At 70.9% G+C, this 114,204-nt stretch carries 103 protein-coding genes, 1 tRNA gene and 3 pseudogenes (2 of these 107 only partly in view); 41 read left to right on the top strand and 66 right to left on the bottom strand.

Annotated elements, in window-relative coordinates; all coding sequences use genetic code 11:
- Together dop and arc are read right to left on the bottom strand one after the other, a co-directional pair.
- A protein-coding gene (dop, locus tag OG413_RS24215) for a depupylase/deamidase Dop (protein ID WP_266808719.1) crosses the window boundary here: on the bottom strand, positions 1–741 show its beginning. Its footprint begins 771 nt before the window's first position; 741 of the gene's 1,512 nt are visible here — the first part of the coding sequence; the start codon lies at positions 739–741; the stop codon falls past the left edge of the window.
- A 236-nt stretch (positions 742–977) separates the two neighbouring features.
- A complete protein-coding gene (gene arc, locus OG413_RS24210) occupies positions 978–2,744 on the bottom strand; it encodes a proteasome ATPase (RefSeq protein ID WP_266808718.1) in 1,767 nt (588 codons plus the stop codon).
- Between the two features lie 241 nt (positions 2,745–2,985).
- On the opposite strand from arc, the gene OG413_RS24205 reads away from it, so the two are divergent.
- A complete protein-coding gene (locus OG413_RS24205; RefSeq protein ID WP_073729197.1) occupies positions 2,986–3,297 on the top strand; it encodes a ferredoxin in 312 nt (103 codons plus the stop codon).
- 4 nt (positions 3,298–3,301) lie between these two features.
- Here OG413_RS24205 and OG413_RS24200 read toward each other — a convergent pair whose 3' ends face one another.
- The 3 genes from OG413_RS24200 to OG413_RS24190 all read right to left on the bottom strand — a co-directional run bounded on the left by OG413_RS24200 (position 3,302) and on the right by OG413_RS24190 (position 6,355).
- Positions 3,302–3,886 carry a hypothetical protein gene (locus OG413_RS24200; RefSeq protein WP_266808716.1) on the bottom strand — a complete coding sequence of 195 codons (585 nt, stop codon included), beginning with the start codon at positions 3,884–3,886 and terminating at the stop codon, positions 3,302–3,304.
- A 236-nt stretch (positions 3,887–4,122) separates the two neighbouring features.
- Entirely contained in the window at positions 4,123–5,031 is a 909-nt protein-coding gene (locus tag OG413_RS24195; RefSeq protein ID WP_266808714.1) for a tRNA (adenine-N1)-methyltransferase, read from the bottom strand.
- A gap of 73 nt (positions 5,032–5,104) precedes the next feature.
- A complete protein-coding gene (locus tag OG413_RS24190; RefSeq protein ID WP_266810336.1) occupies positions 5,105–6,355 on the bottom strand; it encodes a site-2 protease family protein in 1,251 nt (416 codons plus the stop codon).
- A 171-nt stretch (positions 6,356–6,526) separates the two neighbouring features.
- On the opposite strand from OG413_RS24190, the gene OG413_RS24185 reads away from it, so the two are divergent.
- Both OG413_RS24185 and OG413_RS24180 read left to right on the top strand, forming a co-directional pair.
- Positions 6,527–7,372, top strand: a complete 846-nt coding sequence (locus OG413_RS24185) for a PD-(D/E)XK nuclease family protein (RefSeq protein ID WP_266810334.1) — start codon at positions 6,527–6,529, stop codon at positions 7,370–7,372.
- A gap of 9 nt (positions 7,373–7,381) precedes the next feature.
- Positions 7,382–8,053, top strand: coding sequence for a response regulator transcription factor (locus OG413_RS24180; RefSeq protein ID WP_073729189.1), 672 nt, complete (start codon positions 7,382–7,384; stop codon positions 8,051–8,053).
- A gap of 268 nt (positions 8,054–8,321) precedes the next feature.
- Here the strand turns inward: OG413_RS24180 and OG413_RS24175 are convergent, their stop codons facing one another.
- Both OG413_RS24175 and metH read right to left on the bottom strand, forming a co-directional pair.
- The gene (locus OG413_RS24175) at positions 8,322–9,023 is read right to left on the bottom strand and encodes an HAD family phosphatase (RefSeq protein ID WP_266808712.1); all 702 of its coding nucleotides are present in this window, start codon (positions 9,021–9,023) and stop codon (positions 8,322–8,324) included.
- A 140-nt stretch (positions 9,024–9,163) separates the two neighbouring features.
- Positions 9,164–12,676 carry a methionine synthase gene (gene metH, locus OG413_RS24170; RefSeq protein WP_266808710.1) on the bottom strand — a complete coding sequence of 1,171 codons (3,513 nt, stop codon included), beginning with the start codon at positions 12,674–12,676 and terminating at the stop codon, positions 9,164–9,166.
- A gap of 241 nt (positions 12,677–12,917) precedes the next feature.
- Here metH and OG413_RS24165 point away from each other — a divergent pair, with 241 nt between their 5' ends.
- From OG413_RS24165 to OG413_RS24140, 6 genes are all read left to right on the top strand, one after another.
- Positions 12,918–13,682, top strand: coding sequence for an IclR family transcriptional regulator (locus tag OG413_RS24165; RefSeq protein WP_266808708.1), 765 nt, complete (start codon positions 12,918–12,920; stop codon positions 13,680–13,682).
- A 297-nt stretch (positions 13,683–13,979) separates the two neighbouring features.
- Positions 13,980–14,753, top strand: coding sequence for an MIP/aquaporin family protein (locus OG413_RS24160; RefSeq protein ID WP_266808706.1), 774 nt, complete (start codon positions 13,980–13,982; stop codon positions 14,751–14,753).
- Positions 14,754–14,794: 41 nt separating this feature from the next.
- Positions 14,795–16,345 (top strand): glycerol kinase GlpK, encoded by a 1,551-nt coding sequence (glpK, locus tag OG413_RS24155; RefSeq protein ID WP_266808704.1) that lies wholly within the window; start codon positions 14,795–14,797, stop codon positions 16,343–16,345.
- Between the two features lie 5 nt (positions 16,346–16,350).
- Positions 16,351–17,961 (top strand): glycerol-3-phosphate dehydrogenase/oxidase, encoded by a 1,611-nt coding sequence (locus OG413_RS24150; protein ID WP_266808702.1) that lies wholly within the window; start codon positions 16,351–16,353, stop codon positions 17,959–17,961.
- Positions 17,962–18,143: 182 nt separating this feature from the next.
- Entirely contained in the window at positions 18,144–19,202 is a 1,059-nt protein-coding gene (locus OG413_RS24145; protein WP_266808700.1) for an LLM class flavin-dependent oxidoreductase, read from the top strand.
- A 104-nt stretch (positions 19,203–19,306) separates the two neighbouring features.
- Positions 19,307–19,978, top strand: coding sequence for a FadR/GntR family transcriptional regulator (locus OG413_RS24140; RefSeq protein WP_266808698.1), 672 nt, complete (start codon positions 19,307–19,309; stop codon positions 19,976–19,978).
- Between the two features lie 147 nt (positions 19,979–20,125).
- On the opposite strand, the gene OG413_RS24135 is transcribed toward OG413_RS24140, so the two are convergent.
- From OG413_RS24135 to OG413_RS24115, 5 genes are all read right to left on the bottom strand, one after another.
- Positions 20,126–21,169, bottom strand: coding sequence for an ABC transporter permease (locus tag OG413_RS24135; RefSeq protein WP_266808696.1), 1,044 nt, complete (start codon positions 21,167–21,169; stop codon positions 20,126–20,128).
- Entirely contained in the window at positions 21,166–22,683 is a 1,518-nt protein-coding gene (locus tag OG413_RS24130) for a sugar ABC transporter ATP-binding protein (RefSeq protein ID WP_266808694.1), read from the bottom strand. Before OG413_RS24130 ends, OG413_RS24135 begins: the two co-directional genes overlap by 4 nt.
- A gap of 2 nt (positions 22,684–22,685) precedes the next feature.
- Positions 22,686–23,726, bottom strand: a complete 1,041-nt coding sequence (locus OG413_RS24125; RefSeq protein WP_266808692.1) for a sugar ABC transporter substrate-binding protein — start codon at positions 23,724–23,726, stop codon at positions 22,686–22,688.
- A gap of 165 nt (positions 23,727–23,891) precedes the next feature.
- On the bottom strand, positions 23,892–24,671 hold the full coding sequence (locus OG413_RS24120) for an SDR family NAD(P)-dependent oxidoreductase (RefSeq protein ID WP_266808690.1): 780 nt from the start codon (positions 24,669–24,671) through the stop codon (positions 23,892–23,894).
- Entirely contained in the window at positions 24,668–26,041 is a 1,374-nt protein-coding gene (locus OG413_RS24115) for an enolase C-terminal domain-like protein (RefSeq protein WP_266808688.1), read from the bottom strand. The genes OG413_RS24120 and OG413_RS24115 overlap by 4 nt, the downstream gene beginning before the upstream one ends.
- Before the next feature lie 256 nt (positions 26,042–26,297).
- Here OG413_RS24115 and OG413_RS24110 point away from each other — a divergent pair, with 256 nt between their 5' ends.
- Positions 26,298–27,368 carry a PAC2 family protein gene (locus OG413_RS24110; RefSeq protein ID WP_266808686.1) on the top strand — a complete coding sequence of 357 codons (1,071 nt, stop codon included), beginning with the start codon at positions 26,298–26,300 and terminating at the stop codon, positions 27,366–27,368.
- A gap of 248 nt (positions 27,369–27,616) precedes the next feature.
- Here OG413_RS24110 and mshC read toward each other — a convergent pair whose 3' ends face one another.
- The 4 genes from mshC to OG413_RS24090 form a co-directional block, all read right to left on the bottom strand.
- Positions 27,617–28,846 carry a cysteine--1-D-myo-inosityl 2-amino-2-deoxy-alpha-D-glucopyranoside ligase gene (mshC, locus tag OG413_RS24105; RefSeq protein WP_266808684.1) on the bottom strand — a complete coding sequence of 410 codons (1,230 nt, stop codon included), beginning with the start codon at positions 28,844–28,846 and terminating at the stop codon, positions 27,617–27,619.
- 263 nt (positions 28,847–29,109) lie between these two features.
- Positions 29,110–29,946 (bottom strand): SCO1664 family protein, encoded by an 837-nt coding sequence (locus OG413_RS24100; protein WP_266808682.1) that lies wholly within the window; start codon positions 29,944–29,946, stop codon positions 29,110–29,112.
- A complete protein-coding gene (locus OG413_RS24095; RefSeq protein ID WP_266808681.1) occupies positions 29,910–30,500 on the bottom strand; it encodes a DUF3090 domain-containing protein in 591 nt (196 codons plus the stop codon). The genes OG413_RS24100 and OG413_RS24095 overlap by 37 nt, the downstream gene beginning before the upstream one ends.
- Before the next feature lie 73 nt (positions 30,501–30,573).
- The gene (locus OG413_RS24090) at positions 30,574–31,296 is read right to left on the bottom strand and encodes a histidine phosphatase family protein (protein WP_266808679.1); all 723 of its coding nucleotides are present in this window, start codon (positions 31,294–31,296) and stop codon (positions 30,574–30,576) included.
- A gap of 55 nt (positions 31,297–31,351) precedes the next feature.
- On the opposite strand from OG413_RS24090, the gene corA reads away from it, so the two are divergent.
- Positions 31,352–32,347: a magnesium/cobalt transporter CorA gene (gene corA, locus OG413_RS24085; protein ID WP_266808677.1), complete on the top strand. Its 996-nt coding sequence runs from the start codon at positions 31,352–31,354 to the stop codon at positions 32,345–32,347.
- Positions 32,348–32,401: 54 nt separating this feature from the next.
- Here corA and OG413_RS24080 read toward each other — a convergent pair whose 3' ends face one another.
- Complete coding sequence (locus tag OG413_RS24080; protein ID WP_266808675.1) at positions 32,402–33,190, bottom strand: ferritin-like domain-containing protein; 789 nt, start codon at positions 33,188–33,190, stop codon at positions 32,402–32,404.
- A gap of 209 nt (positions 33,191–33,399) precedes the next feature.
- Entirely contained in the window at positions 33,400–34,449 is a 1,050-nt protein-coding gene (locus OG413_RS24075; RefSeq protein ID WP_266808673.1) for an LLM class F420-dependent oxidoreductase, read from the bottom strand.
- 139 nt (positions 34,450–34,588) lie between these two features.
- On the opposite strand from OG413_RS24075, the gene OG413_RS24070 reads away from it, so the two are divergent.
- Both OG413_RS24070 and OG413_RS24065 read left to right on the top strand, forming a co-directional pair.
- Positions 34,589–35,572 (top strand): aldo/keto reductase, encoded by a 984-nt coding sequence (locus OG413_RS24070; RefSeq protein ID WP_266808671.1) that lies wholly within the window; start codon positions 34,589–34,591, stop codon positions 35,570–35,572.
- Positions 35,569–38,016 (top strand): helix-hairpin-helix domain-containing protein, encoded by a 2,448-nt coding sequence (locus OG413_RS24065; protein WP_266808669.1) that lies wholly within the window; start codon positions 35,569–35,571, stop codon positions 38,014–38,016. Before OG413_RS24070 ends, OG413_RS24065 begins: the two co-directional genes overlap by 4 nt.
- Positions 38,017–38,083: 67 nt before the next feature.
- Here OG413_RS24065 and OG413_RS24060 read toward each other — a convergent pair whose 3' ends face one another.
- Complete coding sequence (locus tag OG413_RS24060; protein WP_266808667.1) at positions 38,084–38,743, bottom strand: hypothetical protein; 660 nt, start codon at positions 38,741–38,743, stop codon at positions 38,084–38,086.
- 47 nt (positions 38,744–38,790) lie between these two features.
- Here OG413_RS24060 and OG413_RS24055 point away from each other — a divergent pair, with 47 nt between their 5' ends.
- Positions 38,791–38,979 carry a DUF5703 family protein gene (locus OG413_RS24055; protein WP_266808665.1) on the top strand — a complete coding sequence of 63 codons (189 nt, stop codon included), beginning with the start codon at positions 38,791–38,793 and terminating at the stop codon, positions 38,977–38,979.
- Between the two features lie 93 nt (positions 38,980–39,072).
- Here the strand turns inward: OG413_RS24055 and OG413_RS46940 are convergent, their stop codons facing one another.
- The 3 genes from OG413_RS46940 to OG413_RS24035 form a co-directional block, all read right to left on the bottom strand.
- Complete coding sequence (locus OG413_RS46940; protein WP_323137890.1) at positions 39,073–39,861, bottom strand: chaplin; 789 nt, start codon at positions 39,859–39,861, stop codon at positions 39,073–39,075.
- 139 nt (positions 39,862–40,000) lie between these two features.
- Entirely contained in the window at positions 40,001–40,234 is a 234-nt protein-coding gene (locus tag OG413_RS24040; RefSeq protein ID WP_073729137.1) for a chaplin, read from the bottom strand.
- 141 nt (positions 40,235–40,375) lie between these two features.
- On the bottom strand, positions 40,376–41,701 hold the full coding sequence (locus tag OG413_RS24035; protein ID WP_266808662.1) for a M20/M25/M40 family metallo-hydrolase: 1,326 nt from the start codon (positions 41,699–41,701) through the stop codon (positions 40,376–40,378).
- A gap of 183 nt (positions 41,702–41,884) precedes the next feature.
- Between OG413_RS24035 and OG413_RS24030 the strand changes: the two genes are divergently transcribed.
- Positions 41,885–41,972: transfer RNA gene (locus OG413_RS24030), tRNA-Leu, on the top strand.
- Between the two features lie 88 nt (positions 41,973–42,060).
- Here the strand turns inward: OG413_RS24030 and OG413_RS24025 are convergent.
- Positions 42,061–43,332 carry a tyrosine-type recombinase/integrase gene (locus OG413_RS24025; protein ID WP_266808660.1) on the bottom strand — a complete coding sequence of 424 codons (1,272 nt, stop codon included), beginning with the start codon at positions 43,330–43,332 and terminating at the stop codon, positions 42,061–42,063.
- A 38-nt stretch (positions 43,333–43,370) separates the two neighbouring features.
- Between OG413_RS24025 and OG413_RS24020 the strand changes: the two genes are divergently transcribed.
- The gene (locus OG413_RS24020; protein WP_266808658.1) at positions 43,371–44,207 is read left to right on the top strand and encodes a recombinase family protein; all 837 of its coding nucleotides are present in this window, start codon (positions 43,371–43,373) and stop codon (positions 44,205–44,207) included.
- Between the two features lie 21 nt (positions 44,208–44,228).
- On the opposite strand, the gene OG413_RS24015 is transcribed toward OG413_RS24020, so the two are convergent.
- From OG413_RS24015 to OG413_RS23980, 8 genes are all read right to left on the bottom strand, one after another.
- Positions 44,229–45,083, bottom strand: coding sequence for a hypothetical protein (locus tag OG413_RS24015; RefSeq protein WP_266808656.1), 855 nt, complete (start codon positions 45,081–45,083; stop codon positions 44,229–44,231).
- Positions 45,064–45,936 (bottom strand): aldo/keto reductase, encoded by an 873-nt coding sequence (locus OG413_RS24010; protein ID WP_266808654.1) that lies wholly within the window; start codon positions 45,934–45,936, stop codon positions 45,064–45,066. Before OG413_RS24010 ends, OG413_RS24015 begins: the two co-directional genes overlap by 20 nt.
- A 29-nt stretch (positions 45,937–45,965) precedes the next feature.
- Entirely contained in the window at positions 45,966–47,153 is a 1,188-nt protein-coding gene (locus OG413_RS24005) for a cupin domain-containing protein (RefSeq protein WP_266808652.1), read from the bottom strand.
- Positions 47,154–47,167: 14 nt separating this feature from the next.
- On the bottom strand, positions 47,168–47,305 hold the full coding sequence (locus tag OG413_RS24000; RefSeq protein ID WP_169435287.1) for a hypothetical protein: 138 nt from the start codon (positions 47,303–47,305) through the stop codon (positions 47,168–47,170).
- 492 nt (positions 47,306–47,797) lie between these two features.
- Positions 47,798–48,631, bottom strand: coding sequence for a helix-turn-helix transcriptional regulator (locus OG413_RS23995; protein ID WP_266808650.1), 834 nt, complete (start codon positions 48,629–48,631; stop codon positions 47,798–47,800).
- Complete coding sequence (locus tag OG413_RS23990; RefSeq protein ID WP_266808648.1) at positions 48,628–49,140, bottom strand: DUF6879 family protein; 513 nt, start codon at positions 49,138–49,140, stop codon at positions 48,628–48,630. Before OG413_RS23990 ends, OG413_RS23995 begins: the two co-directional genes overlap by 4 nt.
- Complete coding sequence (locus OG413_RS23985; protein WP_266808646.1) at positions 49,124–49,333, bottom strand: hypothetical protein; 210 nt, start codon at positions 49,331–49,333, stop codon at positions 49,124–49,126. The genes OG413_RS23990 and OG413_RS23985 overlap by 17 nt, the downstream gene beginning before the upstream one ends.
- A gap of 492 nt (positions 49,334–49,825) precedes the next feature.
- Positions 49,826–50,872 (bottom strand): rhamnogalacturonan acetylesterase, encoded by a 1,047-nt coding sequence (locus OG413_RS23980; protein WP_266810332.1) that lies wholly within the window; start codon positions 50,870–50,872, stop codon positions 49,826–49,828.
- Positions 50,873–51,101: 229 nt separating this feature from the next.
- Between OG413_RS23980 and OG413_RS23975 the strand changes: the two genes are divergently transcribed.
- A complete protein-coding gene (locus OG413_RS23975; RefSeq protein ID WP_266808644.1) occupies positions 51,102–52,052 on the top strand; it encodes an RluA family pseudouridine synthase in 951 nt (316 codons plus the stop codon).
- Between the two features lie 9 nt (positions 52,053–52,061).
- On the opposite strand, the gene OG413_RS23970 is transcribed toward OG413_RS23975, so the two are convergent.
- From OG413_RS23970 to OG413_RS23960, 3 genes are all read right to left on the bottom strand, one after another.
- Positions 52,062–52,691, bottom strand: a complete 630-nt coding sequence (locus OG413_RS23970; RefSeq protein WP_266808642.1) for an MBL fold metallo-hydrolase — start codon at positions 52,689–52,691, stop codon at positions 52,062–52,064.
- The gene (locus tag OG413_RS23965) at positions 52,691–53,776 is read right to left on the bottom strand and encodes an S-(hydroxymethyl)mycothiol dehydrogenase (protein ID WP_266808640.1); all 1,086 of its coding nucleotides are present in this window, start codon (positions 53,774–53,776) and stop codon (positions 52,691–52,693) included. The genes OG413_RS23970 and OG413_RS23965 overlap by 1 nt, the downstream gene beginning before the upstream one ends.
- 145 nt (positions 53,777–53,921) lie before the next feature.
- Positions 53,922–54,623, bottom strand: a complete 702-nt coding sequence (locus OG413_RS23960; protein WP_266808638.1) for a FadR/GntR family transcriptional regulator — start codon at positions 54,621–54,623, stop codon at positions 53,922–53,924.
- Positions 54,624–54,753: 130 nt separating this feature from the next.
- Here OG413_RS23960 and OG413_RS23955 point away from each other — a divergent pair, with 130 nt between their 5' ends.
- Positions 54,754–55,263 carry a gluconokinase gene (locus OG413_RS23955; RefSeq protein WP_266808636.1) on the top strand — a complete coding sequence of 170 codons (510 nt, stop codon included), beginning with the start codon at positions 54,754–54,756 and terminating at the stop codon, positions 55,261–55,263.
- Positions 55,264–55,274: 11 nt separating this feature from the next.
- Positions 55,275–56,672, top strand: a complete 1,398-nt coding sequence (locus OG413_RS23950) for a GntP family permease (RefSeq protein ID WP_266808634.1) — start codon at positions 55,275–55,277, stop codon at positions 56,670–56,672.
- A 171-nt stretch (positions 56,673–56,843) separates the two neighbouring features.
- On the opposite strand, the gene OG413_RS23945 is transcribed toward OG413_RS23950, so the two are convergent.
- Both OG413_RS23945 and OG413_RS23940 read right to left on the bottom strand, forming a co-directional pair.
- Positions 56,844–58,415 (bottom strand): APC family permease, encoded by a 1,572-nt coding sequence (locus OG413_RS23945; protein WP_266808632.1) that lies wholly within the window; start codon positions 58,413–58,415, stop codon positions 56,844–56,846.
- A 125-nt stretch (positions 58,416–58,540) separates the two neighbouring features.
- Positions 58,541–59,512 (bottom strand): hypothetical protein, encoded by a 972-nt coding sequence (locus tag OG413_RS23940; protein WP_266808630.1) that lies wholly within the window; start codon positions 59,510–59,512, stop codon positions 58,541–58,543.
- A gap of 224 nt (positions 59,513–59,736) precedes the next feature.
- On the opposite strand from OG413_RS23940, the gene OG413_RS23935 reads away from it, so the two are divergent.
- Entirely contained in the window at positions 59,737–60,165 is a 429-nt protein-coding gene (locus tag OG413_RS23935) for an ASCH domain-containing protein (protein ID WP_266808628.1), read from the top strand.
- Positions 60,166–60,305: 140 nt separating this feature from the next.
- On the opposite strand, the gene OG413_RS23930 is transcribed toward OG413_RS23935, so the two are convergent.
- Positions 60,306–61,961 carry an FAD-binding dehydrogenase gene (locus OG413_RS23930; protein ID WP_266808626.1) on the bottom strand — a complete coding sequence of 552 codons (1,656 nt, stop codon included), beginning with the start codon at positions 61,959–61,961 and terminating at the stop codon, positions 60,306–60,308.
- Positions 61,962–62,186: 225 nt separating this feature from the next.
- On the opposite strand from OG413_RS23930, the gene OG413_RS23925 reads away from it, so the two are divergent.
- The 6 genes from OG413_RS23925 to OG413_RS23900 all read left to right on the top strand — a co-directional run bounded on the left by OG413_RS23925 (position 62,187) and on the right by OG413_RS23900 (position 65,971).
- The gene (locus tag OG413_RS23925) at positions 62,187–63,080 is read left to right on the top strand and encodes a DMT family transporter (RefSeq protein WP_266808624.1); all 894 of its coding nucleotides are present in this window, start codon (positions 62,187–62,189) and stop codon (positions 63,078–63,080) included.
- Between the two features lie 90 nt (positions 63,081–63,170).
- Positions 63,171–63,818: a TetR/AcrR family transcriptional regulator gene (locus tag OG413_RS23920; RefSeq protein ID WP_266808623.1), complete on the top strand. Its 648-nt coding sequence runs from the start codon at positions 63,171–63,173 to the stop codon at positions 63,816–63,818.
- 11 nt (positions 63,819–63,829) lie between these two features.
- Positions 63,830–64,603, top strand: coding sequence for a glucose 1-dehydrogenase (locus OG413_RS23915; protein ID WP_266808621.1), 774 nt, complete (start codon positions 63,830–63,832; stop codon positions 64,601–64,603).
- 77 nt (positions 64,604–64,680) lie between these two features.
- A complete protein-coding gene (locus OG413_RS23910; RefSeq protein ID WP_266808620.1) occupies positions 64,681–65,199 on the top strand; it encodes an NUDIX hydrolase in 519 nt (172 codons plus the stop codon).
- 68 nt (positions 65,200–65,267) lie between these two features.
- Positions 65,268–65,663, top strand: coding sequence for a YidH family protein (locus tag OG413_RS23905; RefSeq protein WP_266808618.1), 396 nt, complete (start codon positions 65,268–65,270; stop codon positions 65,661–65,663).
- Positions 65,660–65,971, top strand: coding sequence for a DUF202 domain-containing protein (locus tag OG413_RS23900; protein ID WP_266808616.1), 312 nt, complete (start codon positions 65,660–65,662; stop codon positions 65,969–65,971). Before OG413_RS23905 ends, OG413_RS23900 begins: the two co-directional genes overlap by 4 nt.
- 59 nt (positions 65,972–66,030) lie before the next feature.
- Here the strand turns inward: OG413_RS23900 and OG413_RS23895 are convergent, their stop codons facing one another.
- Both OG413_RS23895 and OG413_RS23890 read right to left on the bottom strand, forming a co-directional pair.
- Positions 66,031–66,966 (bottom strand): NADP-dependent oxidoreductase, encoded by a 936-nt coding sequence (locus OG413_RS23895; protein ID WP_266808614.1) that lies wholly within the window; start codon positions 66,964–66,966, stop codon positions 66,031–66,033.
- A gap of 104 nt (positions 66,967–67,070) precedes the next feature.
- Complete coding sequence (locus OG413_RS23890; protein WP_266808612.1) at positions 67,071–68,360, bottom strand: enolase C-terminal domain-like protein; 1,290 nt, start codon at positions 68,358–68,360, stop codon at positions 67,071–67,073.
- 142 nt (positions 68,361–68,502) lie between these two features.
- Between OG413_RS23890 and OG413_RS23885 the strand changes: the two genes are divergently transcribed.
- On the top strand, positions 68,503–69,525 hold the full coding sequence (locus OG413_RS23885) for a phosphotransferase family protein (protein WP_266808610.1): 1,023 nt from the start codon (positions 68,503–68,505) through the stop codon (positions 69,523–69,525).
- 8 nt (positions 69,526–69,533) lie between these two features.
- The gene (locus OG413_RS23880; protein WP_266808609.1) at positions 69,534–70,748 is read left to right on the top strand and encodes an acyl-CoA dehydrogenase family protein; all 1,215 of its coding nucleotides are present in this window, start codon (positions 69,534–69,536) and stop codon (positions 70,746–70,748) included.
- A gap of 171 nt (positions 70,749–70,919) precedes the next feature.
- Here the strand turns inward: OG413_RS23880 and OG413_RS23875 are convergent, their stop codons facing one another.
- From OG413_RS23875 to OG413_RS23860, 4 genes are all read right to left on the bottom strand, one after another.
- Positions 70,920–72,260, bottom strand: a complete 1,341-nt coding sequence (locus OG413_RS23875; RefSeq protein WP_266808607.1) for a M28 family metallopeptidase — start codon at positions 72,258–72,260, stop codon at positions 70,920–70,922.
- 308 nt (positions 72,261–72,568) lie between these two features.
- Positions 72,569–73,162: a TetR/AcrR family transcriptional regulator gene (locus OG413_RS23870; protein ID WP_266808606.1), complete on the bottom strand. Its 594-nt coding sequence runs from the start codon at positions 73,160–73,162 to the stop codon at positions 72,569–72,571.
- Positions 73,163–73,201: 39 nt separating this feature from the next.
- Positions 73,202–74,869 (bottom strand): class I adenylate-forming enzyme family protein, encoded by a 1,668-nt coding sequence (locus OG413_RS23865; protein ID WP_266808605.1) that lies wholly within the window; start codon positions 74,867–74,869, stop codon positions 73,202–73,204.
- Positions 74,866–75,630 (bottom strand): SDR family oxidoreductase, encoded by a 765-nt coding sequence (locus OG413_RS23860; RefSeq protein WP_266808604.1) that lies wholly within the window; start codon positions 75,628–75,630, stop codon positions 74,866–74,868. The genes OG413_RS23865 and OG413_RS23860 overlap by 4 nt, the downstream gene beginning before the upstream one ends.
- Before the next feature lie 173 nt (positions 75,631–75,803).
- Between OG413_RS23860 and OG413_RS23855 the strand changes: the two genes are divergently transcribed.
- Positions 75,804–77,072 carry a DUF1343 domain-containing protein gene (locus tag OG413_RS23855; protein ID WP_266808602.1) on the top strand — a complete coding sequence of 423 codons (1,269 nt, stop codon included), beginning with the start codon at positions 75,804–75,806 and terminating at the stop codon, positions 77,070–77,072.
- A gap of 118 nt (positions 77,073–77,190) precedes the next feature.
- Here OG413_RS23855 and OG413_RS23850 read toward each other — a convergent pair whose 3' ends face one another.
- Positions 77,191–77,670, bottom strand: a complete 480-nt coding sequence (locus tag OG413_RS23850) for a GNAT family N-acetyltransferase (RefSeq protein ID WP_266808600.1) — start codon at positions 77,668–77,670, stop codon at positions 77,191–77,193.
- 96 nt (positions 77,671–77,766) lie between these two features.
- Positions 77,767–80,595, bottom strand: coding sequence for a penicillin acylase family protein (locus tag OG413_RS23845; RefSeq protein WP_266808599.1), 2,829 nt, complete (start codon positions 80,593–80,595; stop codon positions 77,767–77,769).
- Positions 80,596–80,863: 268 nt separating this feature from the next.
- Between OG413_RS23845 and OG413_RS23840 the strand changes: the two genes are divergently transcribed.
- Positions 80,864–81,475: a hypothetical protein gene (locus tag OG413_RS23840; protein ID WP_266808597.1), complete on the top strand. Its 612-nt coding sequence runs from the start codon at positions 80,864–80,866 to the stop codon at positions 81,473–81,475.
- 40 nt (positions 81,476–81,515) lie between these two features.
- On the opposite strand, the gene OG413_RS23835 is transcribed toward OG413_RS23840, so the two are convergent.
- Positions 81,516–82,283 (bottom strand): hypothetical protein, encoded by a 768-nt coding sequence (locus tag OG413_RS23835; protein ID WP_266808596.1) that lies wholly within the window; start codon positions 82,281–82,283, stop codon positions 81,516–81,518.
- Between the two features lie 103 nt (positions 82,284–82,386).
- Positions 82,387–82,965 carry a redox-sensitive transcriptional activator SoxR gene (gene soxR / locus OG413_RS23830; protein WP_266808594.1) on the bottom strand — a complete coding sequence of 193 codons (579 nt, stop codon included), beginning with the start codon at positions 82,963–82,965 and terminating at the stop codon, positions 82,387–82,389.
- Between the two features lie 208 nt (positions 82,966–83,173).
- Here soxR and OG413_RS23825 point away from each other — a divergent pair, with 208 nt between their 5' ends.
- The gene (locus OG413_RS23825) at positions 83,174–83,635 is read left to right on the top strand and encodes a MaoC family dehydratase (protein ID WP_266808592.1); all 462 of its coding nucleotides are present in this window, start codon (positions 83,174–83,176) and stop codon (positions 83,633–83,635) included.
- 34 nt (positions 83,636–83,669) lie between these two features.
- Here OG413_RS23825 and OG413_RS23820 read toward each other — a convergent pair whose 3' ends face one another.
- The 3 genes from OG413_RS23820 to OG413_RS23810 all read right to left on the bottom strand — a co-directional run bounded on the left by OG413_RS23820 (position 83,670) and on the right by OG413_RS23810 (position 85,925).
- Positions 83,670–84,293 carry a TetR/AcrR family transcriptional regulator gene (locus OG413_RS23820; protein WP_266808591.1) on the bottom strand — a complete coding sequence of 208 codons (624 nt, stop codon included), beginning with the start codon at positions 84,291–84,293 and terminating at the stop codon, positions 83,670–83,672.
- A 92-nt stretch (positions 84,294–84,385) separates the two neighbouring features.
- Positions 84,386–84,676 (bottom strand): YiaA/YiaB family inner membrane protein, encoded by a 291-nt coding sequence (locus OG413_RS23815; protein WP_266808589.1) that lies wholly within the window; start codon positions 84,674–84,676, stop codon positions 84,386–84,388.
- Positions 84,677–84,773: 97 nt separating this feature from the next.
- Positions 84,774–85,925, bottom strand: coding sequence for an acyl-CoA dehydrogenase family protein (locus tag OG413_RS23810; RefSeq protein WP_266808587.1), 1,152 nt, complete (start codon positions 85,923–85,925; stop codon positions 84,774–84,776).
- A 65-nt stretch (positions 85,926–85,990) separates the two neighbouring features.
- Here OG413_RS23810 and OG413_RS23805 point away from each other — a divergent pair, with 65 nt between their 5' ends.
- From OG413_RS23805 to OG413_RS23795, 3 genes are all read left to right on the top strand, one after another.
- Positions 85,991–86,671 (top strand): TetR/AcrR family transcriptional regulator, encoded by a 681-nt coding sequence (locus OG413_RS23805; protein ID WP_266808585.1) that lies wholly within the window; start codon positions 85,991–85,993, stop codon positions 86,669–86,671.
- Positions 86,672–86,686: 15 nt separating this feature from the next.
- Positions 86,687–87,406, top strand: a complete 720-nt coding sequence (locus tag OG413_RS23800) for a helix-turn-helix transcriptional regulator (protein ID WP_266808583.1) — start codon at positions 86,687–86,689, stop codon at positions 87,404–87,406.
- Between the two features lie 231 nt (positions 87,407–87,637).
- Positions 87,638–88,621, top strand: coding sequence for a DMT family transporter (locus tag OG413_RS23795; protein ID WP_266808581.1), 984 nt, complete (start codon positions 87,638–87,640; stop codon positions 88,619–88,621).
- Between the two features lie 98 nt (positions 88,622–88,719).
- Here the strand turns inward: OG413_RS23795 and OG413_RS23790 are convergent, their stop codons facing one another.
- From OG413_RS23790 to OG413_RS23750, 9 genes are all read right to left on the bottom strand, one after another.
- Positions 88,720–89,799, bottom strand: a complete 1,080-nt coding sequence (locus tag OG413_RS23790) for a Zn-dependent alcohol dehydrogenase (RefSeq protein WP_266808579.1) — start codon at positions 89,797–89,799, stop codon at positions 88,720–88,722.
- A gap of 114 nt (positions 89,800–89,913) precedes the next feature.
- Entirely contained in the window at positions 89,914–91,308 is a 1,395-nt protein-coding gene (locus tag OG413_RS23785; protein WP_266808578.1) for an aldehyde dehydrogenase family protein, read from the bottom strand.
- Between the two features lie 109 nt (positions 91,309–91,417).
- Positions 91,418–92,608, bottom strand: a complete 1,191-nt coding sequence (locus OG413_RS23780; RefSeq protein WP_266808577.1) for an MFS transporter — start codon at positions 92,606–92,608, stop codon at positions 91,418–91,420.
- Between the two features lie 3 nt (positions 92,609–92,611).
- The gene (locus tag OG413_RS23775) at positions 92,612–94,057 is read right to left on the bottom strand and encodes a CitMHS family transporter (RefSeq protein ID WP_266808576.1); all 1,446 of its coding nucleotides are present in this window, start codon (positions 94,055–94,057) and stop codon (positions 92,612–92,614) included.
- A gap of 121 nt (positions 94,058–94,178) precedes the next feature.
- Entirely contained in the window at positions 94,179–96,476 is a 2,298-nt protein-coding gene (locus OG413_RS23770) for a molybdopterin-dependent oxidoreductase (RefSeq protein WP_323137889.1), read from the bottom strand.
- 140 nt (positions 96,477–96,616) lie between these two features.
- Entirely contained in the window at positions 96,617–97,237 is a 621-nt protein-coding gene (locus tag OG413_RS23765; RefSeq protein WP_266808572.1) for a TetR/AcrR family transcriptional regulator, read from the bottom strand.
- A 47-nt stretch (positions 97,238–97,284) separates the two neighbouring features.
- A complete protein-coding gene (locus OG413_RS23760; protein ID WP_266808571.1) occupies positions 97,285–98,577 on the bottom strand; it encodes a hypothetical protein in 1,293 nt (430 codons plus the stop codon).
- A gap of 20 nt (positions 98,578–98,597) precedes the next feature.
- Positions 98,598–99,548, bottom strand: coding sequence for a hypothetical protein (locus tag OG413_RS23755; RefSeq protein ID WP_266808570.1), 951 nt, complete (start codon positions 99,546–99,548; stop codon positions 98,598–98,600).
- Positions 99,545–101,731 (bottom strand): right-handed parallel beta-helix repeat-containing protein, encoded by a 2,187-nt coding sequence (locus OG413_RS23750; RefSeq protein ID WP_266808569.1) that lies wholly within the window; start codon positions 101,729–101,731, stop codon positions 99,545–99,547. The genes OG413_RS23755 and OG413_RS23750 overlap by 4 nt, the downstream gene beginning before the upstream one ends.
- A gap of 146 nt (positions 101,732–101,877) precedes the next feature.
- Here OG413_RS23750 and hmgA point away from each other — a divergent pair, with 146 nt between their 5' ends.
- The 4 genes and pseudogenes from hmgA to OG413_RS23730 form a co-directional block, all read left to right on the top strand.
- Positions 101,878–103,197, top strand: coding sequence for a homogentisate 1,2-dioxygenase (gene hmgA, locus OG413_RS23745; RefSeq protein WP_266808568.1), 1,320 nt, complete (start codon positions 101,878–101,880; stop codon positions 103,195–103,197).
- A 123-nt stretch (positions 103,198–103,320) separates the two neighbouring features.
- Entirely contained in the window at positions 103,321–104,088 is a 768-nt protein-coding gene (locus OG413_RS23740; protein ID WP_266810330.1) for a GntR family transcriptional regulator, read from the top strand.
- 118 nt (positions 104,089–104,206) lie between these two features.
- Positions 104,207–105,499 carry a type ISP restriction/modification enzyme gene (locus OG413_RS23735; RefSeq protein WP_266808566.1) on the top strand — a complete coding sequence of 431 codons (1,293 nt, stop codon included), beginning with the start codon at positions 104,207–104,209 and terminating at the stop codon, positions 105,497–105,499.
- Positions 105,500–105,570: 71 nt separating this feature from the next.
- A pseudogene (locus OG413_RS23730) lies at positions 105,571–105,757 on the top strand (CoA transferase); the annotation flags it as partial.
- 45 nt (positions 105,758–105,802) lie between these two features.
- On the opposite strand, the gene OG413_RS23725 reads toward OG413_RS23730, so the two are convergent.
- Together OG413_RS23725 and OG413_RS23720 are read right to left on the bottom strand one after the other, a co-directional pair.
- Complete coding sequence (locus OG413_RS23725) at positions 105,803–106,066, bottom strand: hypothetical protein (RefSeq protein ID WP_266808564.1); 264 nt, start codon at positions 106,064–106,066, stop codon at positions 105,803–105,805.
- A 303-nt stretch (positions 106,067–106,369) separates the two neighbouring features.
- Positions 106,370–107,179: an SGNH/GDSL hydrolase family protein gene (locus OG413_RS23720; RefSeq protein WP_266808562.1), complete on the bottom strand. Its 810-nt coding sequence runs from the start codon at positions 107,177–107,179 to the stop codon at positions 106,370–106,372.
- Positions 107,180–107,377: 198 nt separating this feature from the next.
- Here OG413_RS23720 and OG413_RS23715 point away from each other — a divergent pair, with 198 nt between their 5' ends.
- Positions 107,378–108,472, top strand: a complete 1,095-nt coding sequence (locus tag OG413_RS23715) for a DUF5925 domain-containing protein (RefSeq protein WP_266808560.1) — start codon at positions 107,378–107,380, stop codon at positions 108,470–108,472.
- Between the two features lie 204 nt (positions 108,473–108,676).
- Here the strand turns inward: OG413_RS23715 and OG413_RS23710 are convergent, their stop codons facing one another.
- On the bottom strand, positions 108,677–109,051 hold the full coding sequence (locus OG413_RS23710) for a GntR family transcriptional regulator (RefSeq protein ID WP_266808558.1): 375 nt from the start codon (positions 109,049–109,051) through the stop codon (positions 108,677–108,679).
- Positions 109,052–109,120: 69 nt separating this feature from the next.
- Between OG413_RS23710 and OG413_RS23705 the strand changes: the two genes are divergently transcribed.
- Entirely contained in the window at positions 109,121–110,041 is a 921-nt protein-coding gene (locus OG413_RS23705) for a GNAT family N-acetyltransferase (RefSeq protein ID WP_266808556.1), read from the top strand.
- Positions 110,022–110,511 (top strand): annotated as a pseudogene (locus OG413_RS23700) (DUF402 domain-containing protein); the annotation flags it as partial. The gene OG413_RS23705 and the pseudogene OG413_RS23700, both read left to right, overlap by 20 nt.
- A 48-nt stretch (positions 110,512–110,559) precedes the next feature.
- Here the strand turns inward: OG413_RS23700 and OG413_RS23695 are convergent.
- The 4 genes and pseudogenes from OG413_RS23695 to OG413_RS23680 form a co-directional block, all read right to left on the bottom strand.
- Complete coding sequence (locus tag OG413_RS23695; protein WP_266808555.1) at positions 110,560–112,080, bottom strand: trifunctional class I SAM-dependent methyltransferase/NUDIX hydrolase/VOC family protein; 1,521 nt, start codon at positions 112,078–112,080, stop codon at positions 110,560–110,562.
- A 13-nt stretch (positions 112,081–112,093) separates the two neighbouring features.
- A pseudogene (locus OG413_RS23690) lies at positions 112,094–112,321 on the bottom strand (hypothetical protein); the annotation flags it as partial.
- A gap of 58 nt (positions 112,322–112,379) precedes the next feature.
- A complete protein-coding gene (locus OG413_RS23685; protein ID WP_266808554.1) occupies positions 112,380–113,879 on the bottom strand; it encodes a tripartite tricarboxylate transporter permease in 1,500 nt (499 codons plus the stop codon).
- A 3-nt stretch (positions 113,880–113,882) separates the two neighbouring features.
- Positions 113,883–114,204, bottom strand: partial view of a tripartite tricarboxylate transporter TctB family protein gene (locus OG413_RS23680; RefSeq protein WP_266810328.1) — the 3' portion only. Its footprint extends 197 nt past the window's final position; 322 of the gene's 519 nt are visible here — the last part of the coding sequence; the start codon falls outside the window, past its right edge; its stop codon occupies positions 113,883–113,885.

Genomic DNA, 114,204 nt, shown 5'->3' with positions numbered 1-114,204 from the left:
GTCACCGATGATCACGTGGAGCCTGCGGTACTTCTCCGCGTCCGAGTGGGGCTCGTCCCGGGTGTTGATGATGGGACGCTTGAGCGTGGTCTCCAGGCCCACCTCGACCTCGAAGTAGTCCGAGCGCTGGCTGATCTGGAAGCCGTGTTCGTGACCGTCCTGGCCGATGCCGACACGGCCCGCGCCCGTGACGACCTGCCGGGAGACGAAGAACGGGGTCAGGTGGCGCACGATGTCCGAGAACGGGGTCTCCCGGTGCATCAGGTAGTTCTCGTGGGTGCCGTAGGAGGCGCCCTTGTTGTCGGTGTTGTTCTTGTAGAGGTGGATCGGCTGGGCACCGGGGATCGCGGCCGCCCGTTCGGCGGCCTCGGCCATGATGCGCTCACCGGCCTTGTCCCACAGCACCGCGTCGCGTGGATTGGTGATCTCGGGTGAGCTGTACTCGGGGTGCGCGTGGTCGACGTACAGCCGGGCACCGTTGGTGAGGATCACATTGGCGAGGCCGATGTCCTCGTCGGTGAGCTGGCTGGAGTCGGCGGTTTCACGGGCGAGGTCGAAGCCTCGCGCGTCGCGCAGCGGATTCTCCTCCTCGAAGTCCCAGCGGGCGCGGCGCGCCCGGTGCATCGCCGCCGCGTAGGCGTTGACGATCTGGGACGAGGTGAGCATGGCATTGGCGTTGGGGTGGCCGGGGACGGAGATTCCGTACTCCGTCTCGATGCCCATTACTCGCCGTACGGTCATGCGGCCCTCCTTGCCCGGCGCCGCTCCCCTGCGGGGGCGACGCTCAAGTACCGCTGCTTGTCCGGTGCGTATGCGGTGCCCGTCACCGCACTGCGCGACTCGGCGGTACCGCAGAGCCTAGAGCGCCTCTGCGCCGGTGGGGAGATCAATTACGTCATTGTTCCGGCCGGGTCGTGACGATCGGAAAGCAACCGGCTGCGGACGCCCGAACCGGGCATCCGCAGCCGGACCGCTCACTACAGGTACTGCCCGGTATTCGCCACCGTGTCGATGGACCGGCCGGTGTCCGCGCCCTGCTTTCCGGTGACGAGTGTGCGGATGAAGACGATCCGCTCACCCTTCTTACCGGAGATCCTGGCCCAGTCGTCCGGGTTGGTGGTGTTCGGAAGGTCCTCGTTCTCCTTGAACTCATCCACACATGCCTGGAGGAGATGGGAGACGCGAAGGCCCTTCTGGCCTTGTTCGAGGAATGCCTTGATGGCCATTTTCTTTGCCCGGTCGACGATGTTCTGAATCATCGCGCCGGAGTTGAAGTCCTTGAAATACAGGACTTCCTTGTCGCCATTGGCGTACGTGACCTCGAGGAAGCGGTTCTCCTCGGACTCCGTGTACATCCGCTCCACGACGGACTGGATCATGGCGTGGGCGGCGGCCGGCTTGGAGCCGGTGTGCTCGGCCAGATCGTCGGCGTGCAGCGGGAGGGACGGGGTCAGGTACTTCGCGAAGATGTCCTTCGCTGCCTCGGCGTCCGGACGCTCGATCTTGATCTTCACATCGAGGCGGCCGGGTCGCAGGATGGCGGGGTCGATCATGTCCTCGCGGTTGGAGGCGCCGATGACGATGACGTTCTCCAGGCCCTCCACCCCGTCGATCTCGGCGAGCAGCTGGGGGACGATGGTGTTCTCCACGTCCGAGCTGACGCCGCTGCCGCGGGTGCGGAAGAGGGATTCCATCTCGTCGAAGAAGACGATGACGGGGGTGCCCTCGCTCGCCTTCTCCCGGGCACGCTGGAAGACGAGGCGGATATGCCGCTCGGTCTCACCGACGTACTTGTTGAGGAGCTCGGGGCCCTTGATATTGAGGAAGTAGCTCTTCCCCGTGGGCTGTCCGGTGACCTCGGCGACCTTCTTGGCGAGCGAGTTGGCCACGGCCTTGGCGATAAGGGTCTTGCCGCAGCCGGGCGGACCGTAGAGCAGGATGCCCTTCGGTGGCCGCAGTTCGTGCTCCCGGAAGAGGTCGGGGTGGAGGTACGGAAGCTCGACCGCGTCGCGGATCAGCTCGATCTGGTCGCCCAGACCGCCGATCTTGTCGTAGTCGATGTCCGGGACCTCTTCGAGGACGAGCTCCTCGACCTCGCTCTTGGGGACCACCTCGTAGACGTAGCCGGACCTCGGCTCCAGAAGAAGGGCGTCGCCGGGGCGGATGGTGATGTCCAGCAAGGGCTCGGCGAGCCGCACCACCCGCTCCTCGTCGGTGTGCCCGACCACCAGGGCCCGTTCGCCGTCCTCAAGGATCTCCTTGAGGGTGACGATGTCGCCCGCACGCTCGTACGCCATGGCCTCGACCACATTGAGCGCTTCGTTGAGCATGACCTCCTGGCCTCGCCGGAGGTCTTCGAGCTCGACGCTGGGACTCACGTTCACCCGGAGCTTGCGGCCCCCGGTGAAGATGTCGCTCGTACCGTCCTCGTTCGCTTGCAGGAAGACCCCGAAGCCGGCCGGCGGCTGTGCGAGCCGGTCGACCTCCTCCTTGAGGGCCACGATCTGGTCGCGGGCCTCGCGGAGCGTATTGGCGAGCCGCTCGTTCTGTGCGGACACGCCTGCGAGGTTCGTCTGCAACTCGACGATCCGCTCTTCGAGAATCCTCGTATGACGCGGAGAGTCGGCGAGCTTACGTCGCAGGACGGCGATTTCCTGCTCAAGATAGGCGACCTGGCCGGCTGGGTCTTCTGACCCCCGCGCGGGCCGGTTGCCGCGGTTGATGTCGTCGTCGTGGGCTGCCACGGTCCTCACCTCCTCCATGGGGAGCTGGACGCTTCCTGACCCTACCTGGGTGGGTGATGATTGAAACCCCTAGATCACAAAGACTCCGGGACGTGTCCGATCTTCACCCTTGCGCTCTCCCTCACGACAAGGGAATACCCACCCTTGAGCATCGGAAAGCGGCCGGTTGTATCGTCGAAGCGTTCAACACCCGTCAGGGCTCGCTCCAATTGGTTCAGATACGCAGGGAACGGCAGGACACATGACCGTGCAGCAGGACGCGTCGGGCGACAGTGACACGCAGGACCTGGAGGTCTGGATCGACCAGGACCTCTGCACGGGCGACGGCATCTGCGTGCAATACGCACCTGAGGTCTTCGAGCTGGACATCGACGGTCTGGCGTACGTGAAGAGCGGGGACGACGAGCTGTTGCAGGACAAGGGCGCCACAACGCCGGTGCCACTGCCGCTCCTCCAGGACATCGTGGACTCGGCCAAGGAGTGCCCAGGCGACTGCATTCATGTCCGTCGTGTTTCGGACAGCGTCGAGGTCTACGGGCCGGACGCGCAGTAATCGTTCAGGCACTCCGTGCGAGGTCGCCGGTGGAGCGGACGAAGGCGTTGCCCTTCCAGTGCCAGGTGACGTTCTCCCGCTGGTCGGGGCAGCAGCGCGGGACATCGATCGAGGAGTAGCCGAGCAGGGTCGCCGAGACGACGCCGTCACGTACGGCGAAGTCGCCGACCGTCATCTTCTGAGCGGGGTCCACCAGGGTCGCCACGACCCTGGGCGCGGCCCCGCTCCCCTGTGTGAGGACGTAGACGCCGCTGGGCGGAGTGCCGGAACCGGCGGCGCAGTGGACGACCGCCACCGTTTCCGGCCTGCCGTCGCCGTCGAGGTCTCCGGGGGCCCGCTTGGCCACCGTGTGTCCGGCACTGCCGCAGTCGAGCGGGAAGGACGCGGTCGCCGGGTCCGGGGCCGGCACGGGCGCGGTGCCGTGCTGGGCGGTACTACGGTGCTCCGACGCCGTGGCGGTGGCGGTGGCCGAGTCGGGCTGGAGCAGTCCCGCCCCGGCGACGACGGCGGCCATGGCCGCGGCCGTGGCGAGCCAGTGCACCGGCTTGGTGTCGGTGTGCGCGAGGTCCGGGAGCGCGGAGGTCTGCACGCGGTATGTCTCCTGTGGTTCCTGGGGAGCCGGGGGGGGGGAAGGCGGTGCCGGACGGGCGTCGGCGGGCGGGGGGTGGCCAGCATCGTGCCACACCTCACACGGCGGGGGAACGGCGGGGTGCGTGCCGGTTCCCGCGGGTGTACGTCCGTCCCCCACCGCAACGAAAAGGCGCCGCCGCGCAGTTCCCGGGTCGGTCCGGGCAACTGCGCGGCGGCGCCGGTGCGTTGTACGGGTCAGCCGCGGGTGGCGGAACCGCTCTGGCTGCCGGGTCCGTCGTAGTCGTCGCCGTAGGCGCCCTTGGACGGGCGGCGGCGGCGCAGCGGCGCCTCGACGCCGTCCGCGAGCCGGCGGGCGGTGACGAGGAAGCCGGTGTGACCGATCATCCGGTGGTCGGGGCGGACAGCCAGACCCTCGACGTGCCAGTTGCGGATCATCGACTCCCAGGGCTGCGGCTCGGCGAAGCAGCCGATCTCACGGATGGACTCGACGGTCCGCGAGAGCTGGGTGGTGGTCGCGACGTACGCGCAGAGGATGCCGCCGGGCACGAGGGCCTTGGACACGGCTTCCAGGCACTCCCAGGGGGCCAGCATGTCCAGGACGACGCGGTCGACGTCGGTGTCGGAGAGGTTGTCCTGGAGGTCGCCGATGGTGAGCTGCCAGGCGGGGTGCGGCGAGCCGAAGTAGCGCTCGACGTTCTGCTGGGCGATCTCGGCGAAGTCTTCGCGGCGCTCGTAGGAGTGCAGCATGCCCTGCTCGCCGATGGCCCGGAGCAGGAAGGTGCTCAGCGCGCCCGAGCCGACGCCCGCCTCCACGACACGGGCGCCGGGGAAGATGTCGGCGAAGGCCAGGATCTGGCCAGCGTCCTTGGGATAGACCACGGCGGCGCCGCGGGGCATGGACAGGACGAAGTCGGGGAGCAGGGGGCGCAGCGCGAGATAGGCGACGTTTCCCGTGGTTCGGACAACACTGCCCTCGGGAGCACCGATCAGCTCGTCGTGCGGGAAAGAACCCTTGTGGGTGTGGAAATTCTTTCCGGCTTCGAGCGTGAAGGTGTAGTGGCGTCCCTTGGGGTCGGTGAGCTGTACCTGGTCCCCGACCTTGAAGGGCCCACGTCGGCGGGCGGCACCGGTCGGTTCAGACATGTGACCAGCGTACCGGTGTTTCCCGGGGCGCCGACCGCGCCGGCGGCGGCGGTGACCGGGCCCCGCCGCCGGGTCAGGCGCCGGGGCGGGCCATGGCGGCGACGAATGCGCGTTCGACGTCGACGGTGGAGAGAACTCCGTAGATCTCGCCGGTCTCCTCGACCACGAGGTATTCGGTGGCCGGGGTCGCCTTGAGCCGGTCCAGCAGGGCTTCGCCGGCGAGTTCGGCGGGGACCCGCATGCCGTCGGTGAGGTCCTGGGCGAGACCGCTGACGGCGACCCAGGGGCGGCGGTGCTCGGGGACACCGACGATGGCCGCTTCCCGGACGACGCCCTTGGGGTTGCCCTGTCCGTCGACGACCACGAGGGCGCGGGCTCCCGCTTCGTTGGCCCGGCGGAGCGCCTCGGAGAGCGGGGTGGCCGATTCGACGGGGACGGCGCGCCGGGTGAGGGTGCGGGCGCGCAGGTCGGGGAGGTGTTCGCGCAGGCGGGCCATGCGCAGGCTGTTTCCGGCGCCGGTCCAGATGATTCCGGCGAGGATCGCGGCGAGCAGGGCGTCGGTGACGGTCTCCATGCCGCTGATCTCGTCGGTGGCGTTGCCGAGGGCTCCGGTGTGGGTGAGGAGCGGCAGGCCGACCAGGACGGTGACGGCGAGGCCGCGGCCGACCCAGGCGGCGGCGATGGTGCCGCTCATGGGCTTGCCGGTGATCTTCCAGACGACGGCGCGCAGCATCCGGCCGCCGTCGAGCGGGAGGCCGGGGAGCAGGTTGAAGGCGGCCACGATGAGGTTGGAGATCATCAGTCCGGCGAGCAGGACGCCGGGGACGGTGCCGGGCTCGACGAACTGCATGGCGAGGTAGAACACGCCGCCGAGGACGAGGGAGAGCAGCGGGCCGACGAAGGCGAGGACGAATTCGCGGCCGGGGGTCTCGGATTCCTTCTCGATCTCCGACACGCCGCCGAAGAACTGCAGCTGGATACGGCGGACCGGGAGCTTGTAGTGCAGCGCGGCGACCGTGTGGGCCAGTTCGTGGACGAGTACGGATGCGTAGAAGGCGATCGCGAAGAAAAGCGCGACCAGGTACCGGAGGCCACCGAGCTCGGGCAGGACCCGGTCGAGCTGACCGCCGAAGACCCAGGTGATGAGGGCGGCCACGACGAACCAGCTGGGGGCGACGTATACGGGCACTCCGAAGGGGCGGCCCATGAGCAGGCCGCCGCCCGGTTCCGCGGGGCGTTTCGGTTTGCCGTTCTCGGGTGCGGCGCCGGGGCCCGTTCCCCCTGCGCCGGGCTGCGGCCGCCCGCTGTCGCCGCTCTCGTCCACGGGGTCCCTTCGGTCGGTGGCGTTTGCCACGATCATGCAGTGTGCGAGGCTCTGTGGTCGATGGTATGCCGCTCGCTGTCAGTGGCGGGTCGTAGGGTCTGAGCCATGACCTCCGTACCGCGGCCGCCCCAGCCGCCCTCGTCCCTGTCGCCGTCGCGGGCGAGCGATTTCATGCAGTGCCCGTTGCTGTACCGTTTCCGGGTCATCGACAAGCTGCCGGAGAAGCCCAGTGAGGCGGCTACCCGGGGCACGCTGGTGCATGCGGTGCTGGAGCGGCTCTTCGACGCACCGGCGGCGGACCGCACGGCCCCGCGGGCGCGGGCACTGATTCCCGGCCAGTGGGACCGGCTGCTGGAGTCGAAGCCGGAGCTGACCGAGCTGTTCGCCGAGGACACGGAGGGCGAGCGGCTGACGCGCTGGCTGGGTGAGGCCGGGCAGCTGGTGGAGCGCTGGTTCTCGCTGGAGGACCCGACGCGGCTGGAGCCCGCCGAGCGGGAGCTGTTCGTCGAGACGGAGCTGGAGTCCGGACTGAAGCTGCGCGGGGTGATCGACCGGATCGACGTGGCGCCGACCGGTGAGGTCCGGATCGTCGACTACAAGACGGGCAAGGCACCGCGTCCGGAGTACGCGGAGGGCGCGCTGTTCCAGATGAAGTTCTATGCCCTGGTGATCTGGCGGCTGAAGGGCGTCGTGCCGAGGCGGCTCCAGCTGGTCTACCTGGGCAGCGGTGACGTACTGACGTACGACCCGGTGGTGGCCGACCTGGAGCGGGTGGAGCGCAAGCTGCTGGCGCTGTGGGAGGCGATCTCGCTGGCGACGGAGACGGGCGAGTGGCGGCCGCGTCCGACGAAGCTGTGCGGCTGGTGCGACCACCGCGCGGTCTGTCCGGAATTCGGCGGGACTCCCCCGGTATACCCGTTGTCGGTACGCCCGGCGGAGTCCGGCGAGGATGTCCAGGGCAGAATGGGACCGGTCCGGGCCGAGGCCGGCCAACCAGTGGCCCTTGAGGGCCCTTAAGGAGTTTTCGTGGCGATCCGGGTCCTGCTGGTCGATGACCAGCCACTGCTGCGCACCGGCTTCCGGATGATCCTGGAGGCCGAGGGCGACCTCGCGGTGGTCGGCGAGGCCGGGGACGGTCTGCAGGCCATCGATCAGGTGCGGGCGCTGCAGCCCGATGTGGTGCTGATGGACATCCGTATGCCCCGGATGGACGGTGTGGAGGCCACCCGTCAGATCACCGGTCCGGGGCGGGACGGTCCGGCGAAGGTGCTGGTCCTGACGACGTTCGACCTCGACGAGTACGTGGTGGAGGCGCTGCGCGCGGGTGCGAGCGGCTTCCTGCTGAAGGACGCTCCGGCCAATGAGCTGGTTCAGGCCATCCGGGTGGTGGCGGCGGGTGAGGCGATGCTGGCGCCGAGCATCACGCGGCGGCTGCTGGACAAGTACGCGGATCACCTGCCCTCGGGCGAGGACCCGGTTCCGGACGCACTGCACACGCTGACGGAGCGCGAGGTGGAAGTGCTGAAGCTGGTGGCGCGCGGGCTGTCCAACGCGGAGATCGCCGCGGACCTGTTCGTCAGCGAGACGACGGTCAAGACGCACGTGGGGCATGTGCTGACGAAGCTGAGCCTGCGCGACCGGGTACAGGCCGCCGTCTACGCCTACGAGAGCGGCCTGGTGCGCCCCGGCGCCCAGTGACGGCACGGGCCCGGCGCGGGACCGGCGCGGGACCGGCGCGGGCGGTCCCTGCCGGGCGGCGGTTGTGAGCAACGCGCCGTGCGCGTACGGAGATCCGGTCCCGGACCCTGTGGTCCGGGACCGGATTCGTGCCGACCGTAGGGCGAGTTGAGAAGTTGTTCCCGTCCAGGAACGGTGCGGTGCGGTTGTCGGGGTCCGGGAAGCCGGGTTCCGGGAGGTCGGTGAACCGGTCCGTGCCGTGGACGGGGCGCTCGCGCCGCTGGCGCTCTCAGGGCATTCCCGTGACCAGTCCCTGAAGGAATGCGAGATCCACTTCTTCGAGGGACCTCACGATCACCCGGCCGGACGCCGGAGCGATCGGCGCCACGGACGGTACGGCGACCACCCGGCACCCCGCGGCCTCCGCCGCGGCGACCCCCGTGGCGGTGTCCTCGATGACCGCGCAGCGCCACGGGTCGGCCCCGAAGCCTGCCGCCGCGGTGAGATAGGGCTCCGGGTGCGGCTTCGTCCGGGTGACCTCGTCACCGGCGACCGTGAGGGCGAAGTGGTGGTGGCCGACCGAGTCCAGCACCCGGTCGATGATCCGCCGGTGCGAGGCGGAGACCAGGGCGGTCGGCATGTCGTACGCGGCGAGCTCGGCCAGCAGGCGTCCGGCACCCGGCATCAGCGGCACACCGCGTCCGATGCGCTTCTCGAAGCGGTCGTTGAGCAGCCCGGTGAGTTCGTCGAGCGTGATGTCGGCGCCGGTGGAGTCGATGAGGTAGCCCGCGCTGCGGGTCATCGGCCCGCCGACGACCACGTCCCGCCACGCCTCATCCAGCCGGTGGCCCAGATCGGCGAAGACCTCCACCTCGACGTCCCACCAGAAGCCCTCGGTGTCGACGAGGGTTCCGTCCATGTCGAGAAGGACAGCCTGCAGGGCGCCGCCTTCGGCCGTGCGGGTGAGGGACGCGGGAACCGTACTGGTCATCCGGCACACCTTCCGTAGGGACGAGAAGGCCGGCCGCCGTCCCGGTGGGGAGGGCGACCGGCCTGCACTGGACCGACCAGTGTACGACTCGTCCGGCTACCGCGCGGGGAACGGCGTCCTACCGCGCGGGGAACAGTGCCTCACCGGGCGTTGAAGTACTTCGCCTCGGGGTGGTGGATGACGATCGCGTCGGTGGACTGCTCGGGGTGCAGCTGGAACTCCTCGGAGAGCTTGACCCCGATCCGCTCCGGCTCCAGGAGGTCGGCGATCTTCGCCCGGTCCTCCAGATCGGGGCAGGCGCCGTAACCGAGGGAGAAGCGCGCGCCGCGGTACTTCAGCGCGAACATGTCCTCGACGTCGGCGGGGTCCTCGCCGGCGAAGCCCAGCTCGCCGCGGACCCGGGCGTGCCAGTACTCCGCCAGGGCCTCGGCGAGCTGTACGGACAGGCCGTGCAGCTCCAGATAGTCACGGTAGGAGTTGGCCTCGAACAGCTCGGCGGTGGCCTCGCCGATCTTCGAGCCGACGGTGACGACCTGGAGGCCGATGACATCCACCTCGCCGGAATCCTCGGGGCGGAAGAAGTCGGCGAGACACAGGCGCCGGCCGCGACGCTGGCGCGGGAAGGTGAACCGGGTGCGCTCCGAGCCGTCCTCGTGGAGCAGGATCAGGTCGTCGCCCTTGGAGACGCAGGGGAAGTAGCCGTAGACGACGGCCGCCTCCAGCATGTTCTCGGTGTGGAGCTTGTCGAGCCAGCCGCGCAGGTGCGGGCGGCCCTCGGTCTCCACCAGCTCCTCGTACGTCGGTCCGTCGCCGGTACGGGCCTGCTTGAGGCCCCACTGCCCCTTGAAGAGCGCGCCCTCGTCCAGCCAGGAGGCGTACTCCTTGAGCTGGATGCCCTTGACGACCCGGGTGCCCCGGAACGGCGGCTCGGGGATGGGGTTGTCCGTCGCGACGTCGGAGCGGACGCCCTCCTCCGGCTCCGACACCTCCAGCACGGCCGCCTCCCGCTTGGGCACCCGGCGCTGCTTCAGCTCGGGCAGCGTGGCGCCGGGGACTCCGCGCTTGACGGCGACGAGGGCGTCCATCAGCCGCAGGCCCTCGAAGGCGTCGCGGGCGTAGCGCACCTCGCCCTCGTAGATCTCGTGGAGGTCCTGCTCGACATAGGCCCGGGTGAGGGCGGCACCGCCGAGGATCACCGGGTAGTCGGCGGCCAGCTTGCGCTGGTTCAGCTCCTGGAGGTTCTCCTTCATGATCACGGTGGACTTCACCAGGAGACCGGACATGCCGATGACGTCGGCGCGGTGCTCCTCGGCGGCTTCCAGGATCGCGGAGACGGGCTGCTTGATGCCCAGGTTGACGACGTTGTAGCCGTTGTTGGACAGGATGATGTCGACGAGGTTCTTGCCGATGTCGTGGACGTCGCCCCGGACGGTGGCCAGCACGATGGTGCCCTTGCCGTCCGCGTCCGTCTTCTCCATGTGGGGCTCCAGGTGGGCCACCGCGGTCTTCATGACCTCGGCGGACTGGAGCACGAACGGCAGCTGCATCTGGCCCGAGCCGAAGAGCTCACCGACGACCTTCATGCCTTCGAGCAGGATGTTGTTGACGATCTCCAGGGCGGGCGTGTCCTGGAGGGCCTCGTCGAGGTCGGCCTGCAGGCCGTTCTTCTCGCCGTCGATGATGCGCCGCTGAAGGCGCTCGTCCAGCGGCAGGGCGAGGAGCTCCTCGGCCTTGCCCGCCTTCATGGACTTCATGTTGACGCCCTCGAAGAGCTCCATGAGCTTCTGCAGGGGGTCGTAGCCCTCGGCGCGGCGGTCGTAGATCAGGTCGAGGGCGACCTTGACCTGCTCCTCCTCCAGCCGCGCGATCGGAAGGATCTTGGAGGCGTGCACGATCGCGGAGTCGAGACCCGCCTTGACGCACTCGTCGAGGAAGACGGAGTTCAGTACGACGCGGGCGGCCGGGTTGAGGCCGAAGGAGATGTTGGACAGGCCCAGCGTGGTCTGGACGTCGGGGTGGCGCTTCTTCAGTTCGCGGATGGCCCCGATGGTGGCGATCCCGTCGCCGCGGGACTCCTCCTGACCGGTGCAGATGGTGAAGGTGAGGGTGTCGATGAGGATGTCCGACTCGTGGATGCCCCAGTTGGTGGTGAGGTCCTCGATGAGCCGCTCGGCGATGGCGACCTTGTGCTCGACGGTACGGGCCTGGCCCTCCTCGTCGATGGTCAGGGCGATCAGTGCGGCACCGTGCTCCGAGGCCAGGGCGCTGACCAGCGCGAAGCGGGACTCGGGGCCGTCGCCGTCCTCGTAGTTGACGGAGTTCAGTACGGCACGGCCGCCGAGCTTCTCCAGGCCGGCGCGCAGCACGGGCAGCTCGGTGGAGTCCAGCACGATCGGGAGGGTCGAGGCGGTCGCGAAGCGGCCCGCCAGCTCCTCCATGTCGGCGACGCCGTCGCGGCCCACGTAGTCGACGCAGAGGTCGAGCATGTGCGCGCCCTCGCGGATCTGGTCGCGGGCCATCTCGACGCAGTCGTCCCAGCGGGCTTCCAGCATCGCGTCGCGGAACTTCTTCGAGCCGTTGGCGTTCGTACGCTCACCGATCGCGAGGTACGAGGTGTCCTGGCGGAACGGGACGGTCTGGTAGAGCGAGGCTGCACCGGGCTCGGGACGCGGTTCGCGGACTGTGGGGGCCGCCCCGCGGACCCGCTCGACGACCTGGCGCAGGTGTTCCGGCGTCGTACCGCAGCAGCCGCCGACCAGGGAGATGCCGTACTCGCGTACGAATGTCTCCTGGGCGTCCGCGAGCTCGGACGGGCCCAGCGGGTAGTGCGCGCCGTCCTTGCCGAGCACCGGCAGACCCGCGTTCGGCATGCAGGAGATCGGGATCCGGGAGTGCCGGGCGAGGTAGCGCAGGTGCTCGCTCATCTCGGCGGGGCCGGTGGCGCAGTTCAGGCCGATCATGTCGATGCCGAGCGGCTCCAGCGCGGTGAGCGCGGCGCCGATCTCGGAGCCGAGCAGCATGGTGCCGGTCGTCTCGACGGTGACGGAGCAGATCAGCGGCAGGTTGGTGCCGGTGGCTTCCAGGGCCCGCCGGGCACCGATGATCGACGCCTTGGTCTGCAGCAGGTCCTGGGTGGTCTCCACCAGGAGGGCGTCGGCGCCACCGGCGATCATGCCTTCGGCGTTCTGCTGGTAGGCGTCGCGGAGCTTGCCGTACGGAGCGTGGCCCAGGGTCGGCAGCTTGGTGCCCGGTCCCATGGAGCCCAGCACCCAGCGCTGCTGTCCGGTCGACGCGGTGAACTCGTCGGCGACCTCACGGGCGATCCGGGCGCCGGACTCGGAGAGCTCGTGGACGCGCTCGGGGATGTCGTACTCGCCGAGGGCCGCGAGGTTCGCGCCGAAGGTGTTCGTCTCGACGCAGTCCACACCGACCGCGAAGTACTCCTCGTGCACCGAGCGGACGATGTCGGGGCGGGTGACGTTGAGGATCTCGTTGCACCCTTCGAGGTTCTCGAAGTCCTCAAGGGTGGGGTCCTGTGCCTGGAGCATGGTGCCCATGGCACCGTCCGCCACCACCACACGGGTGGCGAGCGCCTCTCGGAGGGCGTCGACTCGGGTCCGGCTTTCGGCGGCGGATGTCGGCAACGAGGCCATGGATGATCTCCCAGGGATGCGACGGCTGTCGGCTTTGCGACCCTCTGTCGGAGGGCGCACCCCGCCAGCGTAGCCGGACGCCGCCCCGCCCCGTCAGTACGTTCACGGTGCGGACTGCATGCTGTGCGCGGAGGACAGCACGTTGCGAGTGGTGGGACAGAGTTTCCCAGGGGTCGAGCAGAGGTCGGCATCGACCGATAGTGTTCAGCATTGTCGAACCGAGGTGGAGGAGTACGGCGCGATGGCCAAGAACATCCAGTCGCTGGAGCGGGCGGCCGCGATGCTGCGTCTGCTGGCGGGCGGTGAGCGCCGGCTCGGCCTCTCCGACATCGCCTCCTCCCTGGGGCTGGCCAAGGGCACCGCGCACGGCATCCTGCGCACGCTCCAGCTGGAGGGCTTCGTCGAGCAGGACGCGGCGTCCGGCCGCTATCAGCTCGGCGCCGAACTGCTGCGGCTCGGCAACAGCTATCTGGACGTCCACGAACTGCGGGCACGCGCCCTGGTGTGGACCGACGACCTGGCCCGTTCCAGTGGCGAGAGCGTCCACCTGGGCGTCCTGCACCAGCACGGCGTCCTCATCGTCCACCACGTCTTCCGGCCCGACGACAGCCGCCAGGTCCTGGAGGTCGGGGCCATGCAGCCGCTGCACTCCACGGCACTGGGCAAGGTGCTCTCGGCCTTCGACCCGGTGGCGCACAGCGAGGTCATGGAGACGGAGCGGCGGTCCTTCACCACCCGCACCGTCACCGCCGCGGACGAGTTCGAGTCCCTGCTCGACCTGATCCGGGCGCGCGGCTGGGGCACCGACGTGGAGGAGACCTGGGAAGGGGTGGCCGCCGTGGCCGCGCCCATCCACGACCGGCGGCGGATGCCGGTGGGCGCGGTGGCCGTCACCGGAGCGGTGGAGCGGGTCTGTCCGGGCGGCGAGCTGCGCCCCGAACTGATCGCGGCGGTACGGGACTGTGCCCGCGCGGTCTCCCGGGACCTCGGCGCCGGCCGCTTCTGAGCCGACCGGCCGCCGCACCCGCCGCCGCACCGACCGAAGCCGTAACGATCGGGTCCCGTACCGAGTCGTACGCCACACACTCTTGACGCTTCATTCATTCGGGAGAAACACTGCCGTTCAACGGTCGGCATTGCCGAACACCTAACGGAATTTCCGCGTTAGGGTGTGACAGTGCCAAGGGCCGGTCAAGCCCTACAGGTGGAGTGACCACACTTCGTGGGTACCCACCTGGGGCGCGATTCACCGGAGGGACCCGGTGAATCGCCTTCCCCTGGACGAACGACAAAGGAGTCGCGGGTGTCCAGCTCCGACATCTTCATCGGCGAGACCATAGGTACCGCCGTACTCATCCTGCTGGGCGGCGGCGTCTGTGCCGCCGTCACGCTGAAGCGCTCCAAGGCGTTCAACGCCGGCTGGCTCGCCATCACCTTCGGGTGGGGCTTCGCCGTGCTCACCGGCGCGTACATATCCGCCGGCACGTCCGGCGCCCACCTCAACCCGGCGGTGACCGTCGGTCTCGCGATCAAGGGCGCCACCGAGTGGAGCGACGTACCGGTCTACTTCGCCGGGCAGCTCCTCGGCGCGATGATCGGCGCGGTGCTCGTCTGGGCCGCGTACTACGGTCACTTCAAGGCACACCTGAACGACCCCGAGGTCGCGAAGCGGAAGACGGCGAACCCCGGCCCTGTGCACGGCGTCTTCTTCACCTCGCCGGAGATCCGCAACGTCGGCCAGAACATGGCGACCGAGATCATCGCGACCACCGTCCTGGTGCTCGCCATCCTCACCCAGAGCACGATCCCCGGCCTCGGCCCGGACGATCCGAAGGGTCCGGGCGTGCTCGGCGCGATGATCACCGCGTTCGTCGTCGTCGGTCTCGGCCTCTCGCTCGGCGGCCCGACCGGATACGCGATCAACCCGGTCCGTGACCTGGGCCCCCGAATCGTGCACGCTCTGCTTCCACTGCCCAACAAGGGCGGCTCGGACTGGAGCTATGCCCTGATCCCCGTGGCGGGTCCGCTGATCGGCGGCGCCCTCGCGGGCGGGATCTACCAGCTCGCCTTCGCCTGAGCCATTCAGAGCCGTACACACAGACTTTCCGGGAGCACACCGTGACCGACGCACACACCACCGGGACCCATGGCACCGGGCCGTTCATCGCGGCCATCGACCAGGGCACCACCTCCAGCCGCTGCATCGTCTTCGACAAGGACGGCCGGATCGTCTCCGTCGACCAGAAGGAGCACGAGCAGATCTTCCCGAAGCCGGGATGGGTCGAGCACGACGCGACCGAGATCTGGGAGAACGTCCAGGAGGTCGTCGCCTCAGCCATCGTCAAGGCGGGCATCACCTCCGCCGACGTCAAGGCGATCGGCATCACCAACCAGCGCGAGACCACGCTGCTCTGGGACAAGAACACCGGCGAGCCCGTCCACAACGCCCTCGTCTGGCAGGACACCCGCACGGACGCGCTCTGCAAGGAGCTGGGCCGCAACGTCGGCCAGGACCGCTTCCGCCGCGAGACGGGTCTGCCGCTCGCCTCGTACTTCGCCGGGCCCAAGGTCCGCTGGCTGCTCGACAACGTCGAGGGACTCCGCGAGCGCGCCGAGCGCGGCGACATCCTCTTCGGCACCATGGACTCCTGGGTCATCTGGAATCTGACCGGCGGCACCGACGGCGGCGTCCACGTCACCGACGTCACGAACGCCTCGCGCACCCTCCTGATGAACCTGCACACGATGGCGTGGGACGAGAAGATCCTCCAGTCCATCGGCATCCCCGCCGCCGTGCTCCCCGAGATCCGCTCCTCCGCCGAGGTGTACGGCTCCGCCAAGGGCGGCGTGCTCGACGGGGTCCCGGTGGCCTCCGCGCTCGGTGACCAGCAGGCCGCGCTGTTCGGCCAGACGTGTTTCGCCGAGGGCGAGGCCAAGTCCACGTACGGCACCGGCACCTTCATGCTGATGAACACCGGCCACACCCCGGTGAACTCGTACAACGGGCTGCTCACCACCGTGGGCTACCAGATCGGCGACCAGCGCCCGGTGTACGCGCTGGAGGGCTCCATCGCGGTCACCGGTTCGCTGGTGCAGTGGATGCGCGACCAGATGGGCCTGATCAAGTCCGCGGCCGAGATCGAGACGCTGGCCTCCTCGGTCGAGGACAACGGCGGCGCCTACTTCGTGCCCGCCTTCTCCGGCCTGTTCGCCCCGTACTGGCGCCCCGACGCCCGCGGCATCATCGCCGGTCTCACCCGGTACGTCACCAAGGCGCACATCGCCCGTGCCGTACTCGAAGCCACCGCCTGGCAGACCCGCGAGATCAGCGACGCCATGACCAAGGACTCCGGCGTCGAGCTCGCGGCGCTCAAGGTCGACGGCGGCATGACCTCCAACAACCTGCTGATGCAGACGCTCGCCGACTTCCTCGACGCACCCGTGGTGCGTCCGATGGTCGCCGAGACCACCTGCCTCGGCGCCGCCTACGCCGCCGGTCTGGCCGTCGGCTTCTGGCCGGACACCGATGCCCTGCGCGCCAACTGGCGCCGGGCCGCGGAGTGGACCCCCCGCATGGACGCGGAGACCCGCGACCGCGAGTACAAGAGCTGGCTCAAGGCCGTGCAGCGGACCATGGGCTGGCTCGACGACAGCACAGTCGAGGAGTAATCACCATGACCACCCTGCAGAGCGTCCCCGCACTCGGGACGCACCCGGCCTCCGGCTCCCTCCCGAGCCGCGCCGAGACTCGGGAGCAGCTCTCCAAGGCGACGTACGACCTCCTGGTCATCGGCGGCGGCATCCTGGGCATCTCCACCGCCTGGCATGCCGCGCAGTCCGGACTGCGGGTGGCGCTGGTGGACGCCGGTGACTTCGCCGGCGCGACCTCCTCCGCCTCCTCCAAGCTGCTCCACGGCGGTCTGCGCTACCTGCAGACCGGCGCGGTGAAGCTGGTCGCGGAGAACCACTTCGAACGGCGCGCGGTCTCCCGCGAGGTCGCCCCGCACCTGGCCAACCCGCTCACCTTCTACCTGCCGGTCTACAAGGGCGGACCGCACGGCGCGGCCAAGCTCGGTGCGGGCGTGTTCGCGTACTCGGCGCTGTCCGCGTTCGGTGACGGCGTCGGCCATGTGATCAGCCCCGCGAAGGCGCGGCGCGACGTCCCCGAGCTGCGTACGGACAATCTGAAGGCCGTCGCGGTCTACGGCGACGACCAGATGAACGACGCCCGCATGGCGCTGATGACGGTCCGCGCGGCCGTCGAGGCGGGTGCGGCCGTCCTCAACCACGCGGCGGTGACCGGCCTCCGGTTCACCAGGGGCCGGGTCACGGGCGCCGATCTGTTGGACCGCACGGACGGTACGGAGTTCGGGATCACCGCCCGGCTCGTGCTGAACGCGACGGGGCCGTGGGTCGATCACCTGCGGAAGATGGAGGACCCGAACGCGGCGCCTTCCATACGTCTGTCCAAGGGCGCGCACCTGGTGCTCAGGCGCACCCGCCCCTGGAAGGCGGCGCTGGCCACCCCGATCGACAAGTACCGCATCACGTTCGCCCTGCCGTGGGAGGACATGCTGCTGCTCGGCACGACCGACGAGGAGTACGAGGGCGACCCGGGCGATGTCGCGGTGACCGAGGCGGACACGGCGCAGATCCTGGACGAGGCGGCGTTCTCTATCCGGGACCAGCAGCTGTCCCGCGATCTGATCACGTACTCCTTCGCGGGTCTGCGGGTGCTGCCCGGCGGCCCCGGCGACACGTCCAAGGCGAAGCGCGAGACGGTCGTGACGGAGGGCCGCGGCGGCATGCTGTCGGTCGCGGGCGGCAAGTGGACGACGTTCCGCCACATCGGCCGCACCGTGATGAACAAGCTGGCCGCGCTGCCGGGGCACCCGCTGGCGGAGGACATGGAGCCGATGGCGCGGCTGCCGAGGAAGCTTCCGCTGCCCGGGATATCCAACCCCGCCGCGGTCGCGCACCGGCTCCTGGTCGACGGCGGTGCCCCCGGTCCCCGGATGTCGCCCGACACCGCACGGCACCTGGCCACCCACTACGGTTCGCTGTCCTTCGACATCGCGCGCCTGGCGAACGAGAACCCGGCGCTGGCCGAGCGCGTCCACCCGGACGCGCCGGAGATCTGGGCGCAGGTCGCCTACGCGCGCGACCACGAGTGGGCCGAGACGGCGGACGATGTGCTGCGCCGCCGCACGACGCTGACGATCCGGGGGCTCGCGACCGACGAGATCCGCGGCAGGGTCGACGACATGCTGGCCGGCCGGGGCTGATCACCGGACCGGCACCTGGCGGGTGCACGGGGGCGCTTCCCGCGGACGGGGAGGCGCCCCCGTCCGCGTACCCGGGACACCGCACGCAACGGCGTATCCGGGACGCCGCGCCGTACCCCTGCCCGGGTGTGTGCCATACGGCCGCCATACGCGCGCAATATGCCGCGGGGACAGTGGAGGTCATGAAATTCTCCGTACTTTCCCTGATCGGCCACGCCCCGCACCCGCTGACCGGTGAACTCCCCTCGGCCGCCGACCGGTTCGAGGAGGTGATCGGGACCGGGGTGGCGGCGGAGCGGCTCGGTTTCGACGCGTACGCGATCGGCGAGCGGCACGCCGGGCCATTCCTCTCCTCCGGCCCGAGCGTGGTGCTGGGCGCGATCGCCGCCCGTACGAGCGTCATCAGGCTGCTGACCGGGGTCACGGTCGTCGCCATCCTCGACCCGGTGCGGGTCGCCGAGGACTTCGCGACGCTCGACCAGCTCTCCCGGGGGCGGCTCGAACTGGTCGTCGGAAAGGGCGCCGAGGCCGGGCACTTCGACCTCTTCGGGCTCGACGAGGACCGTCAGTGGGACCTCCAGCAGGAGAAGTACGAACTGCTGCGGCGGCTGTGGACGGAGGAGGGCGTGGACTGGGAGGGCGAGTTCCGTCCGCCGCTGAAGAACGTGACGACGGTGCCGCGACCGTACGCCGGGGCGCCCCGCGTCTGGCACGGCTCGGCGACCAGCCTCAACTCCCCCGAGCTGGCGGCCAAGCACGGTGATCCGCTGTTCACGGCCAATGCCATCCAGCCGCGCGAGGCGTACGCGCGGCTGATCGACCACTACCGGGAGCGGTTCGAGGCGTACGGGCACGATCCGGCCGACGCGCATGTGGCGGCGGGCTCGGGCGGGCTGCTGATCGCGAACAGTGAGCGGGAGGCCGTCGGACGGTACAAGGAGCTGTACGAGGCACGGGTGCGGCAGACGTTCAAGCCCCATCTGGCGGGCAGGGCCGGGTACAACACCCCGTTCCGGACGATCGAGGACGCGATGGAGAACGGGCCTCAGCTGATCGGCGGCCCGCAGCAGATCATCGACAAGATCCTCGGCTACCACGCGGTGTACCGCCACGACCTCCAGTCGATCACCGTGGACGGCTTCGGACTGAGCCACCAGGAACAGCTGGAGACCCTGGAGAGGTTCGCCGAGGAGATCGCCCCCGTCGTACGGCGCGAGGCACCGTCCTCCCTCTGGGAGTGACCAGCACCACGGCTGGGGCAGGGGCTGCTCTTTCGGGTGTCCGGACCCGCATAATGGAGCCAGACATCGGATGTCTAATCCAGTCCGAATCCAGGAGGACCGTCATGGCTGTCACCGACGAGGCGATCGAGAAGATCAAGGGAATGATCGTCTCGGGTGCGCTACGTCCCGGCGACCGGCTGCCCAAGGAGAGTGAACTGGCCGCGGAACTGGGACTGTCGCGCAACTCCCTGCGGGAGGCGGTGCGCGCCCTGTCGCTGATCCGGATCCTCGATGTGCGGCAGGGCGACGGCACCTACGTCACCAGCCTGGACCCGCAGCTGCTCCTGGAGGCGCTGAGCTTTGTGGTGGACTTCCACCGCGACGACACGGTGCTGGAATTCCTCGCGGTGCGCCGGATCCTGGAACCGGCCGCGACGGCGATGGCTGCGGGCCGGATCAGCGAGACCCAACTCGACCTGCTCGGAGCCCAGTTGGACGCCCTGGGCGGGCAGCCGTCGGTGGAGGAGCTGGTCGCCGCCGACCTGGACTTCCACCGCGGGATCGTGCAGTCCTCCGGCAATTCGGTGCTCTGCTCCCTGCTGGACGGGCTCTCCGGGCCGACCACGCGGGCGCGGGTCTGGCGCGGCCTGACACAGGAGGACGCCGTCAGCCGCACCCTGCACGAGCACCGGGCGATCCTCGCCGCGCTGCGGGACCGGGACGCGGAGGCCGCACGGGCCTGGGCGACGGTGCATGTGGCGAGCGTGGAGCAGTGGCTCAGGTCCACACTGTGAGGCCGGTCGCGCCCTCTCCGGAGGCCATGGCCCCCGGACGCCCCGTCGAGCCTCTCCGGACGCCATGACATACGTACGGGCCGGTGGGTGACGTGTCACCCACCGGCCCGTACGGCATGGTCCGCCCGCTCCCGCGAGGCGGTCCGCTCAGTCCTGCTTCTCGCCGCTCGCGAAGCGGGAGATGACCAGCGCGACGATGATGATCGCGCCGTTGAGGAACTGGTTCCACAGGGCCGGCACACCGCCGAGGGTCATCACATTGACCACCAGCTGAAGCGTCAGTACGCCGGTCAGGGCGCCGAACAGCGTGCCGCGCCCGCCCTTGAGGCTGATGCCGCCGATCACCGCGGCGGCGAACACCTGGAAGATCCAGCCGTTGCCCTGGGTGGCCGCGACCGATCCGTAGTGGCCGGTGTAGAGGATGCCCGCGAAGGCCGCCAGCAGTCCTCCGATGGCCAGCACGATCCAGGTGATCCGGTCCACCCGGATACCGGCCGCCCGCGCCGCCTCCGGGTTGCCGCCGATGGCGTACAGCGAGCGCCCGTGACGCAGCCAGGCCAGCGCCGCACCGCCGATCGCGAACAGGGCCAGGCAGATCCAGACAGCGGCCGGGGCGCCGAACCACTCGCTCTTGCCCAGGTAGCGGAAGGACTCCGGGACGTCGGTGATCGACTTGCCCTCGGTGATGCCGATGTGGAGGCCGCGCAGCATGGTGAGCATGCCGAGCGTGGCGATGAAGCCGTTGACCCGGAGCTTGAGGATCAGGAAGCCGTTGATCACGCCCACGAGCAGGCCGACGAGCAGGCAGAGCGGGATCGCCGACCAGGCCGGGAAGAGTTCCAGCCCGGCGAAGCGGCCGCCGTCCGTGGGGAGCACCAGCCACATGGCGACGACGGGCGCGATGCCGATCGTCGACTCCAGGGACAGGTCCATCCGGCCGCAGATGAGGATCAGTGCCTGGCCGAGCACGAGCAGGCTCAGCTCGGAGGACTGCTGGACGACGCTGATCAGGTTGTTGGAGGTGAGGAACACCGGCGAGACGATGAACCCGATCACCATCAGCACCAGGATCACCGGCACCAGCGAGAAGTCGCTCCACCGGATCAGCGCCAGCCGGCCGCGCGGGCCGCCGTCCCCCGCCCCGCTCTTGACGCCGTCGTCGGTGACGGACGGCTGTATCGTCCCGGTCATTCCCTTTCCCCCACACCTTCCATGGCGGCGACGAGTTCCCCGTCGGTCCACCCGCTTGCGAACGTCGCGACGACCCGCCCGTGGAACAGGGCGAGTACCCGGTCGCAGACCCGTAGGTCGTCCAGCTCGTCCGAGATGATCACTGCGGCGTTCCCCTCGTCGGCGACCCGCCGGACCACACCCAGCAGCGAGTCCTTGGACTTGATGTCCACCCCCGCCGTGGGCCGCACCGCGACCAGCGCGCTCGGCCCGCGGGCCAGCGCACGGGCGACCACCACCTTCTGCTGATTGCCGCCGGAGAGCCCGGAGACCGGCTGCTCGGGCCCCTGGGTCTTGATGTCCAGCGAGGCGATCATCGACCGGGCGAACTGCCGGGTACGGGAGGGCAGTACGGTCCCCCACGGACCCAGCTGGTCGGTGACCGTGAGCGTGGCGTTCTCGGCGACGCTGCGGTCCAGCACGAGCCCCTGGTCGTGGCGGTCCTCGGGGATGTACCCGATCCCGGCGTCCAGGGCGTGCGGCACACTGCCGGGCCGTACGACGCCGCCGTGCACGGAGATCGTGCCGCCGGTCGCCTTGCGCATCCCGGCCAGTGTCTCGCCGAGCGCGGTGTTGCCGCTGGCCGCCGAGCCCGCGAGGCCGAGCACCTCGCCGGGGCGCACCTGGAGGTCGATCGCCTCGAACTCGCCTGCCAGAGACAGCTGTTCGGTACGCAGCACGGGTGCGGCCGACTCGTCGACAGCGCCCGCGCCGGTGGCGTGCCAGGCGCCCGCGCCGCTGCCCTGCTCCCCCGTCATCGCCGCGACCAGATCGGCCTTGCCGATGTCGGCGACCGGGGCGGTCAGCACATGGCGGGCGTCACGGTAGACGGTGACGGCGGTGCACAGCTCGTACACCTCCTGGAGGTGGTGGGAGATGAACAGGAACGCCACTCCCTGGCCCTGGAGTTCCCGCAGCTTGTCGAAGAGCCGCCCGATCCCCCGGGCGTCGAGCTGCGCGGTCGGTTCGTCCAGGACGATCAGCCGGGCGCCGAAGGACAGCGCGCGGGCGATCTCCACGAACTGCCGCTGCTCCACGGCGAGATCCCGGGCGCGCGCGTTGGGGTCGACCTGGACCCCGTACTCGGCGAGCAGCGCCTCGGCACGCCTGCGGAGCCTGCCCCAGCTGATCCAGCGGGCCTTGTCGTCGAAGCGGTTGAGGAAGAGGTTCTCGGCGACGGTCAGGTCCGGGACGACCATGGACTTCTGGTAGACGCAGGCGATCCTGGACTGCCAGGCCATGGTGTCCCCGAAGGCGGGCGACGGCTCCCCGCCGAAGGTCACGGTGCCCTCGTCCGCCCGGTGGAGTCCGGTGAGGACGCTGACGAGGGTGGACTTGCCCGCGCCGTTGCGGCCGACGAGCGCGTGGGACTCGCCGGGCCGCACCGTGAGCTCGACGCCGTCCAGTGCCACCGTGGGCCCGAAACGTTTGACGATGCCTGTCGCCTGTACGGCGGGTGGTGGTGCCTGGTTCATGGCTAGCTCTTCTTCTCCAGCTGATTGGCCCACAGCTTCGGGTCGTCGACGTTCTCCTTGGTCACCAGGGGCGCGGGGAGCTGGTCCTCGAAACCGCCCGGGATCTTGATGATGTTCGAGTCGTGGTCGGTCGGGCCTTCCTTGAAGGTCTTCCCCTCCAGGGCCGCCTTGGCGTAGTACAGGGCGTACTTCGCGTACAGGTCGGCGGGCTGGGAGATCGTCGCGTCGATCTTCCCGGCCTTGATGGCGTCGAACTCCTCCGGGATGCCGTCGTTGGAGATGATCGTGATGTGGCCCGGCGTACCGGCCGGCTTCAGCAGCTTCTTCTGCTCCAGGAGCGCGAGTGTGGGCTGGAGGAACACCCCGCCCGCCTGCATGTAGATGCCGTTGATGTCGGGGTGCGCGGCCAGCGTCGACTGGAGCTTGGCGGAGGCGACATCGCCCTTCCATTCCGTGGCCAGCTCGAAGACCTCGATGTCGGGGAAGTCCTTGTCCATGCACTCCTTGAACGCCTGGGAGCGGTCGCGCCCGTTGATCGAGGAGAGGTCGCCCTGGAACTCGACGACCTTGCCCTTGCCCTTGAGCTGTTCACCGAGGTACTTGCAGGCGTTGGCGCCGTACGCCTTGTTGTCGGCGCGCACCACCATGTAGATGCTGCCCTTGTCGGGGCGGGTGTCGACGCTGATGACCGGGATCTTCTTCTCGTTCAGCGTGTTGAGCGTCTCGGCTATCGCACCGGTGTCCTGCGGGGCCATCACGACGGCCTTGGCGCCCTGGTCGGTGAACGTCTGGACGTTGGCGACGAGCTTGCCGATGTCGTTCTGCGAGTTGGTCAGCGGAAGCGCCTTGACCTCCCCGCCCTTGACGCCCTTCTCCACGTACTGCTGGTAGGAGTTCCAGAAATCGCTGTCGCTGCGCGGCAGGTCGATGCCGACCTTTCCGCCGCCGTCCCCGCTGTCGGCGGAGTCGCGGTTGCAGCCCGCAAGGGCTGTGACGGCCAGCAGTACGGCGCAGGCTGCCGCACTCGTCGTACGCACTCTCATGGGGTCCCGTCCTTCGTGGAGTACTGGCTCGGAGCATTCGGCGGTGCGGGTGGGGCGGTGCGGATGGTGCGGGTGGGTCGGCTCATTCTGCGGTGCGGGCGGTGCTGGTGCTACGGGCAGTGCTGGTGGTGCTGTTGGTACGGGCGGTGCTGTTGGTACGTGGTCTCAGGCGTCGGCGGGGCGCAGTCGCAGCCCCTGCATCCCCCCGTCGACGGCGAGGGCGGTGCCCGTGACGGAGGCTGCCGCCGGGCTCGCGAGATAGACGACGGCGGCGGCGACCTCGTCGGCCGAGACCAGCCGGCCCAGCGGCTGGCGGGCGTTGAGCGCGGCGCGTTCGGCGCCCGGGTCGTCGGCCTGGCCGAGCAGCCTGCCGATCCACGGGGTGTCCGCGGTGCCCGGGTTGACGCAGTTGACGCGGACCCCTTCACGGACATGGTCGGCGGCCATGGCGAGGGTCAGCGAGAGCACCGCGCCCTTGCTCGCGCTGTAGAGCGCACGTTGCGGCAGCCCGGCGGTGGCGGCGATCGAGCAGGTCTGGGTGATCGACACGGAGCCCGGCCGGCCGGCCGCGGCGCGGCGCAGATGGGGCAGCGCGTGGCGGGCGGCACGGACCATGCCGAGGACGTTGATGTCCAGCACCCGGGCCCACTCGTCGTCGTCGTTGTCCTCCACGGTGCCGATGGACCCGATCCCCGCGTTGGACACGAGGGTGTGCAGGGCTCCCAGTTCGGCGGCGGCCCGGTCCACGGCGTCCCGTACGGCCGCGTCGTCCCGCAGGTCGGCCTTGAGGGCGAGCACACCCGCGGGCGCTCCTGCGGTCTCCCGGTCCAGGATCGCGACCTGGGCGCCGCGCTCCAGGAGCATCGTCGCCACGGCGGCTCCGATCCCGGACGCACCGCCCGTCACCAGGGCGGACATCTGGTCGAAGTCCTGTGTACCGGTCATCGGTCGGCCTCCTGAGGCGTGCGGCGGGCCTGCCAGACGGGGCCCTGGGGGTAGCGGTGATCGGCGATCGATCCGGGAAGCATCCGGGCCGAGAAGCCGGGGGCGCGCGGCGCGACGTAGCGGCCGTCCTCGATGACGGTGGGGTCGGCGAAGTGCTCGTGGAGATGGTCGACGTACTCGATCACGCGGTCCTCCCAGGTTCCGGAGACCGCCACATAGTCGAACATCGAGAGGTGCTGGACCAGTTCGCACAGGCCGACGCCGCCTGCGTGCGGGCAGACGGGCACCTGGTACTTGGCGGCGAGCAGCAGGATCGCCAGGTTCTCGTTGACGCCCGCGACGCGTGCGGCGTCGATCTGGACGAAGTCGACGGCACCGGCCTGGAGCAGCTGCTTGAACACGACGCGGTTGGCGGCGTGTTCACCGGTGGCGACCTTGACCGACTGTCCGGCGCGCACGGCGGCGTGGCCGAGGATGTCGTCGGGGCTGGTCGGCTCCTCGATCCAGTGCGGGTCGTAGGGCGCGAGCGCGCTCATCCAGGCCACCGCGTCGGCGACGTCCCAGCGCTGATTGGCGTCGACGGCGATCCGGATGCCGGGGCCGACGGCCTCGCGGGCGAGCGCGAGTCTGCGGATGTCGTCGTCCAGGTCGCCGCCGACCTTCAGCTTGATCTGGCCGAAGCCGTCCGCGACCGCTTCCTGGGCGAGCTTGACGAGTTTCTCGTCGGAGTAGCCCAGCCAGCCGGGCGAGGTGGTGTACGCGGGATAGCCCTGGGCGAGGAGTCGCTCGGTGCGCTCGGCGCGGCCCGGTTCGGCGGCCCGCAGGATCGCGAGCGCCTCCTCGGGGGTGAGCGCGTCGGTGAGATAGCGGAAGTCGACGAGGGAGACGAGCTCCTCCGGCGTCATCGCGGCGAGGAACCGCCAGACCGGCAGGCCGGCGGCTTTGGCCGCGAGGTCCCAGGCGGCGTTGACGACCGCGCCGGCCGCCATGTGCATCACGCCCTTCTCCGGTCCCAGCCAGCGCAGTTGCGAGTCATGGGTGAGCTCGCGGTACAGCGCGGCGAGGTCGGCCGCCGTACGGGGCGCCGGGCGCCCCACCACGTAGGGCCGCAGCGCCTCGATGGCGGCGGCCATGACCTCGTTGCCCCGCCCGATGGTGAAACAGAAGCCATGTCCCTCGATGCCGGCGCCGCCGCTGTCCGGGGTACCGGAGCCGGCGGACGGGCCGGTGCCGCCGGGGATGTCCGTGCGCAGGACGACATAGGCGGCGGAGTAGTCGGGATCGGGGTTCATGGCGTCCGAGCCGTCCAGCTGTTCCGAGGTGGGAAAACGGATGTCGTGAACCTCGAAATCCGTGACGGTCTGACTCATGTGCGCCCCCAGGGGAATAACATCGGACCTCTGTCGTGGTCATCCGATGTATAGCGCCGTACAGGGCTGGTCGTCCAGTGTTTAGGGGAAATTCGGTCAGCACAGCTCGGATGAATCCGGAGCCTGATGCCCTGTTTCGACCGTTGATGCACCTCCAGTGGCAAGGTTCACCCACCCGTGCAAAGAGACTGCGGCGGGAGGGGGCCGAAGCCGTAAGGTTGTTCCGTACACAAGAAGACTTCGGAAGGAGGCCTGGGTGATCGAGCTCGAGGGGGTACCCGAGCTGATCGACCCGGTCATGGTGGCCGCGTTCGAGGGCTGGAACGACGCCGGTGACGCCGCCTCCACAGCGGTCGGACATCTGGACCGGGAGTGGAAGGGCGAGGTGTTCGCGGCGCTCGACGCCGAGGACTACTACGACTTCCAGGTCAACCGGCCCACGGTGTGGCTGGACGGTGGGGTGCGCAAGATCACCTGGCCCACCACCCGCCTCTCCGTCGTCCGCGTCGGCGGGGAGAAACCCCGCGACCTGGTCCTGGTCCGCGGCATCGAACCGTCGATGCGCTGGCGCTCGTTCTGCAACGAGATCCTGGGATACGCCCATGAGCTGGGCGTCGAGATGGTGGTCATCCTCGGGGCACTGCTGGGCGACACCCCGCACACCCGGCCGGTACCGGTCAGCGGGGTCACCTCCGACCCCGATCTGGCGAGAACCATGGATCTGGAGGAGACCAGGTACGAGGGGCCGACGGGCATCGTCGGCATCCTCCAGGAAGCCTGCACCCACGCGGGCGTGCCCGCGGTGAGCCTGTGGGCGGCGGTGCCCCACTATGTGTCGCAGCCGCCCAACCCCAAGGCGACGCTGGCCCTGCTGAACCGCCTGGAAGACCTGATCGGGCTGCGGATCCCGCTCGGCGAACTGCCGGAGGACGCCCGAGCCTGGCAGCTCGGCGTGGATCAACTGGCCGCCGAGGACAGCGAGGTCGCGGAGTACGTCCAGACGCTGGAGGAGGCCCGGGACACCGCCGAGCTGCCCGAGGCGTCCGGCGAGGCCATCGCCCGCGAATTCGAACGCTATCTGCGGCGCCGGGACGGCGGTCCGGGACAGGCACCCGGCGGTCACGCGACGGAGACCGGTGATGTCTCGTATCTGCGGGACCCGTCGAGCGGCCGCACCAGACCGCCCAAACCACCGCGGCCGGAAACGGGCCCGGGGAACGCCACCGGCTCCTCGTCGCCCGGTGGCCCGCCGCCCTCGGCCGCCGACTCGCCCTCCGACGAGGACCGCGGCCCGGACGAGACATCCGAGGATTCGTCCGGGGACTGAGTCCCGGAGGGCTGCGGGAGCGGCGCCGGAACAACGGCAACGAGGGGCGCAGGACGGGAACGAACAGACCCGTCCGGCGCCCCTCGCCCTTTCGCTCCTCAGGGACGCGGACCGGCCCCGGACTTCACCTGGAAGTCCGGGGCCGGTCATCGCTCACGGATCGAGCGGTCGCTACGGATCGAGCAATTGCTACGGGCCAAGCGGTTGTTACGGAGCGAGCGGTTGTTACGGAGCGGAGGCCGTGGGGACTACAGCGCGACGCCCAGCAGGGCGTCGACGGTGCGCGAGACGAGTCCCGGCGCGCTCTCGTCCGTACCGGCCCCGGAACTGGCCAGCGCGGCCCAGCGATCCACCGCGGCCAGCGCCGCGGGGGCGTCCAGGTCGTCCGCGAGGGCCTCGCGGACCTCCTCGACCAGGGCGTCGGCGGACGGCCCGTCGGGGCGGGAGACGGCGGCACGCCACCGTCCGGCACGCTCCACCGCATCGGTGAGCACCTTGTCGGTCCACTCCCAGTCGGCCCGGTAGTGGTTCGCGAGCAGGGAGAGGCGGATGGCCGCCGGGTCCACGCCGTCGCGACGCAGAGCGGACACGAACACGAGGTTGCCGCGGGACTTGGACATCTTCTCGCCGTCCAGCCCGACCATGCCGGCGTGGACGTACGCCTGGGCGAACGGGTGCTCGCCGGTCAGCGCCTGTGCGTGCGAGGCGCCCATCTCGTGGTGCGGGAAGACGAGGTCGGAGCCGCCGCCCTGTACGTCGAAGCCCATCCCCAGATGATCCAGGGCGATGGCCACGCACTCGATGTGCCAGCCGGGCCGGCCACTGCCGAGCGAGGCGCCGTCCCAGCTCGGCTCGCCCGGACGGGCGGCCATCCAGAGCATCGGGTCGAGGGGGTTCTTCTTGCCGGGGCGCTCCGGGTCGCCGCCGCGTTCGGCGGAGAGCAGGCGCATCGCCTCGGCGTCGAGGTTCGAGACTTCGCCGAAGTGCGGGTCGGCCTCGACGGAGAAGTACACATCGCCGTCGAGTTCGTAGGCGGCGCCCGCGTCCCGGAGGCGTTCGACGAGCGGAACGATGCCGGGTATCGCCTCCACCGCACCGATGTAGTGCTGCGGCGGGAGCATGCGCAGGGCGGTCATGTCCTCCCGGAAGAGAGCCGTCTCGCGCTCGGCGAGCTCGGTCCAGTCCTCACCGTCGCGCACGGCCCGCTCCAGCAGCGGATCATCCACGTCGGTCACATTCTGGACGTAGTGAACCTGCCGCTTGGTGTCGAGCCACACGCGCTGAACGAGGTCGAACGCGTTGTAGGTCGCCGCATGACCCATGTGGGTCGCGTCGTACGGCGTGATGCCGCAGACGTAGATGCGGGCGACGGGACCGGGGTCAAGGGTGATCCGTCCGCCGGTCGCGGTGTCGTGGATCCGAAGGTCGCGGCCCTTGCCAGGCAGGGCGGGGACCTCAGAAGCGGGCCAGGCATGCATGTCATGAGCGTAACCGGACGATGCTTCCGGATACGAACCGGATCGGGGAACGTGGCCGAAGAGGCGGTCTTGCGCGGACGCGGCACATTCCGCTAAAGGCTCGTCCCGCATCCCGTTCCACGGCTTCCAGTGCCGCCGACCGCCCACGCCAGGGGCCGCCGACGGCACCCCGGCGTACGGCCGCGAACCGCGGCTGCTTCGTGCTCAACCGTGGCTGCTTCCTGCTCAATCGCCGTACGGGACCGCCGGCGCACGCCCGGCCCTCAGACCGGCGGCCACGGGATCGCCGGCCACTCGCCGCTCGGCTCGGGATGCCGTCCAGCCCCCCGGAGCCCCGCGACCCTGGCCCGCAGCGCCGCCAGCTCCGCCCCGGTGATCAGTTCCGCCAGACGGGTGGCGAGCCCCGCCCCCGCCGCCAGCTCCCCGGCCAGCAGGCCGAGCACCTCCACCGCCTCGGACGTCAGCGGCTCGCCCGCCCAGCCCCACAGCAGCGTCCGCAGCTTGTCGTCCGCGTTGAACGTGACCCCGTGGTCGATGCCGTACAGCCGCCCGCCGGGCGCGGGCAGCAGGTGCCCGCCCTTCCGGTCGCCGTTGTTGATCACCGCGTCGAGCACGGCGAGCCGCCGCAGCCGGGCGTCGTCCGCGTGCACCAGGAGCGCCGTCCGGCCCTCCCCCACCTCGGCGAAGCCCACGGCCTTCCAGCCGTCCCCGGGCTCCTCGGACTCGACGAGCGCGAGCAGCGACGGCTCGCCCTCGCCCTCGGGGGACTCGATCCACAGCTGGCACATGCCCTCGCCGTAGGGCCCGTCACGCAGCACCGTGGGCGGCACGAGCCCCCACCCGGTCGCCTCGGAGACCTCGTACGCGGCCACCTCGCGCCGGGCGAGCGTCCCGTCGGGGAAGTCCCACAGCGGCTGCTCCCCGGCGACGGGTTTGTAGACGCAGGTGCGTTCCTCGCCCTCGTACGCGACCGTGCAGTGGAGCACCGCGTTGGACGCGCCGCGCACCTGTCCGAGGACCGTGAGCCGCCCCTTGGTGAGCAGGGTGAGCAGCGCGGCGTCCGTCAGACCCTGCGGCGGTATCCGTTCTGGCGCGGGCATACGTGTCCTTCCGGATCGAGCGGCAGGCTGCACAGCGGGCACGGCGGGCGGCCGGCGTTCACGACGTCGAGGGCGCGTTTGGCGAAGGCGCGCGCCTGTGCGCCGCTCAGCCGGACGCGCAGCATCGGCGGGCCGTTCTCCTCGTCCTGCAGGAGCCGTTCCTCGGCCTCCGCGAGATCGTCCTCGGAGTCGGCGTCCAGCTCGACCAGGGCCTGCGCCTCGACGATCATGCGCTGTTCGTCACCGTCCCAGGCCAGCGCCATCGTGCCGACCCTGAACTCCTCCTCGACGGGTGCGTCCAGGGGTGCGGTGTCGGCCACGTCCATGGGCGCCACGGCGGGCACCGGCGAGTTGCCGCCGGTCCGCCGCACGACCTCGTCGAGCAGTTCGTCGATCCGCTCGGCCAGCGCGGCGACCTGGGTCTTCTCCAGGGAAACACTGGTGACCCGGCCACTTGAGGACGCCTGAAGGAAAAACGTTCGGCGGCCAGGCAACCCGACCGTACCGGCCACGAATCGGTCCGGTGGGTCGTAGAGGAACACCTGACGGGACACGTCCTGTCTCCCTTGAGAATTGACGGCGGATGGAGGGGCGCCTACGGCGCGTCCACCCTACTGTGCGAAGCGATCACGGCGCCCCCGCGCCGCCCCCGACCGCCGCGTCCGCCGATCCGTCCTGCGCCGGGGCCCCCGCGGCGTCAGCCCCGGCGACCTGTTCGCGCGGCGCCAGCGAGGCGAAGTCACCGGTGTCGCCGAGCCGGAGAAGGAAGGGGCGCAGCCGGGTGTAGCGGATGGCGGTGACCGAGCAGGGGTCGGCGTGGACGCGCTGGAAGAGGTCCAGATGCATGCCGAGCGCGTCGGCGACCAGCGCCTTGATGATGTCGCCGTGCGAGCACATCACATAGGTCGCGTCGTCTCCGTGCTCGGACTCGATACGGGCGTTCCAGTCCCGTACGGCGTCGACCGCGCGGGACTGCATGGCCCGCATGGACTCGCCGCCGGGGAACGCGGCGGCGGACGGGTGCTGCTGCACGACGGTCATCAGGGGGTCGTCGGAGAGCTCGGCGAGCTTGCGCCCCGACCAGTCCCCGTAGTCGCACTCGCTGATCCGCTCCTCGGTGTGCAGGGGCAGGCCGGGGCGGGCGTCGAGCAGGGGCTGGAGCGTTTCGCGGCAGCGCTGCAACGGGCTGCTGACGGCGGCGGCGAGCGCGAGCGCGGACAGGCGTCCGGGGAGCGCGGCGGCCTGCTCGGCGCCGCGTTCGTCCAGGGCGACGCCCGGAGTGCGGCCCGCGAGCACTCCGGCCGTGTTGGCGGTGGAGCGTCCGTGGCGTACGAGGATCAGCGTGGGCATACCGGCCAGGGTAGATGGCCGGGCAAAGGTGCGGAGCGGGCCGAGGCAAGGAAGAATGCCCGCCGTGATCGTGGACTGTGCCATCTACCGCGACGGGCGCCGCACCGACGGCCCCGCCGACTTCTCCGACGCGCTCGACGAGGCGCGGGCCACCGGGGACGCGTTCCTCTGGATCGGGCTGCACGAACCGACCGAGAAGGAGTTCGATCTGGTCCGCGACGAGTTCGGGCTGCACCCACTGGCGGTGGAGGACGCGCTGAGCGCGCACCAGCGGCCCAAACTGGAGGTGTACGACGATTCCCTGTTCGCGGTCATCAAGCCGGTCGTCTACGAGCCCGAGGGCGACACGGTCACCGCCGACGAGCTGATGGTCTTCATAGGCGACTCGTTCGTGGTGACGGTCCGGCACGGCGAGGGCGCCCCGCTGGCGGCCGTGCGCCGCCGCCTGGAAGCCGATCGCGAGGTGCTCAAGCACGGCCCCACCGCCGTGCTGTACGCGGTCAGCGACGCGGTCGTGGACCACTACATCGATGTCGCCGCGGAGCTCCAGGTCGACCTGGAGGAGCTGGAGACCCAGGTGTTCGCGCCGACCGGGGTCGGCAACTCCAAGAACACCGCGGCCCAGATCTACACCTTCAAGCGGCAGGTGCTGGAGTTCCGCCGGGCGACCGGGCCGCTGGCGGCACCGATGTCCCGGCTCGCGGGCGCCGGAGTGCCGTTCGTCCACGAGCATTCGCAGCCGTTCTTCCGCGATGTCGCCGACCACCTGACGCGCGCGAACGAACAGGTGGAGGGTCTGGACCGGCTGCTCTCGGACATTCTGTCGGCGCATCTGGCGCAGACGGGGGTGCGGCAGAACGACGACATGCGCAAGATTTCGGCCTGGGCCGCCATGGCCGCCGTCCCGACGATGGTCGCGGGCATCTATGGCATGAACTTCGACCACATGCCGGAACTGCACTGGGTGTGGACCTACCCGGCGGTCATCGCGCTGATGGGCTGCGCGGTGTTCGGCCTGTACCGGCAGTTCAAGCGGCGCGGCTGGCTCTGAGTCCGGACGGCACGGGACGGGACGGCGGGGCTCACGCGTACCCGGCTTCCGGGTTCACGCGTACTCGGCTTCCCGGACCGCCGGGCCGCCCAGCGCGTCACGCCGCTCCGGCTGGGCCAGGCTCACCATGCGCCGCCAGCCGACGAGGCGCTCGTACGCGTACATCGCGTGGATGCCCGCCGCCAGGACGGCCGCCCTGGCACGGGACCAGTGCAGGAGGGCCCCCATGTGCGCCATCACGGCCAGGCTGACGTCCCGGTAGACGCGGATCTCGGCCAGGGCGCACTCGCGCAGGATGCGCTGAATCCCGCGGCCGTGTCCGGCGCGGGCGAAGCGGAGCAGCTCCTCGTGGCAGTACGCGAGGTGGTTGTCCTCGTCGTTGGAGATCATCTTCACCGCGCGGCCGAGGTCGGGATGGTCGGCGAAGTGCTTGCGCAGGAGCCGCATCTGCTCGGAGGCGCGCTGCTCGGTGACCCGGCTGTGCGCCAGGTAGGTGATGATGTCGCGCTCCGAGAGCGGCTCGTCGCCGCTGAGCCGGATATGCGCCAGGCCGATGCCGTGCCCTTCGAGCAGCATCGTGTAGTCGGTCTCCGAGGGGACCTCGACGGGCGGCAGTCCGCGCTTCTTCAGGAGCGCGTTGAAGATCCGGCCGTGCTTGTCCTCGTCGGCCCCGTGCCGAACGATCTTGGGGGCGAGATCGCGTTGACTCGCGGGAACGAGGGCGGCGATCCGGGCGTTCTCCCAGCCGCCCTGGGACTCCCCGCTGGCGGCGATGGAGCAGAAGAGCCGGAACGACTCGTCGTCGTCGAGGATCTCCTCGAACAGGCTTTTCGCCGAGAGCATCACTGCCACCTCCGTACCGGTGTCCGCAGAGCCAAAGTCAAATGCGCTACGGAACAGTCGGCAACCGGAGGAGCGTGCCGTGACGCCGCGCGGGTGCCGCGTAACCGTCGGCCGCGCGGCGCGTTGTGCTGCGTGACGGCCGTGGCGGGGATGACCCCCGAGCCCCCACCACGGCCGTAGTGCTGCCCGGCCCTTCCGGGCACAAGCCTCTACGCGAGCCCGGAGCGCTCCAGGGCGTCCGTACCGGCGCGCAGCGCGGCGATCCGCTCGTCGAGCGTGAAGCCCGCCGGGGCGAGGGTGAGGGTGGTGACTCCGGCGGCGGCGTACGCCTGCATCCGCTCGGAGATCCGCTCCACGGAGCCGAGCAGCGTGGTCTGGTCGATGAGCCGGTGCGGTACGGCGGCGGCGGCGCCGTTCTTGTCGCCGGAGAGGTACTTGTCCTGGATCTCGGCGGCTTCCTTCTCGTACCCCATGCGCTGGGCGAGCTGGTTGTAGAAGTTCTGCTTGCGGCTGCCCATGCCGCCGACGTACAGCGCGGTGTACGGGCGGAACATGTCGGCCAGGCCATTGATGTCGTCGCCGACGGCCAGCGGCACGGTGGGACACACGTCGAAGCCGTCCATGGTCTTCCCGGCCTTCTCGCGGCCCGCGCGCAGGTACTTCACCGCGGTGTCCTCAAGGTGGTCGGCGGACGGGAAGATCAGCAGGGCGCCGTCGGCGATCTCGCCGGTCTGCTCCAGGTTCTTGGGCCCGATGGCCGCGATGTAGAGCGGAATGTGCTCGCGCTGCGGGTGGACGGTGAGCTTGATCGGCTTGCCCGGACCGTCCGGCAGCGGCAGCGTCCAGTGCTGTCCCTCGTAGCTGAGGCGCTCGCGGGACATCGCCTTGCGGACGATCTCGACGTACTCACGGGTGCGGGCCAGCGGCTTGTCGAACTTGACTCCGTACCAGCCCTCGGAGACCTGCGGGCCGGACACGCCGAGACCGAGGCGGAAGCGGCCCCCGGAGAGCGAGTCGAGGGTGGCCGCCGTCATCGCCGTCATGGCGGGCTGGCGGGCCGGGATCTGCATGATCGCGGAGCCGACGTCGATGGACTCCGTCTGCGCGGCGACCCAGGACAGCACGGTCGGCGCGTCGGAGCCGTAGGCCTCGGCCGCCCAGCACACGTCGTATCCGAGCCGGTCGGCTTCCTGGGCGACAGCGAGGTTGTCGCTGTCCATGCCCGCGCCCCAGTAACCGAGATTGATGCCGAGCCGCATATCCGCTCCCCTTACTGATCAGTAACGTCTCTGTGGTCCGGACTCTAGCGCGCGTCGGCGCGATCCGGCAGGCTCGGCGGCCCATCGGTTGTCCACAGGCTCCCCCTCCGTGGAGCCATGGCCAGTAATCTCAGCGCCCATGGAGCAGAGGCATCTCGGCCGTACCGGCCTACGCGTGTCCCGGATCGGGCTCGGCACCCTCACCTGGGGCCGGGACACCGACGCACACGACGCCGCCGACCAGCTGAAGGCCTTCTGGGACGCGGGCGGCACCCTGGTCGACACCGCCGATGTGTACGGGGGCGGGGAGGCCGAGTATCTGCTCGGGCAGCTCGTGGACAGCCTCGTGCCGCGCCAGGATCTGGTCATCGCCACGAAGGCGGGCAACGTCGCCGACCCGTACCGCCGCTTCAACGGATCGCGCGGACATCTGCTGGCCGCGCTCGACGCGTCCCTGGAGCGGCTCGGCACGGACTACGTGGACCTGTGGCAGGTCCACGCGTTCGATCCGGAGACCCCGATGGAGGAGACCCTGCAGGCGCTGGACCTGGCGGTGTCGTCCGGCCGCGTACGGTACGCGGGGGTGTCGAACTTCTGCGGCTGGCAGCTGGCCAAGGCCGCCACCTGGCAGCTCGCCGCCCCCGGCGTACGCACCCGGCTGGCGAGCACGCAGATGGAGTACTCGCTGCTCCAGCGCGGCGTCGAGCGGGAGGTGCTGCCTGCCGCGCTCGACCTCGGCATGGGGCTGCTGCCCTCGTCACCGCTGGGCCGCGGTGTGCTGACCGGCAAGTACCGCCTGGGCACCCCGTCCGGCTCCCGGGGCGCGTCCGAGCAACTGGCCCCCTTCGTGGAGCCCTATCTCGACGACCCGGCGAGCCGGATCGTCGACGCGGTGGCGACCGCGGCGGACGGCCTGGCCACGACGGCCCTCCAGGTGGCGCTCGCCTGGGTCCGCGACCGGCCGGGCGTGGCCGCCCCGATCGTCGGCGCGCGCAACGCGCGGCAGCTCAGGGAGGCTTTGTCAGTGGAGGCGCTTAGTCTTCCTGACGAGATCTGCCAGGCGCTCGACGATGTGTCGGCGCCCGTGCACCGCTATCCCGACCAGGACTGGAGCACGCTGTGACTGCGCTTCCCCGGGGGGAAACCCCAGGCCCCTCGGCCGAAGACCGCGAGACCGACGCGGCCCCCGGCACCGTCGGCGCGCCCACGCCGGGTGCCGACGCGCCCGCCGAGGACGGGCCGTCGGCGCCGGACGCCTCCGGCACGCCCGACGAGGCGACCGGTGACGAGCCGGAGCCCACCGGGGACGGCGACACCGGGAGGCCGACCCCCGAAGCCGGATCGGCGCCCGAGGCGTCGGAGGACGCCGGATCCACCGAGGCGGCCGGGACCGCGGCCGACGAGGACGCGACCGGCGACGGGGCCACCGGCGACGAGGCGACCGGCGACAAGGCCACCGAGGACGAGGCACCGGCCGTAACCGCGCCTTCCGAGGCGGAGGCCGAGCTCGCTGCCCAGCGGGAGCTGCGGGAGCGGATCGAGAAGCGCAAGGCCGAGAAGGACGGCCCCATCCCGGCCGGCACGAAGCTCAGCGGCACCGCCGCCGATCTGCTCGCCGCGGTCCGGGCCGTGGAGAGTGGTGAGAAGGCGGGCACCACGTTCTTCGACTCATCCGCCGCCGCCCCCGCCCCCCGCCGCGCAACCCCGGCCACCGCGCAGCCCTCCGCGCGTCCCCGGTCGCCCGAGCCGTCCCCGGCCGCGCAGGGCGCGTCGCCCGAGGCCGCCGCCGAGGTGCGGGCGCTGCTCGTCGAGGGCGGGGCCCCCGAGGCGCTGGCCCGCCCGGCCACCGGGACACTGGGCGAGCAGGCCGCCGAGGTCCTGCGCGAGGACCCCTGGCAGCTGCTCGCCGTCCCCGGGGTCCACCCGGAGCAGGCGGACGGCTTCGCGCGGGCCCTGCTGGGCGCCGCCTGCGGTCCGGACGACGAGCGCAGGACCGCGGCGCTGGTCGGCTGGCTGCTGGAGCGGGCCGCCCGCCAGGGCCACACGGCGCTGGACGCCACGGCCGTGCGGGCGTCGCTGGCCGAGCGTGCGGTGACCGACCCCGACGCGGCCGTGGAGCACGCCGTCGCCGAGGGTGTCGTGCTGGTCTTCCAGGAGGGCCTGGACCCGGCGGAATCGGCGGAGGCGACCGGGGCCGCCGATTCCTCCGAGTCCGCCGAGGAGAGCGACCGGAGCGACGACGCGAACGGCGTGGACGGCGACGACAGCGCCGAGGAGGTGCGGGAGCCGGTCCAGGTACTGCTGGGCCTCGATCGGTACGCACTGGCGGAGGAGAGCCTCGCCGACGGGCTGGCCCGGCTGGTCAACGCCTGCGAGAAGAGCGCCGACTGGACCGAGGCCGCCGCCTCCGCCCCTTCCCCGTCGGCGGCCGAACTGATCCGTACGGTCGCCACGGGTGGCCTGGTGGCCCACAGCGGCGGCGAGGCGGCCCGCGCCGAGCCCGCCGCCCTGATCGCGGCGGCGCAGGGCCTGGGGCTGCGTGCCCTCGGTACCACGCACAGCACGGACGGCCGCCGCAGACTGGCCGAGGCGATCGGTGACCCCGAGTCGGCGGTCACCCTCGCCGGGCTGCTGTCCGGGGCCGAAGGACCCGGCCGGGACGAGGACGGTGCGCTCGCCCTCGACCTGCTGGTCGTACTGGACGCCCCGCAGCTGGACGTGGAGGCGGCCGCGATCCTGGTCGAGTTCCTCGCCGACGGCGCCCGTCTGGTGCTGAGCGGCGACCCCGGCGTACTGGGCTCCGCGGGCGCGGGCCGGGTCTTCGCGGATGTGCTGGCCGCCCGTGCGTGCCCGCAGGTGGTGTCCCGTGCACCGGACCCGGGGCCGATCGGCGAGCTGGTCTCCGGCATCGGCATCGGCGAGCTGAATCAGGTCGAGGCACCGGGCAAGGAGGTGGTGATCGTCCCCGTGCGCGACGCGGGCGAGGCGGTCCACCGCACCGTGCAGCTGGTCGCGGACTCGGTGCCGCGCGCCTTCGGTATTCCTTCGGCCGACACCCAGGTGATCACTGTCGGCCACGGCGGCTCGGCGGGCACCCGGGCGTTGAACGCGGCGCTGAAGCAGCGTCTCAACCCGGGCCCCGGCCGGTTCGGCGGCTTCGACCCGGGCGACCGTGTCGCCCATGTCCCCGCACCCGGCCGGACCGTGCCCGGGGTGGTGCTCTCGGCCGACGCGGAGGGCCTGCGCCTGGACTGTGCGGGCACCGCCGTCGTCGTACCCCAGGACCGGGTCGAGTCGGCCGTACGGCACGGCTGGGCCCTCAGCGCCCACCAGGCGGCCGGGATGCGCTGGCCCGCCGTGGTCGTGGTGCTGCCCGGCGACGCCGCGCAGGGGCTCAGCCGCCCCTGGGTGTACACCGCGTTCAGCCGCGGGGAGCGGCACCTGTCCGTCGTGCACGGCGTGGACCAGGCGCTCCCGCACGCGGTGGCACAGATCCCCGCCCAGGAGCGGACGACCCGTCTGCGCGCCCTGCTGGAGGCCCTGCCGACCCCCGACGCCGCCTCGTAACCGCCGTCCGGACAGCACTGTGGCCCCGGTACGCCGGGGCCACGGATCGCCGGGTCTCACCAGGAGGTCAGGATCTGCCCGCCGTCAGGTCGTCCAGGTTCTCGTCCAGCTCCTCCTCGTCGAAGACGGAGCTGACGTCGAAGCGGCAGACCACGAGCTGGGGATCGGCGTGCTCGAACGGTGCGCCCAGCCACTCACCGGGCTCGGGGGGCACGTCACCGGCCGCGACCCAGAGGGTGGAGTCCCCCTCCTCCAGGCCGAACTCGGTGTGCCGGGAAGCGATCTCGTCCGGTTCGTACTCTCCGAACAGCACCCCGAGCGCGGCATGGACGCTGGTGCCGACCATGGGGCCGCTCCCGACGCCCCGGTCGTCCGATTCGAGGTCGGCGAGGCGCTGTGCCTGGGCGAGCAGCCGCGGGGGTTCCACGACCGTGTAGTCGCGCCGGATCAGCACGCTCAGCGCGCTGGGCTCCCCGGGACCGGCATAGGGCGGCAGGGAGTCGTCCGCGCCGGGAATCTCGAAGGGCGTGACCTCGTCGTAGCGGTCGTAGAGCAGTTCGTCGTAGACCTCGGCCGCAGCGGCCAGTGCGTTGAACGCGTCATAGACGGTGGGGTCGTCGTCCCCGGTACGGCGTTCGACCGCATCGAGGTGACGGTCGAGCGCGGCTTTGACCGCTTCGGCGGCGGCACGTACCTCGGCAGCGGTGGGCTGCGCAGCATCAGACATAGTGCAGACGCTATCCGTACCGGGGCCGTGCCCGCACAATAGATGCGATGCCGGAATACGAATTTGTCGACGTGTACGTGCCGCGCGGGGTATCCCGCAAGGACGCGGCCCGACTGCTGACCGACCACGCCGAGTACGGGCACTGGGAGTTGGACCGCCTGACGCTGCGCCTCGACGGCAGCCGCAGAGTGCGGTTGCGCAGACGGATCATCCGCCAGCTCCGGGCCACCTGGTGACCGCGGAACGCGCCGCCGGATGACATCGGAGCGGGCCCCGCAGCCGCGGGGCCCGCTCCTCTCACAGCGTGGTTCGCGACAGGCGCGAAGCCGCTATGCGGCGCTGCGGGAGCGGCGGTACAGAACGGTTCCCGCACCGGCGAGGAGCAGACCCGCGCCCGCCGGGATCAGCAGGTCGAGCCCGCCTCCACCGGTCTGTGCGAGCTGCTCGCCGGGGTGGAGCTGGGCCACTGGAACGTTGGGCTCGGGCGGGCTGTTGACCGGCGGAGTGACGGGCGTACCGGGCGTGACCGGCACCTCCGGCACCTCGTGCGGCGGGCTGACCACGGGGTCGTTGGCGCAGCTGTTGCCGAAGGTGGGGTTGAGCAGCCCGCCGATGGTGATGCTGTTGCCGCAGGCGTTCACCGGGATGTCGATCGGCGCCGCGACGTTGTTGCCGGAGAGGATCCCGGGCGACCCCTGCGCCGTGCCCTCGGCCGAGGCACCGGGGGCACGATGCCTGCCGGTCCCGGACCCGGCCCCGCTGTTCCCGGCCTTCCCGGCGTCACCGCCCGGAGCCTGCGCGGTGGTACTGCCCGCGGCCGCGTGGTTGCCGGAGCTGCCGCTGCCGGCAGCGCCGGGACCCGACGCGCTCCCCGACGATCCGTTCTCGCAGTGGTTGCCGAACGTCGGGTTGAGCAGTCCGACGACGTCCACGGAGTTCCCGCACGCGTTGATCGGTACCTCGATCGGGATCTGGACCGAATTCCCGGACAGCACCCCCGGAGAATTCGACGCACCCCCGGCCGCCCCGGCGTCGGCGTGCGCGTAGCCACCGCTGAGCGCGAGCACTCCGCCCGCCGCCGCCATGGTGATCAGGCCTTTACGAGTGACCTGTCGCATAGGTTCGTTTCCTGCCTTCTGCCTTCCGAAATACCCCCGGACACGACCGCGCGAGGGCCGAATGCCGACCGGTCCCGGAGTGCATGGAACGCACTCCGGGACCGGCCTGGCTCAAACCCTTACGGGTTGACGCACAACGTCACGCGTTGACGCAGGTGTTGCCGAAGGAGGGGTTCAGCAGCCCGATCACGTTGACCGTGTTGCCGCACAGGTTGATCGGCACGTGGACGGGAACCTGGATGACGTTGCCCGAGAGCACGCCGGGGCTGCCGATGGCGGCACCCTGGGCACCCGCGTCGGCGGCGGCCATACCCGCACCCGCGAGCACGAGACCACCGGTAGCAGCCGCAACTGCGACGACCTTCTTGATCATTATTCCTCCTAGTTGGAAATGCGGTCCCAGCCGCGGACCGCATCACTTGTAACGAGGAGGGTTTAGCGGGGCTACGAGCGAATGAGCCGATTCACTCTTTCCGGTCACATACGCACAGGCGGTCGATTTACGCCTCGGGCTTCAGCAATTGTCGATGAACCGGTCGAGCACGCGCACGCCGAACTGCAGACCGTCGACCGGCACCCGCTCGTCCACGCCATGGAACATGCCGGCGAAGTCGAGCTCCGGCGGCAGCTTCAGCGGAGCGAAGCCGAAGCCCCGGATGCCCAGGTCGTCGAAGGACTTGGCGTCGGTACCGGCCGAGAGCATGTACGGCACGGCCCGCGCGATCGGGTCCTCGGCGACCAGCGCCGTCTGCATCGCGTCGACGAGGGCACCGTCGAAGGTGGTTTCCAGCGCCTTGTCCGAGTGCACGTCCTCGCGCCTCACCTTGGGGCCGAGGATCCGGTCCAGGTCGGCCAGGAACTCCTCCTCGTACCCCGGCAGGAACCGGCCGTCGACATGAGCGGTCGCCTGTCCCGGAATGACGTTGACCTTGTAGCCCGCACCGAGCTGGGTCGGGTTCGCGGTGTTCTGCAGCGAGGCGCCGATGAGCTTGGAGATACCGCCCAGCTTGGCGAGCGTCTCGTCCATGTTCTCGGGGTCGAGCTCGGTGCCCAGAGCGTCCGAGAGCTCATCGAGGAAGTGCCGCAGGGTCTTGGTCACCCGCACCGGGAACTTGTGCCGGCCCAGGCGCCCGACGGCCTCGGACAGCTCGGTGATGGCGTTGTCCTTGTGGATCATCGAGCCGTGCCCGGCGGTGCCGTCCACGGTCAGCTTCATCCAGTGCATGCCCTTCTGGGCCGTCTCCACCAGGTAGAGCCGCAGCTTCTCGTTGACGGTGAAGGAGAACCCGCCGACCTCGCTGATCGCCTCGTTGACGCCCTCGAACAGCCCGGGGTGGTTGTCCACCAGGTAACGGGCGCCGTAGGTGCCGCCCGCCTCCTCGTCCGCGACGAAGGCAAGCACGATGTCGCGCGGGGGCTTACGGCCGCTGCGCATACGGTCACGGACGACCGCGAGGGTCATGGCGTCCATGTCCTTCATGTCGACCGCGCCCCGGCCCCACACACAGCCGTCCGCGATCTCCCCGGAGAACGGGTCGTGCGTCCAGTCGGCCGCGTTGGCCGGGACGACGTCGGTGTGCCCGTGGATGAGCAGCGCGGGCCTGGACGGGTCCTCGCCCTCGATACGGGCCACGGTGGAGGCACGGCCCTTGTGCGACTCGAAGATCTTCGGTTCGAGCCCGACCTCGGCGAGCTTCTCCGCGACGTACTCGGCAGCGAGCCGCTCACCGGGGCCCGAGTGGTCTCCGTAGTTGCTGGTGTCGATCCGGATCAGCTCACGGCAGAGGTCCACGACCTCGTCCTCGCCGGATACGGTCCGGGCCACGTTGGTCTCGCTCACACTGCTTCCTTCCACTGTCGCTGTGGTGCTCCCCCTCATCCTCCCGCGCCCACCGCGCACACCCAAGGGCACCCACCCCTCGTCATGCGCCGTTCACGCGTACCGGGGCGTGATCGAGCACCCCCGATTGTTTGCTATGGTTTTCCACGTCGGAACGGGCACGGCCCGCGAGACAGACACCCGGTCCGGGTGGCGGAATGGCAGACGCGCTAGCTTGAGGTGCTAGTGCCCTTTATCGGGCGTGGGGGTTCAAGTCCCCCCTCGGACACCAGCAGAGACCCCACTTCACGTGGGGTTTTTCTGTTTCTCAGGCTGCGGCGTGACCAACCACGTGACCAACAGCCGAGCGAATCTCCTGGTCAGACCAGGAATGACAGGCCGAGTCGGCCCGCTCCGGAAGCGGCCAGCCGCCGCGCTCCATCCTTACGTGAGTGCCCGTACCGGGCCATGGTGTAGCCCGGCGAGTGGTGCCGGACGTTGGCGGAGACCTCGACGGGGTTCTCCCCGGCCTCCAGATCGTTCGTGACCTTGCTGTGCCGCCAGTCGTGGATGCGGAAGTCCTCGGGCAGGTGGAGCCGGGTGCGTAGGGTGCGCCACCGTGCCGACACCTTCTCGGGGTCCTGCGGTCCGCCCGCCTCACCCCGGTACAGCTTGAAGCCGTCACGGGCGAAGACGAGATCACTGTCCGCCCACGCGGAGCCGAGCCGTTCCCGCTCCGCGATCTGGCGTTCCCGCTGCCACTTCAGGACGTTCATCACGGACTGGTCCACGTAGATGACGGCGTTGTCGTCGCCGTCCTTGGTGAGCTTGCGCAGGCGGTAGGTGTTGCCCTCCTCGACCACGACCCAACCGAGTTCGATGGACCCCGCATCCCAGTTGATGAGGGACCACTTCATGCCGAGCGCCTCACTGCGGCGCACGCCGGTAGCGGCGTACACGGTCCACAGCGGGGCGTCCCGCAGACAGTGGTGGGTCAGGCCCCCGTCACAGGCCCGGTTGCCACACGGCTCCCACACCGTCCCCAGGAACCGGGTCGTCTGACCGTCGTCCAGCGTCGGATACCTCGACTCCTGCGCCCGGATCTGCCGGGCGGTGGGAGGGTGAGCCGTCGCGGCGGGGTTGACGGGTATCAGCTTGGGCACCGCCGCCCCCAACGCGCCGGACAGGATGTTGTGCACGTGGCGCACCGACTTGGCCCCGAGCGGCTTGCCCTTGTTGGTCGGGCACGGGGTCGTTTCCAGCAGCCGGTACAGGTCGTCAAGGGTGTCATCGGTGACCTCGCACAGCTTCACGCCGCCGATGTGCGGCTTGATGTGCAGGCGGATCTTCGTCTCGTATCCGGCCACGGTCGTTCCCTCCTTCCTGTGGTTGCTCAGCCACTTGTCCAGCCAGTCACCGAGTTTCATGTCCGAGCGGGCGGCGACTTTGCCTGCCTCGTAGTCGGTGATCCAGACCCGGAGTGCTCTCTCCGCCGCCGTCTTGTTCTTGTACTCCCGGCCTATCCAGTAGCGCTCCCGCTTCCCTGTCGCCTTGTTGAAGTGCAGGGGCGTACGTACACCCCAGGTGTTCGCTCTGCCTGTACGCGGGATCTCCACCGGAGTCCCGCCGAGCCCGTTGCCGCGCTTCGCCACTCGGCTGCTTCCCCACGCGTTTATGAGACGGTCTGGTCGTGCCGAAGAAGATCACCCCGGCCGAACAGGTCGAGCGTCACGACTGCCCCAAGTGCCAGGCCCCTGCCGGAAGCCCTTGCCGTACTGGTGCGGGCAAGGTGGCAGCCAGCTACCACACGGGGCGCTTCGCCCTCGTGCCCGCCTTGAAGGCGGAACTCACTGTGAAGACCCCGGCCGACCGCAACCCCGGCAAGCCGTGGACACAGGGCGATCCCCTGGCACAGGCACCCGAAGGGAAGCCAGGCGCAGGGATCCGGCTCGGCTATGCCCGGTGCTCCACGGTCGGGCAGGAACTCCAGTCCCAGTTGGACGCTCTTAACGGGGCGCAGTGCACTCGCGTGTTCTCCGAGAAGATCAGTACCCGCGTGAAGGAGCGGCCGGAGCTGGAGAAAGCTCTCACCCTGGCGCGGGAGATCAGGCAGGCCGCACCCGGACAAGCCGTCATCCTGACCGTGGTCGAGATGAAGCGGCTTGCCCGCAACGCGGCAGAGCTGATGTCCCTGTCCGCCACCCTCCAAGCGGACGGCATCCAACTGGAACTCCTCTCCGGCCCCCTCACGGGCGTGTACGACCCGAACGGGGCGGGAGCCATCGTCTTCGCCGTACTCGCTGTCAGCGCGGAAGTCGAGCGAGAGGGCATCCGGGAGAAGACGTTGGAAGGTCTTGATGCTGCGGCCCGCAAGGGCAACCACGGGGGACGCCCCACCGTTGTGGACGACGACAGGCTAGCCGTAGCCCGTGCCAGGCACGCCAAGGGAGAAAGCGTCACCGCCATCGCCAAGGCTCTGGGAATCTCCCGAGCCACCTTGTACCGGCACATCGGTGAGAGCGCCTGAGACAGGCGCACAGGGGCGCAGTCAGGCGCTCACCTCGGAGTGCACCGGGACGGGCGGGCGCACTCCGGTGAGCGCCTCTGCACGGGCCACGAGGTGGGGTGCAAGGTCGGGGTACCAGCCACGGGCTACGGCTTGCAGCATCTCGGCCAGGGCTGCCAGTTCCCCAATTCGGCCGGCGGGGGTGTCGAGGACCGGCGCGAACTCCTTGCGGATGCGGGCGGCTACGTCGGGAACAAGCAGGCTGTTGGCGTGGAGGAGTCCCGCGTCGTAGCCGAAGGGCACCCGTCCCCATCGCTCCCAGTCCAGCAGGCACAGGGGTGCGGCGGTGAGGTTGCCCCAGTGCAGGTCACCGTGACCGGTCACCCGCTCCACCTTCGCGGGGGCCGGGACGCCGAGGAACTGGGGGAAGGCCCGTTCGATCCAGCCGCCCCGGACGGTGACCTTCACCCCCTCCGCTTCAGCGAGCAAGGCAAGGGCTTGGCGAAGGTCCGACCACCACTCGTCAGGCAAGCCGGGGTCGTGGTCGATGTCGGCTCGGTCCGGGGACACGATGGGTTGCGTGACGTAGTCAAGGACTTCCGCCTCGAAAGCCCACTCCCCGTCAATCCAGTCGTGCACCTCGTACAGGCGCGGGCGCGGGACAGCGTCGGGCACGAGCAGGGAGGCCCCGAGGACACCCTCCCCCTGCTTCCTGCCCGCGTTGCGCTTCGCCGTCCGGCTCACCCGTAGCCACCAGTCCCCTGCTTGGCGTCCGAGGGTGACGCCGAGGAACCCCCACGCCAGCGGACCCGTGCAGGCGAGGCCCAGCGCCTTGGCCGCCCGGTCGTGGGCGGCCTCCATCAGGGCCTGCACGTCCTTATTCAGCGGCGAGTTCATCGGTCACCCTCCTCAGTTCCTGGGCTGTCAGCGGGGCAGCCAGAGCCTTTGCCGCATCGTCCCAGTGTTCGCGGGTGCTCGCGGAAGTGAGGACAACATCGAGGCCAGGGCACGAGCCAGCAGCCAGCAGGGCAGCGGCTGCGGGCGACAGGCCGGGGCGGATGAGGTTCACCAGTTCGGGTGTCATGGCATCGAGGAGTTCGCCACCGTGCAGGGGAGTGGAGCCGAACGTGATCAGCCCGGCGTCCTTCGCCTGCACGAGCGGCCCACCGCCGTTCAGGGACTGTGTGATCGGGTCATCCATGACCAGGCTCACGGGCATCTGCAAGCCCGTGAAGTGATACTCGGCGGAACCGGCCGCCTGCCGGGCGAGCGCGAGCATCTCGGGAACACTGAACGCTCCGGAGCGCAAGCCCGACCATGTGGCGACGCCGTACCCGCCGATCCTGCCCGCGTGGGCGAACTCCTCCAGCGCGGTGAAGGCTTCCCTCACACGCCAGTGCAGAGCGGCACGGTCAAGGCCGTGCCCGTGGTGCTCGGGGTTATGCACGAACACCAGGTCCACGCGGCCGAGCGCGGCCAACGAGTGCTCCGTCTGCCAGCGAACGAAGCCCCGTTCAAGGCTGTGCCTACCGGCCGTCTCATCCCGGGTCAGCACACCCTCAGCGAGGGCGGTGCGGCCCTGCTCCGCTGTGAAGAACCCCGCCTTCGTGGCTACCCGTACGGTCGGGTACTCCCCGAGAACCGGGCGCAACTCCTCATGAGCCCGGCCATGGGCGTAGTTCGGTGCCGTGTCCACCCAGGGGCTACCGGCAGCCAGGGCGGTGCGTGCTGCCTGACTGACGGCACGCACGCGGTATGTCCCCAGGGAGAGAGCGGCGGTCACAGCGCGGTCCCCACGACTGCGACGGCATGGCCTTCGACGAGGGCGGAGACCAGTTCGGCCACGTCCTTGACCTCCAGTCCGGCGGAGTCGGCGAGTTCGCCGAGCGTGGTCGGCTGGTTGGTGAGCAGCGTGCCGAGCGCGGGTGCTGCGGACTCGGCGAAGTCCCACGCCGTACCGGCCGCCGAGAAGGTGACCGTGCCCTCTGCGCGGTTCGGCGTCAGGCGGCCCCTCGGAGTCGTGAGCTTGACGGTGATCTCCCTCCGCGCGGGGAGCCCGTCCACGTACGGCAGGGAAGGAATCGCGTGGCCCTGGTCGGTCGTGTCGATCGACTCCGCCCACCGCTCCACGAGGCGGGGATCCGCCATCATGTCGGCCACCTCACGGCGTACGGCGTCGATGAAGTCCGACTGTTCCGCTGACGAGCCGAAGCGCGGAATGTCCCTGCGCAGCGCGAGGGACGCCCGAAGCTGATCCACGACCCAGAGCATCAGGTCAGCGCCCGTGTGCGGGACCATGCCGAACGTGAGGTGAAGGGATTCTGTCCCCTGGTCAGCGGTGACCGCGTGCCACCAACCGCGCGGCAGGTAGAGCACGTCACCCGGGGACAGAACGAGGTCAGCCACCGGGTCGCCCTCCGGCTCCTCCGGCGACTCCACGTCCCGAAAGGTGGGCGCCTCACGGGTCGTCCCCCACAGGCGCCACCGCTTCGAGCCGTGCAACTGGACCACGACGACATCATGGTCATCCCAGTGCCGGCCGAAGCCCTCCCGCTCGGTCCACGAGGCGTACACGTTGGCCTGCACGGAAGTCCCGAGGAAGCGCTCAAGCCCCTCCGCAGCCACCCCCACAGCGGGGTGGCTCTTCTCCACCGCGTCGAGGACCAGCGACGCCCCGTCCCTGAGCTGGGCGTGGAAGTCGGACGGCTGGATGCGGGACCAGGTGACCGCGCGGCGGTTCGTGGTGGGGATCGCATAGCGGTGCAGCGGGACCATCTCGCCGTCGACCGACAGGCGCAGCCGGGGCGGTTCCAGCCGTTGCGTGGCGATGATCCGGTTCAGGTCGTCCCAGGAGAACAGGCCCGCCGTGTCGGCGGCCCCGGGGAAGTGCGCGTAGGAGCGGTGGTACGTCTGGGCGAGGAACGTGTCCCCGCCCAGACGCCCCGCCCACGAGGCTGCATCAAGCAACGTGGGCGCTCCCGTCAGTCGTTGCCGTCGGAACGGCCACTGCTGACGTCAGACTCCTGCTCAGCGCGGGTGCGCGCGGCCACGATCTTCCGTTTCGCGACGAGCAGGCCACCCCCCTCGGGGGCCACCGAACCGGTGTTCTCTTCCACCATCGGACTACCTCTCTCTTCTCGGGGAACTCCCACCGGGAATCCGGCAGGAAGCAAAGGGGGACAGCGGCGAGCGCGGCCCCGCGTACCGGCCGAAGTGGCGCAACGCCCAGTCGGCAAGCCACGCATCACGTCGTCTTCGGCTCCACCGCCACGGGCCGGAGAGCATTGGTGGACAACGAGCTGCGGCCCGTGCACCGAGGGCACCCGCACGGCGGGTACTTGGTCGGCGAACCGAGGATCACCGCATTGCGCGGCTCCACTTGCACCTCACGCACCGGGCCGTACGTTCGGCCGCCGTCGTGTGAGACCCGCAGAGTCATACGCCCGGTCACAAGCGCACCTCACCGTCAGGGCCGAACGTCTGCCGGTAGTCGAGCAACCGGCCCACGCCGTCGCGGTCTCGCTTCTCGTTTCGCTCGGTCGCTGCCATGGAGGAAATCATTGGCCCAGAAAGCGGCGGCTGTGTAGTTCTTTCCCGTCATGGACTAAAGATCATGAACGGCAGGCAGTAGACCATGACATCAAAAGAGCCCTTGCTTCCTCATCGAAAAGTGCATAGCCCTCCAACGTGGAGAACAAGTCCAGATGCATTTCGATGTCTCTCGGGTCTCTCAGGATCACGACACCGGTCGTGTTCTCCACGGTGGCCAGCCTGTTGTCATAGACGGTGAAGGTATCCATCGGAGCCATAGGCTTGTATCCCGCAATCGGGATCACCCCGAGCTTCACATTCGACAAGTGAGTGAGCGAGGCCAGCCGGTCAATCTGCATCGCCATTGCAGCCGGGGGCAGGAGTGGCCACCTGACAGCCTGCTCGGTGAGGATGAAGGTGAACCGCTTCGTCGTATCGTAAAGGACTTCCTGCCGCTCCAGCTTCCTCGCTACCGTCTTGGTGATGTCGGCCGGAGAATGGGCGAGGCTGGCCCGGATGTACTCAGGGGTGGACAGCAGGCCAGTAATCATGGACAGCAGAAAGAACCGGAACTCCGTACACGAGGATTCCAACGCGGCAAGCTCGGTCTGCTTCTTTTCCAGCCCTCTCCGGCGAAGCGAGCGAAGGTCTTGCCACTCGGTGTTAGCCAGTCTAGCGAGAGCAATCACCTCTTCGATGACCTCGGGCGGAGCAACGACAGCCCGGAGGATTCTCTCCAGGTCGAGCAGGCTCGGCAGGATTTTCCCATTCTCGATCCGGCTGATCTTCGATTGGGACATGTTGCAACGCCGAGCGAGCCGGTCCCCAGTGAGGCCGGCTCGCTTGCGCAGTTCTTTCAGCAGGGCTGCCAGTTCCTGTTTTGGCTGCCCCAACTGTTCAGGGTCGAACGTCACCCGCTCACGTACTCCAGGAATGGAACCGACTCGGCCACGGCGATCCGCTTCAACTGTCGGTACGGCTCCGGGTCACCTTCGTACAGTTCCCGATTGATCTGTGTTCCGTCCGCCCGGTAATTCATCAGAACTACCTTGGACTCATCGAACATCCAAAAGTCCTGATCCGGCAGTCCGGGATTCTCACGGTCGGTGAGATCGAGGATACGGATATCCTCGCCCGCCTTGACGTGATGCCGGTAGTAATACTCGAACTCGAACCGCAGGTAATCCGAAAGCGGGCGCGTCACGACATGCACCCGGCCAACGCTCTTTCCTTCCGAGGCCCATTGCCGGACCTCGTCCATCCACGCCGAGGTGTAATCATCCGGCGACTTCTCCCCGGCGAGAAAGCGCTTCAACTTCTCCGCTTCCTGGGGCATGGTGTAGACGGGCAGCGTCTCCAGCCGCCACGCCTCCCGCTCCATGGAATCGAAGCAGTCATTCCACGCGTCACCATCCAAGTGCACGGAACGCCTCCCTGAGAACCGCCTCCGGGATTTCCACGAGCCCTTCCCCAGCAGGCGGGGTGAAGGCGGCGGACACGTCGCCCTGCACCACGAGCGATCCGGTAGCCGTGCGGTACACGTTCGGACAGTCCTTCTCTCCGCACTCGCCGTTGCCGTTGCCCGTGAGCCGGGTGAGTGCCGAACGTTCGGCCATGCCAAACCCCCTTGCTCTGGCCCCGTTTGGGCCGCCTGGCCAACGACAGTAGAGGGGGTGGCGCTACGCGTCTATGCGTGAACGCGACTATGCGTGTCCTTGCATAAACAGGTCCCCGACCGCGCCAGCCCACCCCGGTACGCGGTCACGTACGCGACGGTGCAGACTGGGCGTAGCCCCGTGGCGCCGTCCGGGAAGCCTGACCAGGGACGGACGCCTCGGAGGAGGGTTGGTCACATGACCAACGCGTGACCAACAGGGGCCCGAGAGGGCCTGAAACAGCAGGAAAGAACAGGAGAAGCGCCCGCCGAAATGAAGCCTGTCAGCGGGCGTTTCCCCAGGTCAGATCGGTTGTGGGCTGGTGCCCGAGTGGAGAGTTCAAGTCCCCCCTCGGACACAGAGCAGTACAGCGGAGCGGCCTTCATCGTGATCACGGTGAAGGCCGCTTCGCTGTGTCCGGGCGCGTCGGCCGGCCGGTCGGGCCGCGTCCGGTCAGCGGAACAGGTGGGCGGGGACGAGTCGTTGGGTGCGCAGTGCGTCGCGGACCAGGGTGGCGTATTCCGTCGCGCCGCGTAGTGAGGTGTGCGTGTTGTCCCGCTTCTCCTCGGTGAGGTAGAGCGCCTTGGAGGCGGCGGGGCCCAGGTCCTCGACCCGGCGTTCGGTCAGGGTGGTGAGGTCGATGAGCGGTACGTCGCGGGTGGCGGACAGGTCCCTCATCCGGGCCGGCAGGTCGACGCCGAGGTCGTTGACCAGGAGTGCGGTGTCGTGGTTCAGGGTGGCGTCCGGGTTGAACCGGCGGCGGACGACCGGGGTGACCAGGACCGGGCGTCCGCCCCGGGCGCGGATCTCGTCGATCATGGTGGTGAGGTGGGCGCGGTAGTCGTCCTCGGTCGTCCGTCTGTCGTTGTGCGCGAGCTGGATCAGGACCGTGTCGCCCCGGCCGATCAGCGTGCGCACCGCCGGGAAGAGCCTCGGGTGGTCGAGGTAGGTCCGCGAACTCTCTCCGGAGTCCGCGTAGTTGGCCACGGAAATCCCGGCACGGAAGTAATGCGGGAGTTGTTGGCCCCACCCCGCGTAGGGGGCCGCGGGCCGGTCGCTGACGGTCGAGTCGCCGATCAGCAGGAGCTGCGGGGTACGGGAGGCCGGGGCGATGCGCAGGCCCGTGAGCAGGGGCGCGGCGCCCGAGAACGTGAGGTCGAGGCCCCGGGCGCCGGGGCGGCCGGTGGGTTCGCCCTCGGGGTCCCGGACCTGGACGGTGAAGCTGCGGAACTCGGGGCGGCCCGCGGCTGTCACCGTCTCGGCGAGGACGGTCCGGCGCGTTTCGGCGCTCACCCGCGTACGGCCTTCGGTGGCGCCGCCGAGGAGGGCGGTGACCCGGTAGGTGCCGGGGGCGAGGTCGAAGTGGCAGACGAGGGGCGCCGTGCCCGTGCAGTGGGCGGGGGCGCCGGGCGAAGATGCCGCGTACGCGGGGGCGGCCTGCGCGCCGAGGGCCGCCAGGGCGGACAGGGCGGCCGTCAGTGCCTGGGCGGGGCGGCGCAGGTCAGGCATGGCGGGGCTCCTTCGAAGCAGGATCACCGAATCCTTGATCGGCCCCTGTGCTCCACGGCCTCCGGCGGCAGGCCGGGACCTGTTCGCCGAAATCGACTCCGGTACACAAGAATGTCCGATGACGCGGGCCCCCGCACCTCGCCCGCCGGGAGGACCACCGCATGACCCGTACCGCCGCCGACCGCCCCCACCGCATCTCCGGCCCCTTCGGGACCGGCCGGTGAGGGGGCGCGGGAGGCCGCCTGCCGCGCCGCTGCCCCAGCGGGACGGGGTCGATGCCGTACGGGTGCGGCTGCCGGAGGACACCGAGGGCGCCTGGGCCACCGTCCGGGATCATCTGATGGCGAGGTTCGCGGGGGCGGTCGGAGCGCCGCGTGTGGCCGCGATGCTCGACGAGGGCAGGTTCGTCGGCGCGGACGGCGGTGCGGTGCGTGGCGACGAGCCGTACACGGCCGGGCGCTTTCTCTGGTTCCACCGGGACTTCGCCCCGGAGGAGCCGGTGCCGTTCCCGGTCGGCGTCGTGTACCGCGACGCGCATCTCGTCATCGCCGACAAGCCGCACTTCCTGGCCACGACCCCGCGCGGCCGGCACATCACCGAGACCGCGGTGGCACGGCTGCGTCGCGATCTCGGACTGCCGGGGTTGCAGCCGGCCCACCGGCTGGACCGGCTGACCGCGGGGCTGGTGCTCTTCGTCGTACGGCCCGAGGAGCGGGGCGCGTACCAGACGCTGTTCCGGGACCGGCTCGTCCGCAAGGAGTACGAGGCGGTCGCCCCGTACGATCCGTCCCTCGCCCTCCCCCGCACCGTACGCAGCCGGATCGTCAAGGAGCGTGGTGTGCTCGCCGCGCGGGAGGAGCCGGGCGAGGCGAACAGCGAGAGCCGGATCGAGCTGCTGGAGCATCGGGGTGGGCTGGGCCGCTACCGGCTGCTGCCCGCCACCGGGCGGACGCATCAGCTGCGGGTCCATATGAACAGCCTGGGCCTGCCGCTCGTACACGATCCGCTCTACCCGGTGGTGGAGCCGGACGGAGCGCCGGACGACTGGGCGCGCCCACTCCAACTGCTCGCCGCCAGGCTGGAGTTCACCGATCCGGTCACGGGGGAGCCGCGCCGCTTCGAGAGCGGGCTGCGGCTCTCCGCGTGGCCGGAAGGGAGAACGGCGAAATGAACGGCGGGGTCAGTGGCCGCGGGCGATCCACTCGTCCAGGTGCGGGGCCTCCGCGCCGATGGTGGTGGAATCGCCGTGTCCGGTACGGACGGTGGTCGCCTCCGGCAGGGTGAACAGCCGGTCCCTGATGGAGTCGACGATCGTCGGGAAGTGCGAGAAGGACCGGCCGGTGGCGCCCGGTCCGCCCTGGAAGAGCGTGTCGCCGGTGAAGACGGTGGCCAGCCCGGGGGCGTACAGGCAGACGGCGCCCGGGGCGTGCCCCGGGGTGTGCAGCACCGTCACGACCGTCCCGGCGATCTCCAGCTCCTGGCCGTCGGCCAGTTCACCGTCGGGCGCGCGGTCCGGGTGCGTCTGCTTCCACAGCGGCAGATCGTCCGGGTGCAGCAGGATCGGTGCGCCGGTGGCGGCGGCGAGGGCCGGGGCCGCGTCGATGTGGTCGTTGTGCGCGTGCGTGCAGATGATGGCGCGCAGCGTACGGCCGCCGAGCGCGGCGCGGATGGCGTCGGCGTCGTGGGCGGCGTCGATGACGACCGCCTCGGAGTCGTCGCCGACGATCCAGACGTTGTTGTCGACGTCCCACTCCCCGCCGTCGAGGGCGAAGGTGCCGGAGGTGACGAGGTGGTCGATGCGGGCGGCCATCAGAAGACCACCACCGAGCGCAGGACGTCGCCGTCGTGCATCCGGGCGAACGCCTGCTCGATGTCGCCGAGCCCGATGGTCTCGGTGACGAAGGCGCCGAGGTCGATACGGCCCTGCTGGTGCAGGTCGATCAGCATCGGGAAGTCGCGCGAGGGCAGACAGTCGCCGTACCAGGAGGACTTGAGGGAGCCGCCACGGCCGAACACGTCGATGAGCGGCAGTTCGAGCTGCATCTCCGGGGTCGGAACGCCGACCAGGACGACGGTGCCGGCCAGATCGCGGGCGTAGAAAGCCTGCTTGTACGTCTCCGGGCGGCCGACCGCCTCGATGACGACGTCCGCGCCGTTGCCACCGGTCAGGGCGCGGATCGCCTCGACCGGGTCGGTGGAGCGGGAGTTGACGGTGTGCGTGGCACCCATCCTCTTCGCCGTCTCCAGCTTCCGGTCGTCGATGTCGACGGCGATGATCTTCGCCGCGCCCGCCAGCCGGGCACCGGCGATGGCGGCGTCACCGACGCCGCCGCAGCCGATGACGGCGACCGAGTCGCCGCGGCCGACCTCGCCGGTGTTGATGGCCGCGCCGATGCCCGCCATGACGCCGCAGCCGAGGAGTCCGGCGACGGCCGGGGAGACCTCGGGGTCGACCTTGGTGCACTGGCCCGCGGCGACCAGCGTCTTCTCGGCGAACGCGCCGATGCCGAGCGCGGGCGACAGTTCCGTACCGTCCAGCAGTGTCATCCTCTGCTTGGCGTTGTGGGTGTCGAAGCAGTACCAGGGGCGGCCGCGCAGACAGGCGCGGCACTGCCCGCACACCGCACGCCAGTTGAGGATGACGAAGTCGCCCGGCGCGACGTCCGTGACGCCGTCGCCGACGGATTCCACGATGCCCGCGGCCTCGTGGCCCAGCAGGAACGGGAAGTCGTCGTTGATGCCGCCCTGCTTGTAGTGCAGGTCGGTGTGGCAGACGCCGCATGCCTGGATCTTCACGACGGCCTCACCGGGACCGGGGTCCGGGATCACGATCGTCTCGACCCGTACCGGCTCGTTCTTCCCCGGTGCGATGACCCCTTGCACCTGCTGCGGCATATCGTGGTCTCCCTGTTTCTGAGCTTTTGTCATGATCGAACGCCGACGACAACGGTACGCCTCATGAGGTGCCACGCGGTTCCCCGCGGCGGCGGGGACCGCCCGGCGGGGACCGGGGCGATGCCGCTTCGTACGAGCGGGCACGCTACGGCGCGAGGACGTCCAGTTCGTGGAGGGCGCCGACCGCGATCTCCTTGGTGAGGCGTTCGGCCCCTTCCTCGTCCCTCTCGCGGACCGCCTCGGCGAGCCGGACGTGGAGGGTGACCGCGGCCGGGTCGGGATCCTCGAACATCACCTGGTGGTGCGTGCGGCCCGCGAGGACCTCGGCGACCACGTCCCCGAGGCGCGCGAACATCTCGTTGCCGGAGGCGTTGAGGATGATCCGGTGGAACGCGGTGTCGTGTTCCAGATAGCCCTCCAATTGCTGGCCGCGCGAGGTGGCGATCATGCCCAGGGCGCGTTCGGTGAGCTGCGCGCACTGCTGGGGGGTGGCGTTGCGGGCCGCGAGGCGGGCCGCGACCGGTTCGATCGCCGAGCGCAGAACGGTCAGCGAGCGGAGCTGTCGCGGGCGGTCGCTGCCGGCCAGCCGCCAGCGGATGACCTGCGGGTCGTAGACGTTCCACGCCTCGGCCGGCCGCACGGTCACGCCGACCCGGCGCCGGGACTCGACCAGGTGCATGGACTCCAGGACGCGGACCACCTCCCGTACGACCGTACGGGAGACGTCGAAGCGCTGGGCCAGCTCGTCGCTGCGCAGCACCCGGCCCGGCGGGCACTGGCCGGAGGCGATCTCCAGACCCAGGGTGTCCAGCACATGTGTATGCAGCCCCTGGCTCTGTGTGGTCATGGGGCAAGCCTACGGGGCACCCCTCGGGAACAAAAAGTACGACGTTTGTGTCACAGCCACTTGAATAAGTCGTACCTAATGGGTTTCAGTAGCGCGACGGACCGATGTCGAAGAAGACAGCGAGGCACCAATGAGCACCCCCCACGTCGTCGTGGTGATGGGCGTAGCAGGAACCGGCAAGACCACGATCGGTCCCCTGCTCGCCGCCGAACTCGGCGTTCCGTACGCCGAGGGAGACGACTTCCATCCCGCGGCGAACATCGCCAAGATGTCGGCCGGCACCCCGCTGGACGACACGGACCGCTGGCCCTGGCTGGACGCGATCGGCCAGTGGGCGCACGGCCGGGCCGGTCTCGGCGGCGTCGTCAGCAGTTCGGCGCTCAAGCGGGTCTACCGCGACCGGCTGCGGGCCGAGGCCCCTGGTGCCGTCTTCCTTCATCTGACCGGCGACCGGACCCTGATCGAGGAGCGCATGGCGGACCGCAAGGGCCACTTCATGCCGACCGCGCTGCTCGATTCGCAGTTCGCCACCCTGCAGCCGCTCCAGGCCGATGAGGCCGGCGTGGCGGTCGATGTGTCCGGCACCCCCGAGGAAATCACCCAGCGAGCCGTCGCCGCGTTGCGCCGGCTCGACACTTAAGGATCATCACCGTGACCAGTCTCAGCGTCGAGATGCTGGCAGCGGACGCCGTCGAACCGATCACTTCGGCCGGCAACGCGCAGTTGGGCATCGCCGTTCTGGCGGGCATCGCCGTCATCGTTCTGCTCATCACCAAGTTCAAGATGCACGCGTTCCTTGCGCTGACCATCGGGTCGCTGGCGCTCGGCTCGTTCGCGGGTGCCGCACCGGCCAAGACGATCACCAGCTTCACCGCCGGTCTCGGCTCGACCGTCGCGGGCGTCGGCGTCCTCATCGCGCTCGGCGCCATCCTGGGCAAGCTGCTCGCCGATTCCGGCGGCGCGGACCAGATCGTCGACACGATCCTCGCGAAGGCGAGCAGGCGGGCCATGCCGTGGGCGATGGTCCTGATCGCCTCGATCATCGGCCTGCCGCTGTTCTTCGAGGTCGGGATCGTGCTGATGATCCCGGTGGTGCTGCTGGTCGCCAAGCGCGGCAACTACTCCCTGATGCGGATCGGCATCCCGGCGCTGGCCGGTCTCTCCGTGATGCACGGACTGATCCCGCCGCACCCCGGCCCGCTCGTCGCGATCGACGCCCTCGGCGCCAACCTCGGTGTCACGCTGGCCCTGGGCGTGCTGGTCGCGATCCCGACGGTGATCATCGCGGGTCCGCTCTTCTCCCGTTACGCCGCCCGCTGGGTGGACATCAAGGCGCCGGAGAAGATGATTCCGCAGCGCCCGTCCGAGGAACTGGACCGTCGTCCCAGCTTCGGCGCCACCCTGGCGACCATTCTGCTTCCGGTCGTCCTGATGCTGGTCAAGGCACTTGTCGACATCGTCGTGGACAACCCGGAGAACAGCGTCCAGCGGGTCACCGATGTGATCGGCTCGCCGCTGATCGCCCTGCTCGCCGCTGTCATCGTCGGCATGTTCACGCTGGGCCGGGCGGCCGGGTTCACCAGGGGCCGGCTCTCCAGCACCGTCGAGAAGTCCCTCGCGCCGATCGCCGGTGTGCTGCTGATCGTGGGTGCGGGCGGCGGCTTCAAGCAGACCCTCATCGACGCCGGTGTGGGCCAGATGATCCTGGAGTTCTCCGAGAACTGGTCGATCCCCGCGCTGCTGCTCGGCTGGCTGATCGCCGTCGGCATCCGGCTCGCGACGGGTTCGGCGACCGTCGCCACCATCTCGGCGGCCGGTCTGGTCGCCCCGCTGGCGGCCGACATGTCCACCTCGCAGGCGGCGCTGCTGGTTCTCGCCGTCGGCGCGGGCTCGCTCTTCTTCAGCCATGTCAACGACGCCGGGTTCTGGCTGGTGAAGGAGTACTTCGGCATGGACGTCGGCCAGACCGTCAAGACCTGGTCGGTGATGGAGACGATCATCTCCGTCGTCTCACTGGCCTTCATCCTGCTGCTGTCGCTGATTCTCTAGCGGGCAGCCGCCCGCACGGTCCTCCCCCCACGGCTCGCGGGACCGTGCCCCATGGCGCTCGTCGGCCCGGTGCGCATGCCACGGCATGCCTCCGGGCCGACGGGCGCCATGGCCATGTGCCGGCCAGGGCACGATCCCGAGCGCGGGCGCCGGCCGGTGCCGGTGCGACGCTCAACGCCGGGCGGAGGTGTCCCCGGCCGCCTTCTCCAGTTGGAACGCCTCGTTGCCGAGCCCGATCCTGGCGTGCACCTCCGGTTTGGTGGAGCGCAGCACCGCCCCGTACACCAGGCCGCCGACGAGTGCGGTGACGATCACGCCGGGCAGCAGCCAGTTGAGCACCGAGCCGGGACCCGAGCCGACGAGGACGCCGAAGTCCCTGACGGTGAAGACGGCGATGGCCAGCAGGGCGACACCGGCGAGAGCGGACGCGACGAGGCGCGGGGCCTGTGCACGGCCCGCGCCGCGGCGTACGAAGAAGGCGATGACGGCGAACGAGGCGGTGGCCATCAGCACGATGACGCCGAGCGCCCCGACGTTGCCCATCCAGGTGAACAGGTGCAGGACGGGCGCGGTGGGGTCACCGATCGGGTTGTCGTCGGTGAGCGCGAAGGCCAGCACGATCACGGCGGAGACGACGGACTGGAGCAGCGATCCGGTCGCGGGGGCGCCGCTCGCCTTGTTGGTGCGGCCGAACCCGGCGGGCAGCAGGCCCTCGCGGCCCATCGCGAAGGCGTAGCGGGCGACGACGTTGTGGAAGCTCAGCAGCGCGGCGAACATGCCGGTCACGAAGAGGACGTGCAGTACGTCGGTGAAGGTGGTGCCGAGCCGCTCCTCGGTGAGGCCGAAGAGCATGCCGGGGCCCTCCTTGAGGGAGGTGTCCGCGATGAAACCGGGTCCGGCGGCGACGGTCACGGCCCAGGAGCTGACGGCGAGGAACAGCGCCGCGTAGCCGACGGCCAGGAACATCACCCGGGACACGACGATCTGCGGGCGGCTGGTCTCCTCCGCGTACACCGGGGCCTGCTCGAAGCCGACGAACGCGGCGATGCAGAAGCACAGGGCGGTGCCGAGTCCGGCGCCGGTGAGGGTCTCCGGGTTGAAGGCGTGCAGGGACAGGCCCTCGGGGCCGGGCTTGCTGACGGCCGCGATGTCGAAGATCACGACGAGGGCGCATTCCACGACCAGCAGTACGCCGAGCACCTTGGCGTTGAGGTCGATCTTCAGCCATCCCAGGGCGCCGACGATCGCCACCGCGACGAGGGCCGGTATCCACCAGTGCAGATCGATGTCGAGGTACGTGGAGAAGAGGCCGGAGACCTCGAAGCCGAGGATGCCGTAGATGCCGACCTGCATCGCGCTGTACGCGACCAGCGCGACGAGCGAGGCGCCCGCGCCGGCCGTCGGGCCGAGCCCGCGGGCGATGTAGGCGTAGAAGGCTCCGGCGTTGTGGACGTGCCGGCTCATCTCGGCGTAACCGACGCTGAACAGCATCAGGACGATGCCGAGGATCACATAGAGCAGGGGCTGTCCGACGATGCCCATCACGCCGAAGACCGTGGGCATCACCCCGGCGACGACCATCAGCGGGGCGCTGGCGGCGAGCACCGAGAGCAGCAGGCCCGGGGTGCCGAGCCGGTTCGCCCGCAGGGCGCGTTCCTCACCCTTGTACGTGTTGATCCCGCCGGTATCGCCGGTCACCTTCGTGGTACCGGTATCGCTCGAATATGAACTGCCCGTCGACATCGCGGGGTTGGTCCCTTCTGTGGTGACGTCCTGTGTGGTGACGTCCGTGCGGTGGTGTCCGTGTGGCGTGTCCGAGTGCTGGGTGCGAGTGCTGGGTGTGAGTGCTGGGTGTGAGTGCTGGGTTTTCAGGGGGTGCCGAGCGCGAAGCGTCGCGCGGTGAGGAAGGCGGGGTACGGTTCGCGGCCGGAGTACGCCCAGGGGGCGGGTGTGGCGTGCGGGCCGATGCGGTGGAAGAGGGCGGCGGCCTCGGCGGGGCGGCCCTCGCAGAACTTGGCGTGCGCCAGGAAGTTGAGGTCGGCGCGGTGGCGTGGGTGGTCCTCGCGCTCCCACTCCAGCCACCAGTCGAACGCGGCTTTCATGACCTGGCGGGCTCGCCGCCCGGCCCAGTGCCCGGAGGCCGCCGGGTCGTCGGACTCGGTGCCCGCGGCGACGAGGACGCGGTAGCGCTCGGCGTGGGCGATGACCGGGAGCACGGCGAGCGGGGAGTCCGCGGGGGCCTGTTCGGCGGCCCAGGAGGCGAAGTCATAGACCTCGTGGAGCGGGTCCTGGCCGCTGTCGGGGCGGCTCTCGGCCAGATGGGCCGCCATCAGGTGGTGCGCGTGGTGGTGTTCGGGGTGCCGGGAACGTATCTCCTCGAAGAGCCTGCCGGTCTCCGCGCTGTCGCCGCCGACGGCACGGTCCAGCAGGAGCAGGCCGAGCCAGGGGGTCGGGTCGGCGGGGGCGCGCCCGGCGGCGGCCAGGCAGGCTTCGCGGGCCAGGGGCACGGCGTCGGCGGCGGCCTTGGGGCGCCGGGCGCGGGCGACGGCGGCGCAGCCGAGGAGCGTGGCGGCATCGGCGCTGTCGGGTTCGGCAAGCAGCCAGTCGCGGGCCCATTCGACGGCGGACCCCGTCTCGGCGAGGGCGAGGACCCGATGGCCGCGGCGGTCCCAGTCGGTGGTGGTGGCGACGAGCAGCGCGCGGGCCACGGTCCACCTGCCCTGGGTGAACTGGTTGCGGGCGTCGATGAGTTCGCTGTCGCCCAGGGCCGGGTCGAAGAAATGGTCCGAGCGGCCGCCCCTTTTGCGGGGGCGGCCCAGGGGCGGCGGAGGCGGGGACATCCGCAAGCTTCTTTCGACGCGGTGTGCGAGCAAATGATCGCGCACAGCCAAGCGGCAGGCGCGGCTCCGAGTAAAGGGCAGCCCTCCGCCAACTCCTCTCGGCTTCCCTATAGTTGGCCGGAATGAGACCACATTCGGCGGATGTTCGCGCAGCGTGCTTCCGTCGGCCGGTACGGGCGCCGGGCGGCCCCCGGGCGCCGACCGTTGCGTGCCAGACTGGCGTCATGGAGAACCGTGAACCCCTCAAACCCTTCCTTCTGGGCTTTCCCGGCCCGCTGCGCGACACGTTGGTCGCGGCCGTGCTCCGCGGCGAGAAGGTGTCCACCTCCGGGCTGCTGGCCGAATACGAGGCGGAGAAGGAGGAACTGCCGCCGGTGGGCGAGCGGTCCGCGCTGATCGACTCGCAGGGCCGGGAGGTCGCCGTGGTCGAGGTGACCGGGGTACGGGTACTGCCGCTCGGCGGGATCGGACTCCAGCACGCGCTCGACGAGGGCGAGGGCTACGCGTCGGTGGCCGAGTGGCGGGTGGAGCACGAGCGGTTCTGGCACAGCGCGGAGATGCGGGAGGCCCTGGGGGACCCGGAGTTCACCGTTGACGACGACACGATGATCGTGGCCGAGCGGTTCCGGGTGGTGGAGCTGCTGCCCGGGTGAACCGCGTGGTGGAGCCTCTGCCCGGGTGAGCCCGCCCCGGCAGCATCTCCTCATCCCCATCCCCTCGGTCGCCGGAGAAGGTCCGGATGACGGGAACGGCCCTCCCCGAACCCCCTCGGCCAACGGCCTGCCCGACCGCCTCAGCCGACCGCCTCCGCGGCCGCCCGGCCCGCCGCGCGGCCCGAGAAGATGCAGCCGCCGAGGAACGTCCCCTCCAGCGACCGGTAGCCGTGCACCCCGCCGCCGCCGAAGCCCGCCGCCTCCCCCGCCGCGTACAACCCGGGCAGCGGGTTGCCGTCCGCGGCGAGCACCCGTGAGGAGAGATCCGTCTCCAGGCCGCCCAGGGATTTACGGGTGAGGATGTTGAGGCGCACCGCGATCAGCGGGCCCGCCTTCGGGTCGAGGATGCGGTGCGGCTTCGCCGTACGGATCAGCCGGTCGCCCAGGTAGGCGCGGGCCCCGTGGATGGCCGTGACCTGAAGGTCCTTGGTGAAGGGGTTGGCGATCTCGCGGTCGCGTGCGGTGATCTCGTGGCGCAGGTCGTCCTCGTCGATCAGGGTGTCGCCGGTGAGCGCGTTCATGCCGCGGACGAGGGCGCCGAGGTCGTTCTCGACGACGAAGTCCACGCCGTTGTCCATGAACGCCTTGACCGGTGCGGGCACATCGGCGCGGGCCCGGCCGATCACATCGCGTACCGACTTGCCGGTGAGGTCCGGGTTCTGCTCGGAGCCGGAGAGCGCGAACTCCTTGCCGATGATCCGCTGGTCCAGGACGAACCAGGTGTACCCGTATCCGGACTTCATGATGTGTTCGAGGGTGCCGAGCGTGTCGAAGCCGGGGAAGAGCGGCACGGGCAGCCGCTTGCCGCGGGCGTCCAGCCAGAGGGAGGAGGGGCCGGGCAGGATCCGGATGCCGTGCTTGGCCCAGATCGGGTTCCAGTTCTCGATGCCCTCGGTGTAGTGCCACATCCGGTCGCGGTTGATGTGGTGGGCGCCCGCTTCCTCGGCGATGCCCAGCATCAGCCCGTCGACGTGGGCGGGCACCCCGGAGAGCATCTTCTCGGGCGGGGTGCCGAGCCGCGCCGGCCACTGGGACCGTACGAGGTCGTGGTTGCCGCCGATGCCGCCGGAGGTGACGATCACCGCCTGGGCCTTCAGCTCGAACGCGCCGCCGACCTCGCGGCTGCTCGCGGTGCCGCGCCCGGCGCCGCTCGGCTCCAGGATCTCGCCGGTGACCGTGTCGAGGGCCCCCGCCGAGCGGCCGAGGCCGGTGACCCGGTGGCGGAACCTCAGCTGGACGAGGCCCTTGGCGACGCCCTCGCGCACCCGGCGCTCGAAGGGGGCGACGACGCCGGGGCCGGTGCCCCAGGTGATGTGGAAGCGGGGGACCGAGTTGCCGTGGCCGGTGGCGTCGTAGCCGCCCCGTTCGGCCCAGCCGACGACCGGGAAGATCCGCAGCCCCTGCTCGTACAGCCAGGACCGCTTCTCACCGGCGGCGAAATCGACGTACGCCTCGGCCCACTTGCGCGGCCAGTGGTCCTCCTTGCGGTCGAAGCCCGCCGTGCCGTACCAGTCCTGGAGGGCCAGCTCGCGGCTGTCCTTGACCCGCAGCCGGCGCTGTTCGGGCGAGTCGACGAGGAACAGGCCGCCGAAGGACCAGTGCGCCTGGCCGCCGATGGACTGCTCGGGCTCCTGGTCGAGCACGATCACCGAACGGCCGGCGTCGACCAGCTCGGCGGTGGCCACGAGACCCGCGAGGCCGGCCCCGATCACGATGACATCAGCGTCGTACGCCATGGGTTCCATCCTTGTCGGGGGCGGTGCGGGGGCGGGACGGGGGGCAGCGCAGGGAGCCGGGCAGGGACCCGGGGCCGTGCGCGAAGTTACCCGTGCGTTAGATCTTCGGTACCGGCCGCTGCGGCGTCAACCGCCCGGTCGGCCGCATTCTCACCGCCCCTGTACGGCGCAGGGACTATCGTCGAACCACATCACTCCCTCCCGGCCTGACTTGAGGAAGAGATCGTGTCGGTGCTGGTCCTGGTCCTCTCCGTGAGCGCCGCCTGCTGTCTGGGCTTCGGCTTCGTCCTTCAGCAGGCTGCCGCCCGGCGTGCCCCGATGAGCGACTTCCTCTCCCCCAGGCTGCTGCTCGACCTGATGCGGGTGAAGAGCTGGCTGGCCGGGCTCGGGCTGATGGTCTGCGGGATGGTGCTGGGCGCGCTGGCTCTGGGCCGGGGTGAGGTATCGGTCGTGGAGCCGCTCCTGGCGACCAATCTGCTCTTCGCCATGGCCCTGTCCCGGCACCGCACCAAGCAGCCGCTGGGCCGGCAGGGCTGGGGCGGGCTCTGGCTGCTGGCGGGCGGTGTCACGGCGTTCCTGCTGGCGGGCGAGCCCCGCGGCGGCGAGCCGGTGACCGACCCCGTGCGCCACTGGCTGGTGATCGGCGTGGTGGTGGGCCTCGCCGTGCTGCTGACGGCCGCCGCGAGGCACTCCCGGATCGGGGCGGCCCCCGCGCTCCTCGCGGTGGCGGCCGGGCTGCTGTACGGACTCCAGGACGCCCTGACCCGGGCGAGCGGCAAGCTGCTGACCGGGGGCGGCTGGGAGGCGCTGCTGACGGCCTGGCAGCCGTACGGCGTCATCGTCCTGGGCGTGACCGGGCTGATCCTGGTCCAGAGCGCCTTCGAGACGGGGCCGCTGCGGATGTCGCTGCCCGCGCTGACGGCCGCGCAGCCGCTGGCCGGGATCGCCTGCGGGATCGGCTTCCTCGGCGACCGGGTGCGTACCGACACTGGTGCGCTGGCCTGGGAGGCGGCGGGGCTGGCGGCGATCGTCACCGGGATCGTGCTGCTCGGGCTGCATCCCGCGATGCCGGCGGGGCCGGTGACCGGGCGGCGGACGGAGCGTCTCCAGCCCCGCTGAACGGGCGGCGACGGCCGCGGACAGCCGTCGGCGGCCATTCGGGACCCATGGCCCCTGGTTATTAATAATGGCCAGCATTAGTATGACCGCATGGCGAGAACGTCAGGGCCCGAGACCCGGGACAAGCTCATCCGCGCCGCCGAGGAGATCTTCGCGGCGCAGGGCGTCGAAGGCGCCCAGATCAGGGACATCGTCCGGCTGGCCGGGCAGAGCAATCCCTCCGCCGTGCAGTATCACTTCGGCTCCCGGGCCGGACTGCTCGACGCGGTCATGGCGGGCCGCCAGTCCCGCGCCGAGCAGCTGATGGCACCGCTCCTGGACGCGCTGGACGCGGACGCGGGCGTACGGGAGCTGCTCACGGCCCTGGTGACGGCGGAGGCCGGCCTGCTGACGGACGACCGGGGCCGGCGCTGTCTGCGCGTCTCGGCCCAGCTCACCCATGAGACCGGGCTGCGCACCGGCGAGCTGCACCCCGCGGTCGACGCCACCGCCTACGGGCGGCTGATCGGCCGGATCGCGGACTGCCTGGGCGCGCTGACCGAGGCGGTGCGTCTGGAGCGGCTCGATCTGGCGCTCACCCTGATCGGCGCGGCCATGGCCGACCGCGCCCGCCAGTACCTCGACGGCACCGTTCCGCTGACCGGCGAGGACCTGTTCCGCGCCGATCTCGTCGAGACCACCACCGCGTTTCTGCACGCACCCGTGCCGGGCCGCTCCGGAACCACCCGCACCATATGAAGGACAGCACCATGAGCGACAAGACCAGCCTCACCGGCAGGACCGTCATCGTCACCGGCGGCGCCCGCGGCCTCGGCACCGAGGCCGCCCGCCTCGCCGTCGCGGGCGGCGGCAACGTCGTGATCACCGACGTCCTCGACGAGGAGGGCGCCGCCACCGCCGCCGCGCTCGGCGACAACGCCCGGTTCCTGCACCACGACGTGACCTCCGAGGAGGACTGGCAGCGCGTCGCGGAGTTCACGCTGGCCGAGTTCGGCCGGATCGACGGCCTGGTGAACAACGCCGGCGTCTCCACCGGTCAGCCGCTGGAGACCGAGACGGTCGAGCACTTCCGCAAGGTGATCGACATCAACCTGACCGCGGTGTTCATCGGCATGAAGACCGTGATCCCGGTGATGAAGGAGAACGGCGGCGGTTCGATCGTCAACATCTCCTCGGCCGCCGGTCTGATGGGCCTCGCCATGACCTCCAGCTACGGCGCCTCCAAGTGGGGCGTACGCGGTCTGACCAAGGTCGGCGCGGTGGAGCTGGGCACGGCCAAGGTCCGGGTCAACTCCGTCCACCCCGGCATGACCTACACCCCGATGACCGCCGCCGTGGGCATTCAGCAGGGCGACGGCAACTACCCGAACACGCCGATGGGCCGGGTCGGCGAGGCTCCCGAGATCGCGGAGGCCGTGGTGTTCCTGCTCTCGGACGCCGCCTCGTACATCACGGGCGCCGAGCTGGCGGTGGACGGCGGCTGGACGACCGGCCCGACCGTCAAGTACGTCATGGGGCAGTGACCACGTACGACAGGGCGCCGGTCGCCCACGTCGTGCGGCCGGGCTCACCGCCGATGACGTGATGTTGGATGGGCCGTATGAAACCCACTGACCAGACCGAGGAGATCCTGGACATCGTCGATGAGAACGACGAGGTCGTCGGGCAGGCCCCGCGCGGTGAGGCGACAGCGCGGGGCCTGCGCCATCGCTGCGTGTTCATCGAGGTGCGGGACGCGCGGGGCAGGCTCTTCGTGCACCGCAGGACCGCCACCAAGCTGGTCTTCCCCTCGCACTACGACATGTTCGTCGGCGGGGTCGTGGGCGCGGGCGAGTCGTACGACGAGGCCGCGCTGCGCGAGGCGGAGGAAGAACTCGGGGTCAGCGGGCTCCCCCGCCCCGAACCGCTCTTCACCTTCCTGTACGCGAGCGCCGAGCACACCTGGTGGTCGGCCCTGTACCAGGTGCGGTGCGAGCTGCCGGTGAATCCGCAGGTCGAAGAAGTCGCGTGGCACACCTTCCTCACCGACGCCGAACTGGAGCCGCGGCTCACCGAATGGCCCTGGGTGCCCGACGGACTGGAGGCGTACCACCGGTTGCGGGGGTTCCGGTCCCGTTGAGCCCGGCTCCGGCTCATATCCCGCTCCGGCTCACATACGGCCACAAACCGACAGATAGGGTTCCGGGCGTGAACAATTTCGTACAGAGCCTTCGGTTGTGGTTCGCGCCGCAGCGGATCCGTGAAGAGGGAGACACTCCCGACTACCGGTTCTCGCTCGCCAATGAGCGCACGTTCCTCGCCTGGATCCGGACGGCTCTGGCCCTCATCGGCGGCGGTTTCGCCGTCGATCAGTTCCTGCCGGAACTGGCCTGGGGCGTCCGGGCCTGTCTGGCTCTCGCGCTGCTGGCCGCCGGTGTGCTCTGTGCGCTCAGGGCGGTGAATCACTGGGTGCGTTGCGAGCGGGCGATGCGGCGCGGTGAGGATCTGCCGGTCTCGCGCTTCCCGACGCTGCTGAGTCTCGCGGTCGCCGTCGTCGCGGTCGCGATGGTGGTGGTCGTCCTCTTCGGCTGGGAGGGCCGGTGACCGGGCCCCCACGGGATCCCGGCCTCCAGCCGGAGCGGACCAGGCTGGCCTGGCGGCGCACCACCCTGTCCTGCACGGTGGTGGCGCTGCTGGCGGGCAGGCAGGCCCTGCACGCCGGTGCGACCCCCGCCGCCGTGGTCGCGGTGGCGCTGAGCGCGTTGGCCTGGCTGGGGTTCCTGCGGGTGGCCCACCGGCGGGTGCTGGGCATGGACGTCGCTCAGCCCCAGCCGCTGGCCCCCCGCCACGCGCTGCTGGCGACGGCGTGCACCATGGCGCTCGCGGTGTTCGCCGCGGCCATGCTGTTCTGACGCCCGGTCGCGTCCCCGATGGCCGACGACTCCGGTGCCGGTCGCCTCGGGCCCTGGTGTCAGTTGTCCCAGGCCACGGTGACGACGACCTTTCCGCGGGTGCGTCCCTCCTCGTTGAGCCGGTACGCGTCCGCGGCCTGTTCCAGCGGGAAGACCCGGTCCACGTTGACCGTGATGATGCCCTGTTCGGCCAGTCCCGCCAGATGGGCCAGATCCTTGGCGTCGGGCCGTACGAAGGCGTAGCGGCCGCCGTACGAGAAGACCTCCCCGTCCGCGATGGAGGCGAGCCTGCCGCCCTCGGCGAGGGTGTCCGCCGAGGCCCGCAGGGCTTCCCCGCCCACCGTGTCGAAGGCGGCGTCGATGCCGTCGGGGGCCAGTGCCCGCAGCCGGTCGACGAGCCCGTCGCCGTACTCCACCGGTTCGCCGCCGAGGCTGCGCACATGGTCGTGGTTGTGGGCGCTCGCCGTGCCGATGACCCGGCAGCCCGCGTGCCGGGCGAGCTGCACCGCGAGCGAGCCGACGCCGCCCGCCGCCGCGTGGACGAGGACCGTATCGCCGCTCCGGATCCTCAGGGTGCGGTGCAGCACCTGATAGGCGGTGAGGCCGGCCAGCGGAAGCCCAGCCGCCTCCTCGAAGCTCAGGCCCATCGGCTTGCGGGCGAGGGTGCGTACGGGGGCGGCGACGTACTCGGCGAACGTGCCCCGGGAGAGGAAGTCCTCCCGCACATAGCCGATGACCTCGTCGCCCACGGCGAACTCGTCCACCGCGACACCGGGTTGCACGACGACCCCGGAGACGTCCCAGCCCGGGATCACCGGGAAGACGGCTTCGAGGCCCGCCTGGAGGTAGCCCTCACGGGCCTTCCAGTCGACGGGGTTGACGGCCGCGGCCCGCACCTTCACCAGGACCGTGTCCGGGCCCACCTTCGGGTCGGGCCGCTCGCCGTACTCCATGACATCGGCCGAGCCGTACATGCTGTAGCTGATCGCCTTCATCCTCCGACCTTCGGCGCGGGCCGCGGCCGGCGCAACTCAGGCTGGGAGCCGAGCCGGGCTCTGGGCGGGAGCCGGGCGGGCTCAGGCTGCGAGCCGGGCGGGGCTCACCAGCGCGGGATCGGCGGTGTCACCCACTCCGGGTCGGCCTTGCGCATCGCGGCGGCGTCGTCGCGCTCGCGCATCGTGCCGTCGTCGTCCAGCCAGCGCCGGTGCAGCGCGGCCAGCCGCTCGCGGTCGAGTTCGACGCCGAGCCCGGGCGCGTCGGAAACGGCGAGAGCGCCGTCGGAGAAGACGTGCCGGGTGGTGATGACGTCCTCCGTCTGCCACGGGTAGTGGCTGTCACAGGCGAAATCGAGGTTGGGCACGGTGGCGGCGACCTGGGTCATCGCGGCGAGGCTGATACCGAGGTGGGTGTTGGAGTGCATGGAGAGTCCGACGCCGAAGGTGCGGCAGATCCCGGCCAGTTCCCGGGTGCGGTGCAGGCCGCCCCAGTAGTGGTGGTCGCTGAGGACGACCTGGACCGCGTCCCGGGCGAACGCCTCGGGCACCTCGGCGAGGGTCGTGACGCACATGTTGGTGGCCAGCGGCACATCCGTCCCGGCGGACACGGCGGCCATCGCCGCCGTACCGCTCGCCGGGTCCTCCAGATATTCGAGTACGTCCTTCAGCTGCTCGGCGACGTACAGCGAGGTCTCCACGGACCAGGCACCGTTGGGGTCCAGCCGCAAAGGCTGCCCCGCGAACTCCTCGGCGAGGGCCCGGACCGCGGCGATCTCCTGGTCGGGCTCGAAGACACCGCCCTTGAGCTTGAAGGCGGTGAAGCCGTACTCGCGGGCGAAGCGCCGGGCCTGGGCGACGATTCCGGCCGGGTCGAGAGCCGCCCCCCAGTCGTCCCGCTCGCCGCCCTCCGGGTGGGCGGCCCAGCGGTAGAAGAGGTACGCGCTGTACTCGACGGTGTCGCGGACCTTGCCGCCGAGCAGGGCGTGCACGGGAAGCCCGAGGGTCTTGCCGAGCGCGTCCAGGCAGGCGACCTCGAAGCCCGAGACGACGGAGAGCCGGAGCTTGTCCGCGGTCCGGACGCCGCGCAGTCCACCGGCGTCGACCCGGTCGTCGGCGGCCCGCGAGTCGCCGCACACCTCCTCGGCGAGCGCGAACAGAGCGTTCAGATCGCTGACCGGGCGGCCGGGCAGCGCCTCGGCCAGCGGCCGGGCGAGCTCCAGATAGGTGCCGTCGCCGTAGGTCTCCCCGATGCCCGTCACCCCACCGCGCGTGACGACCTCCACGATGAGCCGGGGGGTGTACGGCTGATGGACGCCCTGCGTGTTCAGAAGGGGCGGGTCCGCTATGAGGATCGGGGTGAGCCGGACTTCGTCGATCAACAAGGCTGTATCCATACGTGAACTCTATTCAGAGATACGACTGAAGGCCAGAGGGTGGAGGGAGTTCCCACGCCCGATTCAGGGAGTTCACTGGACGACATACCGACTGGTCGGCATCATGGGCAGCGATCGTTCTGCCGTCCCGGAGGTGCGCACCATGAGCCCAGTCCACCCGCCAGGTCTCGACCCCGACCCGCTGCGCGCGCATCTCGACCGCGAGCGGCCGGGGCTGGTGGGCGGACCGCTCGAAGCCCGGCTGATCGAGGGCGGCCGGTCGAACCTCACGTACACCGTCACCGACGGCACCGGCCGGTGGGTCGTGCGCAGACCTCCGCTCGGCCATGTCCTGGCCACCGCGCACGACATGACGCGCGAGTTCCGGGTCATCAGCGCCCTGCACCCGACCGCCGTACCGGTGCCCGAGCCCGTGCTGCTCTGCGAGGACGACGCGGTCATCGGCTCGCCCTTCTACGTGATGGAGTACGTCGAGGGCACCCCGTTCCGCACGGCCGAGCAGCTCGCCCCGCTGGGCGCCGAGCGCACCCGGGGCGCGATCCTCGGCCTCGTCGACACCCTGGTCGACCTGCACGCCGTGGACGCCGAGGCCGTCGGGCTCGGCGACTTCGGGCGCCCGGAGGGTTTCCTGGACCGGCAGCTGCGCCGCTGGGGCAAGCAGCTCGACGCCTCCCGCAACCGTGAACTCGCCGGGATCGACGAGCTGCACGCCGCGCTCGGGCGCGAGCTGCCCCACTCCCCCGCGCCCACCGTGGTGCACGGCGACTACCGCCTGGACAACGTCCTGATCGGCCCGGACGACCGGATCAAGGCCGTTCTCGACTGGGAGATGTCGACCCTCGGCGACCCGCTGACCGATCTCGGGCTGCTCGTCATGTACAGCTCCGACCTCGGGCTGCCCGCATCCCCGGTGTCCACCACCAGCGGCGCGGCCGGTCACCCCGCGCCCGCCGAGCTGATCGAGCGCTACGCCGCCCGGTCCGGCCGGGACACCTCCGCCATCTCCTGGTACACCGCGTTCGCCTGGTTCAAGCTCGCCGTGATCCTGGAGGGCATCCACTACCGCTACACCCGCGGCCAGACCGTGGGTCCCGGTTTCGACCGCATCGGCGATCTCGTCCCGGTCTTCATCGAGCACGGCCTCACCACCCTCCAGGAAGGCTGATCACCCCCATGGACTTCGCATTCGACGCCCGTACCGAAGAGCTGCGCACCAAGCTGCTCACCTTCATGGACGAGCATGTGTACCCGGCCGAGCAGACCGCGCAGGAGCAGCGCGCCCTCCTCTCCTCCCCGTGGGACACCCCGCGGATCGTGGAGGATCTGAAGGCCGAGGCACGCGGGCAGGGCCTGTGGAACCTCTTCCTTCCCGATGCCGGGTACGGTGCCGGGCTGACCAACCTCCAGTACGCCCCGCTGGCCGAGATCCTGGGCCGCAGCCCGCAGTTGGCGCCGACCGCGCTGAACTGCGCGGCGCCGGACACCGGGAACATGGAGGTGCTCTTCCAGTTCGGCACGGCCGAGCAGAAGAAGCGGTGGCTGGAGCCGCTGCTGGCGGGGGAGATCCGGTCGGCGTTCGCCATGACCGAGCCCGAGGTCGCCTCATCGGACGCGACCAACATCGAGACCCGGATCACGCGGGACGGCGACCACTACGTCATCAACGGCCGCAAGTGGTTCATCTCCGGGGCGATGAACCCGGACTGCCAGGTCTTCATCGTGATGGGCAAGACCGATCCTGACGGCGAGGACATCCGCCGCCAGCAGTCGCAGATCCTCGTCCCGAGGGACACTCCGGGCCTCGAAGTGCGCCGCGCCATGCGGGTGTACGGCTACGAGGACCACTCCCACGGCGGTCACGCCGAGGTCGTCTTCACCGACGTACGGGTGCCCGCCACGAACCTGATCGGCGAGGAGGGCGGCGGCTTCGCCATCGCGCAGGCGCGGCTGGGTCCGGGCCGGATCCATCACTGCATGCGGCTGATCGGCATGGCCGAGCGGGCCATCGAGCTGATGTGCCGGCGGGCCGTGTCCCGTACGGCCTTCGGCAAGCCGCTCGCCCAGCAGGGCGTCGTACAGAACTGGATCGCGGACGCCCGGGTCACGGTGGAGCAGCTGCGGCTGCTGGTGCTGAAGACCGCCTGGCTGATGGACACCGTGGGGAACCGGGGTGCGCACACCGAGATCCAGTCCATCAAGATCGCGACCCCGCGAGCGGTGGTGGACATCCTCGACCGGGCGGTCCAGCTGCACGGCGCGGGCGGTGTCAGTCAGGACTTCCCGCTGGCGGAGCTGTGGGCGGCGGCACGGACGCTGCGGCTGGCGGACGGGCCGGACGAGGTGCACCAGCGGTCGCTGGCCCGGCGCGAGATCAAGAAGTACCGGTGATCCGCGAGCCCGGCGGCGCGGGGCGGACCAGGGCAGCACCGGGCGACGCGGGGCGGACCGGGTGGGTCCGCCCCGCGCCGGGGCCGGGCTCGGGCTCAGAGACCGGTCCCGGCCCCGGGCTCGGGGCTCACGGACCGGTCCCGGCCCCGGGCTCGGGGCTCACGCCGGGGCTCAGAAGGTGAGCTTCCAGCTGTCGATGTAGCCGGTGTCCTGCGCGGCCACGTCCTGCACCCGGAGCTTCCAGGTGCCGTTGGCGGTCTCGCTCGACGCGTCGACCGGGTAGGTCGCGATGACGTTGTCGGCCGAGTCGCCGCTGCTGGAGTTCTTCAGCCGGTAGGCGGTCCCGTCGGGGGCGAGCAGGTCGACGACCACATCGCCGCGATAGGTGTGCTTGATGTCGACGCCCACCTGGAGTGAGGCGGGGGCGTTGCCGGTACGGCCGGTGACCGCGATCGACGACGTCACCGCGGTGCCGTTGTCGGGGACGGCGACATCGGCTGCGTTGCTGAAGACGCCTTCACCCGTGGGCGGTTCGCCGGTCCCGGCGGACAGGGTCCAGATCGCGTGGGCGATGGCGTCGCTGTTGCGGTCGAGGGCCGTGTCGTTGATGTTGCTCATGTTGTCGCAGGACGAGTGGTAGCAGCGGTCGAAGGCCTGTCCCACCGTGCCGCCCCACTTCTGGGCCTGGGCGGCGGTCTTGGTGTAGTCCGCGCCCGAGAACAGTCCGCCGACGGGTATGCCCACGTTCTTGAACGGGGCGTGGTCGGAGCGGCCGTCCCCTTCCGTCTCTATCTCGGTGGGTATGGAGAGACCGGCGAAGTAGTCCTTGAAGGTCTTCTCGATGACCGGGTCGTCGTCGTAGACGAAGTAACCGGCGTTGGGCGAGCCGATCATGTCGAAGTTGAGGTAGCCGGAGAGCTTGGAACGCTCGGCGGACGGCAGGTTGTTGACGTAGTACCGCGACCCGACGAGGCCGAGTTCCTCCGCGCCCCACCAGGCGAAGCGGAGGTGCTTGTCCGGCTTGAGCTGGGCACGGGAGACGGCCAGTGCCGTTTCGAGCACGGCGGCGGAACCGGAGCCGTTGTCGTTGATGCCGGCGCCGGAGGTCACCGAGTCCAGGTGGGCCCCGGCCATGAGGACCTTGTTCGCGTCCCCGCCGGGCCAGTCGGCGATGAGGTTGTAGCCGACGGCACCGCCCGAGGTGAACTGCTGGAGGGACGTGGTGTATCCGGCCGCGTCCAGCTTGGCCTTCACATAGTCGATGGACGCCTTGTAGCCGGGGCGGCCGTGGGCGCGGTTGCCGCCGTTGGCGGTGGCGATCGACTGGAACTGCGTGAGATGCGCCTTGACGTTGGCGAGCGGGATGTCGGGGGCTGCCACGGCCGCCGGTGCCGTGGTCGTCCCGGCCGCCTGGGCGGCGGGTGCGGCGGCGCCGAGCAGGGCGGCGAGAGCGAGTGCGGCGGCGGCCGGAAGGGCCGGGGATCTGCGCAGGGCAAAGCGGTTCAGGCTCATCGAGGGGCTCCGGATTCCGTTCGGGGACTGACGGAACGTGCGGGGGGCTACCCGGCCGCGCCGTGCCCGGCCGGGTACTGGAGCTACTGGTGCGAGATGCGTGACCGATGTTCAGCGAGATGACCGCGCACCGTCAAGAGCGGAAACCGGACATGTACGTTCTATAAACGGACAGCTCTTCGAATATGCCCGTAAGCCCGCAGAATCCCGCACCCGCCGGAGCTCGCGGGACGGCTCTCCGTAACGGATGCGGAGGGGAATGAGAGGGGCGGGACGGAGACGGGGCGGGACGGAGACGGGCAGGGTTGTTACGGGCGCAGGGCCCGCAGCAGCAGGTCCGCCAGGTGGTCGGCGACCTCCTGGCGGCTCAGCGGGCCGTCCGGGCGGTACCAGGTGGACAGGTGGTGGATGGAGCCGAAGTGGTAGTCGACCACCAGGTCCGCGGGGGTGGCGGTGGAGAACACCCCGCTCTTCTGCCCCTCCTCGATGAGCGCCCGGAAGCGCTCGTGGTAGCGCCGCCGCTCGCCCCGCACCTGCTTGTTCTTCTCCGGGCTCAGATGGTGCATCGAGCGGAAGAAGATCGCGGCGTCGTCGAGGTTGTCGATGGTCGTGACGACCACGTCGGCGGCCGCGTCACGCAGCCGCTGCTCGACCGGCGCCTCGGCCTCCGCGAAGGCGTCCAGCCGCTCCTGCTGGAGCCGCAGCATCCGGGCGTACACCTCCTGGAGGAGGTCCTCCTTGGAGCCGAAGTAGTGGTACAGCGCCCCCTTGGTGACGCCCGCCGCCTCCACGATCTCCTGGACCGAGGTGCGGTCGTAGCCGCGCTCGGCGAAGAGCCTGGTGGCGGCGGCCAGCAGCCGTTGAGGGACGGGCGTAGCGTCCCCGTCCGTCGCCTTGGCCATGTTGCCGCCACCTGCCTTCCGTACTGTGCGTGAACCGGTCTACCGAGGGGAACGCAGTTCCCGCCTGAGGATCTTCCCACTCGCCGTCTTGGGGAGCTCGGTCAGGATCTCCACCTCGCGCGGATACTTGTACGCGGCGAGCCGCTCCTTGCAGTACGCGCCCAGTTCGCCGGGTTCGACAGTGGCGCCGGGGCGCAGGCTCACATAGGCCCGGACGCTCTCGCCGCGGTACGCGTCCGGCACCCCCACGACGGCCGCCTCCCGGACCGCCGGGTGGGTGTAGAGCACGTCCTCCACCTCGCGGGGCCAGACCTTGAAGCCGGAGGCGTTGATCATGTCCTTCTTGCGGTCGACCACGTACAGCCAGCCCGCCGCGTCCATGAAACCGATGTCGCCGGTGCGCAGCTCACCGTCGGGGAAGGCCGCGGCGGTGGCCTCGGGCAGGTTCCAGTAGCCGGAGACGACCTGCGGGCCGCTCACCGCGATCTCGCCCTGCTCCCCGAAGGGCACGTCGGCGCCGTTGTCGTCGATGATCCGCACCACGGTGTCGGGTCCGGGGACGCCGACCGAGAGGGTGCCCGAGACCGGGTCGACGGGAGCCTCCCGTTCCGGCGGGACTGAGGCGCAGGGGGCCGTGCACTCGGTGAGTCCGTAACCGTTGCGGATGTACGGGCCGAAGTCCGCCCGGAACTTCTCCACCAGTGCGGGCGGCAGGGGCGCGCCGCCCGAGGAGATCACCTGGAAGGAGGCGAAGTGCGCCGGGGTGGCGTCGGGGTGGGCGGCGAGCGCCATGAAGGCGGTCGACGGGCCGACGGTGTAGGCGGGGCGATGGGTGGCGAAGGCTTCCAGGACGACGCCCGCCTCGAAGCGGTGGGCCAGGACGAGGGTGCCCGCGTTGGTGAGGCAGGCGGCGAGCTGGCAGACCATGCCGGTGATGTGGAAGAGCGGGGCGAGCGCGAAGTAGGAGGAGCCCTCGGCGATGGGGTGCCCGGTGCGCTGCCGCTCTGCGTTGATCATGATGTTGCCGTGGGAGTTCATGGCGCCCTTGGGGGTGCCGCTCGTCCCGGAGGTGTAGCTGATCAGCGCCACGTCCACGGCCGTGAGGTCCCCGTCGGCGGGGGCGTCCAGGCCCCGGCGGGCGACGGTGACCAGGTCGGCCGCCCAGTCGTCGGGGCCGGGGGCCGGGAGCCGTTCGAAGGCGAGGACCCGGGGGTCGTTCTCCGTCTGCAGGTCCAGCTCGCAGGCGGTGACGGCGATCGTGACGGACGGGGCCCGCTCGGCGGTGTCCCGCAGATAGGACTCCCAGGCCCGGTCCGAGCAGATCAGGGCGCGGACCTGGGCGTCCTTCAGTACGTGCCCGACCTCGCCGGACTTGTACATCGGGTTGAGCGGCACGACGGTGGCGCCGGCCTTCCAGGCGCCGAGCAGCGCCAGGACGAAGTGCGGGGTGTTCTGGAGCATGATCGCGACGCGGTCGCCGCGCCGGAGCCCCTCGGCCGCGAGATGCCCGGCCACGGAGTCGGTGAGCCGGTCGGTTTCCCGGTAGGTGAGGCGCCCGTCGAAGTAGGCGAGGGCGGGGCGCTCGGGGGCGCGGGCGACGGAGGCACGGAAGGCGTGCACCAGGGTCTCGGCCGGGGTGACGGGGGCCCGCTGGGCCGCGCTGAGCAGGGCCACCCAGGGCTTGGCCGCGTACGGGGAGGAGATCACGCGCGGGTCTCCTCCCACTTCTGCTGGAGGTGGTTCATATTGCCCAGCCAGTGGTCGGGGTCCTTGGCGCGGGCCCGGTAGTACCCGGCGACCTCGGGGTGCGGCAGGACCAGGAAGCGGTCCTCGGCCATGGCGTCGAACAGCGCGTCGGCGACCGCCTCCGGCTCGATGGCACCGGGGGCGAGGACGAGCTCGCCCGCGGAGCCCGCGGCGGTGAGCATGTCCGTACGCACGCCCTGCGGGCAGATCGCGTGGACCTTGAGGCCGCGGTGGCGGTAGGTCAGGGACAGCCACTCGGCGAAGGCGACGGCGCCGTGCTTGGTGACGCTGTACGGTGCCGCGCCGATCATCGTCAAAAGTCCGGCGGCGGAAGCGGTGGTGACGAAGCGGCCGCCGCCGCGCTCCAGCCAGTCCGGCAGCAGGGCCTTGGCCGCGCGGACATGGGCCATGACGTTGACGTCCCAGGCGGCGGCCCAGATCTCCTCGTCGGCGAAGACGTCGCCGGGCGAGGCGAGGCCCGCGTTGGCGCAGTAGATGTCCACCGTGCCGTCGAGGGCGTCACGGGCGGCGTCCACGGTGCGGGAGGCGTCACCGGCGACGGCGGTGGCGCCGATCTCCTCGGCGAGTGGCCCGATCCGGCCGAGGTCGAGGTCGTTGACGACGACCCGCGCACCCTCCGCGGCGAATCTGCGGGCCAGCGCGGCGCCGATGCCGCCTCCGGCTCCTGTGACCACTACGCCAGCGCCCTGCACCGTACTCATCGGGTCCCGCCTCTCTCAGCCGACTGCCCCGGCAGACTAACCGGTCGGTATGTCGTCGGGGAAGGGGCCGGAGCCAGGACGGGGAAACTGCCCGGTCCGGGTCGTTCCGCGTGGCCCGCACCCGCGCTAGCGTGCGTGACCATGACAGTCGGCGCGATCATGGAGGTAGCGGAATGAGCCTGTCCAGACGTGGTTTGCTGGCCGCCGGGAGCGCTGTGGGCGCCCTCGCGGCGACGGCGGCCGGGACCGGCCCCGCGGCCGCCCGGCCGGGACACGGCGGCGGGCGCGGCCGGGTCCGCACCGGGTTCGACCGGCTGGCCGCCGACGGCTACCGGACACTGCGGGGCCAGAAGGTCGGGATCGTCACCAATCCGACCGGCGTCACCGCCGATGTGCGCCACATCGTCGATGTGATGCATCCGGACCCGCGGGTGAACCTGACCGCCGTCTTCGGCCCGGAGCACGGCTTCCGGGGCACCGCGCAGGCGGGCGGCTCGGAGGGGCGGTACGACGACCCGGCGACCGGGCTGCCGGTCTACGACACGTATCTGAAGAGCGGTCGGCCGCTCGCGGACATCTTCACCGCCTCCGGGGTGGACACGGTCGTCTTCGACATCCAGGACGCGGGGGCCCGCTTCTACACGTACATCTGGACGCTGTACGACTGCATGGAGGCGGCCGCGCTCGCGGGCAAACGTTTCGTCGTCCTGGACCGGCCGAACCCGGTGACCGGGCGGGCGGCGCTCGGGCCGGTCCTCGATCCGGCGTTCGCGACGTTCGTGGGCCGCCGGGAGATCGCCCAGGCCCACGGCATGACCGTCGCCGAGCTGGCTCTGTTCTTCAACGCGGAGTTCCTGGCGGAGCGGCCGGCGGAGCTGGACGTGGTCACGATGTCGGGGTGGCGGCGCTCGGACTTCTTCGACGGGACCGGGCTGCCATGGGTGCCGCCGAGCCCGAACATGCCGACCGCCGAGACGGCCCTCGTCTACTCCGGCACCTGCCTCTTCGAGGGCACGAACCTCTCCGAGGGCCGGGGCACCACGCGGCCGTTCGAGCTGCTGGGGGCGGAGGGCATCGACCACCGCTGGGCGGCCGCCGCCAACGCGCTGGACCTGCCCGGGGTGGCGTTCCGCGAGGCGTACTTCGCGCCGACGTTCTCCAAGTTCCAGGGGAAGACGGTCGGCGGGGTGCAGCTGCACGTCCAGGACCGGGAGGTCTTCGACCCGGTCCGTACCGGCATAGCCCTGCTGGTGACGGCGAAGCGGTCCTGGAGCGGCTTCGCCTGGCGCCCGGACAACTGGATCGACAAACTCACCGGGAACACCCGGGTCCGCACCATGATCGACGCGGGCGCGGACACCGATGAGGTGGTGGGTGCCTGGCGCGACGACCTGGCGGCGTTCCGGGCGAAGCGGAAGAAGTACCTGCGGTACGGCGGGTAGTAGGGACGGGCGGGTGCCGTCCCCGTGGGTGACGTCCCCGCAGGTGACGTCACCCACGTGCGGGTTGCACCCGGGCCGTCAGGCGGTCGGGCAGCAGGGTCGCCGGGCGGTCAGACAGTCAGACGGTCAGGTCCAGTTCGCCGACGTATTCGCCGTCGTTCGTCAGCCCGCGCTTGAGGTAGCCGAGCCGCAGATAGAAGTCCTCCGGGCCGCCCTCGCCGGGGTGCCAGGTCACCGTGGAGAGCGTCCCGCCCCGCCTGCGGAGCTCCTCGTTCACCGCGCGCACCGCGAAGCGCCCGTAGCCGCGGCCCTGTTCGCCAGCGTCGATGGCCAGGCGCCAGAGCCCGGATCGCGGCGGGGCGTCCGGTACGTCCGCGTCGTAGTCGAAGGGGACGTCGAAGAAGGCCATCACGAAGCCCACGATCCGTTCGCCGTCGCGGATCAGCCGGGGCCAGGCGATGTCGGGGTGCACATACGCCTCGGCCAGCGACTGGGCGACCGGCGCCACGAACGTCGTCTGGTCCGGGCTGACGTGAAGGCGGCAGGCGGCGATCACGTTGTCGGGGGTGACCTTCTCCAGGCGCAAGGACGCTGTCATGTACGGCACCCTATTCCCGGACCGGGGAGGCCCGGCCACCGAATATCGCCTGCTCAGGGCGGCGATACCGGGTGGCCGGGCACATCCGCGAGGCCCCTACCGGTGCGAGGGGAACTCCACGACCTGCTGATAGGTCGGCCGGTTCTGCCAGTGGATCGACTTCTGCGAGATCCCGCCCAGCGGGCGGTGGATGATCGAGTCGGAGCACCACTGCTCGCCGGGCTTGCAGCTGTCGTCACCGGGATAGACCTCGGTGGCCGGTTCGGCCGCCGCCCGCTTCAGGGTGGCGAGCAGGGCGTCACGGCAGCTGCTCAGGTCACCGTTGCCGCAGTACGTCTTCGCCAGCGGGCCCTTGACGGGCTGCCCGAGGACCTGACGCAGGTCCTTGTCGGCGAAGCCCCACCAGCCGTACTGGAAGGCGGAACCGCTGTGCGCCCCGCTCGGCCCGTGGCTGGCCGCCGGGGATTCGTCGACGGCGAGGCTGCCGGTCAGGGCGGTGTAGAGGCCGTCGCCCAGGCCGGGCCGGAATTCGGCCTCGATCAGTTTCGGCCACCAGGCGTCCATGATCCGTACCGCGTCGGCGTGGGTGTACGCGTGGGAGCCCTCACCGCTCTCCTTGCGCTGCGATCCGGCCGCCCGCCAGGACTCCAACTGCTGTACCGCCGCGCTGACCTCCGGGTCGGCGACGGGCTGGGAGCGCACCACCTTCAGCAGCTCGGGCAGCAGCTGCTCGCCCCGCAGATCGGTGAGCGCGGCATCGGCCATGGCCCGGGTCAGGGAGGCGCGGGTGACCCCGCCCTCCTCGACGAGCTTCGCCACCCGGTCGTCCAGCAGGTCGCCCCGGTGCACCGCCCCGAAGCCGAAGCCCGCGCTCGCGTAGCCCTCGGCCTGCCGGTTGTTCCAGGAGACGTAGTAGTCCTGGCCACTGGACTGCGGGTGCTCGGCGTACGGCGTGTAGTCGGCGGTGTTGGCCGCCGGGTCGTAGCCCCGCCACTCGTACGCCCGCTCGGCGCTGATGGGCAGGGCCGGGTCGACGCCCTGCGCCCGGACCGGGTTCATGCCGCTGTTGAAGTAGGCGGCGGTGCGGGAGTCGGCGTAGAACCAGTTGAAGGCGTAGTCGATATGGGCCGCCGCGCGCTGGAAGGAGGCGGCGTCCTTGACCTGGCCGGGGTCGTTGAGCAGCTGGAAGCCGATGATCGAGTCGGCCTCGTGGCGGTAGGTGGTGCGCAGCGAGGTGTACGCGACGGGCTTGCCGGCCACCGTGGCGCGATGGGTGACGATGCCGTAGTTCGTGCGCCACACCCGCATGAGGTAGGAGCCCGCGGCCGTGGAGTCGGCGACGGTCGGCTTCCAGGAGTTGGCGCGCTCCAGTTTCTCCATCGCGGTGCAGGTGCCCCGGTAGAGGTAGTGCGTGGAGTCCTTGGTGGGGGCGCCGCCGCCGGGTTCGCACAGCTCGATGGCGTACGTGTCGGTGATGTCCTGGCCGGCCGAGGTGGCGCTCCAGGCGTAGTCCTGGCCGCGGCCCATCTGGATGTACATGCCGACTCCGGCGAAGGAGACGCCGCGGGCGCTGATGCCGGGGCCCTGGAGTTCCTGGAGCATCATCAACTGGGGTGCGAAATAGCCGGTCTGCGGTCCGAAGACGGCGATCGGGTTTCCGCTCGCGGTGTGCTTGCCGGAGACCAGCAGGGCGTTGGACATGCCGCGCTTCTCGGCGCCGGTGCCGGAGCCCGGCAGCGAGCCCTCGGGGATGACGCCCTTGTCGTACATGCCCTGGAGCGGCTTGAGTGCGGCCGGGGCCTTGACCGGGTCCTTCCGGTCGGTTCCCGCCGAGCCGGTCCGGTCGTGGATCAGTGGTTCGGGTGTGACGGAGCCCCGGTCGGGAAGGGCGGTGCCGCGGGCGTCGTCCGGCTTGCCCGCGTACGGGAACGCGGTGCCGTCGTGGACCGTGAGCACGGCCTCGGGATCCTCGCGCTGGCGGAACGACTCCCAGACCCTGGTCCCTTCGGCGACGCCGTACTTCTCCTGGGCGGCCAGCAGGGAGAGGGCGGCCTGCACCTCACCGCCTCCGCCACCGCCGAACTGCCCGCCGACGACGGACGCGATCGAGATCAGGTCGGTCAGCCGGAAGGGCTGGATCTCGCCGATGTTGGTGATGGCGTCGATCTTGCCGGTGAGAACGTACTCGCCGGGGAAGTAGCGGCCCTTCTTGGACTTCTCCCGGTAGGCGTTGATCCCGTCGACATACGCCTGGGCGTCGGCCATGGCCTGCTCGCCCTGCGCGCCCTCGGTGGTCCTGATCCGCTCGACCTGGGCTTCGAGGTCGGCCTCGGTGTACGGGGCCTGCGGCCAGAACTGCTGCTCCAGGCCCTGGTTGGCGAGGGCGCCGCCCGCGAACGAGGTCAGTTCGCCGCGCCCGATGTGCCGGAAGAGGTCCATCAGCCAGAGCCGGTCCTGGCCGGCGGCGAACCCCGCGCCGAATTCGGTGCCGTAACGGGTGGTGCCCTTGATGTGGGGGACGCCGCTCCCCTTGTCCCGGGTGATGGTGACGTCCTCGCGGGGCGAGGTGACGGATTCGATCTGGTCCTTCGCGACCCCGAAGGAGGCGTCGTTGAAGAAGTCGGTCAGCTTCCGGTCGGTGAGAGCGGTGTGCCCGGCCACCAGGCCGTTGTAGCGGTCGAGTTGATCGTCGCTGTGGGCCGGGTGCGTGCCGAACGCCTTGTTGCCGAGGATCTCGACGAGGGTGGCGTTGCCGTTCTCGCCGGGGGGAAGGATGTCGGCACACTGCCCCTGGCAGTGGTCGGTGACGGGTACGGGTTCCACCGCCGCGGCTCGGGCCGGTGGCGAGGCCGTCGGCAGAAAGGTACCGAGGGCGAGGGCGGCCGCGACTGCGGCGGCCCTGAACGTGCCGGTGCGTGGGGGCATGCGTGCTCCTCCGAGAGGCCGATGCGCCGGAGGTTACTGGCGGTATCACCCGTCAGTAAGGTGAACATCGGTCACCTTTTCCGAATCACCACATGCGCGCACGCCCTCTCACCACCGGGCCGCACGCCGCCGCACAACCGGTCATCACCCCCGCCCCACGTGGGGTGTCTCAGCCATTGGACGTTTCTCATCTTTCGATGGAGCCGAAACGGGCAGTCGTACGTCCATTCCTTGACGCCGAAGTACGAGTGACGGAGGTGGCAGTGTCATGGCCGGTTTCCGGAGTCTTGCGAGACAGGTCCGCGATCCGCTGGGCGATCTGGCATTGCGGCGGTACTCGCTGCGCAAGTGCCTGGAGAGGTTCGCCCCCTACGGCCACCGGGCGACGTGGCACCATCTGTGCGCCCGGCACGGGATCGGGCCCGAGGACCGGGCCCCCGATCCGGTGCGCCTGATGGGCGCGCTGGAGGAGCTGGAGGAGGCGCGGGCCATCTGGCTCGCGTACGAGACGGGGTTCGCGGAGCGGCGGCGGCGCGAGAAGCACGACGGGCGGCGCCGGCCGGCCGCGTTCGACGACTGGCACCGCCGCACCTGGGGCGGCAACGGTGTCGCCCGCTGCGCCGACCCAGGGGTCCATCCGTCCGCACCGCTCGCCGAGGTGCTGCGACGGCTGATCGCGGCGCTGGGGTCCGAGCCCGGGGCGGCCTGCCCGGTCTGCACGGCGACCGGTTTCGCCTGGCGGCAGGACGTGGACCGGGAGCCGTGGTCGGGGCCGGTCTGCACCGGATGCGGCATCGTGGTGCCGCGGCCCGTGCTGACGGCCGGTGCGCTGGCGAGGGCCGGGCGGATGCGTCACCGGAACCTGGCGTCGGCGGCGTGAGGCCGACGCGGACCGGGCGGTCCGGGAAGCGACGCGGCGCTCAACCCGCGTCGTCACCGGTGGAGTTGTCGAGCGCCTCCAGAGCCGACCACCGGTCGTCGCAGGGCAGGCCGAGCACTTCGACCCGGAGGAGGAGTGCCGGGTCGGCGCCCACCGCGCGCAGTCGGTCCGGGGCGTGCTCATGCATCCACGCCCGCAGCTCCGCGACGGGCTCGTCCCGTCCGTGATCGGCCCACCAGCCCAGCGGCCACTCGTCGACGATGAGGTCGTCGATGTACCGCTCCACGCAGGCGAGCAGATGGGCGTCGGCGGACCCGCCGTGCTCCTCGGCCGCCCAGATCGCGAGAAAGGGAGTGACGGTGCTGAGCGAGGTGACACAGGACTGGAGCACGTCGTGGCAGGCGGTTCCCCCGCCGGACTCCTCCGGCGAGGTCCGCAGCACCTGGGTGAACCACGCCTCGAAGAAGCCGTGGACGGCCTCCCGCCGCTCGGCCGGCCAGCGGCTCCACCGGGTACCGCCCAGGGCGTTCAGCCCTCCGTAGGCGCCGTCCACCCCACCCGCCACTAGGAGTTCCACCAGGTCGGGCAGCAAACGGCGCATCGACGCGTCCAGGTCGTCGAAATGGTCGGCCACCTCGCCCGCGTACCTTTTCAGGACGTCGGGCGGTATCGGTACGTCAGGGGTGCGCAACAGCGCGGTCTCCCGAGGCAGATGGCATCGACCGCAACCGGTCTCCGTCGGACTCGTCATTCCGGCGAAGACCGTGCGTACGCGGGTGATGGCCAGGTCGAGGGGGCGCGAGGTCACTGGGACCCTCCGGAGGGGACTCCGGTACGCGGCACGCGCCGGCCGAAGAGCGCGACACTACCGGACGCACACCCCCTCGCGCTCCCCCGCGCTCCGACTGCCCCTAGCAGTCCGGCTGTTGCGAGCAGCTCTGATCCGCGCCATCCTCCGACGCCGCCCCGCCGCCCGGCTGCGTGCTGCCACCGGGCCTCGCCTCGCCGCCGGGCTTGTCCCCGCCGTCGGACGGCTTGCGCTCGGGCATCAGGCGCGAACCGGTGATCCGGTCACCGGAGATGTCGTTGGGGTTGGAGAGCACACAGGTCTCCAACGACAGACACCCGCAGCCGATGCAGTCGGTCAGATGGTCACGCAGCCGGGCCAACTGGGCGATGCGCTCGTCCAGTTCGCCGTGCCAGGCCCGGGAGAGCCTGGCCCAGTCGTCCCGGTCCGGGGTTCGCCCCTCGGGCAGTTCGGCGAGCGCGTCCCTGATGGTGGCGAGCGGGATGCCGACCCGTTGCGAGGCGCGCACGAAGGCGACCCGGCGCAGGGCGTCCCTGGTGTAGCGGCGCTGATTGCCACTGGTGCGGCGACTGCTGATCAGGCCCTTGGACTCGTAGAAGTGCAGGGCGGAAACCGCGGCGCCGCTACGCGCGGAGAGCTGGCCGACCGTGAGTTCATGGAGTGTCTGTGGGATCTGTGGCACTCCTCAGACCCTACTGGTCCCACCTCGAACCTCGCCTCCCTCTTCGAAAATCCTGCCGATCACCCGCGAGGCACCAACGGCGCCCCGCACTCCGGACGCGGCGTCGTTGACAGGACCGCACCGCCCGAAGGATGCTGAGCAAGCGCTTAGACATCGAGCCGCGAGGCGCCGCATGAAGGCACAGAGCCGGAAGGCAGGGACCGGAACCATGGCAGAGCCGAAGATCTTCACGTCCGCGCAGGAGCTGCGCGACGGGGTGGGCCAGCAACTGGGTCACAGCGACTGGCTGGAGATCGACCAGAAGCGGATCGACCAGTTCGCCGAGGCGACCGGTGACCACCAGTGGATCCATGTGGACCCCGAGCGGGCGGCGGCCGGGCCGTTCGGCACGACGATCGCGCACGGCTATCTGACGCTGTCCCTGCTGCCCGCGCTCGTACCGCAGGTCATGCGGGTCGAGGGCATGAAGATGGGCATCAACTACGGGTCCAACAAGGTCCGCTTCCCCTCGACCGTCCCGGTGGGCTCGCGGCTGCGCGCCACGGCCGTGCTCAAGAGCGTCGAGGAGGCGGGCGGCGGCGTCCAGGTCACCGCGCTCGTCACCGTCGAGCGCGAGGGCGGCGACAAGCCGGCCTGCGTCGCCGAGTCGGTGTCGCGCTACTACTTCTGAGCCACCGCGCCCGCCCGCCGGGGTCGCGGAACCGCTACTTCTGGGCACCGACCATGCGCAGCACGAGGTCGGCGTAGAGCTCGCCGACCTCGTCGGGCGTCCGGCTCCCCTGCGCGTTGAACCAGCGCGCCACGTCGATGCAGAGCGACAGCACCGCGAGCGTGGTGCCGGGGACATCGGGGACATCGAACTCCCCCGCCCGCACGCCCTCGCTGATGATCCGGCGCACCACGGCGTCGCTCTTGCGGCGCAGCTCGACGATCTCGGTGCGGTGCTCGTCACCGAGGGCGTCCAGCTCGTACTGCACGACGCGCGCGGTGGTGTGCCGCTCGGCGTGCCAGCGGACGAAGGACCGGACCGCTCCGGCGAGCCGCTCGGCCGCGGTGCCGTCCCGGTCGGCCTCCGCCTCCAGGACGTAGAGGGCCCGGTCGTGGCCGATCTTGCTGATCCGGTGGAGCAGCTCTTCCTTCGTCTTGTAGTGGATGTAGAGCGCGGCCGGGCTCATCCCGGCACGGCCGGCGATGTCGCGGGTGGTGGTCGCGTGGTACCCGCGCTCGGCGAACGCGTCGACGGCGGCGACGAGGAGCCGTCTGGCCGCCTCGGGTGTCACCTCACCCCACGGGGTATCGTCACCGTCCATCTCCTGCGCCGTACTCATCGCCACGTGCCCCTCTCCGTCAGCGGACGAACACCATACCCCGAACCTGAGCAAGCGCTTAGAGTCCGGGACCGCGGACGCCGGAGGCGAGGTCAGAGCTTCTGGAAGGGGTCGTGCTCGGCGAGGATCTTCTCCAGTCGCGCCTGGTCGACGCGGCTGATGAGCTGCCCCGCCTCCTGACGGTCCCTGATGACCTTGGCCAGTGTGAAGCACGACGTGACGAGGTAGAGCACGCCGATGGCGAGGAAACCGCGCACCCACGCGTCGGCGTCGAGGAAGTAGATGCCGAGGGCCACCGCCCCCATCGCCACCCCGAAGGATGCGACGGCCTGGCCGTAGAAGGCCGAGGTGCTCTGCTGCTTGACCGATGTCGTCTCACTCATGCCGCACAGCATCCGCCGACGTGGCGTGCGCCACATCCGCATCCGTACTCAGTCCGGTACTCATACCTCCGTTCGAGTGATTGCTGTCCGGAACCGGTCAGAAGGCGGAGACCCCTGTCAGCGCCCTGCCGATGATCAGCTTCTGGATCTGGCTGGTGCCCTCATAGAGGGTCATCACGCGGGCGTCGCGCAGCAGCTTGCCGACCGGGTACTCGTCTATGTAGCCGTAGCCGCCGAAGACCTGGAGGGCGTTGTTGGCGGCGCGCACGGCCGCCTCGGAGGCGAAGAGCTTCGCCGTGGAGGCGGCGGTGGCGAAGTCCGCGCCCCGGTCGATGAGGTCGGCGACCCGCCAGGTCAGCAGCCGGGCGGCGTCGACGTCCACGGAGATGTCGCTGATCAGCTCCTGGACCAGCTGATGGCTCGCGATGGACTTGCCGAACTGCTCGCGCTCGCCCGCGTACCGCACGGCGGCGTCGAGTGCGGCCTGGGCGATGCCGACACAGCCCGCCGCGACCGACATCCGGCCCTTGGCCAGGGCGGACATGGCGATCGAGAAACCCTTGCCCTCCGGCCCCATGAGCGCGGCGGCAGGAACCCGGACATCCTCCAGCACCAGCTCGGCCGTGGCCTGGCCGCGCAGACCGAGCTTGCCGTGGATGGTGCGGCGGGTGAGGCCGGGGGTGTCGGCGGGGACCAGGAAGGCGGAGATTCCCTTGTGGCCAGGGGTGTCGCCGGTGCGGGCGAAGAGCAGCACCACATCGGCCCAGGTGCCGTTGGTGATGAACATCTTGGTGCCGTTGATGACGTAGCCGTCGCCGTCGCGGACGGCCTTCGTCGCGAGGTTCCCGGCGTCCGAGCCGGTACCCGGCTCGGTGAGGGCGAAGCAGCCGATCGCCTCGCCCGCGGTGAGGCGCGGGAGCCACTGGCGCTTCTGCTCCTCGGCGCCCCGGGACGCGATGGTCTTGGCGACCAGGCCGAGCGAGACGGAGACGATGCCGCGGACCGACGAGTCCCCGCGTCCCAGTTCCTCGGTGACCAGGCAGTAGGAGAGATGGTCACCGCCCGAGCCGCCGTACTCCTCGGGAACGGTGAGCCCGAGGAAGCCGAGCGCTCCCAGCTTCCTCACGATCGACTTGTCGATGCTCTCGGCGCGGTCCCACTCGACGGCATGAGGGGTGACCTCACGGGCGACGAAGTCCTCGGCCAGCCGCCGGACGGCTTCCTGCTCCTCGCTGAGTTCCAGGTTCATCGGACGGCACCCCACTTTTAATTAGCACTGCTAGTTTCCTGCCCGCAGGCCCTACTATGAGCCGCATGGCCCGACCGCGCAAGCCCCTCCTCAGCAGAGACCGCATCGTCGGGACGGCGAGCGCACTCGTGGACTCCGAGGGGCTGGACGCCGTCTCCACCCGCCGCCTCGCGGCCGAGCTGGGGGTCAGCGGACCCTCGCTCTACAACCACTTCCGCAACAAGGACGAGATCCTGGACGCGGTCGCCGACGCCGTCTCCGCGCAGGTCGATCTGTCGATGTTCGACGCGTCCGACCCCCGGGACTGGCGCGAGGCCCTGCACGACTGGGCCGTCTCCTACCGCGCGGCCCTCACCGAGCACCCGCACATCGTCCCGGTCCTCGCGCAGGGTCCCGGCCGCCGGCCGGCCGGTCTGCGGGTCGCCGACGCGGTGTTCGGCGGGATGGTCGGGGCGGGCTGGCCGCCCGCCCAGGCGACGTACATCGGGGCACTGATGCGCTACTTCATCACCGGCTCGGCACTGGGCTCCTTCGCCCGCGGTTTCGTCGACGACGAGACGGCGTACGACCCGGCGGACTACCCGCACCTCGGCCAGGCCCACCTGCTGGCGGACCGCCGTCAGCAGGTGGACGAGGGCGCCTTCGACACCGGGCTGCGGGCCCTGCTGGACGGGCTCTCGCTCCAGTACGAGCAGGTGGTCCGCGCCGGGGCGGGCACGGTTCGGCCCGCGCCGAATCGTTCCTGACGCATCATGGGCCGTATGGCACGCCCGACACCGCACGATCCGGCCGCTCCGCGCCTCGCCGCGCTGGCGACGCTGCTCGCCGACGAGACCCGCGCCTCCTTCTGCCTCGCCCTGCTCGACGGGCGCGCCTGGACGGCCGGCGAGCTGGCCCGGTACGCCCGGGTCGCCCCGTCGACCGCCAGCGAGCACCTGGGCAAGCTGGTGGCGGGCGGGCTGCTGGCCGAGGAGCGGCAGGGCCGTCACCGCTATGTGCGGCTGGCCGACGAACGCGTCGCGCACCTCGTCGAGGAGCTGGCCGCCCAGGTCATGCCCGACGCGCCGGAACAGCCGCGCACCCTGCGCGCGGCGAGCATGAGCAGCGCCCTGGCCCGGGGGCGCACCTGCTACGACCATCTCGCGGGCCGGCTCGGCATCAGGATCACCGAGGCGATGTCCGAACGCGGGCTGTTGCGGCAGGACACCGGTTTCGCGCTCACCGACGAGGGCCTGGGCTGGTTCGACGCGCTGGGCATCGGCCTTCGGTCGACGTCCCGGCGGCCGCTCGTACGGAGCTGTCTGGACTGGACGGAACGCCGCCCGCACCTGGCAGGCGTCGCGGGCGCCGCGCTGTGCCGGCACGCGCTGGACACCGGGTGGTGCGTACGGATCGGGTCGGGGCGCGCGGTACGGGCGACGCCGGACGGGCAGCGGGCGCTGTCGGGGCTGCTCGGCATCGAGGCGTCGGCGCTCGGCTGACGACCGGCGGACGACTGGCGGACAACTGGCCGAAGACCGGCTGAAGGGTGATGGACGGTCCGGGCCGAGGACCGGCCGCCGTGCGACCGGCCGACGATTGACCGCCGTGTGACCGGCCGCCGTGCGACCGGCCGACGATTGACCGCCGTGTGACCGGCCGGCCGGTCCGACGATTGACTGAGGACGACAATTCGGTGGGGGCCGCAACGTTACGGCCGTAGCGTCGTGGCCATGACGACGACACCGGGATCACCCGCGGAATCCGCACCGGGGCGCGACTGGCGGGCCCCCGCCGCCGCCTGCACCACGGTGGTGCTGTGGGCCTCCGCCTTTGTCTCCATCCGCAGCGCGGGCGAGGCTTATTCGCCCGGTGCGCTGGCCCTCGGCCGACTGCTGGCGGGCACGCTCGTGCTCGGTTCGATCTGTCTCGTACGCCGCGAGGGGCTGCCCGCCAGGGCCGCCTGGCCCGGCATCGTCACCTCGGGGCTGCTCTGGTTCGGGCTCTACATGGTGGTGCTCAACTGGGGCGAGCAGGAGGTCGACGCCGGGACGGCCGCGATGGTGGTGAACATCGGGCCGATCCTGATCGCCCTGCTCGGCGCCCGGCTGCTCGGTGAAGGGCTGCCGCGCAGACTGCTGGCGGGGATGGCGGTCTCGTTCGCGGGAGCGGCGGTGGTCGGGCTCTCCCTGTCCGGTCACGGCGGCTCCTCGGTGCTGGGCGTCCTGCTCTGCCTGCTGGCCGCCGTGGCGTACGCGGCCGGGGTGGTGAGCCAGAAGCCCGCGCTGCGGCACGGTTCCGCTCTTCAGGTCACCACCTTCGGCTGCCTGATCGGTACGGTCGCCTGTCTGCCGTTCTCCGGGGTGCTGGTCTCCGAGGCCGCCGACGCACCGCTGTCCGCCACGCTGAACATGTTCTACCTGGGCGTCTTCCCGACCGCTCTCGCCTTCACCACCTGGGCCTACGCCCTGGCCCGCACCACCGCGGGCAGGATGGGCGCCACCACGTACGCGGTGCCCGCACTGGTGGTGGTGATGGCCTGGCTGCTGCTGGACGAGGTGCCCGCGCCGCTCAGCATCGGCGGTGGGCTGCTCTGCCTGGCCGGGGTGGCGGTCTCCCGGACCCGTCGGCGGACCGGCCTGACGCGGAAGAATCCGGCGCGGCCCGTGGAGCGATCCCGTGATGGCGAAGAGCGGCAACCGGCGGGGCGACCGTAGCGGGACACGGCGCGGGACCGGCGGGAAGCGCGATTCGCGGACATCCGAGCGCCGCCCCCAGGGTTCCCGCCGGTCGCCGGGGTCACGGGGTAGTGCGCCTAGAACACCACGAGGGCGCGGCCGCCCTTGCCCGCGATCATGTTGTCGAAGGCCGCCGGGATACCGTCCAGCGCGATCCGTTCGGTGACCATCATCGAGACGTCGAAGCGGCCCGCGAGGATGTGCTCGGCGAGCACCGGCAGATCCCGCTCCGGGTCGCTGTTGCCGTACACGCAACCCGTCAGTGACCGCCCCCAGTGGAAGATCTCCAGGGCGTTGAAGGTGACTTCCTGGTCCTTCCCGCCGATGCCGACCACGGTGGTACGGCCGCCGCGCCGGGTGGACTCCCAGGCTCCGCGGATCGTGGCGGGCCGTCCGACGCACTCCACGGCGACGTCCGCGCCCTGACCGCCGGTGAGTTTACGGATCTCGCGCGGGGTGGTGGCGGAGGCGACGACGAAGTCGGTGGCCCCGGCCCGCCGGGCCAGTTCCTCCTTCTCGGGGGAGACGTCGACCGCGATGATCCGCGAGGCACCCGCGATCCGGGCGGACTGGAGGACGGCGAGGCCGACCCCGCCGATCCCGAACACGACGACGCTCTCGCCCGCGCGGACCCGGGCGGAGTGGTGGATCGCGCCATAACCGGTGAGGACCGCGCAGCCGAGCAGGGCTGCGTCGGTGAGCGGGATGCCGGCCGGGGCGGGCAGCACGCATTTCGCGGCGACGACGGTCTCCTGGGCGAAGGCCGCGACGTTCAGACCGGGGTGGAGTTCGGTGCCGTCGGCGGTACGGGCATGGATGTTGGCGGCGCCCTTGAGGGCGTCGGCGCAGAGCCAGACCTCGCCGATCCCACAGTGGAAGCAGGTCCCGCAGGACGGTGCCCAGTTGAGGACGACACCGTCGCCGGGGGCGACATGGGTGACGCCCTCGCCGACGGAGAGGACGGTTCCGGCACCCTCGTGGCCGAGGACGGCGGGGACCGGGACCCGCATGGTGCCGTTCGACAGGGACAGGTCGGAGTGGCAGACCCCGGCGGCGGCGAGGGCGACGCGCACCTGGCCGGGGCCGGGTTGCGGGAGTGCGATGTCGGTGACCTCCAGGGGAGCTCCGACGGCGGGCAGTACGGCGGCGCGGACCACGGACAGGCTCCTTGGTTGGGGCTGGTTCGGATGCGTTCACACGCGTTCAGATGGGTTCGGATACGTAGCGCGGCTCGGACGCGGAAAACCCGCTCGGACGGGGAAGCGTCCCGCTCAGAACTGGAGCGACTTGGTCTGGAGGTATTCCACCAGACCGTGCGGGCCCAGTTCGCGCCCGACGCCCGACTGCTTGTAGCCGCCGAAGGGGGCCAGCGGGTTGAACCGCCCGCCGTTGATGTCGACCTGGCCCGTGTCCATCCGGCGGGCGAACGCCACGGCTTCGGCGTCGTCGGCGGCCCAGACGGCGCCGGCCAGGCCGTACACGGTGTCGTTGGCGATCCGGAGGGCGTCGTCCACGTCCTCGTACCGGAGGATCGACAGGACCGGGCCGAATATCTCCTCGCGGGCGATGGCCATGTCCGGGGTGACATCGGCGAACACCGTGGGGCTGATGTAGTACCCCTGCTCCTTCGGGGCCTCGGGGCCACCGGCGACGAGCCTGGCACCCTCCGCGATGCCCTGTTCGATGTAGCCGCGCACCCGGTCGCGCTGCCTGGCGTTGACCACGGGGCCGACCCGCTCCCCCGGTACGTACTTGGCGACGGCCGCCGCGGCGAGGGCCACCGCCTCCTCGTACCGCTCGCCGTCGACCAGCATCCGGGTCCAGGCGCTGCACGTCTGGCCGGAGTTGGACATCACGTTGGCGACGCCGACGTTGACGGCCTTGGCCAGATCGGCGCCCGGCAGGATCACGTTGGCGGACTTGCCGCCCAGTTCCAGGGCGACGCGCTTGACGGCGGCGCCCGCGGTCGCGCCGATCCGCCTGCCCACGGCGGTCGATCCGGTGAACGAGACCAGGTCGACGCCCTCGTGCTCGGCGAGGGCCTGTCCGGCGACCGGGCCGAGACCGGTGACGAGGTTGAAGACCCCGGCGGGCAGCCCCGCCGCCTCGGTGGCCTCGGCGAACAGCTGCGCGGTGAGCGGGGTGTCCTCGGCGGGCTTGAGGACGATCGTGCAGCCCGCTGCGAGCGCGGGTGCCACCTTGGCGACGATCTGGTGGAGCGGGTAGTTCCAGGGGGTGATCGCGCCGACCACGCCGACCGGCTCCAGCAGGACGGTGGAGTTGCCGAGCTTCTCCTCGAAGGCGTACGTGGCGGCCAGTTCGGCGTACGAACCGGCGACGAGCACCGGCAGAGCGGCGTGCACCATCTGCGAGAGCGGAAGGGGTGCGCCCAGTTCCGCGGTGACGGTCTCCGCGATCTCGTCCTTGCGGGCGTCCAGCGCGTCGCGCAGCGCGGCGATCCGGGCCGCGCGCTCGGCGGGCGGCGTCGCCGCCCAGCCCGGGAACGCGGCGCGGGCGGCCCGTACCGCGGCGTCGATGTCGGCCGCCGTGCCGGCCGGGACCCGGGCGATGACCTGCTCGTCCGCGGGGTTCACGACCGCGATCGTGTCCGGGCCCTCGGCCGTCCGCCACGTACCGCCGATGTACATCCCGTCATGGGCCTTCATGGCATGTCCTCCAGGGCATGGGTGCTGCCGGTGTCGTCCGGACCCCAAACTAGCGCCGTTAGTTTTTGGGCGCCAGGGGCGCCGGCAGGGAGGCGGTCCCGAGAGCCGCTCAACGGGAGGTACGGGGCCCTTCGCCGCGGGCACCGAGTCCCGCCGCGCCCAGGAGCAGCGCGCCGAGCATCACGAACGGCGCCGCGGTACCCGCGAACCCGGCGATCAGTCCGGCGGAGGCGGGGGCCGCGACCTGGCCGAGGCGGTTGCCGGTCAGCCGCAGGGCGAGGGCGGTGGAGCGGGACCCGGCGGGCGCGGCCCGTACGACGGTGGTCATGGACAGGGGCTGGCCGACGCCCAGGCAGAACCCGAGCACGGCGAGCAGCACGGCCAGCGCCCACACGGGCAGGGGCAGCGCGATGCCCGCGCAGAGCAGGGCGGCGAGCAGGCAGGTCGTGGTGAGCAGCGCGGTCCGGCCGAGGATCCGGAGCATCGGCGTCATCACCAGCCGGCAGGCGATGGTGGCGGCGGCCCGGAGGCTCAGCAGCAGTCCGACGGTGGCGGGGGCGATACTGCGGTGTTCGCCGACGACCGGCAGGTAGGCGGTGAGGATGTCGGTGGCGGAGAGCACGGCCAGGCTGATGAAGATGCCCGCCGGGACCCCGCGGGTGCGCAGGATGGAGCCGACGGGGACCTTCCGCGCCGACGGTCCGGCGGGCCGGGCGGTGGTCCGGTGTTCGATGCGCCGGAGGGTGGCGAAGGAGACGGCGGCGACGGCCGCCGCGGCGAGGAGGGCCAGCGCGCTCGTACGGTCCATGGCGCCGTCCCGCCCGGAAATGACGTAACCGGCGGCGATCGGGCCGATGAGCTGGCCGAGCGAGGCGCCGATGGTGAAGTGGCCGAAGTTGCGGTCCTGTTCGGCGGGGGCGGACTGCCGGGCGACGATCGACTGGGCGCCGATCACGAAGCAGAGATGGCCCAGGCCCATCACTCCGCTCCAGGCCGCCATCTCGGGGAGGGAACCGGCGAGGCCGCTCAGGGCGCAGCCGCCGGAGATCAGGGCGACGCCGAGCGGCAACAGGGGTGCGCAGCGGCCGTGGTCGGTCCTGCGCCCCAGCGGCACGGCGGCGAACAGCGGGAGGAGTGCGTACACCCCGGCGATGACGCCGATGGCCCGCTCGTCCGCGCCCAGGGACAGGGCCCGGTAGGAGACGGCGGGCCGCGCCATCGACACCGCTCCTTGCGCGAACGCGAAGGCGATGACGAGGCGCAGCAGCCAGCCCCTGCCGGGCCCGTTCGTGGCAGCCATGGATCAGATGATCCCGAAGAGGATTCCGGCGCAGAGCACCACCAGCGAGGTGAGCACCGCCCACTTGACGGTGAACCTGGTGTGGTCGCCGAACTCGACCTTCGCCATGCCGACGAGGACGTAGACGGCGGGGACGAGCGGGGACGACATGTGGAGGGCCTGCCCGGCCAGGGAGGCGCGGGCGATCTCCAGCGGGGAGACACCGTGCGCGGCTCCGGCCTCGGCGAGGACGGGGACGACACCGAAGTAGAAGCCGTCGTTGGACATGAAGTACGTGAGCGGCAGGCTGAGCAGACCGGTGACGATGGCCATGTGCGGGCCCATCCCGTCGGGGATGGCGCCGACGAGCCAGTCGGCCATGTGCTCGACCATGCCGGTGCCGGTGAGGACACCGGTGAAGACCGCGGCGGCGAAGACCATGCCGGAGACGTTGAGGACGTTGTCGGCGTGGGCCGCGATACGGGCCCGCTGGTCGGGCATGTGCGGGAAGTTGACGGTGAGGGCGAGGGCCGCGCCGAGCAGGAAGAGGACCGGGATCGGCATCAGTTCCATGATCATCGCGGTCAGCAGGGCCACGGTGAGACCGGCGTTGAACCAGTAGAGCTTGGGACGCAGGGTGGACCGGTTCGGGTCGAGGCCCTTGAACTCCTCGTCGTCGTCCGCGTCGTCGTCCACGTCGCTTCCGGTGGCCGGTGCGGCGCCGGCATCCGTGCCCGTGCCTGCGCCCGTACCGGCTCCGCCGGAGGTCTTGCGGGTACGGTCGCCGCCGTCGCCCGCACCGACGAGCACCGTCTCGGTCTCCGGGTCCTGGACGAGGGCCTCGTCCAGGGTGAGGATGCCGAGCCGCTTGCGCTCACGCAGGCCGAGGACGTACGCCAGGATGAAGACGGCGACCAGTCCGACGGCGAGCGCCGGGATCATGGGGACGAAGATGTCGGCCGCGTCCACCTTGAGCGCGGTGGCGGCGCGGGCGGTGGGACCGCCCCAGGGCAGGGTGTTCATGACCCCGTTCGCCGTGGCGGCGATACCGGTCATCACGACCAGGCTCATCTTCAGGCGCTTGTAGAGCGGATACATCGCCGAGACGGTGATCATGAAGGTGGTGGAGCCGTCGCCGTCCAGCGAGACGATCGCGGCGAGGACCGCCGTACCGACGACGATCCGCAGCGGGTCGGCCTTGCAGAAGCGCAGGATGCCCCGGACGATCGGGTCGAAGAGGCCGACGTCGATCATCACGCCGAAGTACACGATGGCGAACATGAGCATCGCGGCGGTCGGTGCCAGGTTGCCGACGCCCTCGATGACGTAGTCGCCGAGCTCGGCCCCCTGGCCGACGGCGACACAGAAGAGTGCGGGGATCAGGACCAGCGCCGCGATCGGCGACATCTTCTTCGTCATGATCAGCACCAAGAAGGTGGCAATCATGGCAAAGCCGAGGATTGTCAGCATGTGGGACACCTAACGTTCACCTTTGAACTCCCACCGGAGTCGGCGGTCCGGATGACGTTAGGTGCCCCGCCGCGGCGTTAACAAGATGTTGACGCGCGAGCAATACGAGCAAAACCCCAGGTCAATGGGCGGGTGCTACGGACACGGGGAAGGCGTTGAGCACAGCGGTGCCGGAGAGCGGGTCGAGCAGCGTGCCGTCGAGCAGCTGATTGACGTTGACGCCGGGGTCCGCCGACGCGACGGACATCCGGGCGCCGGGGCGGCTGTGCCCCCAGCCGTGCGGAAGGCTCACCACTCCGGTCCCCACCGTCTCCGTGATCTCCGCCGGGGCCTCGACCTCACCGCCGTCGGCCTTGATACGGGCCATGGCGCCGTCCTCCAGTCCGAGGCGGGCCGCGTCGTCGGGGTGGATCTGGAGGGTGCAGACGTTGGTGCCGCCGCGCAGGGCGGCCACGTTGTGCATCCAGCTGTTGTTGGAGCGCAGATGGCGGCGGCCCACGAGGAGGAGCGGAGCGGGCTGCCCGTCCTGTCCCCGCCGTTCGTCCAGGGCGCCGCGCAGCCTCGGCAGGTCGGCGGCGATCGGCGGCGGGAAGAGCTCGACGCGGCCGCTGCGGGTGCGCAGGAGTTCCGGGAGGCGTGACCTGAGCGGGCCGAGGTCGATGCCGTGCGGCTGGGCGAGGAGCGTGTCCAGCGTGAGGCCGTACGGGCCGAGGCGCAACATCAGGTCGAGCCGGCGTTCGGGGCCGGTGAGACCGGACAGTTCGGCGGCGAGTTCCTTCGGGGCGCCCGCCTTGGTGAGCGCGGCGGCGATGGCCAGGTCGTCGACGGCCCGCGGGGGCGTTCCGTGCATCCCGCCCACGGCCAGGACGAGGCGGGCGAGGATCTCGCTCTCGTCCATCAGGCCGTCCTCCAGGGGTATGGCGGGGCGGGTGTAGCGGACCTGGTTGTGGACGGCGAAGGAGTTGAGCGCGAAGTCGAAGTGGGCGCTCTGCGAGGGCGGCGGCGGGGGGAGCACCACATCGGCGTGGCGCGAGGTCTCGTTGAGGTACGGGTCGACACTGACCATGAAATCGAGCCCGTCGGCGAGGGCCCGGTCGAGGCGGTCGCCGTCCGGCGCCGAGAGCACGGGGTTGGCGGCGAGCACGATCAACGCCCGGATGCGGTCGTCGCCGGGGGTCTGGATCTCTTCGGCGAGCGCGGCGATGGGCAGTTCGCCCTTGGCCTCGGGGTGCGCGGAGACCCGGCTGGTCCAGCGGCCGAGGGCGAAGCCCTTGCCGGGTGCGGCGGGGCGGGGGGCGCGGCCGGTGGCGGAGAGCGGGAAGAGGGCGCCGCCGGGGCGGTCGAGATTGCCGGTGAGGATGTTGAGGACGTCGATCAGCCAGCTCGCGAGGGTGCCGTGCTCCACGGTGCAGCTGCCGATGCGCCCGTAGACGGCGGCGGTGGGGGCGGCGGCGAGCTCGCGGGCGATCGTACGGATGGCGGCGGCGTCGATGCCGCAGGTCCCGGCGACCACCTCGGGGGTGAAGTCCCCCATGGCTCGGGCGAGTTCGTCGAGTCCTTCGAGGTGCTCGGCCAGGGCGCCCGGCGCGGTGAGCTTCTCCTCGAACAGGACCTGGGCGAGTGCGGCCAGCAGCAGGGCGTCGGTGCCGGGCCGGATCACGGCATGCCGGTCGGCGAGGCGGGCGGTGCGGGTGCGGCGCGGGTCGATGACGGTGAGCGTGCCGCCGCGGCGGCGCAGCGCCTTGAGCTTGCCCGGGAAGTCGGGAGCGGTGCAGAGACTGCCGTTGGATTCGAGGGGGTTGGCGCCGAGCAGCAACAGGTGGTCGGTGCGGTCCAGGTCGGGCACCGCGATGGCGTGCGGATCACCGAAGAGCAGCCCACTGGAGACGTGTTTCGGCATCTGGTCGAGGGTGCTCGCGGTGAACAGATTGCGGGTACGGAGCGTGGCGAGCAGGAGCGGCGGATAGAGGGCACCGGCCATCGTGTGCACGTTGGGGTTGCCGAGGACGACACCGGCGCTCTGCCGTCCGTGCGCCTCGATCAGCGCGGGAACCCGTGCGGCGATCATGTCGAACGCCTCGCTCCAGGTCGCCTCCCTCAGCACACCGTCCCGGCGCACGAGCGGGGTGCGCAGGCGGTCCGGGTCGGCGTCGAGTCCGCCGAAGGACGCGCCCTTGGGGCAGATGAACCCCTGGCTGAACACATCGTCCCGGTCGCCGCGGGCGCCCGTGACCCTGGCCCCCTCGATGGTGAGCGTGAGACCGCAGGTGGCCTCGCAGAGGGGGCAGATACGCGGCGCGGCGCGGGAGTTACGGGAGTCATGGGAGTTACGGGACTCAAGGGCATCGTGGGTGTTGTGGGAGTCATGGGAGTTACGGGATTCAAGGGCGTCGTGGGAGTCATGGGCGTCGTGGGACATGGGCCCTCCCCGGGGCGGCGACAGAAGTGGCGCGCGAACAGGGACCGGGCAGGGACGCGGCAGCTGCCCCGGCCCCCGAACCGGCCCGGGGCCGAGCATACCGACCGGTACGCATGGCGGGGAGGGGTTGGCGGGACCGGTCAGTCGAGGACCTGCCCGAGGTAGGCCCTGATCAGGATCCGGGTCTCGGCGACGATGGCCGGGTCGCCCGACGGGTCGGTACGGAAGGCGAGTTGGAAGAGGGCGTCGGCGGCCTCGACGCTGACGAGGATCGCCCGGAGCAGGTCCTGGTCGGGGCCGCGGCCGAGGTGGCCGGAGAGCAGTTCGGCGAGCCGGCCCGCGACCCGCCGGTTGGCGTCGCCCAACGGGTCGTCAGCCGGGGACGGGGCGCCGAAGTCGACGAGGGCGAAACCGGGGACGGTCCGCTTCATCGCCAGGTACTCGTCGAGTACGGCGTCGATGACCCCGCGCCAGTCGGCGGCCCCGATATCGGTCAGCCGCGCCGCGATGCGGTCGGCGTAGCTGTTCAGATTGCGCAGGGCCAGGGCGTCGACCAGCGCCCGCTTGTTGGAGAAGAAGCGGTAGACGGAGCCGATGGGCACCGCCGCCCGGACGGCGACAGCACGGGTGGAGAGCTGTTCGTAGCCGGTCTCGTCGAGCAGTTCGGCGCAGGCGTCGAGTATCCGGGCGAGACGTTCGGTGCTGCGCTGCTGCACCGGGGCGCGGCGGAGGTTCGGGTTCGCATGGGGCACGGGCTCCATGATGCCGTGGGACTCCTCTGCGGGCAGGGGTGGTGGACGCCGGTCCGTCAGGCGATGAGCAGGGCGAGCCCGCCGAGGGTGTACGCGATCATCAGGGCCAGCAGCGGCAGTTGCCCGGCGACAGCACGGCCCGGCGGGAACAGCCGGACGGACCGGTCGTGCGCGGCGACGACCCCCAGGACATGGCCGAGGACGATGGCGGCGACCTGGAGCGTGGCGAGGGGGCCGGGGCCCAGCAGCGGCGGGGGCGGAGCGGGATTGTCAGTGCCGAGTGCCACCATGACTGTGCGTGGACCTTCGGTGACGAAGAGTGTGAAGTAGTGGGCGACGAGATAGCCGAGGGCGATCGGGACAAGCGAGTGCGCGAAGGCGGTGAGGGGGTGAGGCAGTTGGCCGGAGATCAGCCGGGTGGCTCCGGCGCACAGGACGTAGAGGGCGGCGACGAGGGCGACGGCGCCGAGGAGTCCGAGAGTGGCGGTCGGGGTGCGGCCCAGGGGTGACGTCTGAACGGTGGTGATCCAGGAGGGGGCGTCGGAGAAGCCGTCGTACGCGGTGGATCCGAGCATCACGCAGACGGTGGCGACGAGTCCGGGGCCCTGCTCGGTGGCGTCGAGTCCGTTGAACGGGGAGCGCAGGACGAGGCGACGGTCGGACGGGCGTCGGCCGAGCGGGGAAAGGCGGGCCAGCAGGCCGGAGTAGACCTCGAAGGCATCGGCACGGTCGAACCAGCGGGCGCCGTGGCGGGCGGCCCCCGCGAGGTGGACCGCGGAGTAGAGGGCGAGGAAGAGGAGGAGCGCGGAGGCCGACGCGGGGTCGGGGGAGGCAAGTTCGAGCCAGGTGAAGGCGAGGAGTCCGGCCGCGGCGGGCCATCGCCCGAGGCGGGCGGGGACGGGGCGGCCGGTGGCGGGGTCGCGGTGCAGGGCCCGGCAGAGGAGGAGGTGCACGGTGCGCAACGGGTTGAGCAGTCGCCAGACGGGGCCCAGGAGCAGGGAGGCGGGGACGAGCCCGACCCAGAGGAGCACGTAGAGGGCACCGGCGGCGGGATTGCGTTCCGGGTCGTCCGGGCCGAGGAGGAGGTGGAGCAGCACGAACAGGGCGGCGGCCAGCCCGAGCACGCGCGCCGCGAGGCGGGTGGGCCGGGCGTCGGCGAGGCGTTGCACGGCGCCGGGGATCGGGCGGCCCGCCCGTTCGCCCCGAAATCGGGAGGCGGACCAGAGCAGGCCGAGCGCGAGGAAGGAGACGAAGAGCGCGGCGAAGGCTCCCGCGAAGGCGTAGAAGGGCGAGAGAGGCAGGTCGTGCGCGGAGCCGACGCCATGGGCGAGCACGGTCGTCGTGCGCACCGCGCCTTCGGGATCCGCCGTCACCGTACGACGAGTTGGGTCAGGAGCAGGTCGGACTCGTGCGTCTCGACCTCGAAGAGCCCGGTGCGGTCGGCGGTGAAGGTGAGGGTGGTGGTGCGCCCGGCGGGCAGTTCGGCCGCCTTGTCGTAGCCGTGGACGTGGAGGGTGTCGGCGCGGTCGGTGCGGACGCGGAGGGCGACGCGTTCGCCCTTCTTGACCTCGGTGCGGCCGGGGGCGGGGCTGACCTTGCCGTGGGAGACGGTGATGTCCACGGTGCGGTCGGCGGCGGGCCGGGGCGGCGGATCCGAGGGGTGTGCGGGACTCCCGGACGCACCGGAAGTTCCAGAAGCGCCGGAAGTTCCAGAAGCGCCGGGAGCGAGGGGGGTGGTGGTCTGGATGGGCTTGGCGGCGACGGCCCAGGCGGTGTGGTCGTCGGCGTAGAGCCGGGCGGTGAGGGAGCGGCCCTCGCCGGTGGTGGAGCGGGCGAGCGCGCTGGGGAGGTGGTACCAGGGACCGTAGAGACGGGCGAGCGGGCGCCCGTCGAGGAACAGGCGGACATGGCCGCGCCCGGCGAGGGCGGCGCCGCCCACGCTGTCCGGGGTGAAGCGGAAGTTCCGTACGGAGACATGGACGTTCCAGCCGTCCTCGGAGTCGGGCCGTACGGAGAGTCCCACCTCCGGCGCCCGGTCGGCGTCGACCTGGCGCAGTCGGTGACCGCTGCCGTCCTCGGTGGCGAGGAGCCGCCCGACGGCACCGCTCGCCTGCTCGTGGCCGGTCCCGGGCTTGTGGTGCGTGGTGGCGCGCCCGCCGCAGCCGCTCGCCCCGAGGACGAGGACGGCCGCGGCGAGAAGGGCGAGCAGGCCGCCGCGGACGAGCCCGCCCTTCGCGGAGCCGTCTCCGCCGCGGGAACGGGTGCGAGGTCGGGCGCTGGGACGGGTGCGGAGTCGGGTGCGGGCGGGGGGCTGCTTCATGAGGCGTCTCCGTTCGGCGGAGTGCGGGTCGCGGAGGGCTGCCCCTCCGGAGTACCGGCGGCCTCCGCGTGTCCGGCGGTGGCCCCTTCTGCGTGCCCGTCGGCCTGCTCGCCCGTGGCCCCTTCGGCGTGCCCGTCGGCCCGCTCGCCTCTGGCCCCTTCTGCGTGCTCGTCGGCGTCCTTCGTGAGCTCCGCGCCCTGGCGCGCGGCGACGACGACCGCCCACACCACCCACGCCACCCCGAGCAGCCCCCGTGCCCACGCCGGACTCAGCGGGATCCACGGGATCATCAGGACCGCCTTGTCGAAGGCGTCCAGCAGGGTGAGCGCGCCCAGGACGACGGTGGTCCAGCCGAAGCCCGGCCGCTCCCGGCGCAGCGCGAGCCCGGTACCGGTCCACCACACACCCGTCAGCAACAGGGCCGCGGCGGGCAGATAGGAGGAGGCGAGCCCCATCGTGGAACCGGCCACGTCCAGGGCGAGACCGGCACCGCCCAGCAGGGTCAGGACGGTCATGGTCCGGCTGTGGCGCAGCCTGCGCCACCACAGCACCCCGCCGACCAGGGCGAGGACCGCGGCGAGCCCGAGGGCCGCCTGCACCTCGATGCGTTCGATGCCCCGTGCCCCGTACCAGTCGCAGCCTGCCGGCATCCGTCGCGCCTGCACGTTGTAGTCGGCGCAGACCAGCAGATGCGCGAGCTTCACCGGCTCGCCCGCCAGCCGGTCGGTGGGCCAGGACACCTCGCCGCGTTCCGTGCCGCACTCGGGCAGGGTGCGCGGGGTGGCGGCTCCCGTTCCGGGCTGCCAGCAGTTGGAGTCGCCCTGTCCGTCCCACCACACGTCGGTGCGGTTGGGCCGGGACCTGCCCTGCTTGTCCGTGCCGAGGTGATTGCCGGCGTACCGGTTGTGGTGCGAGGTGTCGGCCTGCTTGGCGAGGGAGTTCTCGCCCCGGATGAACGCGGGGGCGGCGCTCAGGAAGAAGGCGGCGCGCCGGTGTCCGTATATCCAGTTGTTCTCGTACAGGTTCCAGTTGCCGCCCGCGGTGATGATTCCGGTGCCCGGCGGCATGGAGATCTGCGGGCAGACGACCCCCTGTTCGTAGCCGCGCTCGACGGGTGGCTTGGCGCAGGTGCCGTCGGCGACGTACCGGTAGTAGTCGGCGTTGTTGTCGTGGATCAGGTTGCGTTCGAAACGGGCGTGGTTCTGCGGCAGGCCGGGGTGTCCGGGGAAGGCGCTGTCCATCGAGGCGCCGCCCATGTTGTGGTCGAACTCGTTGTCGTGGACATAGACGGAGTCGCCCGCCGTGCCCGAGTAGCCGACCATGTTGTGGTGGCTGCGGCAGCCGGTGATCTCGATGGAGTAGCGGGGGACGTCGTAGCCCCGGCCGTCGTTGATGTCCGAGGCGCTGCCGGGGTAGATGCCGGAGTCGCCGTTCCCGTACGACTCGCAGTTCTTGTAGAGCCCGTGGTCACTGGCGAAGGTCAGGAAGCCGTACTCGTCGTTCCACCGGGTGAGGACGTCGTCGATGACGAAGCCGTCCTGGGCCAGGACGTACAGGGAGTTGAAGGTGGTGCGCTGCGCGGTGAAGTTCTTGAAGTAGATCCCGTCGGACTTGTCGGCGCGGATCGCGTTGAGCTTCTGGTACTTGGCGTCGATGACGACGTCCGTGCGCTTCGCGCCCGTCCCCTCGATCTGGAGGTCCTTCTTGCCGAGGATCGCGACCAGGTTCTGGTTGTGCGGGCACTGCTTCTGCTGTGCGTAGGTGAGGATCTGGTAGCCGAGCTGCGAGTCGGGGGCCTTGAGCCGGGCGCATTCCCCGGCCGGTTTCGGGAGCGAGGGCTCCTCCTCGTACAGGCCGGGCAGGATCGCGATGGTGGTGCCGGGCCGGACGGCGGCGTCGACGGCCTGTTGCAGATGCCGGTAGCCGGACGTCCGGCACTGTTCGAAGAGGGCCAGGTTCCGGGTCCGCAGCTGCGCCGGGAAGCCCGATATCCGGCGTACGAAGTCCGCCCGGTCGCTCTTGCAGACCAGCAGATCCGGAGCACCGGTGCGGTACACGGGGACGCTGCCGGTGCCGTCGGGAAGGGTGAGGGGCCGCTCTTCGTGCGCCTGGGCGGCCGGGGCCGCGAGCAGCGCGGCGACGAGCGCCACGAGAACCACCAGAACTCTGCGTGTCCACGACATGTGCGGGAGAGTAGAGCATTGTTCATCTTTTGGAACCCCCTTGCGCACGACGAATGCCGTTGACGCGCCCCGTTCCGATTCCTACGGTTACCCATAGGATTCGTTGTCCGGCGGATTCCAGGCATTCTCAGCACCGGGAGCGCATGATGAGCGGCATCGAGCAGGCAGGGAAGACGGCGGAGGGGCTGGCGTATTCATCCGGTTTCGGCAATGAGCACAGCACGGAGGCGGTTCCGGGTGCCCTGCCGCACGGCCGCAACTCGCCGCAACGTGCCCCTCTCGGGCTGTACGCGGAGCAGCTGAGTGGCTCGGCGTTCACCGAACCGCGGGCCCACAACCGCCGTTCCTGGCTCTACCGGATCCGCCCCTCGGCCGCCCACCCGCCGTTCGTCCGCGTCGACAACGGCGCGGTGCGCACGGCGCCGTTCACCGAGTCGGTCCCCGACCCCAACCGGCTCCGCTGGAACCCGCTGCCCGCTCCCTCCCCCGGCACCGACTTCCTGTCCGGTCTGTGGACGCTGGGCGGCAACGGTGACGCCGGGCAGCGCACCGGCATGGCCGTGCACCTGTACCACGCCAACTCCTCGATGACGGACCGGGTGTTCAGCGACTCGGACGGCGAGCTGCTGATCGTCCCGGAGCACGGCGGCCTGCTGCTGCGCACCGAACTGGGCCTGCTGCGCGCCGAGCCAGGTCACATCGCGCTGATCCCACGCGGCGTCCGCTTCCGGGTCGAGCTGCTGGACGACACCGCCCGCGGCTACGTCTGCGAGAACTACGGCCGGCCGTTCGCCCTCCCCGATCTCGGCCCGATCGGCGCCAACGGCCTCGCGAACGCCCGGGACTTCATGGCGCCCGTCGCCGCGTACGAGGACCGCGAAGGCCCCGTCGAGGTGGTCAACAAGTTCTGCGGCAACCTCTGGTCGGCGACGTACGACCACTCCCCGCTCGATGTCGTCGCCTGGCACGGCAGCCACACCCCGTACGTCTACGACCTGCGCCGTTTCAATGTCATCGGCACGATCAGCTACGACCACCCCGACCCCTCGATCTTCACGGTGCTGACCTCGCCGTCCGACACCCCCGGTCTCGCCGGGGTGGACTTCGTCGTCTTCGCCCCGCGCTGGCTGGTCGGCGAGGACACCTTCCGACCGCCGTACTTCCACCGCAATGTGATGAGCGAGTACATGGGACTGATCGAGGGGGCGTACGACGCGAAGGCGGACGGCTTCGTGCCGGGCGGCGGATCGCTGCACAACATGATGTCCGCGCACGGCCCGGACCGTGCGACCTTCGACCGGGCGAGCGCGGCGGAGCTGAAGCCGCAGAAGATCGACGACGGTCTTGCCTTCATGTTCGAGACCCGCTGGCCCGTCACGGCGACCGCGCAGGCCGCGACCGCCGACCACCTGCAACGCGGGTACGACGACGTATGGCAGGGTCTGACCCGCAACTTCCGGCCATAGGCGCGGAGCGGATCACGGCGGCGCGGGGCGCCGGCGGAGAGGGATGACCGAGGTGGCCGAGTGAGCGAGGTGAACGAGGTGGGTGAGCCTGGCGGGGCGCGCGGGGCCGGCCGGACGCACCAGGTGAACGAGGTGCGCCACCCACCCGCCTTCGCACCCGACTCACTGGTGCTGAACCGGAAGCTCCCTCTCTGGTACCAGGTCTCGCAGTCGCTGCGGGCCTCGATACTGGGCCGCCCGCAGGACGCATCCCCGCGGCTGCCCACCGAGGAGCAGCTCGCCGTGCACTACGGCGTCAGCGTCCTGACCATGCGCCAGGCCCTGAAGGAGCTGGAGACGGAAGGGCTGATCAGCAGGCACCGGCGGCGCGGCACGTTCATCGAGCCGCGCGCCCGCCGCGTCTCGCCGGTCCGGCTGCTGGGCTCGGTCGACGCGATCGTGGCACAGCAGTCGGGCGAGCGGACCACCGTCCTGGGCCACGGTCCGGGCGCGGTCCCGGGCGACCTCGCCGAGTTCTTCCCGGACTGCGCCGAGGTGGTCAGCTACCGGCGGCTCCGCTGCGACGACGAGACGGGCGAGCCCACCAACTGGGCGGAGAACGCCCTGCGTCCCGACATCGCGGCCCGCCTCGATGTGGCCGATCTCGAACGCTGGCCGATGACGAAGGTGCTGCGCGACGCCCTCGGGGTGCGGATCTCCCGGATCACCGACACCGTGGAGGCCCGCCTGGCCGACCCGGTCACCGCCGAACTGCTCCGGATCCCGCTGCTGAGCCCGATCCTGCACTACACGGGCGTGACCTACGACGACGGCGGCCGGGTCGTGGACGTGGCGCGGATCAGGTACCGGGGGGACCGTTTCTCCTTCTCCGTGACGGTCGAGGCGCACTGACACCGCCCCACAAGGTCATGCAGCGCCCCCACGGGGTCATGCACCGCCCCCACGGGGTCATGCCTCGCCGTTACGATGCCGGAGGTTCGGCGGACGTGGCGAGGGGGAGGACGACACGGTGGCAGCGCGGAAGGCGGCCGGGGCCGGCGGGGACGCGGATTTCCCGCTGCTCGACGAATTGATGCCGTGGTCGGTGCGGCCGCTCAGAACCGGGCGCTCCTGGGTGACCGGCCCCGACCGGGCGACGCTCAAGGCACGGTGGGAGCTGCTGGTCCGGGCCGAAGGCGCCGAGCAGGACCGGCTGTTCGGGCCCAGCCGCTCCCGTACGCCACACACCCCGGTCGCCGCACTGCCGGGCCGGAACACCGCAACGGGCAGGCTCGCCCGGGACCCCGGGCCGTTCCCCGAACCCGTACGCATCCTGCACGGGCCCTACGACGAACAGTGGCTGATCCCCGACCACCGGCTGATCGACGCCGCCCGCCCCGAGTTGTGGCGGGTCGCGGACGAGCACCAGCTCTTCGCCGTCGAGCACGGGTACGTACCGCAGGCCCCGGGACCCGCCCTCTCCGTGACGGCGCTGCTCCCCGACGGGCACTCCCCCGCCGGGCGGCCCGGCCGCATCCGGCCGCTGTACCGGCGGCCCGGCGGCGGCGAGCCGAACCTCGCACCGGGCCTGCTCGATCTGCTGCGCGGCCGGATCGGGGACGAGGTCCGCACCGGCCCGGACGCGCCCACCGCCGAGTCCGTACTGGCCTGGGTGCTCGCCGTCGCCCGCCCTTCCCCCGCGGGCTGCTCCGTACCGCTGCCCGCCGACGGACCGCTGTGGTCGGCCGGGGTGCGGCTGGGCCGGGAGCTGATGCGGGCGCAGCTGCGCGGAGCACGCGGCGGGGAACGCCCCCGGCTGCCGGGCGGCCGTCGCCCCTATGTGCGGGCGGCGATCCCACCCCGGCCGCTCACGCTGGGCTACGACCCCGGCGAGGAGGTGCTCGCCGTCGGTGACGGCCGCGTCTCCCCCGTGCCCGCCGGGGCGTGGGAGTTCCGGGTGGGTGGCGTACGGATGCTGGAGCTCTGGATCGAGCGGCGTACGGCGGCAGCGGCAGCGGCAGCGGGCACGGTCACGGGGGCCGGAGGTGGCCCCGGCGGCGACGGTCTGGAGGCGGTCGGCCCGCACGGCTGGCCCCAGGAGTGGACCTCGGAGCTGCTCGAACTCATCACCGTCCTCGCGCTCCTCGACGGGCTCCGGGCCGGGCAGCGGGCGCTGCGGGCGCGGCTGCCCGGGGCGCCGCTGATCTCCCGCGAGGAGCTGCTGAGCGCCGGGGTGCTGCCGGTCGCGGCGGCGGCGCGGCGGCCCGCCTCCGTGCTCGACCACCACGAGGAGGGCCCGGACGGGCAGTTCGCCCTGCTCTGATCCGACCGGCCGGTGCGAGGGCGGCCCGGGAATGGCACCGCCTCGCGGCCCGGTCGCGGCCGACGGCATGGGACCGGTGGCGGGAGGTGGACTCACCGGTACGGGCGCTGCTTCCGCCGATCTCGCTGCCGGGCGGGGCGGAGCCGCGGATCGGGTGCCGTACCGGCGCTGGGTGAGCACACCGACGCACTGCTGCGAGCCCTGGGAATGACGGACGGGCAGACAGCAGTGCTACGCCGGGACGGTGTGATCGCCTGAGCCGCCCCGGGTGACGGGCCGGATCAGTGGTGACGTGCCGTCTGATCAGCGGCGGCTGCCGAAGAGCGAGCGTCGCAGTCGCCGCAGCGGTGCGAAGAGCGAGACACGCGCGCTCTTGCTCCGGCGGCGGTGCGCGGCATCGCGCGAGGTCAGCTCACGCATCAGCAGTGTCGCTTCCGCCGCGTCGCGCTGCGGGACGGGGGGGCCGCCGAGCACCGCGAGATGGCGGTCGAGGCGCGAACTGGTCGCACTGCTCCCGCATGTAATGGCAGGCACTCGCGGCCTGCTTCGCACCGTTATCTGTTCCATGTCACTCCCCACCCGTACGAGGGCACCCGGCCCGGGCAGGTTAACCCTATCGCCCCGCGATGACACCCGTGTATCCCGGTTGCAGGATTGAGCACACACATACGGAGGTTGACGACCAGTTACCGAATCTGTCCGATTCCAGGGCGACTTGGACAGATCGGCGCGGAGAACGCGTGCCTGACAGACACCTGGCGCACACCCGGCACACACCCGGCTGCGCATCGCCCGGCGCCGGTCCGCGCCGGTCCCGTGGATCAGGAGACCCCGACCGGCGGGACCTCCTGATCCACGGGGCGGACGCGGTCAGGCGGCCGATTTCAGGACGGGCAGATAGCCGCCCGACTGCCCGGCGGCGGTGGGGTGGTAGGACTCACCGATGTTGGTCCAGTTCACGCTGTGCAGCCAGGCGCTGCTTGAGCAGATCTCATGCCCGGCGAAGGCCTTCGCGACGTCACCGAAGGTGAAGCCGTGGTCGGCGGCCCGCTTGGCGGTGGCCGCGTTGAGGTAGTCGGCGGCACCGTTGATGGCGGTGCGTTCCTTCTCGTTCAGACCGGCGAGGCAGCTGCCGTCGAGCTTGTAGAAGCGGGGGTAGCCGAGGACGACGACCCGCGCGGAGGGGGCCTTGGCGCTGATCGCCGTATACACGGAGTCGAGCTTGCCGGGCAGGGTGGAGTCGACGTAGGCGCGCGCCGTGGCGATCCGGCTGAGGCAGGTCGACTCCGACTGGAGGACACAGGTCGTCATGACGTCGGCGAAGCCCGCGTCGTTGCCGCCGATGGAGATCGAGATCAGGTCGGTCGAGGAGTTCAGCGGGCCGAGCTGACCGCCCGTGACGTCACCGGTACGGGCGCCGGAGCAGGCGGTGAAGGCGAACGAGGAGGGGGAGTTGGCGGCGGCCCAGAGCGCCGGGTAGGCGCGGGTGCTGCGCTTGCAGTCGCCGCTGGCACTGTCGTAGCTGCCCGACCCGACACCCGAGGAGTACGAGTCGCCGAGGGCCACGTAGTCGACGGCCTTCACGGATTCAGCGGCGTTGGCCGCGCCTGCCCCGGTGAGGGCGAGCACGGTACCGAGCAGGAGAGAGGACGAGAACGCCACGAGTCTGGACATGTTCATGGGACCTCCTGGAGCAGGGATGTCTGCTCCGTCCGTGGTAGCAGCAGCAACCATGAAACAGGAAGTGTCCATGTCAAAAATTCTTGGCGAATGCGCCTTCCCGCCCCCTTGAGTTCAACGGGAGCCGGGTACGGTCGACCCGCACGAGGTGGTGAAACCTGGGTGCGCGGGGTCGCCCCGTACCGGATCATGGGCGCCATGTCTGCCAACCCTGAGTCCGCTCTGCCGATCCGGCTCACCGTCGACGACAGTGATTCACCCTCCGACGTCGTCGACGCGCTGTTCCTCGGCCGCTTCGCGACGGGCGAGCAGCCGTACTCCCACAGCTCCTCCCTCGACCGCGTCAAGTCCGGTGCGACACTGCTGCCCCCGGACGCCAAGGTGCTGCGGGCCGCCCGCGACGACGACCGCAGCGCCATCCTCGCCGAGGGCGACGGCTGGACCCTGCTGGTCTCCCGGTGGAACCGGGGCGCCGACGTCACCGTCACCGCGACCGACCCCGAGCTGGCGGAGAAGGTGCTCGGGCAGGCGACGGACGGCGCCCAGGACGAACCGGAACCACAGCCCGACAACGTGACCATGGGCTTCTGGTACGTCTCCCCCCGCCGCGGCCCGTACCGCACCACCCGGCAGATCGCCGCCGGGACCTGGGACGAGGTCCGCCCCAACTACACGGCTCCGGTGGCTCAGGCCATGGACCGGCTGATGAAGGTGACCCCGGACGACGTCGCGGGCCGGCTGCTCCTGCTGCACGGTCCGCCCGGCACCGGCAAGACATCCGCGCTGCGCACCCTGGCCCGGTCCTGGCGCGACTGGTGCCAGGTCGACTGCGTACTGGATCCCGAGCGGCTGTTCAACGACGTCGGCTATCTGATGGACATCGCGATCGGCGAGGACGACGGCACGGCGAAGGGGCGCTGGCGCCTGCTGCTCCTGGAGGACTGCGACGAACTGATCCGCGGCGAGGCCAAGCACACGGCGGGCCAGGCGCTGTCCCGGCTGCTGAATCTGACGGACGGTCTGCTGGGTCAGGGGCGCAACGTCCTCGTGGGGGTCACCACCAACGAGGACCTGGAGCGGCTGCATCCGGCGGTCGTCAGGCCGGGCCGTTGCCTGGCCCGGATCGAGGTGGGCTCCCTGACCCGCCAGGAGTCGGTGTCCTGGCTGGGAACGGAGGAGGGTCTTGGCCGGGAGGGTGCGACGCTGGCGGAGCTGTACGCGCTGCGGCGTGGCAGCGGACCCGCGTCGGTACCGAAACAGGACGCGGGTGCGGACGCGGGCCTCTACCTCTGACTCCGGCTCCGGCTCCGGCTCCGGCTCCGGCTCCGGCTCCGGCTCCGGCTCCGGCTCCGGCTCCAGCTCCAGCTCCAGCTCCAGCTCCAGCTCCAGCTCCAGCTCCAGCTCCAGCTCCAGCTCCAGCTCCAGCTCCAGCTCCAGCTCCAGCTCCAGCTCCAGGGCAACGCCTGCCCGCGTCCGCCGGTTACCCCTGGGGCGCCGTCATCGTGTGTACGCGGCCCGCACCGCGTCCTGGGCGAGTGATACCGCCTGCGCCCGGGACAGGCCGAGCCGCTGGGCCAGCTCGGCGTACTCCTGTGCGGCGGTCGCGGCCTTCCGCTCGGCCGCGTCCCCGGCGGCCGCGACGAACGTCCCGTTCCGGCCGCGGGTCTCGATCACCCCGTCGGCCTCCAGCGCGCGGTACGCCTTGGCCACGGTGTTGGCGGCGAGGCCGAGCTCATCGGCGAAGCCGCGTACGGTCGGGAGCCGGTGGCCGACGGGCAGGGCGCCGGAGCGGGCCAGTTCGGAGAGCCGCGTGCGCAGCTGCTCGTACGGGGCGATGCCGGCATCCGGGTCAATGGCGATCTTCAGGGTCACGGGCCGATTCTCCCTCACAGCGGGAAATAGGGAGGCGGTTCGGGCCGGGCTCCGCGTAGCGTCCGGCGCATGACTGTCATCGTTCGCGACTTCCGGCCCACCGACGCGGAGGGCTGGGTCCGGGTACGGAGGGCCGCGCTTCCGTACATGGTGGCCACCGCCGAACAGATCACGTTCGATCTGGACGCCTCCCACCCCGACCGGCGCTACCGGCTGCTGGTCGCCGAGGAGGACGGGGAGATCATCGGCACGGCACAGGTCGGCATCGCCCACGAGAGCCCCGCGCCGGGGCAGGGGTTCTGCAATCCGTACACCCGTCCGGACCGGCTGGGCCGTGGGGCGGGCTCGCTGCTGCTGACCACCGCCGAGGAGTATCTGGCCGGGCTCGGGGCCGTCGCCGTCTACACCTGGGTCCTCGACGAACCGGCCAACCGGGAGTTCGCCCGGAAGCGCGGTTACACGGCGAGGCGGCCCGCCCATTTCCTGCACCTCGACCTGGCGAACGGCACGCTGCCGCCGCGTCAGGAGGTCCCCGCGGGCGTCGAGCTGCGTACGGCGGCCGACTTCGCCGACGATCCGCGGCCGCTGTTCGAGGCGGACGCGGAGACGACGGCGGACGAGCCCAGCGACACCCCCAGCGAACTCGCGGACTACGAGGACTGGCTGAACAGCACGTGGCGCCATCCCTGCTTCGACAGCGGGCTGACCACGGTCGCGATGGTGGACGGCGAGGTGGCGGCCTTCAGCGCGGCCACGACCGACGGGCGGACCACCTACTCGACGGGAATGACCGGCACCCGCCGGGCCCACCGCGGCCGGGGTCTGGCGAAGCTCGCGAAGAACGACTCCCTGCACCGGGCGCGCGCCGCCGGGTACACGGACGCGTACACCGGCAACGACGCGGGCAACGGTCCGATGCTGGCGATCAACGAGTGGTTCGGCTACCGGATCTGTGCCACGGAGGTACGTCATGTCCGCACGCCCGTCTGAACCGGTGGACGTTCTCGTCGCCCTGACCAAGGCGGGCCGCACCAAGATCCGCTACCCCGCCGGGCTGCTGTGCGACGACGGGACCCGGGTGACCGTACGGGCCCTGGGCGGCGCCCGGTGTCCGGGACTTCGGCTTCGTACGGTTCGAGCCGGGCGACGTCCTCACCGAGCACTACTGGCGGGACCGGTGGTTCGCGGTGAAGGAGGTACGTACGGGGGGCGGGGAACTGAAGGGCTGGTACTGCGACATCACCCGGCCCGCCGTCCTGGCGGACGGTGTGCTGTCGGTCGAGGATCTGGACCTGGACCTGTGGGTGTCGGCGGACGGCACGTCCGTACTGCGGCTGGACGAGGACGAGTTCGCGCGGAGCGGCCTCGCCGGGCGTGACCCGGACGCGGCCGGGGCGGCGGTCCGGGCACTGGACGAACTGGAACACCTCGCCCGCACCGAAGGCCTGGCCCCGCTGCTCGTCCAGGGGCTGTCCGCGACGGCCGGGGCGGGACATCGCGGACACGCCCTACGGCCGTCCCGTCGTCCCTGCTGGACCGGTGCGCGGACGGGTGCACGCCACCAGCTCCACCTCGTACCCCGCCGTGTCCTCCAGATACGCGGCGTAGTGCTCGCCGCCGCCCGCGTACGGATGGCGGTCGGGGAAGAGCAGCCGCCAGCCGTGTGCGGGGGCCTCGGCCACCAGGGCGTCGAGGGTGGCCCGGTCCCGGACGTGGAAGGCCAGGTGGTTGAGGCCGGGGCGGCGGCGGTCGTGCGGGGCCTCGGCCAGGTCGGGCGACTGCTCCAGGACGAGATAGGCGCTGCCGCGCCGCCAGCTGCGGCCGTGCTGCCAGCGCTGGTACGGGACATGGCCGAGGCGGCCGAGCAGCCAGCCCCAGGACTCCTCGGCCCCGGCCAGGTCGCTCACCCACAGTTCGATGTGGTGGACCCGGCCGGTGTCGGCCCCGGCGGGCCGGAGCGGGACGGCCCGCCCGATGCCCGCCGGGTCGTGGGCGATGGGGTCGCCGTCCTCGTGCCAGTGGATCAGGAAGCGCTCGTCCGCCCGGTATCCGTCGAGACCCGCGCGGCAGTAGGCGACGATGTCGTCCGGCAGGGCGTCCAGCGGGAACCAGGCCAGCTCGGAGCACTTGCCCGGTTCGGCGTTGCGGGGCGGGCGGGCCGCGTCGTACTCCGCCTCGAAGAACCAGCCCATGCGCGGGCCGCCGGCGGGACCCCGGTGCTGCATCACGAGGGCGACCCGCAGCTCCTCGGGGTCCAGCGTCACGCCGAGCTCCTCGGCCGCCTCCCGGATCATCGCCTCCCGGACGTCCTCGCCGTCCTCCGCGTGGCCGGAGGGCATGTTGAACAGCCCGTCCGCGTATCCCGTACCGGCCCGGCGGGCGAGCAGGACATCGGGGCCGCGGCGGAGGATCAGATGGACGTCGACGACCTCCGTGTGCCGCCGCGGCGGCTCCGCGCGGGCCACCAGCGCATACCGCTCGTCGTCCACCACCTTGCCCCACAGCCGGGCGTCACCGGAGAGGGCCTCGTGGTGGATGCGCTCGGTGTGCGGGGCGAGCAGCGCGGTGAGGCGGGCCGCGGAGAGGCCGACCCCGCCCCACACCCCTTCGATCAGCACCAGCCGCCCACCGGGCTTCAGCAGACCGAACCAGTGGCGAAGGGCCGCCGCCGGGTCGGGCAGCAGCCACACCACGTGCCGCGCGACGATCACATCGAACCGCCGGTCGCCCAAAGGGGGGTGGCCGGCGTCCCCGACGAGCACCTCGGAACCGGTCCCGGCGAGCTTGGCCCGCGCCTGCTCGGCCATCCGCGGCGACTGATCGACGGCGGTGACCCGGTGTCCCTGTCCGGCGGCGAGCAGAGCGAGGCTGCCGGTGCCGCACCCCAGGTCCAGCACCTCGGAGCCGGTGGCGGGCAGCCAGTTCTCCAGCCGCCCCGCCCAGGCGTCGCGGACCGCCGGATCGAGCAGTCCGTGGTCGGGTTCCTCGTCGAAGGAGTCGGCGGCGGCATCCCAGTCGATCGTCGTCATGCCGTCGATGGTCTCAGCCGCCACTGACAGCGCGGGGCTCCTGGGACGTATGGGGGCCGGTGAGGCGTTTGCGGTAGTGGAGGCGGTCGTACGGTCCCTCGACGCGCCGCTCGGTGAGCTCGTAGCCGTAGCGCGGGTAGATCTCCCGGTTCTCCCACATCAGGGCGTTCGTGTAGAGCCTGACCTCGGGGAGGCCGAGGTCGCGGGCACGGGCGTCGGTGAAGTCGAGCGGCCGTCGGCCCGTCATGGGAGCGCGGCACGAGGGGGCCGCCCGGATCTCGCCGGACGGCCCCCCTGGGCTACTTCCGACCCGCCGCGCGCCGGCGTACCACCAGCTTGCGCGCCAGCGGCCAGGCCACGATCAGCACCACGATCGCGTAGACCGTCACCGAGAAGGGGGTGTTGACCAGGCCCGAGAGGCTGCCGTCGCTGATCTGGAGCGCGCGCCGCAGTTGCTGTTCGGCGGCCGGGCCGAGGATCACCCCGATCACGGCGGGGAGCACCGGCAGCCCGTACCGCCGCATCCCGAACCCGATCAGACCGATCACCAGCAGGATCACCAGGTCGAGCGACTCGCCGCCGACCGCGTACGCACCGACCGCGGCGAAGAACAGGATGCCCGCGTACAGGTACGGGCGCGGGATCCGCAGCAGCTTCGCCCACACGGGTGCCAGCGGCAGGTTGAGGGCGAGCAGCAGCACCATGCCGACGAAGAGCGAGGCGATGAGGCCCCAGACCAGCTCGGGTTCACGTTCGAACAGGAGCGGGCCGGGCTGGATGCCGTACTGCTGGAAGGCGGCCAGCATCACGGCGGCGACCGCGGTGGTGGGCAGCCCGAGGGTGAGCATCGAGACGAGCGTGCCCGCGGCGGAGGCGGAGGCCGCCGCCTCCGGCCCCGCGACGCCTTCGATGGCTCCCTTGCCGAACTGCGCCCGGTGCTTGGAGAGCCGCTTCTCCGTGACGTACGAGAGGAAGGTGGGGATCTCCGCGCCGCCCGCCGGGATCGCGCCGAACGGGAAGCCGATGAGGGGGCCGCGCAGCCAGGGCTTCCAGGTGCGCCCGAGGTCCGCCCGGCCGAGCCAGGGGCGGCCGACGGGGATCGGCTCGCCGGTGGAGCGGCGCAGATGGGCGGCGACCCAGAGGGCTTCGCCGATGGCGAAGAGGCCGACCGCGACGATCACCACGTCGATGCCGTCGGCGAGTTGGAGCGAGCCGAAGGTGAGACGTTGCTGGCCGGTCATCTGGTCGAGGCCCACGAGGCCGATGGTGAGACCGATCAGGAGGGAGGCGAGGCCGCGGATGCGGGAGGAGCCGAGGACGGAGGTGACGGCGATGAAGGCCAGCACCATGATGGCGAAGTAGTCGGGGGCCCCGATGTCGACGGCCAGGGAGGCCACCGTCGGGGCGAGGACGACCAGCAGGATCGTGCCGATCATGCCGCCCGCGAAGTGTCCGATCGCCGCGGCGGCCAGCGCCTGTGCGCCGCGGCCGGATTTCGCCATCGGGTTGCCCTCGATCGCGGCGACGACGGCCGCGCTCTCCCCGGGGGTGTTGAGGAGGATCGAGGTGGTGGAGCCGCCGAACATCGCGCCGTAGTAGATCCCGGCGAACATGATGAACGCGCCGGTCGGTTCGAGTCCGTAGGTGACCGGCAGCAGCAGTGCCACCGCCATGGCGGGTCCGATGCCGGGGAGCACACCGATCGCCGTGCCCAGCAGGACGCCGAGGGCGGCCCAGAGCAGATTGGCCGGCGTGAGCGCCGTACCGAAGCCGTCGATGAGGGAGTTGAGGGAATCCATCGGTCAGAGCACCCCCATCAGCGGGCCGCCCGGAAGCGGGACTCCGAGCAGGCTGTCGAAGACGAAGTAGGTCAGGAGGGAGAGTCCGGCCGCGATGAGCGGGTCGCGGTCGTGGTGCCGGCTGCCGAGCGCGTAGGCGGAGCCCCAGAAGAGCAGCGCGCCGACGATCGGGAAGCCGAGCGGGTCGATCAGTACGGCGCTCGCGAGGAAGACCCCGGCGAGCAGCAGCACGGTCTTCCAGTCGGCCGGCTCGGCGAGGTCGATGTCCTCGCCTCCCTCCGCCTCACCGCGACCGCCGCGCAGGACGTCCACGGCGAGGAGTACG

Origin of the sequence: Streptomyces sp. NBC_01433, from assembly GCF_026340105.1 — a bacterium.
In the GTDB taxonomy this organism is placed as follows: Bacteria; Actinomycetota; Actinomycetes; order Streptomycetales; family Streptomycetaceae; genus Streptomyces.
Note: the sequence above shows the minus strand (reverse complement) of the source record. Positions and strands in the feature narration are given on the sequence as shown.

Coding starts and splice junctions, on each gene's coding strand:
- OG413_RS24175 (WP_266808712.1), bottom strand. CDS start 9,023: ATGACCAGTACGGTTCCCGCGTCCCTCACCCGCACGGCCGAAGGCGGC.
- OG413_RS23810 (WP_266808587.1), bottom strand. CDS start 85,925: ATGAACCTGGAACTCAGCGAGGAGCAGGAAGCCGTCCGGCGGCTGGCC.
- OG413_RS23725 (WP_266808564.1), bottom strand. CDS start 106,066: ATGGAACAGATAACGGTGCGAAGCAGGCCGCGAGTGCCTGCCATTACA.
- OG413_RS24115 (WP_266808688.1), bottom strand. CDS start 26,041: ATGAGTCAGACCGTCACGGATTTCGAGGTTCACGACATCCGTTTTCCC.
- OG413_RS24070 (WP_266808671.1), top strand. CDS start 34,589: ATGGAGCAGAGGCATCTCGGCCGTACCGGCCTACGCGTGTCCCGGATC.
- OG413_RS24100 (WP_266808682.1), bottom strand. CDS start 29,946: ATGCCCGCGCCAGAACGGATACCGCCGCAGGGTCTGACGGACGCCGCG.
- OG413_RS23750 (WP_266808569.1), bottom strand. CDS start 101,731: ATGTCGTGGACACGCAGAGTTCTGGTGGTTCTCGTGGCGCTCGTCGCC.
- OG413_RS23850 (WP_266808600.1), bottom strand. CDS start 77,670: ATGACAGCGTCCTTGCGCCTGGAGAAGGTCACCCCCGACAACGTGATC.
- OG413_RS23765 (WP_266808572.1), bottom strand. CDS start 97,237: ATGGAGCCCGTGCCCCATGCGAACCCGAACCTCCGCCGCGCCCCGGTG.
- OG413_RS23870 (WP_266808606.1), bottom strand. CDS start 73,162: ATGGCCAAGGCGACGGACGGGGACGCTACGCCCGTCCCTCAACGGCTG.
- OG413_RS24145 (WP_266808700.1), top strand. CDS start 18,144: ATGAAATTCTCCGTACTTTCCCTGATCGGCCACGCCCCGCACCCGCTG.
- OG413_RS24075 (WP_266808673.1), bottom strand. CDS start 34,449: ATGCGGCTCGGCATCAATCTCGGTTACTGGGGCGCGGGCATGGACAGC.
- OG413_RS23915 (WP_266808621.1), top strand. CDS start 63,830: ATGAGCGACAAGACCAGCCTCACCGGCAGGACCGTCATCGTCACCGGC.
- OG413_RS24090 (WP_266808679.1), bottom strand. CDS start 31,296: ATGCCCACGCTGATCCTCGTACGCCACGGACGCTCCACCGCCAACACG.
- OG413_RS23720 (WP_266808562.1), bottom strand. CDS start 107,179: ATGAACATGTCCAGACTCGTGGCGTTCTCGTCCTCTCTCCTGCTCGGT.
- OG413_RS23935 (WP_266808628.1), top strand. CDS start 59,737: ATGGAGAACCGTGAACCCCTCAAACCCTTCCTTCTGGGCTTTCCCGGC.
- OG413_RS23875 (WP_266808607.1), bottom strand. CDS start 72,260: ATGAGCCTGAACCGCTTTGCCCTGCGCAGATCCCCGGCCCTTCCGGCC.
- corA (WP_266808677.1), top strand. CDS start 31,352: ATGCCCGCCGTGATCGTGGACTGTGCCATCTACCGCGACGGGCGCCGC.
- OG413_RS23820 (WP_266808591.1), bottom strand. CDS start 84,293: ATGAGTACGGCGCAGGAGATGGACGGTGACGATACCCCGTGGGGTGAG.
- OG413_RS23945 (WP_266808632.1), bottom strand. CDS start 58,415: ATGTCGACGGGCAGTTCATATTCGAGCGATACCGGTACCACGAAGGTG.
- OG413_RS23755 (WP_266808570.1), bottom strand. CDS start 99,548: ATGAAGCAGCCCCCCGCCCGCACCCGACTCCGCACCCGTCCCAGCGCC.
- OG413_RS24125 (WP_266808692.1), bottom strand. CDS start 23,726: ATGAGAGTGCGTACGACGAGTGCGGCAGCCTGCGCCGTACTGCTGGCC.
- OG413_RS23860 (WP_266808604.1), bottom strand. CDS start 75,630: ATGAGTACGGTGCAGGGCGCTGGCGTAGTGGTCACAGGAGCCGGAGGC.
- OG413_RS24165 (WP_266808708.1), top strand. CDS start 12,918: ATGGCCAAGAACATCCAGTCGCTGGAGCGGGCGGCCGCGATGCTGCGT.
- OG413_RS24185 (WP_266810334.1), top strand. CDS start 6,527: ATGCAGTGCCCGTTGCTGTACCGTTTCCGGGTCATCGACAAGCTGCCG.
- OG413_RS23825 (WP_266808592.1), top strand. CDS start 83,174: ATGGCAGAGCCGAAGATCTTCACGTCCGCGCAGGAGCTGCGCGACGGG.
- OG413_RS23715 (WP_266808560.1), top strand. CDS start 107,378: ATGTCTGCCAACCCTGAGTCCGCTCTGCCGATCCGGCTCACCGTCGAC.
- metH (WP_266808710.1), bottom strand. CDS start 12,676: ATGGCCTCGTTGCCGACATCCGCCGCCGAAAGCCGGACCCGAGTCGAC.
- OG413_RS24060 (WP_266808667.1), bottom strand. CDS start 38,743: ATGTCTGATGCTGCGCAGCCCACCGCTGCCGAGGTACGTGCCGCCGCC.
- OG413_RS23930 (WP_266808626.1), bottom strand. CDS start 61,961: ATGGCGTACGACGCTGATGTCATCGTGATCGGGGCCGGCCTCGCGGGT.
- OG413_RS24080 (WP_266808675.1), bottom strand. CDS start 33,190: ATGCTCTCGGCGAAAAGCCTGTTCGAGGAGATCCTCGACGACGACGAG.
- OG413_RS24055 (WP_266808665.1), top strand. CDS start 38,791: ATGCCGGAATACGAATTTGTCGACGTGTACGTGCCGCGCGGGGTATCC.
- OG413_RS23785 (WP_266808578.1), bottom strand. CDS start 91,308: ATGAAGGCCCATGACGGGATGTACATCGGCGGTACGTGGCGGACGGCC.
- OG413_RS23965 (WP_266808640.1), bottom strand. CDS start 53,776: ATGCCGCAGCAGGTGCAAGGGGTCATCGCACCGGGGAAGAACGAGCCG.
- OG413_RS23855 (WP_266808602.1), top strand. CDS start 75,804: ATGAGCCTGTCCAGACGTGGTTTGCTGGCCGCCGGGAGCGCTGTGGGC.
- OG413_RS23805 (WP_266808585.1), top strand. CDS start 85,991: ATGGCCCGACCGCGCAAGCCCCTCCTCAGCAGAGACCGCATCGTCGGG.
- OG413_RS23940 (WP_266808630.1), bottom strand. CDS start 59,512: ATGTCCCCGCCTCCGCCGCCCCTGGGCCGCCCCCGCAAAAGGGGCGGC.
- OG413_RS24150 (WP_266808702.1), top strand. CDS start 16,351: ATGACCACCCTGCAGAGCGTCCCCGCACTCGGGACGCACCCGGCCTCC.
- OG413_RS23985 (WP_266808646.1), bottom strand. CDS start 49,333: ATGGCCGAACGTTCGGCACTCACCCGGCTCACGGGCAACGGCAACGGC.
- OG413_RS23970 (WP_266808642.1), bottom strand. CDS start 52,691: ATGGCCGCCCGCATCGACCACCTCGTCACCTCCGGCACCTTCGCCCTC.
- OG413_RS23695 (WP_266808555.1), bottom strand. CDS start 112,080: ATGACGACGATCGACTGGGATGCCGCCGCCGACTCCTTCGACGAGGAA.
- OG413_RS23770 (WP_323137889.1), bottom strand. CDS start 96,476: ATGTCCCACGACGCCCATGACTCCCACGACGCCCTTGAATCCCGTAAC.
- OG413_RS24195 (WP_266808714.1), bottom strand. CDS start 5,031: ATGTCTGAACCGACCGGTGCCGCCCGCCGACGTGGGCCCTTCAAGGTC.
- OG413_RS23885 (WP_266808610.1), top strand. CDS start 68,503: ATGAGCCCAGTCCACCCGCCAGGTCTCGACCCCGACCCGCTGCGCGCG.
- OG413_RS23705 (WP_266808556.1), top strand. CDS start 109,121: ATGACTGTCATCGTTCGCGACTTCCGGCCCACCGACGCGGAGGGCTGG.
- OG413_RS23815 (WP_266808589.1), bottom strand. CDS start 84,676: ATGAGTGAGACGACATCGGTCAAGCAGCAGAGCACCTCGGCCTTCTAC.
- OG413_RS23890 (WP_266808612.1), bottom strand. CDS start 68,360: ATGGATACAGCCTTGTTGATCGACGAAGTCCGGCTCACCCCGATCCTC.
- OG413_RS46940 (WP_323137890.1), bottom strand. CDS start 39,861: ATGCGACAGGTCACTCGTAAAGGCCTGATCACCATGGCGGCGGCGGGC.
- OG413_RS24130 (WP_266808694.1), bottom strand. CDS start 22,683: ATGAACCAGGCACCACCACCCGCCGTACAGGCGACAGGCATCGTCAAA.
- OG413_RS23960 (WP_266808638.1), bottom strand. CDS start 54,623: ATGACCACACAGAGCCAGGGGCTGCATACACATGTGCTGGACACCCTG.
- OG413_RS23895 (WP_266808614.1), bottom strand. CDS start 66,966: ATGAAGGCGATCAGCTACAGCATGTACGGCTCGGCCGATGTCATGGAG.
- OG413_RS24040 (WP_073729137.1), bottom strand. CDS start 40,234: ATGATCAAGAAGGTCGTCGCAGTTGCGGCTGCTACCGGTGGTCTCGTG.
- OG413_RS23955 (WP_266808636.1), top strand. CDS start 54,754: ATGAGCACCCCCCACGTCGTCGTGGTGATGGGCGTAGCAGGAACCGGC.
- OG413_RS23775 (WP_266808576.1), bottom strand. CDS start 94,057: ATGCTGACAATCCTCGGCTTTGCCATGATTGCCACCTTCTTGGTGCTG.
- OG413_RS23840 (WP_266808597.1), top strand. CDS start 80,864: ATGGCCGGTTTCCGGAGTCTTGCGAGACAGGTCCGCGATCCGCTGGGC.
- mshC (WP_266808684.1), bottom strand. CDS start 28,846: ATGCATGCCTGGCCCGCTTCTGAGGTCCCCGCCCTGCCTGGCAAGGGC.
- OG413_RS24120 (WP_266808690.1), bottom strand. CDS start 24,671: ATGACCGGTACACAGGACTTCGACCAGATGTCCGCCCTGGTGACGGGC.
- OG413_RS24135 (WP_266808696.1), bottom strand. CDS start 21,169: ATGACCGGGACGATACAGCCGTCCGTCACCGACGACGGCGTCAAGAGC.
- OG413_RS24000 (WP_169435287.1), bottom strand. CDS start 47,305: ATGGTGGAAGAGAACACCGGTTCGGTGGCCCCCGAGGGGGGTGGCCTG.
- OG413_RS23780 (WP_266808577.1), bottom strand. CDS start 92,608: ATGGCTGCCACGAACGGGCCCGGCAGGGGCTGGCTGCTGCGCCTCGTC.
- OG413_RS23845 (WP_266808599.1), bottom strand. CDS start 80,595: ATGCCCCCACGCACCGGCACGTTCAGGGCCGCCGCAGTCGCGGCCGCC.
- OG413_RS24015 (WP_266808656.1), bottom strand. CDS start 45,083: ATGAACTCGCCGCTGAATAAGGACGTGCAGGCCCTGATGGAGGCCGCC.
- OG413_RS23910 (WP_266808620.1), top strand. CDS start 64,681: ATGAAACCCACTGACCAGACCGAGGAGATCCTGGACATCGTCGATGAG.
- OG413_RS24140 (WP_266808698.1), top strand. CDS start 19,307: ATGGCTGTCACCGACGAGGCGATCGAGAAGATCAAGGGAATGATCGTC.
- OG413_RS23795 (WP_266808581.1), top strand. CDS start 87,638: ATGACGACGACACCGGGATCACCCGCGGAATCCGCACCGGGGCGCGAC.
- OG413_RS23685 (WP_266808554.1), bottom strand. CDS start 113,879: ATGGATTCCCTCAACTCCCTCATCGACGGCTTCGGTACGGCGCTCACG.
- OG413_RS23880 (WP_266808609.1), top strand. CDS start 69,534: ATGGACTTCGCATTCGACGCCCGTACCGAAGAGCTGCGCACCAAGCTG.
- hmgA (WP_266808568.1), top strand. CDS start 101,878: ATGAGCGGCATCGAGCAGGCAGGGAAGACGGCGGAGGGGCTGGCGTAT.
- OG413_RS23800 (WP_266808583.1), top strand. CDS start 86,687: ATGGCACGCCCGACACCGCACGATCCGGCCGCTCCGCGCCTCGCCGCG.
- OG413_RS23920 (WP_266808623.1), top strand. CDS start 63,171: ATGGCGAGAACGTCAGGGCCCGAGACCCGGGACAAGCTCATCCGCGCC.
- OG413_RS24205 (WP_073729197.1), top strand. CDS start 2,986: ATGACCGTGCAGCAGGACGCGTCGGGCGACAGTGACACGCAGGACCTG.